The sequence below is a fragment of the Vreelandella nanhaiensis genome, assembly GCF_003990185.1.
GTDB classification, from domain to species: Bacteria; Pseudomonadota; Gammaproteobacteria; order Pseudomonadales; family Halomonadaceae; genus Vreelandella; species Vreelandella nanhaiensis.
In genome coordinates this window covers 124,917-235,451 of the sequence record NZ_RZHF01000008.1, presented here as the reverse complement: position 1 = coordinate 235,451, position 110,535 = coordinate 124,917, and the positions used below count along the sequence as shown (strand labels likewise).

General features: G+C 51.1%; 93 protein-coding genes, 2 tRNA genes and 7 pseudogenes. 56 read left to right on the top strand and 46 right to left on the bottom strand.

All coding sequences use genetic code 11. From position 1 onward, the window contains the following. Positions 1 to 29: 29 nt before the first annotated feature. From ELY38_RS07840 to ELY38_RS07800, 9 genes are all read right to left on the bottom strand, one after another. On the bottom strand, positions 30 to 632 hold the full coding sequence (locus tag ELY38_RS07840; protein ID WP_127061126.1) for an alpha/beta fold hydrolase: 603 nt from the start codon (positions 630 to 632) through the stop codon (positions 30 to 32). A 375-nt stretch (positions 633 to 1,007) separates the two neighbouring features. Next, positions 1,008 to 2,441, bottom strand: a complete 1,434-nt coding sequence (locus ELY38_RS07835) for an NAD-dependent succinate-semialdehyde dehydrogenase (protein ID WP_127061124.1) — start codon at positions 2,439 to 2,441, stop codon at positions 1,008 to 1,010. A 257-nt stretch (positions 2,442 to 2,698) separates the two neighbouring features. Then, the gene (locus ELY38_RS07830) at positions 2,699 to 3,016 is read right to left on the bottom strand and encodes an NIPSNAP family protein (protein ID WP_127061122.1); all 318 of its coding nucleotides are present in this window, start codon (positions 3,014 to 3,016) and stop codon (positions 2,699 to 2,701) included. Positions 3,017 to 3,052: 36 nt separating this feature from the next. After that, positions 3,053 to 4,753 carry a thiamine pyrophosphate-binding protein gene (locus ELY38_RS07825; RefSeq protein WP_127061120.1) on the bottom strand — a complete coding sequence of 567 codons (1,701 nt, stop codon included), beginning with the start codon at positions 4,751 to 4,753 and terminating at the stop codon, positions 3,053 to 3,055. 189 nt (positions 4,754 to 4,942) lie between these two features. Further along, on the bottom strand, positions 4,943 to 5,659 hold the full coding sequence (locus tag ELY38_RS07820) for a FadR/GntR family transcriptional regulator (protein ID WP_127061118.1): 717 nt from the start codon (positions 5,657 to 5,659) through the stop codon (positions 4,943 to 4,945). A gap of 16 nt (positions 5,660 to 5,675) precedes the next feature. Then, positions 5,676 to 7,208, bottom strand: coding sequence for a tripartite tricarboxylate transporter permease (locus ELY38_RS07815; protein ID WP_127061116.1), 1,533 nt, complete (start codon positions 7,206 to 7,208; stop codon positions 5,676 to 5,678). A gap of 3 nt (positions 7,209 to 7,211) precedes the next feature. Continuing rightward, on the bottom strand, positions 7,212 to 7,703 hold the full coding sequence (locus ELY38_RS07810) for a tripartite tricarboxylate transporter TctB family protein (protein ID WP_127061114.1): 492 nt from the start codon (positions 7,701 to 7,703) through the stop codon (positions 7,212 to 7,214). 62 nt (positions 7,704 to 7,765) lie between these two features. Beyond that, positions 7,766 to 8,644, bottom strand: a complete 879-nt coding sequence (locus tag ELY38_RS07805; protein ID WP_246009093.1) for a Bug family tripartite tricarboxylate transporter substrate binding protein — start codon at positions 8,642 to 8,644, stop codon at positions 7,766 to 7,768. A 131-nt stretch (positions 8,645 to 8,775) separates the two neighbouring features. Next, a complete protein-coding gene (locus ELY38_RS07800; RefSeq protein ID WP_127061110.1) occupies positions 8,776 to 9,690 on the bottom strand; it encodes a dihydrodipicolinate synthase family protein in 915 nt (304 codons plus the stop codon). Between the two features lie 382 nt (positions 9,691 to 10,072). Here ELY38_RS07800 and ELY38_RS07795 point away from each other — a divergent pair. The 6 genes and pseudogenes from ELY38_RS07795 to ELY38_RS07770 form a co-directional block, all read left to right on the top strand. Further along, positions 10,073 to 10,222, top strand: a pseudogene (locus ELY38_RS07795) (transposase); the annotation flags it as partial. A gap of 333 nt (positions 10,223 to 10,555) precedes the next feature. Beyond that, on the top strand, positions 10,556 to 12,655 hold the full coding sequence (locus ELY38_RS07790; RefSeq protein WP_127061108.1) for a hydantoinase/oxoprolinase family protein: 2,100 nt from the start codon (positions 10,556 to 10,558) through the stop codon (positions 12,653 to 12,655). After that, positions 12,655 to 14,301 (top strand): hydantoinase B/oxoprolinase family protein, encoded by a 1,647-nt coding sequence (locus ELY38_RS07785; RefSeq protein WP_127061106.1) that lies wholly within the window; start codon positions 12,655 to 12,657, stop codon positions 14,299 to 14,301. Before ELY38_RS07790 ends, ELY38_RS07785 begins: the two co-directional genes overlap by 1 nt. 37 nt (positions 14,302 to 14,338) lie before the next feature. After that, positions 14,339 to 15,337 (top strand): TRAP transporter substrate-binding protein, encoded by a 999-nt coding sequence (locus ELY38_RS07780; RefSeq protein WP_127061104.1) that lies wholly within the window; start codon positions 14,339 to 14,341, stop codon positions 15,335 to 15,337. 12 nt (positions 15,338 to 15,349) lie between these two features. Then, a complete protein-coding gene (locus ELY38_RS07775; RefSeq protein ID WP_127061102.1) occupies positions 15,350 to 15,847 on the top strand; it encodes a TRAP transporter small permease in 498 nt (165 codons plus the stop codon). Positions 15,848 to 15,872: 25 nt separating this feature from the next. Continuing rightward, complete coding sequence (locus tag ELY38_RS07770; protein ID WP_127061100.1) at positions 15,873 to 17,171, top strand: TRAP transporter large permease; 1,299 nt, start codon at positions 15,873 to 15,875, stop codon at positions 17,169 to 17,171. 5 nt (positions 17,172 to 17,176) lie between these two features. On the opposite strand, the gene ELY38_RS07765 is transcribed toward ELY38_RS07770, so the two are convergent. Continuing rightward, positions 17,177 to 18,070, bottom strand: a complete 894-nt coding sequence (locus tag ELY38_RS07765; RefSeq protein WP_185858934.1) for a LysR substrate-binding domain-containing protein — start codon at positions 18,068 to 18,070, stop codon at positions 17,177 to 17,179. A 190-nt stretch (positions 18,071 to 18,260) separates the two neighbouring features. Between ELY38_RS07765 and ELY38_RS19640 the strand changes: the two are divergent. After that, positions 18,261 to 18,716, top strand: a pseudogene (locus tag ELY38_RS19640) (transposase); the annotation flags it as partial. 1 nt (position 18,717) lies between these two features. Further along, positions 18,718 to 18,984: pseudogene (locus ELY38_RS07755) on the top strand (integrase core domain-containing protein); the annotation flags it as partial. On the opposite strand, the pseudogene ELY38_RS19635 reads toward ELY38_RS07755, so the two are convergent. The 3 genes and pseudogenes from ELY38_RS19635 to ELY38_RS07745 all read right to left on the bottom strand — a co-directional run. Next, positions 18,981 to 19,391 (bottom strand): annotated as a pseudogene (locus ELY38_RS19635) (transposase); the annotation flags it as partial. The pseudogenes ELY38_RS07755 and ELY38_RS19635 overlap by 4 nt on opposite strands. Before the next feature lie 138 nt (positions 19,392 to 19,529). Continuing rightward, positions 19,530 to 19,826, bottom strand: coding sequence for a transposase (locus ELY38_RS19630; protein ID WP_422822318.1), 297 nt, complete (start codon positions 19,824 to 19,826; stop codon positions 19,530 to 19,532). 73 nt (positions 19,827 to 19,899) lie between these two features. Beyond that, positions 19,900 to 21,315, bottom strand: a complete 1,416-nt coding sequence (locus ELY38_RS07745) for an amidase (protein ID WP_127061092.1) — start codon at positions 21,313 to 21,315, stop codon at positions 19,900 to 19,902. A 178-nt stretch (positions 21,316 to 21,493) separates the two neighbouring features. Between ELY38_RS07745 and ELY38_RS07740 the strand changes: the two genes are divergently transcribed. Genes ELY38_RS07740 through ELY38_RS07720 form a run of 5 tightly spaced genes read left to right on the top strand, consistent with a single transcriptional unit; the run spans position 21,494 to position 25,968 of the window. After that, positions 21,494 to 22,678, top strand: coding sequence for an ABC transporter substrate-binding protein (locus ELY38_RS07740; RefSeq protein ID WP_127061090.1), 1,185 nt, complete (start codon positions 21,494 to 21,496; stop codon positions 22,676 to 22,678). A gap of 33 nt (positions 22,679 to 22,711) precedes the next feature. Beyond that, positions 22,712 to 23,599: a branched-chain amino acid ABC transporter permease gene (locus tag ELY38_RS07735; RefSeq protein ID WP_246009089.1), complete on the top strand. Its 888-nt coding sequence runs from the start codon at positions 22,712 to 22,714 to the stop codon at positions 23,597 to 23,599. Further along, complete coding sequence (locus tag ELY38_RS07730; RefSeq protein WP_127061088.1) at positions 23,596 to 24,549, top strand: branched-chain amino acid ABC transporter permease; 954 nt, start codon at positions 23,596 to 23,598, stop codon at positions 24,547 to 24,549. Before ELY38_RS07735 ends, ELY38_RS07730 begins: the two co-directional genes overlap by 4 nt. Further along, on the top strand, positions 24,527 to 25,243 hold the full coding sequence (locus ELY38_RS07725) for an ABC transporter ATP-binding protein (RefSeq protein WP_127061086.1): 717 nt from the start codon (positions 24,527 to 24,529) through the stop codon (positions 25,241 to 25,243). Before ELY38_RS07730 ends, ELY38_RS07725 begins: the two co-directional genes overlap by 23 nt. Continuing rightward, positions 25,243 to 25,968 carry an ABC transporter ATP-binding protein gene (locus ELY38_RS07720; RefSeq protein ID WP_127061084.1) on the top strand — a complete coding sequence of 242 codons (726 nt, stop codon included), beginning with the start codon at positions 25,243 to 25,245 and terminating at the stop codon, positions 25,966 to 25,968. Before ELY38_RS07725 ends, ELY38_RS07720 begins: the two co-directional genes overlap by 1 nt. Positions 25,969 to 26,147: 179 nt before the next feature. Here the strand turns inward: ELY38_RS07720 and ELY38_RS07715 are convergent, their stop codons facing one another. Genes ELY38_RS07715 through ELY38_RS07705 form a run of 3 tightly spaced genes read right to left on the bottom strand, consistent with a single transcriptional unit; the run spans position 26,148 to position 28,877 of the window. Beyond that, positions 26,148 to 26,633 (bottom strand): MarR family winged helix-turn-helix transcriptional regulator, encoded by a 486-nt coding sequence (locus ELY38_RS07715; protein ID WP_127061082.1) that lies wholly within the window; start codon positions 26,631 to 26,633, stop codon positions 26,148 to 26,150. 51 nt (positions 26,634 to 26,684) lie between these two features. Continuing rightward, a complete protein-coding gene (locus ELY38_RS07710) occupies positions 26,685 to 27,872 on the bottom strand; it encodes a Gfo/Idh/MocA family oxidoreductase (protein ID WP_127061080.1) in 1,188 nt (395 codons plus the stop codon). 15 nt (positions 27,873 to 27,887) lie between these two features. Next, complete coding sequence (locus tag ELY38_RS07705) at positions 27,888 to 28,877, bottom strand: PDR/VanB family oxidoreductase (protein ID WP_127061078.1); 990 nt, start codon at positions 28,875 to 28,877, stop codon at positions 27,888 to 27,890. A 1,309-nt stretch (positions 28,878 to 30,186) separates the two neighbouring features. Between ELY38_RS07705 and ELY38_RS07700 the strand changes: the two genes are divergently transcribed. From ELY38_RS07700 to ELY38_RS07680, 5 genes are all read left to right on the top strand, one after another. After that, positions 30,187 to 31,485, top strand: a complete 1,299-nt coding sequence (locus tag ELY38_RS07700; protein WP_127061076.1) for a Rieske 2Fe-2S domain-containing protein — start codon at positions 30,187 to 30,189, stop codon at positions 31,483 to 31,485. Positions 31,486 to 31,520: 35 nt separating this feature from the next. Further along, positions 31,521 to 32,573: a substrate-binding domain-containing protein gene (locus ELY38_RS07695; RefSeq protein WP_222845117.1), complete on the top strand. Its 1,053-nt coding sequence runs from the start codon at positions 31,521 to 31,523 to the stop codon at positions 32,571 to 32,573. 100 nt (positions 32,574 to 32,673) lie between these two features. After that, positions 32,674 to 33,669, top strand: coding sequence for a TAXI family TRAP transporter solute-binding subunit (locus ELY38_RS07690; protein ID WP_127061074.1), 996 nt, complete (start codon positions 32,674 to 32,676; stop codon positions 33,667 to 33,669). 36 nt (positions 33,670 to 33,705) lie between these two features. Then, on the top strand, positions 33,706 to 35,619 hold the full coding sequence (locus ELY38_RS07685; protein WP_127061072.1) for a TRAP transporter permease: 1,914 nt from the start codon (positions 33,706 to 33,708) through the stop codon (positions 35,617 to 35,619). Positions 35,620 to 35,703: 84 nt separating this feature from the next. After that, positions 35,704 to 36,600 (top strand): DMT family transporter, encoded by an 897-nt coding sequence (locus ELY38_RS07680; RefSeq protein WP_127061070.1) that lies wholly within the window; start codon positions 35,704 to 35,706, stop codon positions 36,598 to 36,600. A gap of 546 nt (positions 36,601 to 37,146) precedes the next feature. Here the strand turns inward: ELY38_RS07680 and ELY38_RS07675 are convergent. From ELY38_RS07675 to ELY38_RS07665, 3 genes are all read right to left on the bottom strand, one after another. Further along, complete coding sequence (locus ELY38_RS07675) at positions 37,147 to 39,081, bottom strand: TRAP transporter permease (protein ID WP_127061068.1); 1,935 nt, start codon at positions 39,079 to 39,081, stop codon at positions 37,147 to 37,149. Positions 39,082 to 39,085: 4 nt separating this feature from the next. Further along, on the bottom strand, positions 39,086 to 40,042 hold the full coding sequence (locus ELY38_RS07670; protein ID WP_127061066.1) for a TAXI family TRAP transporter solute-binding subunit: 957 nt from the start codon (positions 40,040 to 40,042) through the stop codon (positions 39,086 to 39,088). A 77-nt stretch (positions 40,043 to 40,119) separates the two neighbouring features. Further along, a complete protein-coding gene (locus ELY38_RS07665; RefSeq protein WP_222845116.1) occupies positions 40,120 to 40,866 on the bottom strand; it encodes a class II aldolase/adducin family protein in 747 nt (248 codons plus the stop codon). Positions 40,867 to 40,984: 118 nt separating this feature from the next. Here ELY38_RS07665 and ELY38_RS07660 point away from each other — a divergent pair, with 118 nt between their 5' ends. After that, positions 40,985 to 41,899 (top strand): LysR family transcriptional regulator, encoded by a 915-nt coding sequence (locus ELY38_RS07660; protein WP_127061064.1) that lies wholly within the window; start codon positions 40,985 to 40,987, stop codon positions 41,897 to 41,899. Here ELY38_RS07660 and ELY38_RS07655 read toward each other — a convergent pair. After that, complete coding sequence (locus ELY38_RS07655; protein ID WP_127061062.1) at positions 41,896 to 43,638, bottom strand: thiamine pyrophosphate-binding protein; 1,743 nt, start codon at positions 43,636 to 43,638, stop codon at positions 41,896 to 41,898. The genes ELY38_RS07660 and ELY38_RS07655 overlap by 4 nt on opposite strands. Before the next feature lie 9 nt (positions 43,639 to 43,647). After that, the gene (locus ELY38_RS07650; RefSeq protein WP_127061060.1) at positions 43,648 to 45,105 is read right to left on the bottom strand and encodes an aldehyde dehydrogenase family protein; all 1,458 of its coding nucleotides are present in this window, start codon (positions 45,103 to 45,105) and stop codon (positions 43,648 to 43,650) included. Positions 45,106 to 45,446: 341 nt separating this feature from the next. Between ELY38_RS07650 and ELY38_RS07645 the strand changes: the two genes are divergently transcribed. From ELY38_RS07645 to ELY38_RS19625, 3 genes and pseudogenes are all read left to right on the top strand, one after another. Next, on the top strand, positions 45,447 to 47,396 hold the full coding sequence (locus tag ELY38_RS07645) for an FAD-binding monooxygenase (protein WP_127061058.1): 1,950 nt from the start codon (positions 45,447 to 45,449) through the stop codon (positions 47,394 to 47,396). Between the two features lie 159 nt (positions 47,397 to 47,555). Then, positions 47,556 to 48,047: a MarR family winged helix-turn-helix transcriptional regulator gene (locus tag ELY38_RS07640; protein ID WP_127061056.1), complete on the top strand. Its 492-nt coding sequence runs from the start codon at positions 47,556 to 47,558 to the stop codon at positions 48,045 to 48,047. Between the two features lie 78 nt (positions 48,048 to 48,125). After that, a pseudogene (locus ELY38_RS19625) lies at positions 48,126 to 48,329 on the top strand (universal stress protein); the annotation flags it as partial. A 1,702-nt stretch (positions 48,330 to 50,031) separates the two neighbouring features. Here ELY38_RS19625 and ELY38_RS07630 read toward each other — a convergent pair. Further along, complete coding sequence (locus ELY38_RS07630; RefSeq protein ID WP_222845115.1) at positions 50,032 to 51,627, bottom strand: GMC family oxidoreductase; 1,596 nt, start codon at positions 51,625 to 51,627, stop codon at positions 50,032 to 50,034. A 547-nt stretch (positions 51,628 to 52,174) separates the two neighbouring features. Between ELY38_RS07630 and ELY38_RS07625 the strand changes: the two genes are divergently transcribed. The 13 genes from ELY38_RS07625 (at position 52,175) to ELY38_RS07565 (ending at position 67,507) form a co-directional block, all read left to right on the top strand. Further along, positions 52,175 to 53,206, top strand: a complete 1,032-nt coding sequence (locus ELY38_RS07625) for a TRAP transporter substrate-binding protein (protein ID WP_127061052.1) — start codon at positions 52,175 to 52,177, stop codon at positions 53,204 to 53,206. A 13-nt stretch (positions 53,207 to 53,219) separates the two neighbouring features. After that, the gene (locus ELY38_RS07620; RefSeq protein ID WP_127061050.1) at positions 53,220 to 53,834 is read left to right on the top strand and encodes a TRAP transporter small permease subunit; all 615 of its coding nucleotides are present in this window, start codon (positions 53,220 to 53,222) and stop codon (positions 53,832 to 53,834) included. Continuing rightward, on the top strand, positions 53,831 to 55,171 hold the full coding sequence (locus ELY38_RS07615; RefSeq protein ID WP_246009088.1) for a TRAP transporter large permease: 1,341 nt from the start codon (positions 53,831 to 53,833) through the stop codon (positions 55,169 to 55,171). The genes ELY38_RS07620 and ELY38_RS07615 overlap by 4 nt, the downstream gene beginning before the upstream one ends. 39 nt (positions 55,172 to 55,210) lie before the next feature. Next, positions 55,211 to 55,975, top strand: coding sequence for an SDR family NAD(P)-dependent oxidoreductase (locus ELY38_RS07610; protein WP_127061048.1), 765 nt, complete (start codon positions 55,211 to 55,213; stop codon positions 55,973 to 55,975). Between the two features lie 52 nt (positions 55,976 to 56,027). Further along, on the top strand, positions 56,028 to 58,208 hold the full coding sequence (locus tag ELY38_RS07605; RefSeq protein ID WP_127061046.1) for an alpha-ketoacid dehydrogenase subunit alpha/beta: 2,181 nt from the start codon (positions 56,028 to 56,030) through the stop codon (positions 58,206 to 58,208). A gap of 9 nt (positions 58,209 to 58,217) precedes the next feature. After that, positions 58,218 to 58,946, top strand: coding sequence for an SDR family NAD(P)-dependent oxidoreductase (locus ELY38_RS07600; RefSeq protein ID WP_127061044.1), 729 nt, complete (start codon positions 58,218 to 58,220; stop codon positions 58,944 to 58,946). A 71-nt stretch (positions 58,947 to 59,017) separates the two neighbouring features. Then, positions 59,018 to 59,713 carry a GntR family transcriptional regulator gene (locus tag ELY38_RS07595; protein WP_127061042.1) on the top strand — a complete coding sequence of 232 codons (696 nt, stop codon included), beginning with the start codon at positions 59,018 to 59,020 and terminating at the stop codon, positions 59,711 to 59,713. A 124-nt stretch (positions 59,714 to 59,837) separates the two neighbouring features. Beyond that, positions 59,838 to 61,106, top strand: a complete 1,269-nt coding sequence (locus tag ELY38_RS07590) for a pyruvate dehydrogenase complex dihydrolipoamide acetyltransferase (RefSeq protein WP_127061040.1) — start codon at positions 59,838 to 59,840, stop codon at positions 61,104 to 61,106. 10 nt (positions 61,107 to 61,116) lie between these two features. Continuing rightward, positions 61,117 to 62,517: a dihydrolipoyl dehydrogenase gene (lpdA, locus tag ELY38_RS07585; RefSeq protein WP_127061038.1), complete on the top strand. Its 1,401-nt coding sequence runs from the start codon at positions 61,117 to 61,119 to the stop codon at positions 62,515 to 62,517. Between the two features lie 82 nt (positions 62,518 to 62,599). Then, complete coding sequence (locus ELY38_RS07580) at positions 62,600 to 64,051, top strand: NAD-dependent succinate-semialdehyde dehydrogenase (RefSeq protein WP_127061036.1); 1,452 nt, start codon at positions 62,600 to 62,602, stop codon at positions 64,049 to 64,051. An 81-nt stretch (positions 64,052 to 64,132) separates the two neighbouring features. Then, positions 64,133 to 65,749 carry an acyl-CoA synthetase gene (locus tag ELY38_RS07575; RefSeq protein ID WP_127061034.1) on the top strand — a complete coding sequence of 539 codons (1,617 nt, stop codon included), beginning with the start codon at positions 64,133 to 64,135 and terminating at the stop codon, positions 65,747 to 65,749. 131 nt (positions 65,750 to 65,880) lie between these two features. Next, complete coding sequence (locus tag ELY38_RS07570; RefSeq protein ID WP_127061032.1) at positions 65,881 to 66,546, top strand: glutathione S-transferase family protein; 666 nt, start codon at positions 65,881 to 65,883, stop codon at positions 66,544 to 66,546. A 571-nt stretch (positions 66,547 to 67,117) separates the two neighbouring features. Further along, entirely contained in the window at positions 67,118 to 67,507 is a 390-nt protein-coding gene (locus ELY38_RS07565; RefSeq protein ID WP_127061030.1) for a hypothetical protein, read from the top strand. 573 nt (positions 67,508 to 68,080) lie between these two features. Here ELY38_RS07565 and ELY38_RS07560 read toward each other — a convergent pair. From ELY38_RS07560 to ELY38_RS07535, 6 genes are all read right to left on the bottom strand, one after another. Then, positions 68,081 to 69,142 (bottom strand): tartrate dehydrogenase, encoded by a 1,062-nt coding sequence (locus ELY38_RS07560; RefSeq protein WP_127061028.1) that lies wholly within the window; start codon positions 69,140 to 69,142, stop codon positions 68,081 to 68,083. 77 nt (positions 69,143 to 69,219) lie between these two features. Next, a complete protein-coding gene (locus tag ELY38_RS07555) occupies positions 69,220 to 70,386 on the bottom strand; it encodes a mandelate racemase/muconate lactonizing enzyme family protein (protein WP_127061026.1) in 1,167 nt (388 codons plus the stop codon). A gap of 12 nt (positions 70,387 to 70,398) precedes the next feature. Beyond that, positions 70,399 to 70,854 (bottom strand): tripartite tricarboxylate transporter TctB family protein, encoded by a 456-nt coding sequence (locus ELY38_RS07550; RefSeq protein ID WP_127061024.1) that lies wholly within the window; start codon positions 70,852 to 70,854, stop codon positions 70,399 to 70,401. After that, entirely contained in the window at positions 70,851 to 72,392 is a 1,542-nt protein-coding gene (locus ELY38_RS07545; RefSeq protein ID WP_127061022.1) for a tripartite tricarboxylate transporter permease, read from the bottom strand. The genes ELY38_RS07550 and ELY38_RS07545 overlap by 4 nt, the downstream gene beginning before the upstream one ends. An 89-nt stretch (positions 72,393 to 72,481) precedes the next feature. Continuing rightward, positions 72,482 to 73,432: a Bug family tripartite tricarboxylate transporter substrate binding protein gene (locus ELY38_RS07540; RefSeq protein ID WP_127061021.1), complete on the bottom strand. Its 951-nt coding sequence runs from the start codon at positions 73,430 to 73,432 to the stop codon at positions 72,482 to 72,484. A gap of 186 nt (positions 73,433 to 73,618) precedes the next feature. Next, positions 73,619 to 74,356: a FadR/GntR family transcriptional regulator gene (locus tag ELY38_RS07535; protein ID WP_127061019.1), complete on the bottom strand. Its 738-nt coding sequence runs from the start codon at positions 74,354 to 74,356 to the stop codon at positions 73,619 to 73,621. Between the two features lie 710 nt (positions 74,357 to 75,066). On the opposite strand from ELY38_RS07535, the gene ELY38_RS07525 reads away from it, so the two are divergent. The 9 genes and pseudogenes from ELY38_RS07525 to ELY38_RS19620 all read left to right on the top strand — a co-directional run bounded on the left by ELY38_RS07525 (position 75,067) and on the right by ELY38_RS19620 (position 83,154). Further along, positions 75,067 to 75,960: a TRAP transporter substrate-binding protein gene (locus ELY38_RS07525; protein ID WP_246009087.1), complete on the top strand. Its 894-nt coding sequence runs from the start codon at positions 75,067 to 75,069 to the stop codon at positions 75,958 to 75,960. Between the two features lie 62 nt (positions 75,961 to 76,022). Continuing rightward, positions 76,023 to 76,535 (top strand): TRAP transporter small permease, encoded by a 513-nt coding sequence (locus ELY38_RS07520; protein WP_127061017.1) that lies wholly within the window; start codon positions 76,023 to 76,025, stop codon positions 76,533 to 76,535. Between the two features lie 2 nt (positions 76,536 to 76,537). Then, positions 76,538 to 77,809 carry a TRAP transporter large permease gene (locus ELY38_RS07515; protein ID WP_008957886.1) on the top strand — a complete coding sequence of 424 codons (1,272 nt, stop codon included), beginning with the start codon at positions 76,538 to 76,540 and terminating at the stop codon, positions 77,807 to 77,809. 23 nt (positions 77,810 to 77,832) lie between these two features. Continuing rightward, a complete protein-coding gene (locus ELY38_RS07510; protein ID WP_127061015.1) occupies positions 77,833 to 78,606 on the top strand; it encodes an SDR family oxidoreductase in 774 nt (257 codons plus the stop codon). Between the two features lie 19 nt (positions 78,607 to 78,625). Beyond that, a complete protein-coding gene (locus tag ELY38_RS07505) occupies positions 78,626 to 79,561 on the top strand; it encodes a 3-hydroxyacyl-CoA dehydrogenase (RefSeq protein ID WP_127061013.1) in 936 nt (311 codons plus the stop codon). A 30-nt stretch (positions 79,562 to 79,591) separates the two neighbouring features. Then, complete coding sequence (kce, locus tag ELY38_RS07500; protein WP_126982058.1) at positions 79,592 to 80,524, top strand: 3,5-dioxohexanoate:acetyl-CoA acetone transferase; 933 nt, start codon at positions 79,592 to 79,594, stop codon at positions 80,522 to 80,524. A gap of 12 nt (positions 80,525 to 80,536) precedes the next feature. Beyond that, complete coding sequence (locus ELY38_RS07495) at positions 80,537 to 81,046, top strand: gamma carbonic anhydrase family protein (RefSeq protein ID WP_127061011.1); 510 nt, start codon at positions 80,537 to 80,539, stop codon at positions 81,044 to 81,046. Between the two features lie 82 nt (positions 81,047 to 81,128). Further along, on the top strand, positions 81,129 to 82,193 hold the full coding sequence (locus tag ELY38_RS07490; RefSeq protein WP_127061009.1) for a LacI family DNA-binding transcriptional regulator: 1,065 nt from the start codon (positions 81,129 to 81,131) through the stop codon (positions 82,191 to 82,193). Next, positions 82,168 to 83,154, top strand: a pseudogene (locus ELY38_RS19620) (glycerate kinase). Before ELY38_RS07490 ends, ELY38_RS19620 begins: the two are co-directional and overlap by 26 nt. A 142-nt stretch (positions 83,155 to 83,296) precedes the next feature. Here the strand turns inward: ELY38_RS19620 and ELY38_RS19615 are convergent. The 3 genes and pseudogenes from ELY38_RS19615 to ELY38_RS07475 form a co-directional block, all read right to left on the bottom strand. Further along, positions 83,297 to 83,452: pseudogene (locus ELY38_RS19615) on the bottom strand (IS3 family transposase); the annotation flags it as partial. A gap of 56 nt (positions 83,453 to 83,508) precedes the next feature. Continuing rightward, positions 83,509 to 83,718, bottom strand: coding sequence for a type II toxin-antitoxin system VapB family antitoxin (locus ELY38_RS07480; RefSeq protein ID WP_126982055.1), 210 nt, complete (start codon positions 83,716 to 83,718; stop codon positions 83,509 to 83,511). Between the two features lie 1,168 nt (positions 83,719 to 84,886). Continuing rightward, positions 84,887 to 86,221: a site-specific integrase gene (locus ELY38_RS07475; RefSeq protein ID WP_127061007.1), complete on the bottom strand. Its 1,335-nt coding sequence runs from the start codon at positions 86,219 to 86,221 to the stop codon at positions 84,887 to 84,889. A 342-nt stretch (positions 86,222 to 86,563) separates the two neighbouring features. Between ELY38_RS07475 and ELY38_RS07470 the strand changes: the two genes are divergently transcribed. Then, complete coding sequence (locus tag ELY38_RS07470) at positions 86,564 to 86,746, top strand: hypothetical protein (RefSeq protein ID WP_127061005.1); 183 nt, start codon at positions 86,564 to 86,566, stop codon at positions 86,744 to 86,746. Between the two features lie 75 nt (positions 86,747 to 86,821). On the opposite strand, the gene ELY38_RS07465 is transcribed toward ELY38_RS07470, so the two are convergent. From ELY38_RS07465 to ppnN, 4 genes are all read right to left on the bottom strand, one after another. Further along, positions 86,822 to 87,034, bottom strand: coding sequence for a hypothetical protein (locus ELY38_RS07465; protein ID WP_127061003.1), 213 nt, complete (start codon positions 87,032 to 87,034; stop codon positions 86,822 to 86,824). Positions 87,035 to 87,244: 210 nt separating this feature from the next. Beyond that, complete coding sequence (locus tag ELY38_RS07460; protein ID WP_127061002.1) at positions 87,245 to 87,445, bottom strand: hypothetical protein; 201 nt, start codon at positions 87,443 to 87,445, stop codon at positions 87,245 to 87,247. 148 nt (positions 87,446 to 87,593) lie between these two features. Beyond that, positions 87,594 to 88,325, bottom strand: a complete 732-nt coding sequence (locus ELY38_RS07455) for a sulfite exporter TauE/SafE family protein (RefSeq protein WP_127061000.1) — start codon at positions 88,323 to 88,325, stop codon at positions 87,594 to 87,596. A 71-nt stretch (positions 88,326 to 88,396) separates the two neighbouring features. Continuing rightward, positions 88,397 to 89,779: a nucleotide 5'-monophosphate nucleosidase PpnN gene (gene ppnN / locus ELY38_RS07450; protein ID WP_127060998.1), complete on the bottom strand. Its 1,383-nt coding sequence runs from the start codon at positions 89,777 to 89,779 to the stop codon at positions 88,397 to 88,399. Between the two features lie 149 nt (positions 89,780 to 89,928). On the opposite strand from ppnN, the gene ELY38_RS07445 reads away from it, so the two are divergent. After that, positions 89,929 to 90,831, top strand: coding sequence for a LysR family transcriptional regulator (locus ELY38_RS07445; protein ID WP_127060996.1), 903 nt, complete (start codon positions 89,929 to 89,931; stop codon positions 90,829 to 90,831). Positions 90,832 to 90,872: 41 nt separating this feature from the next. Here the strand turns inward: ELY38_RS07445 and gcvP are convergent, their stop codons facing one another. Together gcvP and gcvH are read right to left on the bottom strand one after the other, a co-directional pair. Continuing rightward, a complete protein-coding gene (gcvP, locus tag ELY38_RS07440; RefSeq protein WP_127060994.1) occupies positions 90,873 to 93,767 on the bottom strand; it encodes an aminomethyl-transferring glycine dehydrogenase in 2,895 nt (964 codons plus the stop codon). 84 nt (positions 93,768 to 93,851) lie between these two features. Next, on the bottom strand, positions 93,852 to 94,241 hold the full coding sequence (gene gcvH / locus ELY38_RS07435) for a glycine cleavage system protein GcvH (protein WP_127060992.1): 390 nt from the start codon (positions 94,239 to 94,241) through the stop codon (positions 93,852 to 93,854). Between the two features lie 433 nt (positions 94,242 to 94,674). Here gcvH and ELY38_RS07430 point away from each other — a divergent pair, with 433 nt between their 5' ends. Continuing rightward, complete coding sequence (locus tag ELY38_RS07430; protein WP_127060990.1) at positions 94,675 to 96,081, top strand: alanine/glycine:cation symporter family protein; 1,407 nt, start codon at positions 94,675 to 94,677, stop codon at positions 96,079 to 96,081. Positions 96,082 to 96,172: 91 nt separating this feature from the next. Then, entirely contained in the window at positions 96,173 to 97,285 is a 1,113-nt protein-coding gene (gene gcvT / locus ELY38_RS07425; RefSeq protein ID WP_127060988.1) for a glycine cleavage system aminomethyltransferase GcvT, read from the top strand. Between the two features lie 74 nt (positions 97,286 to 97,359). Here gcvT and ELY38_RS07420 read toward each other — a convergent pair whose 3' ends face one another. After that, positions 97,360 to 98,343, bottom strand: a complete 984-nt coding sequence (locus tag ELY38_RS07420; protein ID WP_422822316.1) for a LysM peptidoglycan-binding domain-containing protein — start codon at positions 98,341 to 98,343, stop codon at positions 97,360 to 97,362. Continuing rightward, a complete protein-coding gene (locus tag ELY38_RS07415) occupies positions 98,280 to 99,161 on the bottom strand; it encodes an acyltransferase (RefSeq protein WP_127060986.1) in 882 nt (293 codons plus the stop codon). Before ELY38_RS07415 ends, ELY38_RS07420 begins: the two co-directional genes overlap by 64 nt. Positions 99,162 to 99,480: 319 nt before the next feature. On the opposite strand from ELY38_RS07415, the gene ELY38_RS07410 reads away from it, so the two are divergent. Then, the gene (locus ELY38_RS07410) at positions 99,481 to 100,179 is read left to right on the top strand and encodes a CoA transferase subunit A (protein WP_126950860.1); all 699 of its coding nucleotides are present in this window, start codon (positions 99,481 to 99,483) and stop codon (positions 100,177 to 100,179) included. A gap of 83 nt (positions 100,180 to 100,262) precedes the next feature. After that, positions 100,263 to 100,928 carry a CoA transferase subunit B gene (locus ELY38_RS07405; protein WP_127060984.1) on the top strand — a complete coding sequence of 222 codons (666 nt, stop codon included), beginning with the start codon at positions 100,263 to 100,265 and terminating at the stop codon, positions 100,926 to 100,928. Positions 100,929 to 100,962: 34 nt separating this feature from the next. On the opposite strand, the gene ELY38_RS07400 is transcribed toward ELY38_RS07405, so the two are convergent. Together ELY38_RS07400 and ELY38_RS07395 are read right to left on the bottom strand one after the other, a co-directional pair. Then, positions 100,963 to 101,730, bottom strand: a complete 768-nt coding sequence (locus tag ELY38_RS07400; RefSeq protein ID WP_127060982.1) for a VOC family protein — start codon at positions 101,728 to 101,730, stop codon at positions 100,963 to 100,965. 123 nt (positions 101,731 to 101,853) lie between these two features. Next, the gene (locus tag ELY38_RS07395) at positions 101,854 to 102,117 is read right to left on the bottom strand and encodes a GrxA family glutaredoxin (protein ID WP_127060980.1); all 264 of its coding nucleotides are present in this window, start codon (positions 102,115 to 102,117) and stop codon (positions 101,854 to 101,856) included. Between the two features lie 223 nt (positions 102,118 to 102,340). Between ELY38_RS07395 and ELY38_RS07390 the strand changes: the two genes are divergently transcribed. Next, positions 102,341 to 103,114 (top strand): 3-hydroxybutyrate dehydrogenase, encoded by a 774-nt coding sequence (locus ELY38_RS07390; protein WP_127060978.1) that lies wholly within the window; start codon positions 102,341 to 102,343, stop codon positions 103,112 to 103,114. Between the two features lie 39 nt (positions 103,115 to 103,153). Here ELY38_RS07390 and ELY38_RS07385 read toward each other — a convergent pair whose 3' ends face one another. Genes ELY38_RS07385 through ELY38_RS07375 form a run of 3 tightly spaced genes read right to left on the bottom strand, consistent with a single transcriptional unit; the run spans position 103,154 to position 105,431 of the window. Beyond that, positions 103,154 to 103,693 (bottom strand): response regulator transcription factor, encoded by a 540-nt coding sequence (locus tag ELY38_RS07385; RefSeq protein WP_127060976.1) that lies wholly within the window; start codon positions 103,691 to 103,693, stop codon positions 103,154 to 103,156. 42 nt (positions 103,694 to 103,735) lie between these two features. Next, positions 103,736 to 105,007, bottom strand: a complete 1,272-nt coding sequence (locus tag ELY38_RS07380; RefSeq protein ID WP_127060974.1) for an ATP-binding protein — start codon at positions 105,005 to 105,007, stop codon at positions 103,736 to 103,738. 7 nt (positions 105,008 to 105,014) lie between these two features. Next, a complete protein-coding gene (locus ELY38_RS07375; RefSeq protein ID WP_127060972.1) occupies positions 105,015 to 105,431 on the bottom strand; it encodes a hypothetical protein in 417 nt (138 codons plus the stop codon). Positions 105,432 to 105,574: 143 nt separating this feature from the next. On the opposite strand from ELY38_RS07375, the gene pyrC reads away from it, so the two are divergent. The 3 genes from pyrC (at position 105,575) to ELY38_RS07360 (ending at position 108,289) form a co-directional block, all read left to right on the top strand. Then, the gene (gene pyrC, locus ELY38_RS07370) at positions 105,575 to 106,612 is read left to right on the top strand and encodes a dihydroorotase (protein ID WP_127060970.1); all 1,038 of its coding nucleotides are present in this window, start codon (positions 105,575 to 105,577) and stop codon (positions 106,610 to 106,612) included. A 154-nt stretch (positions 106,613 to 106,766) separates the two neighbouring features. Further along, positions 106,767 to 107,900: an NADH:flavin oxidoreductase gene (locus ELY38_RS07365; RefSeq protein WP_127060968.1), complete on the top strand. Its 1,134-nt coding sequence runs from the start codon at positions 106,767 to 106,769 to the stop codon at positions 107,898 to 107,900. A gap of 77 nt (positions 107,901 to 107,977) precedes the next feature. Further along, positions 107,978 to 108,289: an ArsR/SmtB family transcription factor gene (locus ELY38_RS07360; RefSeq protein WP_246009086.1), complete on the top strand. Its 312-nt coding sequence runs from the start codon at positions 107,978 to 107,980 to the stop codon at positions 108,287 to 108,289. 88 nt (positions 108,290 to 108,377) lie between these two features. Here the strand turns inward: ELY38_RS07360 and mtnN are convergent, their stop codons facing one another. Both mtnN and folD read right to left on the bottom strand, forming a co-directional pair. Next, positions 108,378 to 109,085: a 5'-methylthioadenosine/S-adenosylhomocysteine nucleosidase gene (gene mtnN / locus ELY38_RS07355; protein WP_127060964.1), complete on the bottom strand. Its 708-nt coding sequence runs from the start codon at positions 109,083 to 109,085 to the stop codon at positions 108,378 to 108,380. A 45-nt stretch (positions 109,086 to 109,130) separates the two neighbouring features. After that, entirely contained in the window at positions 109,131 to 109,991 is an 861-nt protein-coding gene (folD, locus tag ELY38_RS07350) for a bifunctional methylenetetrahydrofolate dehydrogenase/methenyltetrahydrofolate cyclohydrolase FolD (RefSeq protein WP_127060962.1), read from the bottom strand. Positions 109,992 to 110,196: 205 nt separating this feature from the next. Between folD and ELY38_RS07345 the strand changes: the two genes are divergently transcribed. Beyond that, a tRNA-Pro gene (locus ELY38_RS07345) sits at positions 110,197 to 110,273 on the top strand. Positions 110,274 to 110,363: 90 nt separating this feature from the next. Continuing rightward, positions 110,364 to 110,440, top strand: a tRNA-Arg gene (locus ELY38_RS07340). Positions 110,441 to 110,535: the final 95 nt, after the last annotated feature.

The window sequence follows — 110,535 nt, the reverse complement described above, 5'->3', positions numbered from 1 at the left end:
CGCTAAGTGGAGGCCAAAAGAGGTAGCCTCTAACCCAAGAATGACCATAGCTCAGCCACTACCGCATCAGGCGCACTGTAGATGACATTATGACCCCAGTTAGGGATGGTCACTACCCGCTCCGCACCAGTCATTTGGCTCGCTTGGTCGAGCCAGCGTTGTGGCGCTATCTTATCCCGCTGGCCACGAACCAGTAACACGGGCTGCTCAATGCAAGAAAGCTTCTCTTCGATAGGATAATTGAGCATGGCGATCGCTTCGGGCCAGAGGCGCGTTCCCATGCGCCAATAATCAGCCATGACATGCAGGAAGAACCCGGGGCGCTCGAAGGTACAGGCGTAGAGCGCCCGAAGCAGCTGAGCGTGGATGTTGCGATGTGAAGGGTCGACTGTCGGCCCTATCAGGGCCAAGCGTCTTACCCGAGTGGGGAAACGAACAGCCACATCAGACGCTATCTGACAACCCATTGAATGCCCCACTAGGTCGGCTTGTGCAATGTCCATGGCATCCAGCCAATCGATCAGGGCATTAGCCAAGCCGAGCATGTTCAAGGGCGATTCGGGTGTGTCACTTTTGCCATGGCCGGGTAGATCGGGCACGTAAACGGCGGCACCCTTTGCGGCGAGTCGCATAGTCGAGCTTGAGAAGCTCGGCTCGAATTAAGGTTTTGTATATGGTGATACCTGTTGAGGTCTATGGCCTTTTAGGCATTATTTTTATTACCGCTGTGATGTCAGGCCTTTTCTTACTATGGGCTAGTCATAAAGATCGACATTCATGAAACTTTTGCGTAGGTAGAGCGCCCAACAAATATAGCTGATCCAAGTGCTAAATATAAATAGAACGAAATATCTCGATCTCTACAGCATCGGCTATTACGTTAGATAACAATTATCCACCCACACCTATACTCACTAGGTTTAAGAGAGGTCAGCAGGCTCGAAGTACCCTACAAGCAGATACGAAAATATCCGCACGTCCCAGTTGAGAACGCGCGGACAAATTGCTCATGCCCCGGCTTGTGAGATAAAGCGCGTATCAAGATATGCATCGATCGCCTCGCTGCCGCCTTCGGTACCGTACCCCGAGTCTTTCACTCCACCAAATGGCGTTTCAGGCAGACCGAAGCCTATGTGGTTGATCGTTAACATGCCGCTTTCGATATCACGTCCCAGTGCCATTGCAGTTGTGTTAGAGCGTGTATAGGCGTAAGCGGCAAGCCCATAGGGCAGTCGGTTAGCTTCTATAACTGCCTCTTCATAAGTCGAGAAAGGTACCATCAGTGCCAGCGGACCAAAAGGTTCTTCGCTCATTGCGCTGGCATCCATTGGGACCTCGGAAAGGACGGTGGGCTCGAAGAAAAAACCTTTACCTTCAAGGCGCTTGCCACCGAGACGAACCTTGGCGCCTTTCTCTATTGCGTCAGTCACGAAGCGTTCGAGCGACTCAAGCCCTCGTTGATGCGCCATCGGCCCCATAGTCGTATTTTCTTTGAGGCCATTGCCCACTTTGATGTTGCTAGCAGCGGCAACGAACTTATCAATAAATTTTTCGTAGACGCTTTTTTGGATGAGAAAGCGTGTCGGTGCGATGCATACCTGACCGGCGTTGCGAAACTTAGCGCCAGCAAGCTGCTTAGCGGCAGCATCGAGATCTGCATCTTCGAAGATGACTACCGGTGCGTGACCGCCAAGCTCCATCGTTGCCTTTTTCATATGCTGGCCCGCTAACGCCGCAAGATGCTTGCCGACTGCGGTTGAGCCAGTGAACGAGATTTTGCGAATGGAGGGATGCGAAATCAGATACTCCGAAATTTCGGCTGGTACGCCGTAGACAAGGTTGACCACGCCTGCTGGCACTCCAGCATCAGCATAGGCACGGATCAGCTCGGCGGGAGCCGCAGGCGTATCTTCCGGCGCCTTGACGATGATTGAGCAGCCCGCTGCCAATGCAGCGGAGAGCTTACGAACCACTTGGTTGATTGGAAAATTCCAAGGTGTAAAGGCAGCAACCGGACCAACTGGTATTTTTACTGCTAATTGCTGCACATTGGCTTGCCGTGAAGGAATTACTTGCCCATAGGTGCGCCGCGCTTCCTCGGCGAACCAGTCGATGGTATCGGCTGCCGCCAGCGTCTCAATACGCGCCTGTGCCAGCGGCTTGCCCTGCTCAGTGGTCATGATCGCGGCAATCTGATCAACACGCTCGCGTAACAGCTCTGCAGCTTTGCGCATCACTTTGCTACGCTCAAATGGTGGAGTTGCCTTCCAGGCGTTAAAGCCTTGCTCTGCGGCGTTGAGCGCCAAATCGAGATCATCCTTTTCAGCATGAGCGATATGGCCAATAGTCTCCTCTGTCGCCGGGTTAATCACTGGAATCGTCTTGCCGGCTATCGCACTACACCACTCGCCATTGATAAAAAGCTGAACATCTGGGTACATGATTACCTCTAACGTGATCGTAGTTAGTTGCCGATAGTGTTACAAAAAAGCATGCCTGAAAGGCACCTTACCTATATCAAGAATTTTCTGAGAGTGAACGGTCATTTTATCGTGGCGACCAGATGAAACTGGTAACGCTACCCAGAACTAAAGAAAAGATGTCTAGGCGCTTCGCAACCGATTCGCCTAGAGCTAACCTTCCTTATTCGAGAGTAGTGTCCGTAAGTCTTATATAGGCTATTTGGCTTGGTTAATGGTCACATCGGTGAAAAGCTTGCCGATCGCAGCAGCTTATTGGTTTGATGCTGTACATTACCGGCTTCTGCGCTTTTACGCCGATAAGCAATCCAGTCAGGATCACTCTCCATCGCTTGTCGGCGACGCTCCCGGTCTGCAGCGCTTTCATAGCCCCATATATGAACCACTTGGTTTAATGTTCCTGTCTCGGTAATAAAATAACCAAGCGGCTCCCCCAAGTGCTTTTTCTGTATCGGCAGGCCTTCACGCTCGTAAAGGTCTAGGAAGGTGTTAAGGCGACCAGGGAACATAGTGTAGGTGCGAAGGTCGACGAACATAGTTTTCTCCTTATTTTACGGACTGCAGACAGACGATTAATAAGACGTTTTGTTACGCCTATGCGCATCATTGCGCAGAGTATTAATGGTTGTGCGGGTTGAGATCAGCTCAGGATCGGTTTTAAGTTCGATCAGCGCGGGGCGATTAGCGGCGATGGCGCGCTCTAGTGCTGGCTTGAAATCTTCTGTCTGAGTGACGGTTTCAGCATGTAAGCCAAGTGATCTTGCCATACCGGTAAAGTCAGGGTTCACCAGATCTGTGCCTACTACTCGCTCGGGATGCTCGCGTTCTTGATGCATACGGATGGTGCCGTAACTACCGTTATTGAAGAGCAGGATAATTGGTTTACCGCCGTGTTGTACGGCGGTGGCAATTTCCTGACCGCTCATCATGAAACCACCATCGCCAACAAAAGAGAGCACTACCTTTTCCGGGAAAAGTAGCGAGGCAGCAACGGCCGCGGGTACGGAATAGCCCATCGCACCGCAGGTCGAGCCTACCTGTCTGCCAGGGCGCCCATAACGCAAGAACCGCTGTCCCCAACCGGTATGATTGCCAGCATCGAGGGTGACGATAAAGTCTGTTGGCAGAACTTCCTGAACGTCAATCAGCGCTTGAGCCATATCAAGCTCGCCTTCATACGCAGGCGCTTTAGTGTCGTCAAGGTAGTCCTTACGTGCTGAACTTAGCCATTCACGCCAGCGCTGTGGATCGACCCATTGGCAATCGGCTACTGCGCGAGCAAAATTCTCTGGAGCAATGGCAAGTCCGAGTTCAGGGCTGTAAACACGGCCTATTTCATCGGCATCGCTATGGATATGGATCAGGCGTTGTTGCGGTGCTGGCGAACCTACGGTCGTATACGTCTTAGTTGTCATTTCCCCGAGGCGAGCCCCCACGACCAAAAGCACGTCTGCTTCCTTAATACGACTGACCAGTTGTGGCGGGCCGGCCGTGCCGAAATCGCCGATATAGACCTCTGAGTTATTATCTACGATATCCTGTCGGCGAAAAGAGCAAGCCACTGGCACGCCGTTAGCTTCAGCGAAGCGGGTAATGTTCCTGCACGCTTCGTCGCTCCATCCGCTACCACCTACAAGCATTAAAGGACGTTGAGCTGTCGTTAAAAGAGACCGTATTTCTTCGATGGCAGCCGATGATGCATCTGGGAGGGTCGATGTATAGGGAGGGGCATCCATAACCTCTACAATATCGGTCAGCATGTCTTCAGGTAGGGCTAGCACCACGGGGCCAGGGCGGCCCGACGTGGCAACGCGGAAAGCACGGGCCAAATATTCTGGTATCCGCGTCGCATCATTGATTTGAGCGACCCATTTCGCTATGCCGCCGAACATTTGGCCGTAGTCGATCTCCTGGAAGGCTTCGCGATCCATCGACAGCCGGTCAACCTGGCCGATCAGCAGGATCATTGGTGTTGAATCCTGATAAGCGATGTGGACCCCGATGGATGCATGGCACGCTCCAGGCCCCCGTGTCACCATACAGATACCCGGTTTGCCGGTCAGCTTGCCATAAGCTTCCGCCATGTTGGCCGCACCAGCTTCATGCCGGGCGTTATAGAGAGTGAAGCGATCACGTACATTATGCAGCGCGTCCAGAACTTCAAGGTAGCTTTCACCTGGTACACAGTATGCGCAATCAGCGCCATGTATGAGTAGCTGGTCGACAAGAGCTTGACCACCGCTGCGAGGGTGGGGGTTGCTAGACTGAAACATGCGAGTTCTCCTGATGTTGTTTGTTTTTTGCGCTGCAGTAAATTCCTGACTCCCAGGAGCCAGGAGTTACCCAACTTAAGATCTCGTCCATGGTCTATGTACCAGCACCATAGCTAAAGGAAGTCCTGTTAGCAGCGGGGGAGCTCAATTGTGTAACTCGTCACTGGCGCTTTTGAACCCCGGTATAACTCATGCATCACTCAAGTTATCGGTGACACGCTGGCGGACACAGCTGATATGGTGGCGCATGGCTAATCTGGCCCCCTCTGGATCCTTTTGCTTGATAGCATCGTAGATAACGCGATGCTCGTTCAAAACCTTCTGTATCCTTTCCTGGCTAGCACTTCTGGTAATGCTTAAAGCCATAGTCATGGCCTTTTCGACGCTAAAGTGTATGGATTGAAGGATTTCAGGAAACATGTCGTTGCCGGTGGACTGGGCAATAACCATATGAAATTGGAAGTCGGAGATAGTAGCGATTTGCCCTTGAAGAATGTCTTCTTCCATCTTGGTTAAGGCTTGATGGAGCTGTACCAGCTGCTTATCACTACGCCTCATAGCGGCTAATGAACTAGACTCGCACTCCAAAGCGATACGAACCTCGTAGCTCTTGAGGAGTATAGAAATGTCTGCGGCATCTGCATACTGCGTAAGTCCTGCAGGAGGGATGTGCTGTATATAAGACCCCGACCCTTGGCGAGAAACGACGATACCATCGGCTTGGAGACGCATCAGCGCCTCCCTTACCACTGGGCGCGAAACAGAATACATTTCACAAATCTTTTTTTCAGAAGGCAATTTCCCGCCTTTCTTGTAATTGCCGTCGATAATACCTTGCGTTAGCATGCCGTAAAGTTGGTCAGCAAGCTTTTCCCGCTTCGGTGATGCTTCCAAAACAGCCATCATAAGCACTCAATCGTTATTAATTGGATTTAATGGAAGCCGCAGGATTCTCCATAGGTTTCCTGATGGCGAGAAAGTAAACGAAAAATAATGTCAGTAATATAAAGAACAGGCTATCAAGACTCGTGATAAAAGTAAGCGGATTGCCATTCGACAACGTTAACGAGCGCCTCAAGAAATCTTCTAGATTAGGCCCTAGAATGAAACCTAGAAGTAGCGTAATGACAGGGAAGCCATTCTTCCTAAGGAAGTAGGCTAAGATGCCTAACACCAGCGCCAAATACATCTGGAAGACTGAGTAAGTCGCTACGTAGCTGCCAACAACAGCGAGAAGGGCAATGGAGCCGTAAAGCACATCTTTACGTATAGAAACGATCCTAATGAAATATGGCCCCAGCAAGAACAGGGTTAGGGGGATGAGAATCACAGCGCTAAAGAGCAAGGAGGCAAGCATCGGAGCAACCAGCCCTGCTTGATCGGCCAGTAATTGGGGGCCTGGCTGGATACCATTGATAACTAGCACACCCAGTACGATAGCGGTGATAGGGTCGCCAGGAATGCCAAATGTCAGCATAGGGACAAATGCACCACCACAAACCGCATTATTGGCGCTTTCTGCAGCAGCGATGCCTTTAGGATTACCTTTTCCGAAACTCTCTGGGTTTTTTGAAGTTCTAACAGCTTCGACATAAGCGAGAAAGCTGCCCATTGATCCGCCGGCACCAGGTAGTGTACCCACAAGGTAGCCGATGGCTGAAGATTTGAGGTAGCACCATAGGCCAATCTCACGGACGGAAGATAGCGGTGGGATAAAGTCTCGCCGTTTAATGGGATTTGCTTTGAGTATTTCCTTTGACAACTTCCGGTGCTCGGCTATTGAGCCAGCCTGTATCAGTATTTCGCTAATTGCAAAAGTCCCAATGATGACTGGCATAAGGTCGATGCCAGCCGTCAGCGCAGGTACACCGAATGTTAAACGGGCAATGGGAACCATGGAATCTAAACCAATGGTAGCCAGCATAAGCCCAAGACAGGCGGCGATCGCTGCCTTGGTTATTTTTCCACGCTGCGCAGCCACGACGACTATCAACGCAAAGGCAATCAAGGAAAACTTGCCAGGGGTCTGTACTAATAACGATGCCTTCGCAATGAAGGGAGCAAGGATAATCAGCAATACGGCGCCCAGACCACCACCCACCATGGAGCCAAGCGCGGCATGACCTAGAGCCAAAGCTCCTTGCCCGCGTTGCTGCATTGGGTAGCCTTCAAGTGCTGTCATCATAGACGAGGGAGCACCCGGTATATTAATAGTTGTCGCGGTAATGCTCCCACCGCACATGCCCGCCATATATATACTGGCACATGCCATTAGAGCAGTAGTGACATCTAGACTATAAGTCAGTGGAAGCAGCAGCGCCAAGGCCAGTGTGGCTGTGAGGCCTGGAATAGCAGCAAATATAGTTCCTATCAAAAACCCTAAGACTACATAAGTAAGTGTGACCGGGTTTAATAGCAGCCCGAAGCTACTAATAACAAGTAATATGAAGTCCATTAATTATCCCCATAATGCCGGTAGCCGAACACGGAATACTTGCTCAAAGAGTAGGTATCCTAAAAATACTACAGCTATTGTTAGCAAGAACTTAGTGGCTAGTTTGTTCAGGTCAGAGAAGATTATGATAATAGAGAATACATAAGGTAATGACGATAAAAAGTAGCCAATAATAGGGAAGAGAATGGTATAGAAAACTGTAGCGGCAATAACCAACAGAGGAAGAAACTTATCTATACTTCTTGTTCCCGGTTCCTTCTGGGGCGAATCCCTGACTTCCTCATTTCTTTCTTGCCTTACCGTACGAATAAGAAGCATAAGCGTAAAGGCTGTGGAAATTCCCCCTAGAAGAAGAGGAAAAAATGAAGGTGTTAAGCGCCCATTGTTCAACGGCGCACCTAGTGATATGGAGGAAATTAAGTAAATAAGTGAAAACGCCAATAGAAAAAGAGGGAAAACAAGCCTCTTTGTTCTAGTTACAGGTATGAATGACATAGCCTTGTCCTCGACCGTAACCCCAGGGTTACCCCTGGGGAAGTGCGCTGTGTGACTCGAGCTTATAGTCCGAGCTCGTCCATCAACGAATAGGTTTCAGATTGCCGCTCCCTTAGCCAGCTCCCAACTTCAGAAGATCCCAGCCAACTAGGTGTCACACCAACCTGAGTCACCCACTGTTGGAACTCTTCGCTTTCAAAGGCTTGTTTATAGGCATTCTCAAGTATTTCTACAGAATCGTCAGGCGTGCCCTCTGGGGTGGCTAGAACGATAAAGCTGCCCGACTCTAACTCATGCCCAAGCTCGCTAATAGGAGGCACATCTGGGTAAGAGGGGTTCTGCTCGGAAGAGAGTTCGACTACGCCTAGGACATCCCCTGATTCGATCAGTCCTGCAAAATCCCCAAGACTTGCAATAGCGCCATCTATTTCACCCGATAGCATGGCTTCTGATTCTTCGGCAGCTGCACCGGGGTAGGTAATTATGTTGAAGTCCACGCCAGTCGCCATCTCAATACGCAGAGCAGCAAGGTAGGGACCCGATCCCTCAGGCATTACCCCGATGCGAATCTTGCCGGGGTTCTCCTTTGCGGCATTGATGAGTTCCTCGAAACTTTTGAAACCTGAGCGTGATGATACGACAAGCGCATCCGACTCTTGGGTAAGGCGAGCAATAAATGCCATCTTGTCGAGATCATATCCAGGAACTAGCTCACTACGGGGGACAGTAATTACGCTATCGTAGGTTAAAACTCCTACTGTATGGCCGTCTGGACGAGACTGTATCATTTGCATTAGCCCAGTTGCGCTAACTGCTCCAGAAATATTTTCTGCATAGATTGATACAGGGAGCTGTTCTTCGGCGAGGTTGCTAGTTTTTCGCGCTATCGCGTCGGTGCCTCCTCCCGCAGGCCACGGTACGATTAGTCTTATATCTCGCATTGGAAAGTTTGCCGCTGACACGCTTGATGCTAATGTCAGGGCGCCCAAAGCTGTAATCATACTTTTTGTTAATTTTGTAGTTGGCATGTTGACTCCATTTTTATTGTTGCTTAGCTAGGGATATATTGTGACTACTCCTGCTTCCACTTATCCAGAATCTGTTGCAGGCTCTGCAGGTTTTTATCATCTAACCGATCGACTCCAGGAGGCCTTACAGGTCCTACATCCATTCCGTTTAATCTCATTGCGTCTTTTACTACAGTCACGTTCGTACCGTTCTGCTCTAAAGTCCGCATCTCTTCGAAGCTAGCTATTTGCTCTACTAAATTCCGTGCTTCTTTCCAGTTAGCTTGTTCCAGGGCTTGATAAAAATGCATAGAAAGCTGTGCATTTATATTTACAAGCCCTGACGTGAATCCCCGCGCACCATAGGCATAAAAAGGCAATGCCCAACTCTCAGCGAGCCCACAGATCCATTGAAGGGAGGAACCTTTGGTAGCGCGGATGCATTCGGCCAGGCGTAATGGATCCGGCACGGCATATTTAACAGCCACTACATTGTCGATTTCGCTTAACTTTATGAAGTGCTCTGGCGTGAGACCTGGGTTGCGAGCATAGGCAATGACTGGCAGGTCGGTATTGCGCGAAATTTCTTCTATATAGTTGTAGAGCATGCGGGGTGACGCGAAGGGATCTGGTGGCTGATGAACCATCACGGCATCTACCCCTGCCTTTTCGGCAGCTTGAGTAAGTTGAACCGCTTCATGAACACTACGGCCTACACCAGCCGTCACGATGGCTCTGCCTGAGACGCTACTGACAGCAATATTGTAAATATTTTCGATTTCACTGAGCGTTAAAGAATAAAACTCGCCAGTATTGCCGCCAGTGACGATGTTTTGCACACCGGCGTTGGTGATGCCGTCAATGACCTCCGCTAGCAAACCGTTATTGATCCGGCCGTCAGAGTGATAAGGAGTAACATGCACCCCCGATACGCCCTGCAAAGCTTGTTTGACGCCCATGGACGCCTCTTGTTCTGCCATCGAGTACCCTCCTTTTCATGTCTCCGGTAGCTACCGGCTCTTGTCTTGTTATGGACCGATAGTACCGATCTTGTATTCGGAGATTAGGCGTCAACTTGTAAGGTTGTCAAACATTTATTTGTTTTTAGTTAGTAGTAGGTAATCTTTATTTTCAATTAATTTTTTCACAAAAACAGAAGCTTAGTTGAATATGGGGAGTGTTAGTATGTTTGGAAAGGGTACTAAAGCCGTATTACAAATATACATATCTGCAATTTTCTATCAGATCGGTAGGATGCTTCAGACGACAAAGTCTAGCCACCTTATAGATGTAGAACAGGCAATCATGCGCGGCTCATCTTGCCTCCAAAACGCTTGTTGACCAGCCGACTGGATGTTGAATCGTAACGTGGTGGAACGCCTGTTTGGCTGGCTAAAGGAAAAACGTCGGCTCAATACCCGTTACGATAAGCTGGCCAGTAGCTTTAAAGCCATGGTAACACTGGCCTGCATCGAGCGATGCATGAGAGCCGACTTTTCAGACAGAACCTAAGCACATACGCCTTTAACAGATGCTAGTCGTATTCATTAACCCTAATAATAAGGCAGCTTTTTCTAAGTAAGATTTTTATAAGTTGAAATTCAATCTTCATTAATTCAGGAAATACAGCAGTTGGGCTACCAGCAAAGGAGCAAGAAGATCTGACTGTCTGATCTTCAGGCGGCGTCATGCTCAGGGAATGAATCGCTTTTTAGACCTCAATTGTTTTTTCCTTAGACGAAATTTTTTTGAATAGTCTTCCTACCCAGTAACCGCTAGGTTCTAGTGAACTGATGGTTAACTAAACAATTCTCCAAAAGCTGTATTGGGAAAGGGGGCTGGGTAATGGGTGGAAGCAGTATACGTGTGGGCGTGGACATCGGAGGGACTTTTACTGATGTCGCCCTCGAGAAAGGGGAAGAGATGTTTTCTTCTAAAGTACTAACCAACTACACACAGCCTGAACAGGCCATTATCGATGGCATCACAAAAGCAGCTGAAACGGCCAATATTTCCCTTTCGCAAATCGATACAGTAATCCATGGCACTACCCTGGCTACTAATTCCCTAATCGAGCGGCGTGGTGCGCATACGGCGTTTATTACTACGGAAGGATTTCGCGACGTCATTGAAATGCGTACCGAAAGCCGATTCGAACAGTATGATCTAAATATTGTGCTACCAGCGCCACTCATCCCGCGTCATGACCGGTATGTAATAGGAGGCAGGATCGCTGCCAGTGGCGAGGAGATGATACCTGTCGACCACGATAAGCTTCAGGAAGTCATCGAAAAGATTCGGCAAGTAGGCTACGAAAGCGTTGCCGTCGGGCTGATGCATAGTTATCGAAACCCTATGCATGAGCAGCAGGTAAAAAAAGCTATTGAAGAAAGCTTGAGCGGGGTTTCGGTTTCGATATCAAGTGATGTATCGCCACAGATTCGTGAATATGAGCGTTTCAATACGGTATGTGCCAATGCCTATGTAAAACCTTTGATGTCTTCCTATCTGGAGCGACTCGAAGAGCGGCTTAAGACATCTGGTATGACATGCCCAGTGTATCTCATGCACTCGGGTGGGGGGCTGATTTCTCTTCGTACTGCTGCCAAGTTTCCTGTCAGGTTACTTGAATCTGGGCCTGCCGGCGGCACCATCTATGCTTCCTATATTGCTGAAAAGCATGACCTGAAACGTGTCGTTTCCTTTGATATGGGAGGCACGACAGCCAAGGTTTGCTTGATTAATGACATGAAACCCAAAACCTCACGCACCTTTGAAGTCGCGAGGTCGTATCGCTTCAAGAAAGGCAGCGGTATGCCCATCTCTATCCCAGTCATCGAAATGGTGGAGATTGGTGCTGGTGGCGGGTCGATTGCCTCCGTGGATGACCTGAAACAGATCCGTATCGGGCCTGAAAGCGCCGGTTCTGAACCGGGGCCAGCCTGCTACGGTCTTGGTGGGGAACATCCGACCGTCACCGATGCAGATCTCCTGCTGGGCAAGCTGGATCCTCAGGGGTTTGCCGGGGGCAGCATGAGGCTCGATACCGAGGCCGCCCGTATCGCCCTGGATCGGAAAATCAGCTCCCAGCTAGGTGGTGTCGCGGAAGATGCTGCCTACGCAATCAGTGAAGTGGTGAATGAAAACATGGCCAATGCTGCTCGCATGCATGCTGTGGAAAGCGGTTGTGAGTTGGAAACTTACACCATGGTCGCCTTTGGCGGCGCCGCTCCGGTACATGCCGCCCGTCTCTGTCAGAAGCTTGGTGTAGATAGCCTGTTGATTCCGCCCGGCGCGGGGGTCGGGTCGGCCATTGGCTTCCTCAAGGCGCCTTTCAGTTATGAGTCCCTGCGCAGCAGCGTCATGCGGCTCGAGAGCTTTGATCGTGAAAAAGCAAACTTGCTAATTGAGGATATGCGCCAGGAAGTGGAGTCGTTTGTCGGCGATGCCGGGGGGGACCAGGAGTATATATACGAACTTAAGGCTTACATGCGCTACGCGGGACAAGGCTGGGAAATCCCTATTGAGGTGAGTGAACTCAGCCTATCTGATGGCTGTGAGGCTCGGCTCAAGCAGGATTTCATCGCGGCCTATACCCAGTTATTCAGTCATGCCGTCGATGGTCTGGATGCCGAGGTGGTCAGTTGGTCACTTAATGTGAGCTCCCGACTACCAACGGCAACACAACCTTATTCGAACGATGCCGTAGACACTTTCCAGGATCCGATTCCCCATATGACTCGGCAGATCGTCGATGCATCACGAAACCGGCCGCTCTCCTACTTGGTATATGAGCGAGAAGACCTGCCGCCGGGTGCCAGGTGCGAAGGGCCCCTGGTGGTCGTTGAGACCGAGACCTCAACGATCGTGCCGCCGGGCTACAAAATGCAGGTACAGATGGATGGCTGTTTATTCATCGAGAAAAACAAGGTGGAGAATATCTGATGAGTGTCGAACTGGACGTTTCCAAACAAATCATGTGGAACCGCCTGATCTCGGTGGTGGAAGAGCAGGCTATCACCTTGATCAAGACCGCTTTCTGCACCAGCGTTCGCGAGGCTGGCGATCTTTCGGCAGGGGTCTATGACAAGCGCGGACGGTTGATCGCTCAAGCGGTGACAGGAACCCCAGGGCACGTCAACACCATGGCCGAGTCGGTATTTCACTTCATTGACCATTTCGGCTACCACGACATGAAGCCGGGCGATGTCTTCGTCACCAATGATCCCTGGAAAGCTACAGGACACCTTCATGACATCACGGTCATAACCCCGGTGTTCAATCGGGATGAACTAGTGGGATTTTTTGGCTCCACTGCCCATGTGGTGGATATTGGAGGGAGAGGTTTCGGCCCTGATGGTCGCTCCCTCTACGAAGAAGGCCTGCTGATCCCCCTGACCAAGCTTTTTTATGAAGGAGTAGTCAACAAGGACTTGATCGATATTCTTGCCAACAACGTACGTGAAAAAGACCAGGTGGTTGGGGACTTCTATTCATTGGCTGCCTGCAACGATACTGGTAGAAAGCGTCTGTTAGAAATGATGGCCGAGTTCGGATTGGATGATATCGAGGGTGTGGCCGAGTTCATTTTTCAACATAGCGAAGCGGCAACTATCGAGAAGATCAAACAGCTGCCCAAAGGCACTTATGACTACAGCATGGCAACGGATGGATATGACGAACCGCTCAAGCTGAACGTTGCGCTGACTATAGACGATGGCGAGATTTTGATGGACTTTGCCGGTTCCTCACCGCAGAGCTCGTTCGGCATCAACGTCCCGCTGGTCTACAGCAAGGCCTATGGCTGCTACGGACTGAAATGCGCCATCGCTCCACAAGTGCCTAACAACTGGGCATCGCTGAAGCCTTTCAAGGCAATGGCGCCCGACAACTGCATTCTTAATGCCAAGCGACCGGCGCCAGTGGCGGTACGACATGCCATTGGACATCTGGTGCCCGACCTGGTGCTAGGGGCGCTCAAGAAAGCCGTGCGGAATGTGGCACCGGCCGAGGGCGCTAGTGCTCTGTGGAACTTGCATGTCAGTCTGCATAAACAAGGGGTACACGAGGCTGAAACGTCAGAAGTCCTTTTGTTCAACAGTGGCGGTACCGGAGCGCGTCCCGGCTTGGATGGTCTTAACGCCACAGCATTTCCTAGCGGCGTCCATACCATGCCGGTGGAGGTTACCGAGAGCGTGGGCCCTATCATCATCTGGCGTAAGGAGCTGAGGCCGGATTCAGGGGGAGCAGGTGAACACCGGGGCGGCCTGGGACAGGTCATCGAGTTCGGTGCCCAGGAGGGCTATGTCTTCAGTTTCAACGCCATGTTCGAGCGGGTGCGGCATCCGGCCATGGGACATGCTGGCGGGCACGCCGGGGCGTGCGGGAATGTGTACTTGAAGTCTGGAAAGCCCCTGAAATCGAAAGGACTGCAATTTATAGAGCCGGGCGAGACTGTCGTCCTCGAATTACCCGGAGGGGGAGGTTACGGACTTGCCACCGATCGCAACAAGGAAGCGGTACGCGCAGATATCGAGGATGGGTATATCACTCAGCAGACTGCAGATGAGCTTTATCTGAAGCCTACTTGATAGCAAAACTAAGCAACCTAGAGTTGGAGAGTTGAAGATGAATTATAAGAATACCTACCTGGTACCAGTTATTGCGACTGTAGGAATGATCTACATTCCCTCGCTACAGGCAAACACCAACTGGATGATGGCGACCGGATATCCTGACGATAGTTTCTTCTCACAAAATCTGCGCGAATTCGTTGAAGAAGTGGAAAAGAACAGCGACGGACGTATCAAAATCGATATGCGCAGCAACGGTACCTTGGTGAGCCATGACGAAATCAAGCGCTCCGTGCAGCGCGGCGTAGTGCAACTCGGTGAGGTTCGTCTGGGGGCGTATAGTAATGAACACCCCGTGTTTCGTATTGATAGCCTGCCGGGCCTGGCAACTACCTATGAAGAAGGCTACCGACTCAATGAGCTACTGCAGCCTTACTACGAAGAGGTGATGGCCGAACAGGGTATCTTGCCGCTGGCCTATGTCTCATGGCCTGGCCAAGGTTTCTTTGCCGATAAACCGATCGAGTCGACGGACGATATCGATGGCATGTCCATTCGGATTTACTCCCAACCGACCCAGCAGATGGCTCAGGAACTGGGCTTCAATGCCACGATTCTGCCTTTTTCCGAGGTGCCTCAGGCATTCTCGACCAATATGATCGACTCACTGTTCACTAGCGCCCAGACCGGTATCGATGTCCAGGTATGGGACTACGTGGATCATTTCACTTATACCGGCACGATGCACAACATCAACGCCCTCATCATCAATCCCGCTGCACTCGACGCTTTGGATGACGAGTTACAACAAGTGGTAAGCGAAGCGGCGCGTAACGCCCATGAGCGTGGCTGGGAAATGAGCCAAGAGCGTTCTACCGATAACAATGACGTACTGGATGAGCATGGGGTTACGGTAAGCCAGGCATCTGATGAGTTGCAGGCTGCGATCAACGACGTAGGCGAGGAGATACTTGCCGAGTGGCGTCAGGATGCCAGCGATGAGGCCAATCAGATCATTGATACCTACGTTGAGTGGCGCGATAGCGCAGAATAAGGAAAAAGCATCATGAGAATTTTCCTTGATGGTCTATACCGACTATCAGGCGGCTTGGCGGCTTCTTTTCTCGCCGCCATCGGCCTTTCGATCGCCGCGCAGGTAGTCGGCAGACAGTTGGGGTATACGGTCGATGCGACCGGGTTCGCCGGCTTCTGCTTGGCGGCGTCAACCTTCCTGGGACTGGGCTACTCGATGCGGCATGGTGCACATGTCCGTGTCACGCTGGTGATCGATTCTCTGCCGCCGAGGCCGAAACGCTTTCTTGAAGCGTGGGTGTGTCTGTGCTCCTTCGTTATTCTTTCCTGGCTCACTTGGAAGGCCGCCATTTTCACCTGGCAGGGGTATGTCTTCGATGAGGTGAGTCCCGGATTGATGGCCATTCCCCTGTGGATACCCCAGACGGGCATGGTGATTGGGCTTGCTGTCCTGACAGTCGCCGTACTGGATGATCTAATCGGTGTGCTGATGAAACGTGAGGTTTCTTACCGTTCCGCTCATGCATCGTAATGCATGCCTTTAGATTGAGGTGACCATGGATTCTACACTGATAGCACTAGGTTTTGTCCTGGTGGCGCTGATCACCTTGCTGGGGTCGGGCGTATGGGTGGCCGTGAGCTTGGCGGGAATTGGCATCGGCGCGTTGGCCATCTTTACCCCCGTGCCTCTTGGAGATCTGGTAATCGGCAAGATATGGGAGGCGAGTGGAGCATGGCCGATGACAGCGTTGCCGCTGTTCATTTGGATGGGCGAGATACTGTTTCGCACCAAGCTCTCTCGACAAATGTTCAATGGCCTTGCCCCTTGGGTGGGCTGGCTCCCTGGCAGGCTCTTACATGTCAATGTATTGGGTTGTGGTATCATGGCGGCCGTTGCCGGCTCTTCGGCAGTTACCGCCGCCACCGTGGGTCGCATGAGCATGGCGGAGCTGAAAGAGCGCAAGTACAATGACCGCCTGATGATAGGCACCCTGGCCGGTTCGGCGACATTGGGGCTACTGATCCCACCTTCTATTGTACTGATAGTCTATGGAGTGATGGCCCAGCAGTCCGTGGCCAGACTGTTCATGGCGGGGATATTGCCTGGATTGATGCTGGTGTTACTGTTCATGGCTTATATAGCCCTCTGGGCTCTATTCAACTCCGATAAGATGCCGGCACGTGAGCCAAGGGTGAGCATGATGCAGCGGCTCAGCGCATCCCTGGGACTCTTGCCTATTTTGCTCCTGATCGTTGCTGTGATTGGCTCCATTTACGCGGGTATCGCTACACCGACGGAGTCGGCCACCTTTGGCGTAATTGGTGCGCTGACGATCGCCTACCTGACGGGATCATTGAGTTGGCAGACCTTTGTAGAAAGTCTTCTCGGGGCAACACGTATTGCCTGCATGATCGCATTCATCGTGGCCTCCGCGGCCGTGCTTTCTTCGGCGTTTTCCTTTATCGGGATTCCTCTGTATCTGGCACAGATGGTGAATGCCCTCGAGCTTTCTCCGTACATGCTGATATTCGTGTTGACAATTTTCTTCATCGTATTGGGGTGCTTTCTTGAAGGTATCTCGATACTGGTTATCAGCAGTGCCGTCGTCTTGCCGATGCTGCAATCAGCCGGCATTGATCTGTTATGGTTCGGAATCTATGCAGTGGTAATAATCGAGATGGCACAGATTACCCCCCCAGTGGGGTTCAATCTTTTCGTGTTGCAGTCGATTACGGGAAGAAATATCTGGCAAGTCACGCTTGCCGCGGTGCCGTTCTTTCTTATTCTTTGTCTTGCCGCACTCATTTTGGTCATGTTCCCAAGTATTGTGACTTGGTTGCCTAGTTTGATGTAGTCCGGCTACTTCTGTGATCTTGAGCTTTCTTTAGCCCACTGTGTGAAGTGCTTCACCAGCGGGCTCTCTTCTTTATTGTTCTGTCTTATGAGGTAGAACTTGGGAATCTTGTGGTCAGGAAGTTGGCTGAGCAAGTCAATACCCAAGGGTGCGACCAAGTCTCCTGCTGTAACTGCTTCTATCGCCTCGGGCCTGGATACCAGCCCCACTCCCATGCCAGAAAGCGTTGCCTTATAGATGGCCTCGTTGTCATGTAGATAGAGAAATTCCTCTTTCATCATTTCCTGCTGGGTATCCAGCATGTCGAAGATATCCTGCCAGAGAGTATTTCGGACCCAAGGGGAAATTAGACGGTGTGCCATCAAGTCTTTGATGCTTTCTATTGGCTGTTTCTTTAGTAGGTCCGGGGTTGCCGCAATGATTTTGAGATCGTTCATCAGTGGTTCGGCCTGGAAACCGCTCCATTGCCCATAGCCCCACTGTATTGCGATATCGATGTCCTTGGTGTCGAAATCGTTGTTCTCTGCGCCGATAGATATACGCAGGTCGATATTGGGGTGTTGTTCTGTAAATTCATGAAGCTGGGGAATCAATATGTTGTTGGCATAATAGGGTGATACATGCAGATAGAGCTTGTTACTGTCTTTATCCAAGGCATTCAACCCTTCCTCTAGGACGTCGAGGCTCTGTGTTATGTAGCCAAGCAGTTCCATGGCCTTGAGGGTGGGGTCCAGTCGATTGCCATTGCGTATGAAAAGTTCATAGCCGATCAACTCCTCCAACATTTTGATCTGGTACCTGACTGCTTGCGGGGTCAGCGATATTTCGTCAGCGGCATCCTTCACCGACTTTCTTTTCATTATGGTTTCGAATGCGCGTAGCGCATTGGTAGAGGGCATTCGCTTTCTCATCCCTATCCTCGCATTGGCGGTTATGCACTTGGCTTGAGCGTGACAGAGCAAGGCGTGAAGGTGTTGTTATTGAACATTTTCACATTACAGGTATTCATTTTTTATGCAAGATATCTCGCAACGTAGAGCGGTCTCAATAACCAAGTGCAACACCTGACTCACTTGGTAAGCTATCCCCATGACTCTTCAATACCACCTTCTTTCCGCCGAAGAACGGGCTGCCATCATGTTAATGCACGCGAATCACTCGTTGCGTGACATCGCTCGCCACCTTGACCGCTCTGTGAGTACTGTATCGCATGAGATAGCTCGTCACACGATCACTGCTGAAAAGGGGTACGACGCCAGTCTTGCAGGGTTTCGAGCCCACATAACCCGGCGACGAGCACGCCGCACACCAAAGCTGCATCCGGATAGCCAGCTGTTCGGGCTAGTGACCTACTTGCTGTGCAAGTACTGGTCACCACGCCAAATCGCCCTCACACTGAAGCGTATGTACCCCCATGACCCAAAACGCCACGTCTCGCATGAGACTATCTACAATGCGCTTTATGTGATGCCCCGTGGCTCGCTCAAGAAAGAACTCATCACTTGCCTACGCCAGGGACATGGTAAGCGACGCCCGCGCAGTCGCGACGAAACCGTTCCACCCTTGGACCAACGGTCAAGTGGAGCGAATGAACCGCACCATCAAAGAAGCGACGGTTCGAGCCTTCCATTACACCTCGTTAGGCCAGCTTCAATCCCACCTGAAAGATTATCTATGGGCCTATAATAGCGCCCGACCACTGAGAGCACTCAAGGGCAAAACACCGATTGAATTTATCCTTGAGCAATGGCAAAAAGAACCCGAAAGATTTTATGATGATCCAAACCATTACTTCACGGGATCAAACACCTAAGTTCTGTCTGAAAAGTCGGCTCTCATGCATCGTTTGATACAAGCTAGCGTCACCATCGTCCTGAAGCTACTGGCCAGCTTGTCATAACGGGTATTTAGCCGACGCTTTTCCTTCAGCCAGCCAAACAATCGCTCTACTACGTTGCGTTGACGATATGTCGATCGATCGAATTGATATGGCAGACCCGGACGCGGGCGCCTATGCAGGCGGCGTCGAGGAATGATCGGGCGCATGCCGTAACGAGTGCAGTAACGTCGCAATGCGTCACTGTCGTAACCTTTGTCAGCCACGATATAACGGCTACGTTTGCGAGGGCGCCCCGAACGGCTTGGCAATCGAACCTTCTCAAGTAGCTCAGTCAGATAAGCGGAGCCGGCCCGTTGGCCTGCGGACAAAGAGAAGGTAAGGGAAAACCCTGACTATCGCCTAGTAGATGTATTTTAGTGCTCAGCCCGCCACGGCTGCGGCCGAGCGCATGGTCAAGCGGTTCTACCGATCCCTCTTTTACCAGCACTGCTGGCAGATCGGGTCGCCTTGATGGTGGTTCAATCCACCATCCACGTATCGAGATCCATCAATCCATCTTCTCGAAGGTGAAGTCGTGTCAGAACCTGGTCAAAGGTACCATCAATACGCCATTGTCGAAAACACTGCAATACCGTCTTCCATGGGCCGTAACGCTCTGGTAGATCGCGCCATTGAGCACCGGAGCAGAGAATCCACAGGATTCCATTAAGCATCTGGTGATCATTCCGCCGAGGGCGCCCCATGGTCTGAGGAGGAGAAACGATATCTTTAATCATCTGCCAGCGCTGGTCGGAAAGTTCGTAACGGCCTGTCATGACACTCTCCCCTCCAATCAGTAGGGAGAGCATAGCAATCATGACTTTTCAGACAGAACCAGTATCAACTTACTCAACGAAGCTTATAGCCACGAAAGGGTTTGGGGCGTACTGCTGGATCAAGAAGAGCTTCTAGAGCGACGGCAATGGCTAATAGCCTAGAATCGTCACTTCCTGAGCCATTTAATTGCAAGCCAAATGGCAAACCATCTGAATTTGTCCCCATTGGCAGGGTAACGGAGCACCAATCAAAATAATTGGCGGGTTGGGTGTTGCGCGTCATACCCATTGCAGCCTGCATCGCTATGTTAGAATCCTCTAGTTCACTCAGCTTCTGCGGAGGCGCTTGTGTAGTAGGGCTAACAATCACATCGACGTGATCAAACAATGATTTAGCGGCATCAATATGACGGCGTCGTTCTTCCGCCAGCATTAAGTAGTGATGAGCCTTGAAGCCAATACCTTTTTCAATACGTGCACGAATAATGGGATCTATGAGTTCCTGATGTTCCAGAAAGAACTTTTCTCCCAACCATGAGAGTAAGTGTGCGGGCATGGCAACAGGGAAATAGCGTTCGCGTCCATCCACATCTGGTACATGCAGAGAAAGCTGCTTTACATCGCTCGCTTTAAACACTGAAAGGGCATGTTCAAACGCGCTTTTCATTTCCACATCGACGCCATCAAGGAAGTAATTGTCTGGCACGCCCAACGTTAGCTGACCAGGGGTTATCGAAGCATGATGGGTTTGTGATGACGGGTTGATTCTGGCATTCAACGCATTGAATGCAATGGCAGCATCCTGAGCGGTCCTAGTGAGTAAGCCTATGGAGTCGGTATGAGGCTCTAAGGGAAAGGCACCATCAGTAGGCCATAGCCCCTTCGTGGTCTTTAAGCCGAACAAGCCGCACATCGCTGCTGGTACTCTGACCGATCCTCCTGTATCGCTACCGATAGATAATCCGCATAACCCCGAGGCTAGTGCGACTCCTGCGCCTGAACTTGAACCCCCAGGAAGCCTATGCTGCTGGTCATCCCATGGATTCCAGGGAGTGCCACGAGATAAGGAGTATCCCGTAATCCCGAGTGCAAATTCTACCATCCGCGTGGTTCCAAGAATTATGCAACCCGACGACTTCAACGCACGAATAAAGGTTCCTTCTTGCGTGCCCAGTTTGTCCTGAATTGGCAGATTGGAGCCAGCATGCGGGGTCAGTCCATCAATAACAAAGAGATCCTTAACCGAGACCGGCAGCCCCATCAGCGGGCCCAAGTCGACTCCGTTGGCCAATAGCGTATCCATGGCGCGTGCTGTGGCTAGAGCGCGGCAGGCATCCACTGTTTCATAGGCACAGAGCAACGGATCCAATATTTCGATACGGGCTAAGTACGCACTCACCGCTTGCTCCGAAGTGATCTCACTTCGGCGCAATGCATCAGCGAACCCAGCGATGCCCAGTGACGCGACTGGGTCCGAAGGAAGAGTCATAGATGCTCCTTATTCATTATTTTAGGGGTGATAGGTGAATGGCATGAGTTACCGTTTAATGAAGTTGGCTTGCTAACGCTTGCAAGCTTGGTTTATACATAATTAGTCGTAAATAATCGAAAAGATACTAAAAAGTCGACTAAACGTCCTTATGTAGATCTTATTAAGAGGGAATATAATGAAAAAAATAATTGGTGTTGCTTCAATATCTCCCTGGCTTCTGGTAGCTCCCGCTGTGTTAGCTGATATCGAAGTGGGTGTCATTAACAGTTTGTCTGGTCCTTTCGCCGCCTTTGGTGAACGCTATCAGGCTGGAATGGAAGTAGCATTGGAAGAAATCAACGAAGGCGGCGGGGTGAAGGGCGAACCTCTGGCATTGTCCGTACAAGATGACCGCTCTGAGGCTACCAGTGCGTTGGCAGCGATCGAGTCACTTAATCGACAGGATGTTCCTTTGATTATGGGCTCCTATGCATCAAGTATTACTGGGCCGATGGCACAGCTAATGACCCGCCAAGAGATTCCGCTCATTGTGCTCGGCAGCGCAGACAACAGTATTACCAAACCTGGCTCGCCCTGGGTATTTCGTGCCAAGCACAACTCAACGATTGTGGCTGAAAGCTATTTCGACTATTTCGATTTCCTACGTGAACAAGACGATAACTTGGAAACCGTCGCTATGTTGTATGGCAATGGGGCTTGGCCGGCGTCTTTGGCCGAAGAGGGCGCACGTTTAGCCGAGGAGCGGGGCTATGAAATCGTGGGTGACCAATCTTACGATCAAGGCACCTCTGATTTTCGACCCATCCTCAACCGTTTCCGCTCCGAGGAGCCCGACCTGCTCTATGTGGTTGCCTACGCTGAAGATGGGGTCGCTATTGCGCGTCAGATGCGCGAGGTAAACCTCAATCCTAAGGCTGTGGCTATCGACACTGGCGCCGCCTTGCCTAGCTTCGTCGATCAGGTGGGTGATCTTGCCGAGTATGTGGCCACTGTGGTGAGTTGGAGTAAGGATGTTCAGTACGAGGGCGTGGAAGATCTCTATGAACGCCTTAAGGCCAAGACGGGCGAAGAGCCTACCTTCTACGAAGCAGAGGGTTATCTGGCACTTCGTGTAGCTGCCGATGCACTTGAGCGTGCCGACTCCCTTGAGCGTAGTGACGTCAGAGATGCGCTAGCCGAAACAGACCTAGATACACCGGTCACTCATGTTGTGTTTGAAAGCTTCGACGGCTTTCAAGGGCAGAACCCGATTCGCAGCCTTGTATTGCAGATCCAGGACGGTGAGCACGTCACCGTATTCCCAGCCGACCTGGCTGCTGAAGAAGTTCGGTACCCAACACCGGTATGGGACGAGCGCTAATCGGGACGCCTGCATGGCACAACTAGAGAGGTCATGATGTTTGACTATGTATCCTTCCTGCAGAATCTGTCTAATGGCGTGTTGATCGGTGGGGTCTATGCGCTGATTGGGGTAGGGCTAACGCTGGTGTTCGGGGTAATGAAAATAATCAACTTCGCCCACGGGGACTTCGTTATTCTGGGCATGTATTGCTCCGTATTGCTCAACTCCTTATTTGGCTGGGATCCTTACCTATCTCTACTTGTTGCCATGCCTCTTGGGTTTGTGACCGGGGCATTACTACAGCGATTAGTGCTTTCCCGCTTAATGGAAGCACCGCCAGAAAGTTCGCTCCTGGTCACCCTTGGGCTAGCCTTGGTTATTGGCAATATACTGTTATTGACCTTTGGCGCCGAGCCCAAGTCCGTCAATGTGTCGTATGCCTCCAGTACGGTTTCCCTTGGGGATGTTAGTTTCTCACTGATCCTGCTGCTTGCTGGTCTGGCAACGATGGTGGTGATTGCCGGACTTTATACGGTACTCAACCATACGGAACTGGGCCGTGCCATTCGTGCTACTGCCGACAATCGCTTGGGTGCTGAGCTCGTGGGTATCAATACCCGTTGGATCGAAGCCGTGGTTTTCGGTATTGGTATGGCCCTGGCCGTTACGGCAGGCGTTGTGCTGATTCCGCTGCTGTTTGCTACGCCGACATTTTCAGGTGCCATTTTCACGCTCAAGGCCTTTGTGGTCACCGTGTTAGGGGGACTGGGTAATATTGGGGCTGCTATCGCCGGTGGGCTATTGCTGGGAGTGGTAGAGGTGATGGGGGCTTCATATCTTACATCTGACTACCGAGATGCCTACGGGCTGCTGGTGTTCTTGTTGATACTGTTACTACGCCCCGAGGGCCTGTTCGGTAAGACGGTGAAGCGCGTATGAAAAAGCATTACATCATTTTTGCCGGACTGGTTCTGATGGGTATTTTCTATCCACAGATGTTCCCGGGCTATCTATCGGTGGCCATTACCTTACTGTTATACGCTGGCTGGGCTACCGCCTGGGACATTCTGGGAGGTTGGGCCGGCCAGGTGAGCTTAGGCCATGCTAGCTTCGTAGGCCTTGGTGCCTACTTCGTTGCAGTGGAGACATCCCATCATGAAATTGCTCCTTGGTGGGCGGTCCTGATGGCGCTGATTGCTGCTGCTATATTGGCCTACTTATGGGGACGCCTGACATTTAAGCTCAAGGGGCCTTACTTCACGCTATCCACCATCGCCATCGCTGAGGTATTTCGACTGATCGCCATTAATGAAGGCTGGTTGACCGGCGGCGCGACTGGGGTCTTTATTATGACACTGCCAGAGCCCTTCGGACTGGATCTCTTCTCTCGTCAGGTCAATTACTATCTGGCGCTGGCATTCGCGGCGATAACCGTCTTGGTAGTGATGCTTATATCGCGTAGCAAGTTTGGCTACCAGCTTCGCGCCGTGCGAGAAGATGAAGATTCCGCCATGGCATCGGGCATTAACCCCACCACTGTCAAACTGAAAGCGTTCATGCTCTCGGGTGCATTAACGGCTCTGGGAGGGGGTATCTATGCGATCTTTCTCTCCTTCATCGAACCTCACATCATTTTTTACCTGCTGCTATCGGTACAGATCGCCTTAACGGCCATCATCGGGGGGCGGGGAACCATCTGGGGGCCATGCATAGGGGCACTGTTGGTCGTGGGGTCGGGTGAGTTATTCCGGACGACGTTCGCAGAGGCCAATATGTTGATTTACGGCTTGTTAATCATGGTCGTGGTTATCTTCATGCCTCGTGGCATTGTTGGTGAGCCAGCGCGCTATTTGATCAGGAGGGTTTATGCCAAGCGCGCTCAGAGCTGATGGCATCACCGTAAAATTCGGTGGAGTCGTCGCGGTAAACGATGTTTCGCTGGATGTCGAGCAAGGCAAAATCCTTGGATTGATCGGGCCGAACGGAGCGGGCAAGACCACATTATTCAATGCCCTAACAGGCTTCGTTACCCCCCAGGCAGGCCGCATTTACTTACACGGGAATGAAATCACCCGACTTCCTCCGTATAGGCGCATACGTATTGGTATTGGGCGTACGTTTCAGACAGAAAGACCCTTCGAAGAACTGACATTGCTTGAGAATGTCCTGGTGGCGGCCTTCCTTAAGGAGCCCAAGCGCAAGAAAGCCGAACGATTGGCCATGGACGCCCTAGAAAAAGTGGGCCTAGCCGACCGATACGACCAACCCGCATTGGATCTTAACCTAGCGAGACGGCGACGCCTTGAGCTTGCCAAAGCATTGGCCGTACAGCCCAGTGTTTTGTTCCTTGATGAGATGATGGCCGGCCTCAATCCTCCCGCACTTAAAGATATGATCGGTTTTGTGCGTCAATTGACTGACCAGAATCTGACCATTGTGATGGTGGAGCACATCATGGAGGCCATCATTGCCTTATCGGATCATGTGATCGTTATGGCAAACGGCAGTGTAATTACCGAGGGTTTACCAGGCGATGTGATTGAGGATCCACGCGTCATTACCGCCTACCTGGGAGAGGATTGATGACAGATCAAGTGGCTACTGTACTGAGTGTCGAAAATGTTGATCTTGGGTACGGTTCATTAAAGGTCGTCTTCGATGCCTCTCTGACGGTCAGTGCGGGTGAACTGGTGGGATTGATCGGGGGTAATGGCAGCGGCAAGTCGACGATCCTTCGAGCACTTTCAGGGATGATCAAGCCTTGGAAAGGAGCTATTCATTTTGATGGGCAAGAAGTCTCTGGGCGTAAGCCATATGAAATGGCGAGATTGGGACTCGCGCATGTACCGATGGGGCGTCAACTGTTCGGCAATATGACGGTACACGATAACCTGTTGCTGGGCGCTTCATTGCCCTCTGCACGTGAGCGTCGCGACGAGAACCTAGAGAAAGTTCATAGACTGTTCCCGGATCTTAAAAAGTACGCGCGTGAAAAGGCTGCGCAACTTTCGGGGGGGCAGCAGCAGATGGTGGCGATTGCTCGGGCGTTGATGCTTGGCCCCAAGATGCTACTGCTGGATGAACCTAGCCTGGGATTATCGCCCTTATTGGTTAAAGATGTGATGGCGGCAATACGCCGAGTAGCCGATACCGGCATGCCTATTTTGTTGGTCGAACAGAATGTTAAACAGGTACTACAGGTTAGCGATCGCGCTTACATACTGGAAAATGGCTATCAAGTTCTGGATGGACCGTCTAGCGAACTGCAGGACAATGAAAAAATTAAGAAGGCATACCTAGGGCTATGACAAAGGGAGAACATTGGTGACAATGTGCTTATACAGGTATACAAGACAAAGTGGTGTCTAGAATACCCGGGGCGATTCATCCAGGTCGGCGTAGCCGACTGCAATTATCCGATGAAAGGTTATATGGAAGAATAGCGGTACTTGCGATGAGTGAGGATAAATTGGACTCAGCTCAAGATTTATTCACTTTCAATTACTAGGTTGCTAAGGATTTTAAGAAGAGTGTTGCGCGTAACTCTTAGATCTTCATACTCTACACCCTGCACAGCAATATCGTTAACTTCCTCAGCTAGCGGTATCAACGTTTTTTTAAGGTTTTTTCCTTTTTGAGTCAGATAGATATGAATGTTCTTACGATTTCCATTCAGTTGCCGACGTTCGATTAGTCCATTAGCTTCCATCGCTTTTAAAGCGGTAAAAGTTGTAGGCTCCATAAGCCCTGCTTGTTCGCTAAGCTCCCGTTGAGTCAAACCTTCGGTAACCCATAAAATACGTAAGAAAGACCAGTGACCAAAGCTTACCGAGTGCTCCGCCAAACGTGCCTGTAGACTTTTTTTCAACATGCGGCCAGTATCACGTATCAAGTGTGCCAGTCGATCATCTGGCACATCTTCTTGCCAATGAAGTAGAACCGATCGGGTTTCTTGGTTTTGAGTACGAGGCATCCTAGAATACTCCAAAGAATCAAAATCCTGCCAACTATTATAACATACCAGTTAAGGCATAATTGCCTGGTGAGAAAGCTTGATTTCATGTCCATTCTGGGCTGATTCTAAAATTGCCAAACAGACTTCCATCGTTGCCATTCCCCATTCCCCTGTGTGAATGGGTTGTTGATTATTGCGTATGGCACCAATCAATTCGTCCAAGACCTCACGCCGCGGGATTACAGGTGGTGGCAATGGTTCCAAATAGCGTCTTGTATGAGCATATACCTGCACCCCTTGTGGCATGGGGCGAATATCAGCGTTATCACATGAAACCAGAACAAAGCCGAAATGATTATGCGTGCTGTCCTGTGGTCGGCTATTAGACAAGAAAAAGCCTGAGCCATAGGTACGGGCATTTTTGAGGTCAGCCTCCTGTTCCGGACTGTCAACTTCCGCCAGCTTTGCCCTGGCAAAACCATACTGATCGGGGTCTCGAGGCTGCCCAAGCTCACCTGACCAACCGCAAAGTTCATCGCTGTCAAAGTGAGCGAAGCCGCTATAGGTTATGTTGGCAAAAACATCATTATTAAAGGTGAGCAGCGCACTGTAAGCACCTTCTGTGGGGCGTGCAGGATCCCAACTTCCAGTGACGGCTCGAACGCTCTTGACGCTGTCTCCGCCAAGAAGACGTACAATATCGACTTGATGGGCGGCCTGGCTGAATACCACACCACCGCCCTGCATCGTGTCTAGCTCTTCGGGACGGCGAGGTCGGTAGAGAAAATCGGTGTAATTAAAGGCGCTAATCATACGTACCTTTCCGAAAGCTTGACTGTCGATCATCTCGCGAGCCTTTAGATAGGGTGCGTCAAAGCTATGACTATGCCCAACAATTAACCATCGATTAGCTCGTCGCATGGCATTGATCATAGCTTGGCAATCCTCAAGGGAGAGTGCCATTGGCTTCTCGACAAGGGCATGCTTGCCATGTGCCGCCGCTAGTTCGACATGCTTACGATGAAACTGATGGGGAGTAGCAATATATACCACTTCAACTTCGGGGTCGGCGCAAAGATCGGCAACCTCAGCGTAAGTGGAGGCATCGAAATCTTCACGAAACTGTTGTCGAGCCTCTGAGCGGGGGTCGGCAGCAGCCACTAAGCTAATGCCTGGATGGGACGCGAGAGTGGGCAGCAGCAGCATGAAGCCGCGGCCCAATCCGGCGACGCCTAGTTTTAATCGAGGATTTGTCACTGAGCACACTCCATATTAGAGTAAAGAATCATTCGGAAGGTCGATTACCAATTCTTCCGAACGCGCACGTGAGACACAGACCATGATGTGATTCTGACGATCGGCTTCCGATAAGACTAAATCTCGGTGCTCCGCTTCCCCCTCTAATAGCTGTGTCCGACAGGAGCCGCAGGTTCCGCTTTCGCAAGAATATGGTACATGATGGCCATTAGCCCTTAATGCCTCAAGAATTGAGACACCTACCGGAACCGGGATAGCCTCTCCAGTCTTGTGAAGGCGTACCGTGAAAGAATTGTCATCTGCCGTGCTAACTGATTGACTCGTACCAAAGTCCTCAAACCTCACACTTGATGGAGACCAGTGACCAGTCATATCTTTAACTGTTTCCATTAGCCCTCGGGGGCCACAACAGTAGATATGAGCTCCCTTGGGTTGCTCGAGGATTGGCCATAAATCATAAGCGTTTTCGGGATCTCCATGATCATGATGGATCACTATCATGCCTCGATATTCTGGAGCACTGAGTTCTTTCAAAAAAGCGGTTTGAGACGGCTCACGTGTCAAATAATAGAGCTTAAAGGGCTTGCCACTCTTAGCTCTAAGATGGTGAATCATAGAGAGAATAGGAGTGATGCCGATACCGCCAGCTATGAAGATATAGCGGGCTGGGTTGCCTTCAAGCTCGAAGTCGTTTTGAGGCACTGATACCTTGAGTCGGTCACCAAGCTGAACCTCGTCCACCAAGCTCTTGGATCCGCCTTTGCCACTATCTTCACGTTTAACGGCAATGACATACCTATCGTGCTCATCAGGAGCATTGCATAACGAATAGAAACGCTCCTGCCCGCTAGGAGTCTCAAGGCTTATATGAGAACCGGGGGTAAATTCGGGAAGATCGCCACCATCAGGATCAACTAATACAAAGCGGTGGATGCCGTCAGCTATTTCATCCCGAGCGGAAACGATTAGCTCATTCATAGGAAGCTTGTCGGAGGGGGTAGACATAACATACTCGCTATTGTTGTCGTGTTTTCGAAAAATAATTATATATCTAAGTATTTTGGCAGAGTAAATACAAGTAGAAGGAATTCTACTTTAGTCGCATTTGGCGCTAATGAATTTTCGCTTGCCGTTAGGCCGTTCTGACTGACGCAAGTAATGCACTGTAGAAATAGAGATATTCCATACAGCCTCCCAACTTACTGAAGGGGGGATACAGTTTCTAAGTGAGTATGAACAGTGGCAAAGCCATCGTCCGGATAGCAAGGCCGATACTTACAGAAGCGGAGCAGCAACTCCGAAGAGGTATTTTTCTTGACACGGGCTTGGCTGAACGATGGGGTGAAAGTAGTTTTCCAGCAGTGAACGGACTGTCGTTGCCAGCATTCAACACCAGAGACTAATCGACGACTAACTCAGCCATCGCGGAACTCACCAGCACTGACTGCGAGTCATTGGACAAATCTGTCAGGAAGGATTGCCAGCCGATAATAGAAAGCCTGTATATATCGAGCATCATCACTAGGTAGTAGCACTCGACCGTATCTATCGGCTAGGGGCCATGGCCTAGCATTTCGCATCTCGCGATTTCTGATGCCCTAGATGAATTTCACCATGTCGGGTATGTGCTGCTAGGTCACGCAGTGAATCTTACTGGCCGATTCATCCTCGCGCTGTCAATGAATCAGCCCTTCCTTATACTCGCCAACGGGCAAGGCTTAGATGGCGCTTGAGATTCTCACGTGACAGATACAAGTATCTGCAACGCTGAATATTATCATACTTAGCTTGCTCACGATTTGATCTAGAGACAATCTAGAGACAAGTGTTCACTGCCCAACAGCAACTTTCATTTGGAGCGACAGACAGCGCTTTGAGCGCAGTGTTGCGTCTGCACACGCACATAGGCACAAGGTAGATTGTGTTGCGTCACTCTTCCCGTCTGAGGGTAGATGTAGAAAGTCACAGCATATGAGTAACCTAGCAGGGTCATTTACTTGCAGGGTGGTGTGTTCTTCGATACTGCATTCTCAATAGAGCATAAATCCGACAGCTTACTTAAGTTTTCAAGCATTTCGCTAAGCTAAGCGCCTATAGCCAAAGAAATTTTCGTTAAGTATACAAATATCAGCTGTCAGTGAAGACATATCTTTATCGTACTCACGCATAAAAAAAGCATGCTACTTTAGTCTGTTTGACATAGTAATGGAAGGCGCTATGGTTAGATATATAAGTTAGATATCTAATTATATTCACAGAGCCATAAGTTCAGCTTGAAACTTATAAATCCAAACAGAAATGGAGACCGCGTCTTATGCTGACACAAGAAGAGAATGATTTACTGTGCCGTGTTGAAGGCGATGCGCCTATGGGTGAGATCATGCGCCGACACTGGCTGCCGGCCTGCCTATCCGAAGAAGTCGAAGAGCCGGACGGTGATCCGGTGCGGGTACGTTTGCTTGGTGAAGATCTAGTAGCGTTCCGCGACACAGAAGGAAGAGTAGGGATACTGGACGAGATGTGCCCACATAGGCGTGCTTCGCTGGTGCTGGGTCGTAACGAAGAATGTGGATTACGGTGCCTTTATCATGGCTGGAAAATGGATGTTGATGGCAATGTTTTGGAAATGTCGTCTGAGCCACCAGAATCGAAGATGACAGAAAAGGTAAAACATAAAGCTTACCCAACCCATGAAGCAGCGGGTTTTGTCTGGGTCTACATGGGGCCATCTGAGGAACAACCGGAGTTCATTCCACCAGTTTTTCAGCCTAGCCCCGAAACCAAAGTGTCCATCTCCAAGGTGATCATTGACTGTAATTGGGCTCAGATTCTTGAGGGCGCAATAGATTCGGCGCACTCTTCAAGCCTACATTCCACGGACATGGTTCCTGCCCGTAAGGATGGTGCAGAAGCGACTGATAAACTCTGGCTACGCCCCTCCACTGATAAAGCACCACGCTTGGAAGTGCAACAAACACCATTCGGCTTCAGATACGTAGCGCTTCGCCGGCCGATTAAAGATGCCAAGACGCATAATTATGTACGTACTACGCTCTTTATTGCCCCTTTTACCGTACAGATCCCTCCTAATAATCTCTACGATATCGCGATATTGCATGTGCCAATTGATGATACCCATACAGCATTCCACTTTATTGCCTGGGGTGATGCGAACACGACTCCAGATACAGAGTCTTGGCGTAAATTTCTCCACACGCAGGTTGGGCTCGACGTGGATAAGCACTTCCGTAAGTTTCGCACACGAGAAAACAACTACTGGCAGGATCGCCGAATAATGCAACTCGGCACCAGCTTTACTGGGATTGCGGGCATCCCTAACCAAGATATCGCGATGTGGGAAACCATGGGTCCTATCGCCGACCGTAGTCATGATCGTCTCGGAGCAAGCGACTTGGCTATTGTCGAGTTCCGTCGACAGATGGTTCAAGCCGCTAAAACCATGCAACAAGATGGAAAGGCTATCGGCGCTGAAGAGCCAAGAATTCCACACTACAAGCTCAAGTCGTTTCAAGGCATTGTCCCGAAAGAAGAAGACTGGCGTCAATTGGGTACTGCACCTGAAGAAGAGGTGTTATATGAGAGCTTACAATAACCATCAACCTCTTAAACGATGATACCCATGAGTGCATGAGCGCATCTTTTCATGGTGATGAGCATTCCATTTTAGATAATCACGCAGGAACCCTGATGAACAAGTTGGAACTTTCGGTTGCGATTGGCAATTATGATCGTGTGAGGCCATTGATCGATGGGGAGGTTCAGATCGATGGTGTGGACTCTATATATATGTTGCATGACCCCGAAGAAATTTTCTTTCGTGCTTTCCGTCATGCCGACTTTGATATCACGGAGCTTTCGCTAAGTAGTTACACTGTGAAAACAGCAGCAGGTGATTGCCCTTATATTGGAGTTCCCGTCTTTCCCTCACGTGCCTTTAGGCATACATCCATTTATATACGGACCGATCGAGGAATCCAAACACCTACGGATCTTCGGGGCAAGCGTATTGGGGTACCCGAATATCAGTTGACTGCCAATGTTTGGGCGCGCTTATTCCTCAAAGAGGATCATGGTATTCGTCCCCAAGACATGACATGGCTGCGTGGTGGTTATGAGGAGCCAGGTCGGGTCGAGAAAATCAACCTCAATCTTCCCGAGGGTGTTCATGTAGAAAATATTCCCGAAGGAGAAACACTCTCGGGAATGCTGGCTTCCGGAGAGCTTGATGCCGTAATGGGCCCTCGTGCTCCTTCTTGTTTTATGCAGGGACACCCACATGTCAGTTACCTCTATAGTGATCCTCAACAAGCAGCCTCGGATTGGTACCAGCGAACTGGCATTTTTCCAATTATGCATTTACTAGGTATTCGGAAAACACTGGTGGATAGCCATCCATGGTTACCTTTCTCGGTTTACAAGGCTTTTGAGCAGTCAAAGGCTAAAGCACTTGCAAAACTTAGTGATACTTCGGCGACCAAGGTAACTCTCCCATTTGTTGAAGACCAACTGCTGGCGGCACGCCGCTTAATGGGTGAAGATTTTTGGTCCTACGGCTTTGCACCTAACCGAAACACATTGGAGCGCTTTTTAGTGCAACACCATGCGGAAGGATTATCTCAACGTCTCCTGAAACCCGAGGAGCTTTTCCACCCCGCAACACTGGAAAGTTTCAAAATATAATAGTGTTCGGTAGCAATAAGAGCACTCAACATCAAAGATACTTATAAAAATAAACTAATCGTATTTTAACCAATAACAAAACTAGTAAAAAGGCTAAAAAATGAAAATTTCAATTAAAAAAACCGTGATTGCTATAGCTATTGTTTTTCCTAGCGTGATGAATGTCGCATCGGCTCAGGAATACAAACTCACTGTTGCTGGCGCCTCGCCAGGAGGATTATGGTCCCTGCTAGGTGCTGGTCTAGATAGCGCTTTAAAAGAGGAATATCCGGGCTCAACAGTGACTTACCAAACATCAGGAGGTGGTATAGCGAATGTGGCAGTATTGCAGCGTGGTGACGCTAACCTAGGACTTGTCGAGGATGCGGTTCTGCAGTTGGCTCGGGATGGAGAAGCTCCCTTCCGAGAGGCTGTTAATGATGACATTAGGGTGCTCTCTTATCTTTATACTTGGGCGCCGATGCAACCCGTCATACGGAAGGAGTTTGCGGAGGAGCATGGCATAACTAGTTTCTCGGATATCGCTGATATTAAGCCGCCAATCACCATCGCCATCAATAAGCGAGGCAATATCGCGTCACGTGTTGCCGAAGCTATGTTGGACTCTATAGGAGCAAGCTCAGAAGAGGTCAAAAGCTGGGGTGGTAACATTATCTATGCCGCTTCTAGTGAGCAGTCAGGCTTAATCCAAGATCGACGCGTCGACATGATATTAAATAGCTTATTTGTGGGACAGAGTTCGATCATGCAAGCGGCCTCTAGTGTTGATTTGGATTTATTACCCCTTTCTGAGCAAACCATCCAAGAGGTTTCTGAAAATACAGGGACCAATCCTTTTACAATTCCTGCAGGTGCCTACGAATGGGAGCAAGAAGAAACACCCACCGTATCCATCAGCGCTACCTTGGCCGTGAATAGTTCCATGGATGATGAAATGGCTTATAACTTGACCAAAGCCTTCTATGAAAACTACGAAAAGATTGCCGGTGTTCACCCAGCTATGGAAAGTCTGACGCCAGAAGTCATGGCGGGTGTCGAAGTGGTTCCATACCATGATGGTGCTGAACGTTACCTCAAGGAAGTTGGCCTTCGCTAAGTGTTAAGGACAATATCAATGCTGAGAGGTTTCAAGATGAATCACTTACTTCCGATTATAACAGGGACCGGCGCCAAGAGGTCGTTGACAGGCAAGCTAGGGATGGCTGTCCATGGAAGTGCAGCAATTGTGGCGCTGGGAGTTATTTACACCACGACGGTCGTGTATGTAGATCTTTATGCCATGATGGTTGTATTTCTATCTGCCATGCTGGCTTTGCTATTCCTTACTGTGAGCGCAGGACCAAATGGGCGAGTAGAACGTCCCAGCTTTGTAGACTGGTGCTTGGTAATAGCCAGTCTTGTTGTCGGTATTTATTTTCTGGCGGAAAATCAACGAATTGTTGAGCGCATTACATTGTTGTATCCATTGGAAATGCCTGATTTGGTGGCAGCCAGCGTGCTTTTGGTACTAACGATTGAGGCGACGCGTCGTACGGTCGGTTTTGGGCTGACTAGCGTTGTTCTGGCCTTTGTCTTTTACAATCTATGGGGGCACGGTCTACCCGGAACACTCGGTTTCAGGGAAGTTAGTTATAACCACTTCCTTGATATCATGATGTTTACGTCGGATGGATTGTTTGGAGTGCCCCTTCGAGTGGCTGCCACTTATGCCTTTCTTTTTGTAATGTTTGGTACCTTCCTTTCTAAAGCCGGAGGTGCTGAGTTTTTCTATAACCTAGCCTCCGCAGTGGCTGGCCGTAGAACGGGCGGCCCTGCTAAGATTGCCGTTATTTCCTCAGCACTCTACGGTACCATGTCGGGAAGCCCAACCTCAGATGTGGTCACCACGGGTTCCGTCACTATCCCTATCATGCAACGCCTTGGCTACAGTAAAGCGCTTTCAGGTAGCGTAGAAGTAGCTGCTTCAACGGGCGGGAGCCTATTGCCTCCAGTAATGGGGTCTGCAGCCTTCATCATGGCGGAGTATACGGGAATCGAATACCGTGATATCGCCATTGCAGGCATCATTCCTGCTTTACTCTATTTTTTGTGTGTTTACGCACAGGTGCATTTGCGCTCCCAGAAGCTTGGTCTGAGAGGATTAACGAAAGAAGAGACACCGCCGTTAAAAGGTACTCTTAAGAACGGTGGCCTGTTCATCCTTCCCTTGATTGCATTGTCATCTGCTTTGCTGATGGGCTATTCGCCCACTTATGTTGCAGCGGTATCAACTGTCGTAGTTCTGATGGTGTCTATGGTGCGTCGTTCAACACGAATGGGACCCATGGCAATATGGAATGCCCTGGCCGTAACTACGCTACGAATGGTATCCGTCGTTGCCGCTTGTGCAGCTGCTGGCTTGGTCATAGGGGGAATATCAATGACGGGGTTGGGCGGAAAATTTGCCGATCTTGTTTACTTGATGGCTGGCGATACCGCCTTCCTGGCCCTAATTATCTCCGCCGTGTTGGCCATTATCCTAGGAATGGGTATGCCAACACCGTCAGCTTTCATTCTAGCTGCTGTGCTGGTCGGGCCCACCTTGCTAGGACTGAATTTTAGTGTCCTTCAGACCAACATGTTCATCCTTTACTTCGCTGTGCTATCAGCTATGACACCACCGGTCGCAGTAGCCGCATTTGCCGCTTCGGCAATTGCGGATGCTAAGCCGTTGGAAATTGCCACCGGCGCGGTCAGATTAGCCATTACGGCTTTCATCGTTCCGTTTGCATTTGTATATGGCGAGGGACTTTTGATGGTAGGCGATCCTATCGAGATTATAGTTACCTGTGCTACCGCAGTGATCGGTGTTTTGCTATTGAGCATCGCCGTGGAAGGGTACTGGCGAGGTCGAGTCAACGTGTTCCCAAGACTTGGTTTTGGAGTGGCAGGACTACTCTTTATTACACCAAACGGTTGGGCAGTTGCACTGGCTGTGATTATTGTCGCCATGGCAATTATCGGTACACCACATCTACGGTTACATAGCCAAAAATTGCCTGCATAAGGTAGCTCAATTTTTCTTCGCATCTATGGAGGCAGAGTTATGGTAAAGACTCAGCCTCTATTCTTATTATAGCGGGAGATCATAGTGACAAGCTTGCAAGCACTACCGATCTTGCTATCGCTTGCCTCTGCATTAATGTTTGCTGTCACATTTGTTCTCGTCAAAATAACTGGGCAAAACGTATCATCTCTTGCTGCTCTTTGTGTAACTCTCACTACTAATGTGGTAACTCTTTGGGGCTGGAGTTTGCTGAGTGCGCAGGAAAGTATTTCGATTTCGATTGAATGGGGCTACTTTGCAATAGCTGGTATTTTCGCACCTTTGATGGGGCGTTTTTTTCAGTTCCAAGGCATGGCTAAATTGGGCGCAAATATTACTACACCACTAACCTTGACTCACCCAGTTGTTACTGTACTTTTCGCGGTTATATTTCTAGGTGAAATCCTTAGAATAGAGATAATTGTCGGTGTATTAATGGTTTTGTTTGGAAGCTTACTTCTTGGTTCACAGAGCGGAAGTCATCCCAAGAATGTTTCTGAAGTCTCGAAAAAGTATTTACTATTTCCGTTAGCTGCTTCGTTTACTTATGGCGTTTCAGTGATTTTCAGGAAAGCAGGTATTGATATCGGCACCAATGCAGTAACTGCCGCTGCAGTCACTACTACATCCTCCTGGCTCGTTTTGAGTATATACCTTGTGGCATTCAGACCCGCGCATGCGTTGATTCTTTGCCATACTGAATTTATAACACTTGTGATTGCCGGTATTTTCTCGAGTATTGGCCCCGTATTGCTTTATATGGCACTGCAAAAGGGTCATATTGCGATTGTTGCACCATTAGCAGCGACCACACCATTCTTTGTTCTACTAATTACTTTTTTGTTTATGCGTGATAATGAAACTTTCAGCGTGTGGATTATAATCGGAACTTTGCTTACAGTTTTCGGTTCAAGTTTTATGGTATATGTTGGAATGTCTTGAAATAATATTAAAATTAATAAAGATTAGTTGCTTATGCATGAGTTGGACGCTGAAAATCTCAATTCGAAATTAAAATATAGTTTTTAATTAACATTGAATGAAGATGTTAGAGCTGGTGATATAACTGAGCTTCCCCCCTGGGTTAGTGTCACTCTCTCAATAAGTCTTCACATTATGACGTTCGTTGAGTATGCGCAACGAACGCCAGGTAATTGAATGATCTGTGGGGGCGAACGTGATTGTAATGGTCTCGCTGCAAATGCCCAACTTGAGGCAGGCAGAGGATGTCAATCTTGGCGCTTTCCTCATATTCCAGGATAGCGCCAATGATCTGCTCTTCGGTATAGCGTGTCCTTTTTATGTTGAGATTTCCGTTAAACAAGATTAGCGTAAAATTTCCTTATGTTCATGGCGATAGTTTTGGGAGAAAGGCCACCCCTAAAATGATTATTCCAGGTATGAAAAAATCATTTGAGTTCCGAGCATCTTAAACTAACACCCAATTTAAATCCTCAGATTTATTGTTAATTATAGTTATATGAAAAACTAGACTAGGGGAAGGGCAGACCTATTTCTACAGAAATATTTATAAGCTATGCAAAAGCCTAAAACAGCCAAGCCTATAATGTCGGTGTAGAAGCCATCAGAGAAAAGATCCGCTGGAATAAGTAGGAAAAGCCCTCCAAATAGTAATAAGCAGCGAAACCATGTGCTCACTATACCGTGCATATATCCAACGATTCCCGCCGTAACCATGTATATGCCTAATATTGCCGATCCTAACGCCAAAACTACCTCTATAAGGCTGCCCTCTAATATAAGAGATGGGGCAAACAAAAATAGGAACGGTACGACATAGGCTGGCCAGGCCAGACGCATTGCAGCAATGCTCGTGCCCCAAGCTCCAGCACCAGCAATGTTAGCAGCCGCGAATGAAGCGAGGGCCACTGGCGGAGTCACCATCGAAAGAAGACCGAAGTAAAAGACGAAAAGGTGTGCTGAGATCACGGGTATACCGACCTCAACAAGTGCTGGCGCCACTAGCGTTGCGAGTAAGATATATACCCCTACAGTGGGCATTCCCATACCTAGCACTATACTAATTAGCGCGGTAATGAGAGCTAGCAGGAAAACATTCTCTCCACTTGCGTTGATAATATGAAGCGTGAGGTTAAAGGCGAGGCCTGAAATGTTGAGTACGCCAATGATTAACCCAGCTGCAGCACAAACAATGACGAGCCCACTCGCGGCTCCCCCTGCTGAAGACACAACCGGCCAAATATCACCAAGCGCAATGCGGCGTCCACGATACCCAAAAATTAAGCTTACAACTAATAGGGTAAGTACCGCCAATACGGCTGCTCGTTCGGGGCGCATATTTAAAGCAAACAGTGCATAAAAGAGGATTAAAAAAGGAATTAGAAAATGCCAGCCTTGTTTTAACGAATACCAGCCTGAGGGGATTTGGGAGACTTCGACCGAGCGGATATTGCGCTTGGCGGCATAAAGATCAACGTTGATAAAGATGGCAAGGTAGTACAGCAGTGCAGAAGGTAACGCCGCCATCATTACCGTTGAATAGTCGACACCGATGAAGTCTGCCATGATAAATGCAGCCGCCCCCATTACCGGAGGTACTAGCTGGCCACCTGTAGAAGCTACTGCCTCTACCGAGGCTGCATAAGCAGGGGTGAAGCCTGCCCTTTTCATCATTGGGATCGTAACCACGCCTGTGCCTACCACATTACCCACGGCACTGCCCGATATCGAGCCGAAGAGACCAGAGGCGGTAACGGCAACTTTGGCTGGTCCCCCTCGAAATCGCCCCATGCCCGCTAAAGCGATGTCATTGAAAAAGTCAGCTGCACCGCAACGCGCCAGGAGCTGGCCGAAAAGCAAAAATGGAATGACGATTATCACTGCGACTTTTAGTGCAGTCCCAAGCATCCCATTTGCATCGATCGCGAGATAGACCACCAGTTCCGATAACGTTGTCTCCCTGCTCTGAAGCTCCCCTGGGACGAGATGTCCAAATAGCCCGTAGGCTAGAAAGAGCAGGACAACCGATAGGATGCCAATACCGGCAGAGCTTGGCAGGTTAAATATAAGTGCACTGAATAGAACAACGCTAGTCGCGATAAGCCAGCCCGGAAGATAGGGTGCCTCCATTGATATCATTGGATAGTAAAAAGAGACATACAGCCCAACACAAAATGTTAAAGCTGCACAGGCAAAGTCGGCTGCTTTAAGAAGTCTCTTTTGAGTGTGCTCCGCCATGATCAAAAAACCAGCAGAGAGAGCAAGTGTTAGAACTAAGGCCAATAGCTGAACATCGTAAACCGAAATGTTCAGCAGTTGATGTATGTTGCCGGCATAAGCGACCGGCAACAGTACCATTAGTCCTCCTGCGAGCCTCTTCAACTGCTTGATCACACCGGTAGCCTTGTCAGGAACCAAGGTGTCATCTTTGGACTCTTGCATGACGTTACTCCATCATCCCGACTTCGTTATAAAAGCTAACCGCACCTGGGTGATAGCTTAACCCATTGAATTCAGGCGCCATGCTTTCAGGATCAAATTCCGCGAAGGTTTTGAGAATTCCACGTACTTTTTCAGGATTATCGTGTAATAATTTCACAATTTCATAAATAGTCTCTTCAGGAACATGTGTTCCCGCCGTTAGCACGTAGTCATAACCCATCATTGGTGTAGGCTCATCCACGCCTACACTGCCAATGCCCGGTTCGACCGTCTTAATATAAGAGGTGGATACGAATTCCTGCATCGCTTCTTCGGCTTCGGGTGTATCGTTGACCGCAAGCCAACGGATGCCTACGGAAGCATCTGCCTCGCGTGTTTTACCCCCCTGCAATGCGAAGAAAGCAACATCTACGTTGCCCGCGATGAGATCATCGACGCCATTTGGCACAGAAGGAACCATGTGCGCTTCCATATCATCAATAGACAGCCCCCCAGCAGCGAGAATTCCATCGACCTGAAATTTCAAGGTCGGCTGAGCTGAGTAACCATAGGTGATACTCGTGCCTTCAATGTCGGAGACTTTGTAATAATCTGAATCTTCTCGCACCATGAAGCCATAAGCTGAGGAGCTCAGCGAGGCAACGACTCGAAGGTTTTCCAGTGGCCTATCCTCGAATGGTTCCTGCCCCTGAACAGCTGCCGAAATATCAGGACTTGGGATCAATTGCAGGTCTAAACGCCCCGCATCAATCATTGGCATCGACTGTCCCGTTCCGCCATAAGCCTGCACCCGCACATTTATACCCGCTTCATCAGACAGAAACTTTGCCATACCGGCATTGACGGCATAGTTTTGCGAGCCTTGAGTTCCTGCGCCGATACCAAGCGACTGTGCGTTAGCACCGTTAGCCATAAAGAGTGTGGTGCCGAGGAAAATTGCACCTAACGTTGTTGTTTTCATGGTGAAACTCCGTTTTTTACTTTATTTGTTATCGATGATGGATAGCTTGTTTTTGTTGGGGCCAATCGTTTCCTTGCTTATATTCCACTATATCCAGCACGTGCCACCCAATAATCCCATGCACGTGCTAGTGGCATAGGACTTAGCAGCATGGCGCTGGTCTTTTCTATCTCTCCGTCGGTCAGGTAGCTCAGTTTTCCAATCTGTAAAGTGTCATGAATGAGCTTGGCATTATCCTTCAATGCTATAGACACCATGCAAACCGCTTTGAGATTGTCAGCAGCACAGACACACCCATGCCCACGCAGTAGAGCAACACGACTTTCACCAAGCACCTTAGAAAGCGAGTGTCCCATCTCCATTGAATCTACAAGCATATTGGTATCGCCGAATTCGTCTTGGCTGTCCCAAGTCTCTATTTTTGAGCCGATTACGGCAGACATATGAAAGATCGGACGCAATGAAATGGCATTCATGGTAAATGGCAGGATTGAGCGCGCATGATGATGCGTGACCGCGTTTACGTCGGGGCGGTCCTTGTAAATTGCTCCATGAATATGTCGCTCTGCATAGGGTCGACGGTGGTCATTGCCGATCAACTCGCCATCCAACGTAAACTCCATGATATCGCCACGGGTTACTACCTCGGGACTGCGTGAGCGCGATAAGAAATAGCGATCAGGGTTCAGTGGGTTTCGTACACTCACATGCCCAAAGTCATCTATTACGTCTTCACGAGCCAGAATGCGATTGGCAATGACTAGGTTGGTAATTGTCGTCTCAAGGATATCGTTCTCGAAACGTACGCTCATATTTTCAGACATCTGTTGGCTACTCCGCCGGAAGGGATTAGGAATGACTTCCTTCAGACTAGTTGTGTATTGTCACGTGAACTAATATATATTTATATGCTTCTTTATACTCTTAAAGGTATAGGTTGCTATGCGGTCCTTTGTCTCCCAGCTCTCCATTCATAAGCTCGAGGTCTTTTGCATGGTCGCCGAGCTGAAAAGCATTTCTCGTGCTGCAGAGCGCCTTAACATTGCTCAGCCTGTCGTCTCAGCACATCTTAAATCGCTTGCGGACAAATTAGGGGTATCACTCACTGAACGAAGTGGACGTCGAATAGCATTAACCGAAGAAGGGGAACGTGTTTATCAATGGGCTCACGATGTTGTCATCCGCACTAATGAGCTTGAACGTGAAATAGCTGATACTCAGCGTGGACTGGCAGGGAAGGCTAAGGTTGGTGCTTCGATGACTCTGGGGTCTTACGTTCTGCCTAGTATTATCGCATCGATAAGGCAGCGTTATCCCCAAGGGGAAATATCAGTACAAGTAACTACCCCGATATTAGCGACGGATGCGGTGTTGCAAGGTGAATGCGACTTTGCTTTTACTATTCTAGACCCACGTCATGAAATCGCAGGTTTGGAGGTGCAGCGTGTGCGGGATGAGCAGTTAATCCTCGTTGCTTCTAACAATTCCGGGCCCAAGAAAAAAAGCGTGTCGCTTGAGGAGCTTGCCGAACTGCCTTTCGTCACCGCTCAGTTACGCACTCCTCGTCGCGAGATCGAGGAGCACTTGTTGATGGAATTTGGCGTGTCGCGCAACCAAATTGTAATGGAATTTGGACATGCCGAAGCAATTAAACAGGCAGTACGCGCCGGTGCAGGGGTTGCCTTCTTGTTCCAATCTTCGGTCAACGACGAACTTGCCTCGGGATTACTAAGAAGGCTCGATACATCAGGTATGGAATTACGCGTTCCGGTTTATCTGGTGCGTAGGAAAAACAAGAAATTGGCCAAATTCCAGTCCATGATGCTGGATGAAATAACCCAAGCGCTAAGCAATTAGCCTGGCGACCTCATCGCATTTTCCATCGAAGGTGCGTACCCCTTAGCGGCCTCAATCTCAACTACCGCTACACCGCCGCTATCAAACACATCCAGAGCATCGATCATAGCTTTTTTCACTTCATCAGGTGAGCTTAACAGACCATAACTTACCGCCCCGAAGCCTTGAGCTATCGAACTGACATCAATATCTGGCCCGTTCATAACGATGCCAACATGCTTGTTTTCGACTGGGCGATTCCGCTCTCTAGCAACCGACTCCTGGTGTACTTCATCGTTGTAGAATGAATGGTTATTCACGACGACAATCAGCAAGGGGATGCTCTGGTTTACCGCAGTCCAAATTGCTGAAGCATTCATCAGAAAGTCTCCATCGCCCAGTACTGCCAGCGCGAGGAGCTTAGATTTCTCGTCACGTAGCGCTAAGGCTGCACCCACCGCCATACCGGGGCCTGATCCTATGCCGCCTCCTCCATCATAGCCCAGCGAGCCATAAGGATTGTCCACGGGCCAATCCTCACCGGTCCAACTGAGCGGGGCGCGGATTAGGCATGCAGAGCGTTTGCCAAGAGCGCTGCGCACTATTGCCGCTATATCTTGCGGAGTCATCGGTCCGTTCTCGATTTCTGCTGGTATGGGGAGCACAGGAACTGGATCTGGAACTCTTGCCTCTAGTGCTTCTGCTAACGCGGCTACTACTTGGTCAGGCTCATTAAGGAAGGCTACATCGGCCGGAGCGGGAGCCCCTCCATCCTTCACCCAGCCGCGATGGTTATGAACATCCAGCGTCGCTGAGATGATTTTCGCTGGAACCGGTCGATCTCCAAAAACTGAACGTAGTGTGCCTCCGAAGTCCAGCCAGTCGAAATTGACTATAACGTCAGCTTCGGCGATGGCGGTTTTAGCTTGAGTGTCTGGAAAGTAACCTGCGCGTCCTACATTCGCGACATGAGCGCTGGGAAATGTCGCGCCGGTCTTAAAGTCAGTCACTACCTGCGCTCCCAGGCGCTCTATTAACGCAATTCGCAGCTTCCAATCCGTTGCAGAGCGCGACATGCGGCCCATAAGAACGACAACTTTTTCTGCATCTGACAACAGCTTAGCTGCTACCTTTACTAAGTCGGGCGCGGGCGCGCCAGCCCTCGGGGCTCCTCGGCGGGCTATATCTATGTCAGGTAGCGGAGCATCTAGAGCCTTCTCTTGAAGTGCTGAATCGATATTTATATATACTGGGCCGCGTGGCGCGGTTCCCGCACGAGAAACCCCTTCGACCAACGCGTGAAGAGTGGCCGTGACACCGCCAGGTTGATCGTCCCACTTTACAAAGTCTCGAATCAGTGAGCCTTGGTCTTGTGAGGTATGGATCCAGTCTATCCAGGAGCGTCTATGTGTGGCATCAACCGGTCCTGTAGCTCCAAGAATCAACATTGGCACCCGGTCGCACCATACGTTATAAATACCCATAGAACCATGCATCAAACCTACATTAGAATGTAGTGCAACGCCCATGGCGCGCCCAGTTACTTTGGCATAGCCATGCGCAATGGCAACCGCCGCCTCTTCATGTACGCAAAGCAACAGTTGAGGGTCATTATGGGTAAAGTTCACTAAACTATCGTGAAGCCCTCGATAACTCGCTCCGGGATTGAGAGCGATATAACGAAGATCCAGTTCATTTAATGTTTTGGCGATCGCATCCGAGCCCCAGCAGGGGGCATTGTTTTGGGTCTTATGGCTCATGATTTCCTCTCAAGACAGCATGATGTTAATGGTTTTTGATTCGGTGTAGCTAAGCAGCTCTTCACGACCTTCCTCGCGGCCTACACCGCTTGACTTCATCCCGCCAAAAGGTACTCCCAGGAAGTGCATGCTCGAGCCGTTGATCCATATATGCCCCGACCGGATCTGCTTCGCCATCTTCAGTGCTGCGTTAATATCATGCGTCCAAACGGCAGCGGTTAAGCCATATTCTGTGCTATTAGCCATAGCTACTGCTTCATCAAAGTCTTTCCAGCGTCCAATCGCCATAACAGGCCCAAATACTTCCTGTTGCCATAAGCGCATGTCGGGTGTCACATCAGCGTAGACTGTTGGCGCTACCCAGAACCCCTTAAGAAACTGTTTCCCTTCGGGACGCGCGCCCCCTAGCATTCGACGCGCGCCATCAGCATCGGCATTGTCGCAATGAGCCAGGATACGCTGCATGTGCAGTTCAGAATTGACCGGTCCCACATCGGTTGCGTCACTCAAGGGGTCACCAATGCGCAACGCGGCGACACGCTCAACCACCGCGTTAAGTACGTGATCGTAGATATCTTTATGCACTAGCAAACGACTGAGCGAACCACAGGATTGACCCTGCCATGAAAAGTTCATCCCAAACACGGCGGCGTCAGCGATCTTTTCAGGGTCGCAATCGGGGAACACGATCATCGGATTCTTGCCGCCCAGTTCCAGTGTTATATGCTTGACCCCGACTTCGGCCGCCGATCTTTGGATAGCCCGTCCGGTTTCGGGCGAACCGATGAAAGCGATCCGCTTGATCCCTGGATGTCGAACGATTGCGTTCCCAACAACGGCACCTTCACCGGTTATGATATTAAACACACCCGGAGGTAAGGTATCGCGAGCGATCTCGGCGAGTACCATCGACGATAGTGGAGATGTTTCAGGGGGTTTTACGATCACGGCATTACCTGCCGCCAGCGCCGCGGCGGTTCGTGCGACGGCGAACATGATCGGGTGGTTAAAAGGTGCAATTCGCGCCACTACCCCATAGGGTTCATGCAGCGTCAGGTGTAGATTCTGAGATGTCGCCGGAATGGTGTCGCCCCGCAGATCTGGGCCAAGTCCGGCGTAGTAGCGCAAACTCTCCACGGCGGTTGGCACGTCGATCATTCGCATTGGCCGAATCGTGTTTCCAGTATCGCTGACCTCGATTCGCAGTATTTCATCCGCACGGACAGCAATAGCGTCAGCGAATTGGTTCATAGCTGCGGCCCGTTCCATCGGTGTTAACGCCGCCCAGGCGGGCCAAGCTTTTTCTGCAGCTTGTACCGCTCGATCCACATCTTCTGACGAACCTGCTGGTACACGGCCGATAGGCTCTTCCGTTGCGGGGTTTATAGATGTTAACCATTCGCCAGTAACGCTTTCAACCAGTTCACCGCCGATCAGCATTCGCTCTGCTTCGCAGACACGTTCCATTTTGTTCTCCTTATTCGAACCTCAAGAAGTAAACAGTAATGCAGGCATCGGCAGCCATCGGTCAAATATATAAACGATGCGACATCTATAGCTGATTAGGTATATGTGGGTTCTTTTTAACCATTTGGGCTATAAAAATTTCTTGGGTATCGTGAGGGCACAAAGATGATCATAAGAGATTAAAAGTACTCAGACGGACATACCGACAATCATTTTCTTATTTTGTACTTAGCCTGACGGCCAATTATCAAAAAGTATAATTGCAATCCCATCACACAGTTACAACACTGATGATCACAATGCTGATCAATATTATAAAATATTCATGATGAGGAATCGCCATGCAGTTTCATCTCAACGGTTTTCAGACAGGCGACCCAAAGCGCTATGCCTCCAACAAGTCAATTGCAAACTCAGACCAATTACCCCAAGAGGTCGATGTACTTATCGTCGGCTGCGGCCCAGCAGGTTTAACGCTTGCTGCTCAGCTTTCACGCTTTCCTGAGATCCGTACACGTATCGTTGAGCAGAAAGACGGGCCCATCAAACTTGGTCAGGCCGACGGCATCGCCTGCCGAAGCATGGAAATGTTTAACGCCTTTGGTTTCGTCGACAAAGTGATGAACGAGGCGTGTTGGATCAACGAGACCGTATTTTGGAAGCCGGATGAGACAGCTCCTAAAAATATAGTGCGTCATGGGCGCGTACAGGATACCGAGGACGGCCTTTCCGAATTCCCGCACACAGTACTCAACCAAGCTCGTGTACATGACTTTTTTCTTGAAGTGATGCGTAACTCACCGACCCAGCTGCAGCCACACTACTCCCGCCGGGTGGCCGATGTGAAGATTGATACCACGCAGGCCGATGCGGTCACATTGGGCACTGAAGCGTACCCGGTAACGGTTAAGCTAGAGCGCATAGATGATGCACACCAAGGCGAGACAGAAACAGTGCGTGCCCGCTACGTGGTCGGCTGCGATGGGGCGCGTAGTGCAGTGCGCCAGTCACTTGGTCGCGCACTAGTCGGTGATTCTGCGAACCAAGCCTGGGGTGTGATGGACGTGCTAGCGGTTACGGATTTCCCCGATATTCGCATGAAGGCGACTATTCACTCTGCTAACGAAGGCAATATTTTAGTAATTCCGCGAGAAGGCGGTTACTTAACGCGCTTTTACATAGAGTTGGATAAACTCAGCGAGAATGAGCGTGTTTCGAGCCGGAATATCACGTCTGATCAACTCGTGGCGGCAGCGCAACGTATTCTCCACCCCTACAAGTTGGATGTGAAAGAAATTGCTTGGTGGTCCGTGTACGATATTGGCCAGCGCCTGTGCGATAAGTTTGACGATGTGCCCGTCGAAGCAGTTGGCAGCCGTATCCCCCACGTCTTCATAGCAGGTGATGCCTGCCATACGCATAGCCCAAAAGCGGGGCAGGGCATGAATGTTTCCATGCGAGATACCTTCAATTTAGGCTGGAAGCTGGCCGCGGTGTTACAGGGCAAAAGCTCTCCAGCAATTTTGGATACCTATACCACCGAGCGCCAGACAGTGGCAAAAGAACTGATTGATTTTGATCGCAGGTTTTCTAAGATGTTCAGTGCCCCACCCAAAGGTTCACCTGAAGATAAAGGCGACGGCGTGGATCCTAAAGATTTTCAAGATTACTTCATTAAGCAAGGACGCTTTACTGCAGGCACGGCAATTCAATACTACCCTTCACTGATCTCCGCTGAACCGATCCATCAGCACTTAGCTAAAGGGTTTGAAGTGGGCATGCGCTTTCACTCCGCGCCGGTAGTGCGCCTGTCAGATGCTAAGCCTATGCACCTGGGCCACACTATTGAAGCCGATGGCCGTTGGCGATTGTTTGCGTTTGCTGGTGCGGGCGACCCCACAGCGGCAGACTCAGATCTTGGCCGTCTATGCCGTTTTCTCGACGAGTCGCCGGACTCTCCAGTACGTAAGCATACGCCGAAAGATGAAGATATTGATGCTGTGTTTGATCTTCGCGCTGTTTGCCAGCAGGGCTTCCGCGAGCTTTCACTGGATGCTTTCCCAAAATTTCTGTGGCCGCACAAGGGGAAGTATGGTCTGCATGACTATGAGAAAGTATTCTGCTCAGACCTAAAAAATGCGAAAGATATTTATGATTTGCGTAGTGTTAACCGAGAGCAGGGGTGCCTAGTAATTGTCCGCCCTGATCAGCATGTCGCCAACGTTATGCCGCTTAATGCGCACGATGAACTCACTGCATACTTTGACCGCTTCATGCTGGTTGCCACCTGACTTACACTGTGCAGGCGAGCTCACTGAAGCTGATAATGCTGTTTTATCGTGCATATACCTCATCGGATAAAATGTACATCTGAAAATCCCATTGCATAGCAGCCGTGCCCCATTGATGGTCATGGCTTTTTTCATTCACTTATGAGTAAAAGCGAGAACATGACCGGAACCCCGCTCTCCGATGCAAATGTGCTGCCAGGTAACCTGCTCCGACGCTGCCACCAGATCAGCGCTGCTATATTCCTGCGCAAGTGCGAGGCAAACAACCTCACTCAATTGCAGTACATAATCCTCTGTGCGCTTGAGGAAATGGGCCCGGTCGACCAGATCACACTGGGCGGTTACACCGCCTTAGATCGCAATACTATAGCTGTGGTGGTGCGAAAGCTGGAAGAGCGCGGCCTTGTTAATCGACGTCGAAACCCAGAAGATCGGCGATCAATGTTTGTCACTCTTACCGATCTGGGCGAACAACTTCGCAATGACGCTAAGTCAGCAGTTGACGAGGTGCAGAAAGAGATTCTCTCCCCTTTGAATGAGAACGAACAAGAAGTGCTTTGCTCGCTGCTGAAGCGTATTGCTGACAACAACAACCATCATAGCCGTGTACCTATCCGTCTAGCAGGCCGACGTCACCCCCTGATTGAGTAGCGCTATACTTTAGAGTCCGACCCTCGCTGAAAGAGAGAAAGCGGGCGTGCAGTTGCTGAAAGAAGCGATCAATTCAGCGCAGGAGGAGAGCGCTCAGTATATAGAAAAATATTGACGAATGGTGATCCCGTTCGGGTTATTTTAGATAATGCTAATGTAATAGGTATCGATACTATTGTGATGGGAAGCCGAGGGTTGAGCGACTTTGCCGGTGTCGTTATAGGTAGTTTCTCGCACAAGATTAGCCACTCATCCAAGTGCCGAGTGATTACGGTGAGTTAGCAGATTTATTAACGTGTCAGCCATCGATAAGGTAAAGGGCAATGCGTATAGTTTGCCGCTTAAGAAGCTGTAATCGTTACTGTCTTCAGTAGACGCTCAAGTAATATTTATATCACCGAGGCAGAGAATCCAGCCTATTCTCTGCAAAGCCCATGTTCACTCTCCTTAGAAGGCAATACGTTTAAAGTCATTAAACAACAACCCTTCCTCTCATTTATAAATGACCTCTTATGATGTTTTTATTCGCGCTTGCCTAAAAGGGCGTTAGTTAGAAAGTGTTGACGTTTCACAACGGTAGTCAGAGGAACCCACACGCCATGGCCACTATGCTCTCGTAATTTCTCTTGAGCTTGTGCCACTGCGCGAGAGCTTTATTTTTCTATACTTTGAAATTTTACCATTTGCCAATGGTCATTTCTGTCTGAAATAGAGACGTATGAAAATCACGAAATGTGTCCATTGATGTCGCTAGAAAAGGTTTGTCTCGTTGTTAATCGGTGCTAAGTTGCTAGAATTATTTACTGTTTTTAATGTATGATCATGATTTAAAACAATTATTTTAATATTTGGATTTAGTGACAAGAAAACTGAAACTAGCAAGACATGGCCTCCGAAGCCGAGGGTCGCAGGCTCAATCCTGCCTGTTAAAGGTCACGGAAGTCTTGGTTATGCGAGGCATTAACCAGGTTCTACATAAACTCAACCCACTTCGTGAATGGGGGGCACGCTTGCCATAAATGACTTTGGGACAGGCTATTTAAGCCTAAACTACCTGAGCTCCTAAGCAGGTACTGTTCACCATGCCAGATCGCTCGCAGACTAAAGTGTATGTAGCCAAACGAACCAGCATGGCATGTCTCGTATGAGACTTACAAGGTTCTATATATGATGCTGTAAGGGACGCTGAAGCAAAATTTAATCGCCTTTTTATGCCAGGGAAATGGAAAACACCGCCCTGGCATCCCAAGTTCGGATAGGCGTCAACAAGTCCCAGATCCCATCGGCTCTATATACGGTCACCTGAAGTAGAAAACCGAATAATTCCTAGCCACCAGAGTGCTGGGCCAATAGGAAGGTGGCATTATTATAGGCGCCAATAATCGTTCTGCCATCGACCGAACGACGCGTTTTAAAGTGGTAATTAAGCAGGAGGGTACGACGGTCATTGCGGCGGTGGTAGGATTTAGCGAAAGGCTAAACGATATCCCGAGGGCGCAGCGGCTATACATGACTTCTGAGCATGAACGAGATAGTTAAACACGCCGAGATTACTCAGCGAATTGGTACTGCTATTTACCTTGCTGACCCGCATAGACCATGGCAGCGAGGTTCCAAGCGGATGGCCGCCCCCCTTAACACCAACGCGCTGTTGAGACAGTGCCTACCGAAGGACAAGCATCTGACGATCTACAGCCAGGAAGGGCTCGGCGAGATAGCCGACTCACTGAATGCACGATTACGCAAGACACTGGCTGGCGAAAGTCGTTGGAAGTTTACGCCGAGGTCCTCAAGAAATCCGTCGCTGATCCGAGCGTCCTTCACTAACGTTGTGCTTGGAACTTGAAACCGCCAATGCTTAAGTTTGCTTGGCAGACGGTGGTCTTTTTCCATTATCTTTTGAGGGCTTTGGTTATGAATGTTCAGTAAGCCTTAGGTGCTCTAAGTAGCCTTGGCGAGTCTTTAGCATTAGCCTTAGCGGAAGCTAAGAAGGGTGGGAAGACCCAAGTATCAAATCGGCAGCTTTCTCTGCGATCATCATCGTGGCGGCGCAGATATTCGCTGAAGGTATCTCGGGCATTACCGAAGAGTCGGCAATTCGCAGCCCCTGGAGGCCATGGACCCTGAGTTCGGGGTCGACAACGGCCATGGCGTCATCAGCGGGACCCATTTTGGCTGTTCCGTTGAGATGGTAGGAAGAGACGCCGAACCGACTGGCGAATGCGAGCAATTCCTCATCGCTCTGTGTGGAACCGCCCGGCAGCACTTCACCATCCATGTAATGAGAAAGCCTTTCAGATTCCAGCAATCGTCTTGCGAGCCGAATGCCTTTGATCAGGATTTCACGGTCATGGGGGTCCTGCAGATAGTTCGGCTGGACCATAGGTGCAGCAAAAGGATCCTTGGATGTGATCCGAACAAATCCGGAACTCCTGGGGCGGTGCTGCCATACCCCGCAAGTCATGCCGGGATAATCATCCAGAACGCCGACATAACCCTCTTTATAGCTTGCCGGGGTGAATACCCCTTGCAAGTCAGAGGTAGGCAGAGCTTCGTCCGTTTTCCAGAAGTAATAAACCAGTGATGGGCTCAACGCGAGAATACTGGGACGGCGTAGTATCCAGTTAAGGATCTGTCCGCTGAGCTGAAAACCTCTAGCAAGTTCATTGATGGTTCGACTGTTCTTTACTCTTGCGACGACCCGCACCGAATAGTGGTCTTTCAAGTGCTGGCCGACCCCTGGAAGCGCGTGTGAAACCGGCAGGCCGAGGCCTTGCAAATGCTCAGATTCACCGATACCCGAGAGCTGCAACAGTTTCGGAGTATTGATGGCGCCTGCACAGAGTATTACCTCTCGCCGTGCTGCGATTTGAGAGTTGGACTGGCCACGCGCTTCCCGATATTCCACACCAACGGCACGCTCATTCTCGATCAGGATTCGCGTGACTTGAGCGCTCGTCTTGATTCGCAGGCTCTTGTGGTGCTTTGCCGCCTTGAGATAAGTTTGCGCTGTGCTCATGCGGCGGCCTTTGTGAATGGTCCGCTGGAAGTAGCCAGCACCCTCCTGAGTGTGGCCGTTATAATCTTCGTTACCAGGTATGCCGAGTTCTTCAGCACCGGCAATGAAGGCGTCCGCTATTGGATGTTTCCAGTCGGTGTCGCTGACTGGCATCGGCCCATCGTGGCCACGATACTTGGTGACGCGGGCAAGGCTATGCTCGGTACGCTTGAAATAGGGCAATATACTTTCGTAATCCCACCCCGTATTGCCGAGTCGTGACCAATGATCAAAGTCTTCGCGCTGTCCGCGGTTGTATATCAGCCCATTGATCGAAGTTGAGCCACCGAGAACGCGTCCTTGAGGGATCGGTATGCGACGGCCGAGGGTTAGCTCGCTGGGCTCGGTAGTGAACTGCCACGTATATGCCGGGTTGAAAATCATCTTGATGAAACCGGCGGGAATGTGAATAAAGGGATGACGATCCGAAGGGCCGGCTTCCAGCAGGCAGACACTATAGTGGCCGCTGGCACTCAGCCTGTTCGCCAGAATGGCTCCAGCAGCACCACTTCCAATAATCAAGTAGTCGTAGGTCTCGGTAACGTTATTGTAATCCATCGACTTATCGCACTCTTGTGTCGCGTCCTTCGCCACCCACAAGTTCAAGACGTGATTACCATGATGCTTAATTCACACCTTGTTATTTTCCTGATTGTGAGGCGGCGTGGATTCGCCGGTATGAGAGGGTTTTGCCTAGTGCCTTACACTAGACGAGATGGTAATGAGGCTGAATGCGTCATTAAAATAGTGTGGCTTCGTAAAAAACGAACTCATGTATCTCAGGCACTTCCAGCTCCAAGCCGCTTGATGGTGACGTCCATTTCATGGAATGTCTGTATATATCGGAAATAAATTAAGTAAAAACAATGGGTTGAGTTTGTAAAGATTTGTGTCGACTTTCTTCGATAATCAGTGCCCGGAAGATGGCCCCTTGCCTAAACTATTTTGTGATCACATATATGTGATCTTGACAGGTACGGCAGGCTGTCCTAGCGTCAAAGAAGCAATATGGGTAAAACCCAAGCAATGACAACGACAACGACAATAAACTCCGAAGAGGAGACAAGTCATGAAGCATGTTTTCGTAACCGCTGCATTAACCACTGCCGTCGCAATGGCGGCAGCTTCGACTGCCTCAGCTCGCGATCTCGACGTTGCAAGTACGTTTCCAGAGGACATGTTATATCTCGGCGACGCCCTGACATATTTCGGTGAGTCTCTAGAACGCGTTACCGGAGGTGAATTAGGTGTCAACATCCATGGTGCCGGCGAACTCGTACCTGCTTTGGAAGTTTTTTCGGCGGTAAGCCAGGGTGCCATTGAGGCAGGCTACGACTGGATGGCTTACTGGGGTGGAGAGATTCCTGTCGCCAACCTAGCTGGTTCGTTACCGTTCGGGCCAGAACCGCTCACCTTCGCCGATTGGATGTGGGAAGGTGAGGGAATGGAGATCATTCAAGGCGCTTACGATCAGCACAACGTCAAGGTCCTCCCTTGCGTTGTTGTTCCTGCTGAACCTGCTGGTTGGTTCAACAAGGAGATCAACACTCCAGGGGACTTTGAAGGGCTTAGGATGCGGATAGGTGGTCTTGGAGGACGCGCGTTGGCAAAGCTCGGTGCCAGTCCCCAGACCATTGCTGGTGGTGAGGTCTATGTATCGCTCGACCGTGGACGTATCGATGCCGCTGAATTTTCCTTGCCTGCCATCGACGAGACTCTCCAGCTAAATGATGCTGCCGATTACTACTACTTCCCTGGTTGGCATCAGCCGGCGAGCTTCAACTCTGTCCTGATCAATATGGATGTCTGGAACGACTTTGACGAAACGCAGCAAGACCAGGTGACGGCTGCCTGCCGCTCGACCCTGCTCTGGTCCATGACAAACGCCATTCAGCATCAGGCAGAAGCCATTACGCGGCTGGAAGAGGCTGGAGTGGAAGTGCGCCGGTTCCCCGAGCCTGTGCTCGATGCACTACGTGAAGCGACGGATGAGGTGATCGCAGAAGAGATGGAACGAGACGAAACCTTCCGCGAGGCATATGAGTCCTTGAGTGCTCACGTAGAACGAGCAGACCGCTGGTACGACCTGCAAGATATGTAAGCGGAGATAGAGCATGGCTAGGACTTCGAATGCTAATCGGCTGATAGCCGTCGGGGAAGCGCTAATGAAGCTCTTCGCTATCCCTGGGCACTGGGCGGCATGGTTGGTGATCATCATCATTGCGGTGGTTATCTTCACTGTCATTGGCTCAGCGTTGGGGCTAAGTCATTTGGCCGACTGGGGGGTGCGGCTACCATTGTTCGGCGACCAATTGAACATGGTGAGCATTGCCGAGCTGCAGTGGCACTTGTTCTCTCTGTTCATCATGATTTCGGGGTCCTATGTCCTGCAGCAAGACCGGCACGTACGAGTGGACATCATTTTCGCTCGTATGCCGCCCAAGAGGCGTGTGCTGGTGGATCTGTTAGGAGACTTGATATTACTCATTCCCTTCTTCGCCTTCTTGTTGTGGTTTTCTTTTGGGTTCGCTGAAAGAGCATTTCTGTTCGAAGAACAATCAAATAGTGGTGGTCTGATGGATCGCTACCTAGTGAAAGCAACCCTTCCGCTAGGCTGTTTCTTGCTGCTGGGGGCGGGCTGCGGGCGCATATTAAGAAACCTGGGTATGCTCATGGAAAAGAAAAACAATGACCATAACGACAATAATGTAATAAAGGAGGCAGAGTGACTTATTTTCTTCCTTCACTCATGCTCTTCTGCCTGATGCTCGGAATCTTTCTTGGCTATCCGGTGGCGCTTCTCCTGGGAGGATTATCGCTAATCTTTACTCTGGTTGGTGATATTCCTCTCGCTACTTTTGGTTTGGTCGTTAACCGCGTCTATGGAGGTGTGCTATCTAACTGGATCCTGGCGGCAATACCGCTATTCGTATTCATGGGGATCATGCTGGATAAATCCGAAGTTGCACGAAACTTGCTGCGTGAGCTGGAAGGGCTTTTCGCGGGAAAAGCGGGCGGGCTGGCACTGTCGGTCATTATCGTTGGCATTGTCATGGCAGCCAGTACAGGGATTATCGGTGCTTCTGTAGTGCTGATGGGTACACTGGCACTGCCTGTCATGCTAGGGCAGGGCTATGATAAATCGCTAGCCATGGGAACCATCCTGGGGTCTGGAACGCTAGGGATCTTGATACCCCCCAGCATCATGCTGGTTGTGTTCGGCGACATCATGCAGGTATCGATAGGCAGCCTCTTTGCTGCTGCGCTGCTTCCGGGAGCCATGCTGGGTTTCTTCTATGTCTGTTATGTCGTCTTTATTGCCATGCGTAATCCTGAAAAAGCGCCGCCCCTGCAACGAGACGAGTCTGAGCTAGTAGGCTCGTTGATAAGTCGGCTGGCAATAAACCTTATCGTTCCTGCGGCACTTATCAGTAGTGTACTGGTTTCCATTGTGCTCGGCATAGCAACACCAACCGAGGGCGCCGCAATCGGGGCTGCTGGTGCATTATTGATAGCGATTGCCAACCGCAAGCTTACCTTTGAGATGTTTGGTTCAGCATTGCGAGAAACCACACTGACGACTGGAATGATTCTTTTCCTGGCGATCGGCGCTACTGCTTTTGGCGTCATATTCAGTCGTTTGGGTGGCCATGATCTCATCGAGCATGTAATTGGTCTCCTGGGAGGCGAACCTTATATAGTATTGCTGGGAATCATGCTGTTGATTTTTATCTTGGGATTTTTTCTGGAGTGGATAGAAATCAGTTTTCTGGCACTGCCTTTGCTGGCTCCCATCGTAGGTAATCTGGACTTCGCACCAACTGTAGTTAGTCAGCATGATGTCTTGATCTGGTTTGCAGTGCTGGTAGCCGTGAACCTGCAAACGTCTTTTCTTACCCCTCCTTTTGGCTATGCCCTGTTCTATCTGAAAGCGATAACGCCGAGCGGTATCACCACAGGCGATATTTATCGGAGTGTCGTTCCATTTGTCGCAATCCAATTGTTTGGGCTGTTGTTGATCATGATATTCCCAAGTATTGCACTCTGGCTGCCGCGAGTACTTTAAATCACATACGAGTACTATAAATAACAAGAGGATAATGGTGTGAACCTATTCGAACTTAACGGTCGAGTTGCACTGGTGACGGGTGCCGCAGGCGGTATAGGTGCCGCTATTGCTGAAGGCCTCGTCGATGCCGGTGCCAAATGCGTACTTGCTGACCTCTCCAAAGAAAACTGTGAAGCTACCCTTTCGCGTTTACGGGGGAAAAATGGGGACGTACGGGCAGTCTCTTTGGATGTGCGCGACAGGTCTTCCTGTGAAGCAGCTGTCATGGAAGCGGTCTCAGCTTTTGGCGGTCTGGATATTCTGGTCAACTGTGCCGGGACCAACACACGGATGAGGCCCGAAGAATATCCCGAGTCACTGTGGGAAGAGATCATTGATACCAACCTCAAAGGTACCTTCTTGATGTGCCAAGCCGCCTTTGCGCCATTACGATCATCGGGGAAGGGCAAAATAATCAATGTAGGCTCAATTCTCTCGCTAGCCGCTAACGAAGTTACTGGTCCCTATGCCGCCAGCAAGGGCGGTGTGGTTCAGCTCTCCAAATCGCTTGCCTGCTCCTGGGCTGAACAGAATATAACGGTCAATACAATTCTTCCTGGCTGGATAGACACTCCATTGTCGCGACAGGCACGCATAGATATTCCTGGCCATGCCGAGCGGGTAGTCGACACAACACCGTTACGACGCTGGGGCGAGCCGGCCGACTTGATCGGCAGCGCCGTTTTTCTGTCCAGTCACGCTTCTGACTTCATTACCGGCATCAGTCTTGTCGTGGATGGTGGCGTTACCGCCCATGTGTAAGAGGTGAATGCTCGTTACGGCCTCGAGTTGGTGCCAGCTAATGGAGATAACAATGAAGTTCGAAAATATAAACAACGAAGTAACAATGCAGACGCTAAAGCTCGAGGAAGGCGACTGGGCGAGCCTGGATGCAGCGGATGCGAAGCGTATGGTAACTCTGTTTCTTTCCGCACGCAGGTTCGAAGAAAGTATTCTCCAGCTCGATAAGCTCAAACTGGTACACGGCCCTGCTCACTCAAGTATCGGTCAAGAAGGGGGAGCCGCTGGATGTCTGGCTGGACTGCCGCGGGACACGATGATTAATGGCACTCACCGCGCCCATCACCAGTGCGTGGCGAAGATGATAAACGCCTTGTATGACGATGGGTTCGATCCATCCACGAGTTCCAGATTACCCGAGGCCATGCGTACTGAGCTAGGGCATTTGATGGCAGAGATACTGGGACTAAGGGACGGCTGGAGTGGTGGACGTGGTGGTTCCATGCATTTGCGGCGGGAAGAGCTCGGTATCATGGGCACCAATGCTATCGTGGCAGGAGGTTTGCCGATTGCCTGTGGCCATGCTTTTGCCGAGAAAGCTAAGGGCGGCGATGCCGTAATGGTGAGCTTTTTTGGTGATGGGGCGTTGCATCAGGGCGCAACTCATGAAGCCATGAATCTAGCGGCTCTCTACGAGCTTCCGTTGATTTTCTTTCTCGAAAACAATCGATATGCCGTATCGATGAGCGTCGCCCAGTCGACTCGTGAGCAGGAATTGCTGACTCGGCCGCAGGCGCACGGCATTCCCTCCATCCGAGTGGATGGCATGAATCCATTGTCGGTATGGCATGCCGCCAACTGGGCACTTCAGCAGGTACGGGAACAGGGCGGGCCGGTGTTCATCCAGGCCGATGTCTACCGCTATTATCATCAGAGCTCCGCCATCCCCGGGAGTGCGTTCGGCTACCGCACGAAGCAGGAGGAGGAAAGCTGGCGCGTACGTGATCCGTATGACCTTTTGCGTAACAAGCTGAACGAGCATGGGAGCCTCGCTACGGAGCAATTCGATGCCATCGACAATGCCATTAGCGAAGCGGTGGCAGCAGCCTACGAAAGCTGTATAGAAGGAAAGGGCTCGTCCAGCCGTATCCGGCCGGAATTGTGGCCCGACCCGGAAACCGTCGACAATGGTCTCACCGGTGATCTTTCCGAATTCGAAGGTGTGCAATTCACCGAAGTCGAGGATTACGCGAAGGAAGATCTCGAGGAAATGACGCTTATCGAGGCCATGTCTCGTGTCATGGGTGCTCGTATGCGCGAGGACGAGTCGATCTATGTGTTCGGCGAAGATGTTGCCAATATGGGGGGAGGCACCGTTGGGGCAACCAAAGGGCTCCCTGCTGAATTTCCCGGTCGTATCGTCAACACGCCTATTACCGAAAACGGTTTCTGTGGGTTGGCGGCAGGCGCCGCAGCTTCCGGGCTGAAACCGATTGTCGAATTGATGTACAGCGATTTCTTCCTGGTTGCTGGCGACCAACTTCTCAACCAAGCCGGCAAGATGCGGCATCTATTCGGTGGCACGTTATCCGTACCGTTAGTCTTGCGTAGTCGCATTCCCGGTCATGAGGGATATGGCTCACAGCACTCGATGGATCCGGCCGGTGTCTTTGCCCTATTCCCCGGATGGCGCATCCTGGCACCATCCACTGCTTTTGATTATGTGGGGCTGATGAACTCGGCCTTACGCTGTCAGGACCCGGTATTGATCCTTGAGCCGCAGGAATTGCACCGGAGCAAGGCGCTCGTGCCAAAGAACCTGGATCATTTCATACCAATCGGTCAGGCGCACAAGGTGGCTGAGGGGGACCGGCTAACGTTATTGACCACGCTCACGATGGTCGAAACTTGCCGACAAGTGGCGGCCAAATTAGGCGGCGGTGTCGATATTGTGGATCTACGCACTCTATCGTTACGGGACATCGATTACGAGACCATTGGCGAGTCGATCCGCAAGACGGGCAAGGTCGCGATTGTCGAGCAGACGACCCGAGGTGCCAGCATCGGTTCGCATATTGCTGACGAGATCCAGCGACGCTTTTTTGATTACCTTGACCAGCCTGTGAAACGGGTAACCGGAGGCTGGGCACCGCCGACAGTTTCCAAAGTGCTTGAAGATGCAGCGTTGGCGAACGAACACGATGTTGAAGCGGTAATCCGCGAGATGCTCGCCGACAGCGGTTTGGCGGCGTGAGAGGAATATATGAAAAACGAATTTTCGCTAAAGGATAAGAGCGTTCTGATCACCGGTGCGGCAGGTGGAATCGGTGAGGCCACGGCGCGTGTTTGCGCGGAACTTGGCGCATCACTGGTTCTAGCCGATCTTGTCGAACCCCTGGAGCTTGCGTCAGAGCTGAAGGCAAGCGGGACGATAGTGGAGACCTACGGATTCGATGTGACGGATCGGATGGCAACTGAGCGCATCATTGAGGGCCTCGATAGACTTGATGCCGTGGTGGTCAATGCAGGCTTCTGCCCTTGGGACGACTGGTCCGATGATGGTTGGGACGATGTTTTCAACCGTGTGATAGACGTCAATCTTCAGGGTGTGCTCCATCTGACGCGTGCCTGTCTGCCCCGCATGTGTGAAAGCGGAAGCGGGAATATCGTCCTGGTTAGCTCGGTTGCCGGTCGTATGGGAGGGCTCAAGGCGAGCCCCCATTACGTGGCTGCCAAGGGCGGTGTCAACGCGCTGGTGAAGTGGATGGCGCGAAAGGCGGCACCCTATGGTGTGGTGGTGAATGCCGTTGCTCCAGGTGCTACTGCAACTGGTATGACGACCGGCCAGTCCTTTAATGCCGACGCCATTCCATTGCAGCGACTGGCTGAACCACGCGAGATTGCATTACCGATAAGCTTTCTATGTTCAAGCGCTGCCAGCTACATCTGTGGAACGACCCTCGATGTGAATGGTGGAGTATTCATGAATTGATAAAGATTCAATAGATGATGGAAAAATGTTGTTAAACAGTCTCGATGTAGTGCCCAAACAGGAAGACCGACGTGGCTAATAAAATAGAAGGGCGCCTGGGGCGCTATCAGCGCAAGAGCTTGGCAGATCAGGTCTATCTGGATCTCAAGAAATTGCTGCTATCGGGAGCCATCGCGCCTGGTGAGAAAGTAACCCTGAGAGGCCTTGCCGAATCAATTGGTACCAGTCCGATGCCGGTTCGCGATGCGGTTCGTCGCCTGGTGTCCGAGCGAGCCCTTGAGATGCTGCCCAATCGGACACTGTGTGTGCCCACACCGAGCCTGGCGCAATTTCGTGAGATCGTTGCAATTCGCTGCAGCCTTGAAGGTTTGGCAACAGAGGCCGCAGCGGTGAAGCTGCCATCAGCAGCCTTGGCCGAGATCTATGGCGCCAAGGACAGATACGAAGCTATAGCGCGGGCTGAAGTAGTCAGTACTGAGGATATGGTGGAGGCGAATCGGGAATTGCATTTTACGCTGTACAGCGAGTCAGGCATGCCCGTACTCGTTTCCATAATCGAAGGATTATGGGTTCAAGTGGCGCCTGTGTTCTCGCTGAGCATGAGTACAAAGGTGCGGGAAGTAGAAAACATGGAGTCGTTTCATCATCACTTACGTCTGGTTGCGGCACTGGAATGCCGTGACGCAGCGGCTGCTCGTGACGCAGTAGTCGCGGACATTCAGGACGCAGCACATTTTATCGAGCATGCGGGGGTATTAAGAGGTTGAGCTGTCCCTCGGTAAGAATACGAGGAATCAGTAAGAGGTTGTGTGACGGCACAGCAGGCTTTTCGAGCCCACTAATCAGTCAGTGTACAAAAAAGTGTGCGAATGTTGGTTAAGGAGAGAATAGATGACGGTTGACATCAAGATGCCGGCACCAACGCCAGGCATGACGGAAGGCACACTGGTGCGCTGGCTCAAGCAGGAAGGTGACTGGATCGACATTGGAGAAGCAATAGCCGAGGTGGAAACCGACAAGGCGATGCTGGAGATCGAGTCCTTCGATGCTGGCACCCTTGGCAAGATACTAGTGCCTGCCGGGACGAGCAATGTTGCAGTAGATACGATCATCGCGATGCTTATCGAAGAGGGCGCAGCGACGTTGCCTTCAGAAGACGAGGCACCAACAGTCGACGAGGCACCAGCCCATGAACACTCTATGCTGGCCGCCAAGACTATGTCAGTCGCCAATCCTACGTCGGTCGCCAGTACTATGCCGGGGCCCCAGCTCGAGACGCCTCCACGTGAGCAGGGCCGAGTATTCGCCAGTCCATTAGCTCGCCGCCTTGGGCGGGAACATGGTATTGATGTGGCTGATATCCAGGGAAGTGGGCCGCACGGCCGGGTCGTACGGATTGACGTTGAGCGGGCGATAAGCGAGCCGGCGCCAGCGGACCAGAGGGACTCCAAGGCGCATATGGATTCACGTATCCAGACAATACCCCACACCGCTATGCGCCGAACTATCGCCAGTCGACTTTCTGAATCCAAGCGCGAGGTGCCTCACTTCTACCTGACGGTCGATTGTGACGTCGGCGAGCTGCTGACGTTGCGTAGTCGCCTCAACGCCAAGGGGGCAGAAGCTAGCCCGGCATTCAAGCTTTCGGCCAACGATATTCTGATCTATGCCGTTGCCCGATCGTTACGTCGGGTTCCAGAGGTGAATGCATCGTGGACGAATGAGGCGACGATACGGTATCAGGAGGTAGATGTCGCGGTAGCCGTCGCTACCGAAGGCGGCCTGGTAACACCGGTACTTCGCCAGGCGGATCGAATGGGGCTAGCCGAGATTACCACCACGCTACGTGAACTTGCCGAGAGTGCCCGTGCTGGCCGGCTGGCTCCATCCGAGTATCAGGGAGGCGGGTTTACCATCAGTAATCTTGGCATGTACGGAATTCGTGATTTTGCCGCCATCATCAACCCTCCGCAAGCCGCCATACTTGCCGTCGGTGCGATTGAGAAACGGCCGATCGTTCGCGACAACGAGCTTGCTGTCGGCGAGATGATGACCCTGACCTTGTCTGCCGACCACCGCGTCATAGATGGCGCGGTCGGTGCGTGTTTCCTCGCCGTGCTGCGTGAACTTATCGAAGACCCTCTCAACCTGCTCGTATAAGGAGGCACTGATGAAAGTCAGCGAGTACCAGCTTGTCGTGGTAGGAGCCGGTCCCGGTGGCTATGTGGCCGCGATTCGGGCCGCTCAACTGGGGTTTCGTGTCGCTATCGTGGAAAAGGCTGAGTTCGGAGGAGTATGCCTCAATTGGGGCTGTATCCCCACCAAGACGCTATTACGCTCGGCTGAGGTTCTGCGAACCGCCCAACAGGGCGCTGCATATGGTGTATTGCTGGACTCGCCGCCACGGTTCGACTTGGAAACTGCCGTCAAGCGCTCACGTACGGTAGCCTCGCAGCTCAATCAGGGAGTCCGTGGGCTTTTGAAGAAGAATAACGTGACGAGTCTTTGCGGCCATGCCCGCCTGCTCGGTTCCGGCAAGCTCGAAGTCGAGTGCGGAGAAGAGCGTACGTTGATCACTGCCGAACATATCATTCTGGCGACCGGGGCGAGACCGCGCATGCTGCCAAGCCTCGATCTCGACGATGAACGAGTCTGGACGGCACGTGAGGCCATGACTCCCAAGTCGATACCCAAGACATTGGCTGTCATTGGTGCCGGTGCCATCGGCGTCGAATTCGCCAGTTTCTTCGCTACCCTGGGAAGCGAGGTGACGCTGCTAGAAAGCGCGGATCGTATTCTGCCTCATGAAGACGATGAAATTTCCGCCAAGGTCAAGGACCTACTGTGCAGCCAAGGCCTTGATGTTCGTAGCGGTATCAATCTGCAGCAGGCAGTGCCCAACACTTCTGGTATCGAGATTCACTTCGACCAGGCGGGCAAGACGTGCCAGGTAAATGCGGAGCGTGTCATCGTCGCAGTCGGCATCGTCGGCAATGTGGAAGATCTGGGGCTTGAAAACACGCGGGCACAAGTCGAAAAAGGTCATCTTCTGGTGGATCAGTGGTCTCGTACGGACGAACCGGGGCTCTATGCCATCGGTGACGTTGCGGGGCCACCATGGCTGGCACATAAGGCTTCTCATGAAGGTGTCGCTTGTGTCGAGCGGATTGCCGGACTACCGGACGCTCGTGCATTGGATCCCGGTGCGGTGCCGAGCTGTATCTATAGTCACCCTCAGGTAGCAAGCGTGGGGCTCACAGAGGCGCAAGCGCGAGCGCAAGGCTTTATGGTGACCGTGGGTCGTTTTCTCTTTTCCGGGAACGGCAAGGCACTGTCGCTGGGGGATACGGACGGAATGATAAAGACGGTATTCGACGAATCTAGTGGCGAGCTGCTTGGGGCTCATATGGTTGGGCCGGATGTGACTGAATTGATTGCGACTTACGCGACAGCACGCAGCCTGGAAACAACGGAAAGTGAGCTCATGCATACCATCTTTCCGCACCCGACCTTGAGCGAAGGCTTGCATGAATCGGTGCTAGTCGCCTTCGACCGCACGTTGCATATCTGAATTGAGAAAATGCCCATTTTGCCGCACAAGTAAAGCTTATGGATGTTCCCTGGGCAGCGAGATAAAAAATTGAGGACGAGTAATGAAACTCAACGACCCTGAACTTTTCCGCCAGCAGAGCTACATTGATGGTCAGTGGTGTGATGCCGACGACGGTAGTGTTTTGGCAGTGACCAACCCATTTGACGAAAGCGCGGTCGGTACATGTCCAAGTCTTGGAGCTGTCGAAGTACGGCGTGCGGTCGCGGCGGCTGAACGAAGCGGTGAGGCCTGGCGCCGCAAGACAGGTAAAGCGCGTGGTGAAATTCTTCGACGCTGGTACGAGCTGGTCAAAGAGAACATTAACGATTTGGCGCTGATATTGACCACAGAGCAGGGTAAGCCGTTTGCCGAGGCGCATGGTGAAATACTCTATGCCGCGTCTTACATCGAGTGGTTTTTGGAAGAGGCCAAACGTAGCTATGGAGATGTGATTCCACAAACCCAATCAGACAAGCGGCTGTTCGTCATCAGACAACCGATCGGCGTCTGTGCTGCCATCACTTCTTGGAATTTCCCCAGTGCATTGATTACACGCAAGGTTGCGCCAGCGCTGGCGGCTGGATGTACGATCGTGGTTCGCCCCCCTAATGAAACACCTCATTCAGCGTTAGCATTGGCCGAGCTTGCGGAACGGGCTGGCGTTCCCGCCGGTGTGTTCAATGTGCTGACGGGGGATCCTGTTATTATCGGTAAGGAGCTCACCGCATCCCCAGTCGTACGAAAGCTTACTTTTACCGGCTCGACCGCCGTGGGGCGTCTTTTGATGGAACAGTCGGCGCCAACCGTGAAAAAGCTGTCGCTGGAGCTGGGAGGGAATGCACCATTCATTGTATTTGACGATGCTGAGCTCGATGCCGCAGTGGAAGGTTTAATCCAATCCAAGTTTCGCAATTCCGGGCAAACCTGTGTCTGTGCCAATAGGGTGTTCGTGCACGAGGCCATTTTTGATGACTATGTCAACAAGCTGACGGCGAAAGTGAGCCGCCTTAAGGTAGGCAGTGGCTTGGAAAAAGAGGTCAATCAGGGCCCACTGATCAATAGTCGAGCAGTCGACAAGGTGGATCGCTTGGTGCAGGATGCCGTGGCTCACGGTGCCAAGGTGATAGTTGGCGGTAAGCGACATGCACACGGAGGCAATTTCTACGAGCCGACATTGCTTACCGGTGTCACCGAATCGATGCAATTGGCAAACGAGGAAATCTTCGGCCCGGTGTTGGCGATTGCCAAATTCAGCAGTGAAGACGAGGTGCTGCGCCTGGCCAATGAGTGTGAGGCAGGATTGTCAGCTTATTTCTATACAGAAAGCGCTTCGCGCATCTGGCGTGTGACGGAAGCGCTAGAATATGGAATCGTTGGTGCCAATGCCGGTGTCGTTTCCTCTGAGGTGGCACCGTTTGGTGGCATCAAGCAGTCGGGAATTGGCCGGGAGGGCTCCAAATACGGGCTTGATGAGTTCATGGAATTAAAATATATGTGTCAAGGTGGTTTTTAGGGCATCCAATTGATAGACCTTAACAGCTGGCGATGTATATCGCATGCCACTAAAACCAAGCTAATATTCAAGGAAAAGCAAATGATTGGCAGTGCTACTACTTACAATGAAATAGCCAATAGCTTTCTCTGGCCTTGTGACGAGCGCTTGAATATTGCCGAGGTTTGCTGTGATCGATGGGCGAGCGATCCGGGCCGAATTGCTCTTATAGAAGTCGATGAGCAAGGAGAAAATCAGGAGATTAGTTTCGCGGTCTTACAGTCCATGGCGAATCGCTTGGCTAATAGTCTTGTGAACCAGGGGGTTTCGGTAGGCGATCGGGTGGGCATATATCTGCCACAATGCGCAGAAACAGCTTATTCCCATATTGCTTGTTACAAGCTTGGCGCTATTGCGGTTCCCTTGTTCAGCCTTTTCGGGCCCGATGCTCTCTTGCATAGAATGCAAGATTGTCAAATGAGTACAGTGATAACCGATGCAAGGGGGCTTGAGCGCCTTGCCGGTATTCATGCTTCGCTGGATCACCTGACGGTTATTTATTCCATTGATGACGGGGCAGGTAGCCTAGGGGCTTTAGACCTGCATAGTGAATTGGAAGGTTGTAGCGACCAGTTCGAAACCCGGAACAGCTTGGCTATTGATCCTGCCGTCATAGTTTATACATCAGGAACGACAGGAAGTTCAAAAGGCGCAGTTCACGGGCATAATGTGCTGATTGGACATATACCGGGGGTCCAGGTTTCTCATGACTTGTTTCCCCAGCAAGACGATATTATGTGGTCTCCTGCAGACTGGGCCTGGATAGGGGGGTTGTTTGATGTGCTTCTACCTTCCTTGTATTTCGGTATTCCGGTTGTGGCGAGACGAATGTTGAAATTCAATGCTGAAGAGGCATTCACGCTAATTGAGCGTTACGGAATTCGGAATATGTTTCTCCCTCCTACTGCACTCAAGATGATGCGGCAAGTGGAATCTCCTGAAAAAAGATGGGACTTGAAAGTTAGGAGTATTGCCAGTGGAGGGGAGGCACTGGGTGAAGAACTATTGGACTGGGGGAAACGTGTTTTTGGGCTTACCATCAATGAGTTTTACGGTCAGACCGAGTGCAATGTCGTAGTGTCCTCCTGCGGCTGTCTTGGCGTCCATCGGCCAGGGTCGATCGGCAAGGCAGTGCCAGGTCATGGGGTAGCTATTGTTGATAACGATGGCAGGGTCCTAGGGCCTAATGAGATAGGAAATATTGCGGTACGCTCACCTGATCCCGTCATGTTCCTGGAGTATTGGGGTAGCCCTGATGCCACCAGGGCAAAATTTGTGGGTGAATGGCTCTTGACGGGGGATATGGGGAGACAGGATGAAGACGGCTATTTTGAATTTTTTGGTAGAGATGACGATGTCATTACTAGCGCTGGTTATAGAATCGGGCCTGCACCTATTGAGAATTGTCTGTTACGGCATCCTGCCGTACGGATGGTTGCAGTCGTAGGGAAACCAGATGCTTTAAGGACTGAGATCGTCAAGGCATTTGTGGTTTTATCAAAAAGTTATATGGTTACAGAAGAGCTTTCCAATGAGCTAAAGAACCACGTAAAGAGAAACTTGGCAGCTCATGAGTATCCTAGAGAAATTGTTTTTATTGATGAGCTTCCTCAGACTGCAACAGGAAAAATAGTCAGAAGCAAGCTTAGAAACCTTTGAAAAAGTAGAGTCAAAAGGCGAACAGTCCGAAAGATAGGGCGGCCCATGAGTCACAGGACGATGCAGGATACAACCTGTCTCTTCTTGTTAAAATTTACATTATCGATAATCATGACATAAGAGAAATAATAATGATTATATTGCATCACTGCATGAGCGCTAGGTCATTTCGCCCTCTCTGGATGCTGGAGGAGCTGGGCTTGCCTTATAAACTGAAGATGCATGACTTTCCTCCCCGATTACGTGAGAAAGATTACCTGCAAGTTAATAATTTAGGTACTATTCCAGCGCTAACTGATGGAGAAGTGTTTATGACAGAATCTGTAGCGATGTGTCAATATTTGGCTGCGGTTTACTCGGAAAAAAACTTGGATGTTTTATCAAGTGACCTCGGTTTTTCCGATTATATTAATTATCTCCACTTTGGTGAAGCTACATTAACTTTTCCCCAGACCCTGATTCTTAGATACAAGTATTTTGAAGTGGAAGAGCGGCGAAATATACAAGTTGCAGAGGATTATGCTAAGTGGTTTTTGTCAAGATTAAAATCACTCGAAGGAAAATTAAGCGGAAAGGAATTCATTAGTGCAGATCGCTTTACTGCTGCGGATATATCGATTGGCTATGCGCTCATGCTTGCAAGTCATCTCGGATTGAGTGAAAAATTCAAACCGGAAGTTTCACGGTATTGGAAAAGTTTGGCGTTGAGAGAGGCTTATCAACGAGCTTTACTAGTTCAGGAGAAAGCAGCTAAAGAGCAAGGAATATCAGCAGTTCCCTCACCGAATATTAGGTAAGAGACATGAAATCCTCAATTTAAGGTTATAAGAGAGTTTTTTATCTTACTTTGAGGTAGCGTCTAAATTTATTTAAAAATTAATTATGTATTATGAGTTACTTTTTTCGTTAACTTTTCGAGCCATTGTATTGCTGTTTGATTAAAAGTATTTAAATAGTTCATTGTCACTAAATTAAAAGGCTAGAGGTTGATATCGCATGCCTGTAGTGGAATTCGTATTTGGCTCAGCGGAAATACTTAACCGGTTATTTTGCGAGCTAATAAGTAGGTGAAGAACTAATGACAGCTATACTGCTACCTGGTGCACAATATTGAGAAGTTGTCGTATTACTGCCTAGTGTATCTGTAGCTAAGGGACAGGTTTCCGACTAGCCTTCGTGAGCCCGTTAATAAAGAGTAGTTATTAATGGCGGCACGCATAAATACATGTCGAAGTAATTGTATTAGAAAAATCGTCCAAAGTGCTAGCCGGAAAAATAAATATGCAACTAGATGGTAAGTATAGCTCGAAATCGAGTTTATTTGCAAACTTGTTAATTTTTTAGGTGAGATATGACCCGCTGATTGATATGCTAAACCGAAAGCTTAATGTACTTAACTTTTCAATGGGCTTAGCAATATTTCTAGGAGTTATTGGTGAAATCATGATTTTTCTAGGCATAAAAGATGAGGGTTCTATTGATTTCTCGGCTCCTTTCGCTACTGGTCAAGCTAAAACAGGTTTTGTTGGTATATCGCTAATATTTTGTTCAATGATAATTTCGATTGGAACCCTTCGTTATAAAGCTTTAGAAACAACTAAGAGACGATCGGACACTGAGCAGTCTATAAAGGTCAAAAATGGAGATATCGAAATTGAGTGGAAGGGTAATCTTGTGCACTGGAACGACTCTCACCATGTCAGAAAGCTGTTAGATGAAATAATGAGCAGCGTAGTCAAAAATAATAATAAACATTGACTGAGAATCTTATTTTCGTGGTGCTTGATGGTCGTCCTGTGAGGCTATACCGCCTGGCATTAGAATACTGGGAAACATTGCATAACAATGCCATGCAAGCGACAAGTGTGTGGTGGCTGGAGATACACGTCTACGGGTAATGCATGAGTCTTGATGAATCGCCTCGGGATTTGTAGACAACATCTGATCTTATATTTGGCGCCTGAGGAGATTGCCTAAGCAGTCAATTTATGGACTGGGGCAGTTTTTCATCTAATAATGCACTGTTACATTAAGCTAATTTACTGCTTTTGGCCGATTTTTGCCACCGATAGGGATGTTACTGACTGATGCAGCCATTCCCTTCGAAGCAGAATAAAAATCTTTTTTGCGTAAAGGGAACCTTCTCTCTACCTCACCTTGATCGGTGAAGCAGAGAGAAGATCGCTGTTGATCCTTTTAGCTCATCATGGGCTCTAATGTGCTGTATTCATTGGGTGAATTCGAGGGATATGAGGGTCCGTTAAGCAGTGCTTATAGAAGTTTTCTTTAAGCTGCTTCAAGAGAGCCATTCTTGAAGCAGTTGCAATTTACTTATTGTTGTTCAATGTCGGAACAGATGGCTCGGGTCGCATCCTGCGTGGTCGCCGTACCTCCAAGATCCTTTGTTTGTAGACCTGAGGCGGTCAATCGCTCTATGGCCGCCATAAGTCGTTCAGCTGCCGTCGATTCCCCTAAGTGTTCCAGCATCATGGCAGCCGTCCAGAAGGCACCCACGGGGTTGGCAATGCCTTGTCCAGCAATATCAAATGCTGACCCATGAATCGGCTCAAACATGGAGGGATAAGCCCTCTCTGGATTAAGGTTGGCAGTGGGCGCAATGCCTAAACTGCCTGATAGAGCGGCGGCCAAGTCCGACAAAATATCGGCATGCAGATTAGTCGCGACAATGACATCCATTGTCTCCGGCTTAAGCACCATGCGAGTAGTCGCGGCATCGACAAGCTCTCGATCAATCGTCACGTCAGGAAAGTCTTTTGCCACCTCGAAGAACACTTCATCCCATAGCACCATGCCGTATCGCTGAGCGTTGGATTTGGTGACCAATGTTAGCTTTTTACGGGGGCGGTCTTGGGCGAGTTTAAAAGCGAAACGGTGAATTCGCTCTATCCCTTTTCGGGTAAATATCGCCACCTCCGTGCCGACCTCCTCGGGATGCCCACGATGAGCACGGCCACCGTTGCCCGCATATTCACCTTCACTATTTTCTCTAACGATCACCCAATCAATTTTCTCGGCGCCTTTTAAGCGGCTATTAACTCCAGGGAGCACACGGGCAGGGCGTACATTGGCGTATTGATCAAAGCCCTGACAGATAGCGAGCCGAAGCTCCCAAAGCGACACATGATCGGGAACCTCTTGGCTGCCCACCGCACCGAAGTAGATAGCATCAAATGTTGAAAGTTTTTCTAGTCCACCCTCGGGGATGTATTCACCTGTCTCAAGGTAGCGCTGAGAACTCCAATCAAAATCTTCGAATTCAAACTGAAAATCGTCACTTTTTTGTGACAACGTTTCCAGTACCTGCTTACCCGCCTCAATGACTTCGAGGCCTATTCCATCACCTGGGATAACGGCGACACGATGATTGCGCATATCTTAAGCTCCTGCTTTTATAGACAACTTTGTTGTAAATTGTTGCGGCTGAGCGGAGAGGGAGTTAACCGCACCGCTCAGCGAAGATGCTTATCGAAGACTTTCATAAGCTCACGTTTGTCCTCAAAACCAATACCGGGCATTGTCGGGATGGCAACATATCCTCTCTCGATGGGGGTCGAGTCGGCGAAGCCGCCGAATGGCGCGAAGACCCTCGGGTAGGACTCGTTTCCTCCCAGCTTGAGGCCGGAAGCGATGTTGAGAGCGAACTGATGGCCGCCATGCGGGACACATTGTCTCGGTGACCAGCCATGTTGCTTCAACACATTGAGCATGCGCAGGTATTCCACTAGGCCGTAGCTAAGCACTGGATCCATTTGCAGAATGTCGCGATCGGCGCGCATGCCGCCATAACGCAGCAGGTTGCGAGCATCTTGATGAGAAAATAAGTTCTCGCCGGTGGCCATGGGGGGCGCATAGTGTTCACCCAACTGCTGTTGCAAGGCGTAATCGAGAGGATCACCAGCCTCCTCATACCAACGCACCCCATAGGGGGCTAGGCCCTCGGCGAAGGCCAGCGCGGTCTTGAGTTCAAAGCGACCATTGGCATCGACGGCTAGGCGCGAAGCGTCACCGACAACCTCGATCGCCGCCTCCACCCGTTCGAGGTCCTCGGCTAAGGGCGCCCCGCCGATCTTCATCTTGGTGCAGGTGCAGCCAAGGTCGAGATAATCACGCATCTCGTCCTTGAGAGCACTGACTTGCTTACCTGGATAGTAGTAACCGCCTGCCGCATAAACTGATACTTTCGCATCGGCCGTCCCATCGCCATGACGCTCGGCCAGTAGTTGCACCAGGGACTTGTTCTCCGCCTTGGCGACAATGTCCCACACCGCCGTGTCGATGATGCCCACCGCCACCGAACGCTCACCGTGTCCACCGGGCTTTTCGTTGGCCATCAACACATCCCAGGCCCGGAAAGGGTCAAGATTAGTGCCATTATCATCGAGCAAAGCTTGTGGGTCGGCTCCACGAAGGCGGGGCAGAAAGCGCTCGCGCAGTAGGCCGCTTTGCGCATAGCGACCATTGGAATTGAAGCCGTAGCCCACCACCTGACGGCCATCGACCCAGACATTGGTATAGATCGCCAGTACCGATACATCCATCTTGGCGAAGGAGATGTAGGCGTTGGCAATGTCCGAGGCGATCGACACCCGTGCTTCACGGATATCAGTGATTTTCATGCATCACTCCTACTAAAAGAACATTCCCGACGGCAGGCGCACATTGAGCACCTCCGTGAAGGTCAGGTAAAAGACGCCAACCAGCACTAGGATCACCGGGGTCCACTTCAACATGCGCTGCCAGGTAACCGCTGTCTCCACCCTGGCCAGATACCAGGTGAGTGAAAAGAAGGCGATCAGCGTCGTCAGCAGGAAACCCAGGATCTCGACCACGCCCCACCAAACAAAAAATCCGATCATCACGGTGGCCAGCCGCCGCGGACTGCCGGTGATCTCGATCTGGCGGCCACTCGGCTTGATAAACCCTTTGACGATCAAAGCGATTGAGATCAGTGCCAGTATCAACAGGATGGCGCGCGGAAAGATGATGCTCAGCCGCCCGATATCACCCCTCGGAAACCACAACACGGCGCCAAACACCAGGCCGAGTACACCTGAGGCGATATCGGTATTAAGGCGCAGAATCATGACGAGCCTCCACTGTCATTATCATCAACCTTATCCAATAGCCCCTTGCGTGCCAGCCACATAGGTACCAGCGCCGTCGCCGCGCCTAGCACCACTAGACCCGCGAGTACCATTGAGAGTGGATTTCTTACCAACCTTAGCCAGGGAATCGGATCGACCACCGCTGCCATCAGCGTTTGCACATAGCCCTGTTCGGCTATCCCTCCGAGTATCAAGCCAAGTACGATGGGAGCGGCCTGGATGCCGATCAGCCTTAGAAAATAGCCGGCCGTGCCCAGGAGCAGCATAATCCCCACATCGAGCATACTATTACGCAATGCAAAGGTACCGAGAATGGTTACCATCGCGATGCTGGGCACTAGAAAATAATAAGGCGTGCGAATTACCACGCGGTGAATCACGCGTCCACCCAATAACCCGACAGGCAGAAGCATTAATGCCGCCAGTCCCATGGAAAGAATGAAGCCATTGGTCAGCACACCTGACTGGGTGAAGAGATCGAGCCCTGGACGTAGGCCATGCATTAGCAACACCCCAAGGATGATGGCATCAGGCGGCGCGCCGGGTATACCCAGCGTCAGCAGTGGCACCATACTGCCCGCGACCATCACGTTGTTGCTTGATTCCGACGCCACCACGCCATCGACGTTACCCTTGCCAAAACTCTTGGGCTCCTTAGAGAAACGCCTCGCCTCGTTATAGGCCACCAGGCTGGTAACATTGCCCCCAGCGCCGGGGATGATGGCGATGACCTGACCAATCAAACACGAGCGGATAAGATTGGCCGGTTTGCTGAAGATACGCCGTGCTATCTTGGCGATGGAGACCTCTTTCTTGCGCAGTTCGCCTCCGTCGGGCAAGGCCCCGCGTCCCTCTGCCGACATGGTCAGCAACTCGGGAATTACGAAAAGCCCGATCAGTGCCACGATCAGCTCGATACCGCCTTGTAAGGGCGGGTAGCCAAAGGTGAAGCGGCTCTCGCCACCGACTGGCGACACTCCGATCGTGCTCAGCAAGATGCCGATACAACCGCCCAGCAGGCCTTTAAGCAGGGAGTCGCTTGACAGGCTGGCGACCAATGTTAGCCCCAACATCGCCACCCAGAACATCTCCGATGGTCCGAAGGCGACCGCCAGCCGCGCAAGCGGCGGCGCGAGGATCAACAGGAAAATGACCCCGACAATACCGCCCACCACCGACGCGATGGTTGCCGCCGCTAGGGCCTCATAGGCCCGGCCCTGACGTGCCATGGGGTAGCCATCAAAAGTAGTGGCAATGGAAGAGGGGGTCCCGGGGGTATTGATCAGAATGGCGGTGAACGCCCCGCCATAGATAGAGCCCATGTAGACTGCACCTAAAGCGATCAACCCCTGTAAGGCCTCCATCGAGAAAGTGAAGGGCAGCAACATGGCAAGTGCCATCGTAGCCGTGAGCCCGGGCATGGCTCCGATGAAAAGCCCCGCCGACACACCGATCAGGACGGTTAACATGCTCTCGAACGTCAGAAGGGAGGTCAGCGCCTCCAGTAACATATCCATGGGTCACCCTCCTTGTGGCCACGCGTACGTGACCAGCATGGTGAAAAGATGATAGGGGCCCAATCGAGGGCCCTGCGGAGGGAGGAGTGTTACTCGGCTTCTTCGAGAATCGGGCCGTAGGCCTCGCGTAGCATGGCCATTACTTCATCAACTTCGTCACCGGTAATGTACTCCATCACGAAGCCCAACGGCTCCTGCCTCTCGGTGATCTGACGATTGGCTTCGGCGAAGGCTTCCTCTAGGGTAGCCACCACGTCATCGGGTGTGTCCTTGGGCACCGCGACACCGCGGTACGCACCACCGACGATATCGTAGCCTTGTTCCTTGAAGGTGGGCGCATCAGGCAGTGCCTTTACGCGTTCCTCGGCGGCAACGGCCAACACCTTAACGCTGTCGGCCATTTCAGTGCCGAGCATGGTGTAATTAAAGATGCCGGCAATATGGCCGCCTTCCAGCGCGCCTTTAAGAGGACCAGTGCCCGAGAAGGGGATGTAGGTCAGATCTATATCGGCTTCTTGTTCGAAGCGCAGCATGTCCAGATGGTTGGCGCTGTAAGTACCACTACCCCCAAGCGTGATAGCTTCAGGGTTTTCCTTGGCGTCCTCAATCAAGTCTTCCAGCGTATCGTAGGGGCTATCGTCAGAGACGATCAACGCATTGGGCGTTGAGTGGAAAAAAGTCACGATTCGCCAGTCGTCAGTCGTGTAACCAGCATCATTACGCTGTATTGGCTGGCCGATGATGTGTGGGATATTCACGCCGATGATCTCGTAGCCATCGGGCTCGGCGCTATTCTGGAACTCGCTCCACGCCACGGCCCCACCGCCGCCGGGACGGTGGGTAACGTTGACCGAAACGCCAAGCACCTCTTCCAGGACCGGCTCCTGGAAGCGCGCCGTCACATCGGATTCGCCACCTGGATCGAAGGGGATGATGTAAGTGATAGTGTCTTCCGGGTACTCGGCCAAGGCTAGACCTGCAACTCCTATGGCGGTGATAGCCGTAACGGACAACGCGAGCGTCTTGTAGTTAAATGTCATGGCATGCTCCGACTTAGTTGTATTATTTTATGTAAGTTTCTTCGTCGTTAACGGTAGTTGCGCCAATGAGAGCCGTGGTTATTGTTTTACTCGGTCTGCGTCCTACCAGATCGTTACACACCACTATTTTCCAGCGTGAACAACCTTACTGTTCAAACTAGCCGAGTTGTAAAAGTTGTCAACTTCCTATCCCTCGAAGACGCGTCGACGAGAACTACTCAAGTGATGCTGCATACAAAAAGCGGCACGCTCGGCGTCTTCAGAGAGGATGGCATCGTGGATATCACGATGTTCGACTTGTACTTCGGGGACATGGCGCTCAGGGCGTCGCAAGCCAAGACCGCGCGCCAGGTTCTGGCCATACGTGATGGCTGACTTAAGCGACAACAGGGTATCGGAGAAAAACCGGTTATGCGTGGCGTGAGCGATGGATAGATGGAAGTTGAAATCGGCATCTACCCCGAGGGCATTGTCACGAATACGCTGTTCAAGCAATGCCAGTGCTTGGGTCAGTGCCACGCGCTCTTCTTCTGTTGCCTTGATAGCCGCGAGTCGAGCGGCCTCAGTTTCCACGGCGATGCGGAACTCAAAGCAGCGTTGGATATCAGCTAGGCTTTCCAGCGGAGCGAACTCCAACATGGCACGATCAGGGCGCCGTTGTACGAAACTCCCCGCGCCACGTTGCGAGCGAACCAGTGCATCATCACGCAATCTAGCCAATGCTTCGCGCACGATCGGACGAGACACGCCGTAATGAGATGCCAGTTGCTCCTCTGATGGCAGTCGCTCACCTTCACCGAATTCACGCTGAATAATTCGGTCGACAATATCACCGTAAACCCGGTCGCTAAGTTTCTGACCCCTGCCATCCGGTCTCTCGTTGGAGGGAGCCAGCTGCGAGACTTTTTCCATGGATGAAGGCATGTACTTTCCCCAAGACTGTTAGTTGTAACTGTTAATGCAATAACAGCATACGCCAGCAGAGTAGTGTGCCTCCATGCCTAGCGCGATTCAGTCGTTGCTTGGTGTAGAAGAGTTTGTGGCCCAGATATCTCTCAATTGAGGAGGTGACTTTTGCCCAACCAACTTGCCTTTATTCCAAGGTGTAAAGGAGATGTCAGCCAAAACCCTCAGCTCATGACCCTCCCTCGGATTGAGGTCAAAGGATGGCTCAACTCAAGCTAATCATTTGCTAAATAGATAGAGCCGACATGTTTTGTCTTGGTTAGTGATGAGTATTGTATTGAGGTCAGAGAGCAAGTCTTTTCCTCAAAATAAAATCTGGTTTGCTTTTTAAACATAATATATGAATACGTATTCATAATTACTACTAAAGGATATTTACTTTTTAATCAATTAGATAGGGTTTGTCATTCACGATGCTATTCATGCATCGTTGCATACGTACTCATTCTCTCCTATAACTTCAATCGGGCTTGAACAGCATTACAGAATCTCGGCTGAGGCCCGTATGAAGCAAGTGACAGACTACAACGACAATACACACAGCATTATTGCTGGATTACAACTAGGAGTGCTGTATGAAGCTTTTCCTTCCTCTCACATCTTTGGCCGCTGCCATCGCTTTGGCCACTTCAACCCATGCTCTTGCACAAACAGAACGTGTTATCAATGTGAGTCTACCACTCGGCCCTGACTCACAGCAGGGTATTGGGGTTCTTAAGTTTGGTGAGGAGCTTGAGCGCCTCTCAGAAGGCCGGCTAACCATTGAGCCCCACTACGACAACGCATTGGGTGCAGAACGCGAAGTCGTCGAAGGCATGGGCTTTGGCATCATTGATGCCGGTATTTCCTCCACCGGTCCGATGGGGGGCTTCGTCGATGAATTCATGCTCTTTGACTTACCCTACGTCTTCGAGAACCATGAGCATGCCTATGCCTTTCTAGACAGCGAACATGGCGAGGAGCTCGCCCGGCTGGCCGAGGAAGGCATGAACGTGAAGTTCCTGGCGTGGATGGAGAACGGCTTCCGTCACAACACCAACTCGGTACGTCCGATCGAGAAACCCAGCGATCTGGAAGGCATTAACCACCGCACACAGGAAAGTCGCGTCCAGGTCGATACTTGGGAAGCACTGGGTGCTAACGCGACCCCCATGGCATGGACCGAGGTTTACACCGCCCTCCAGCAAGGTGTTATGGACAGCCAGGAAAACCCCCTGGCCACCATCTATGACGTTAATTTCTACGAAGTTCAGGACTACCTGAACATGACCCAACACGTCTATTCGCCAGCGCCACTGATGATGGGCCTGGATCTGTTCAATTCCTTCAGCGAAGAAGACCAGACTATCATCATGGAGGCGGCCCAGATTGCTTTGCCGGTACAGCGTGAGGCCAGCCAAGAGCTGGAACAACGTTACCTCGGGCAACTCGAAGAATTGGGCATGACCGTGACCCATCCCGACCTTGCTCCGTTCCGCGAAGCGGTCAAACCTGTCCTTGAAGAGTGGGCCCCCACCATCGGTGAGGAACTGGTCGACGCTGCCGTCAATTACGAATATTGAGCCCACAACGTCCGCAGGTAGCACGACTTGCTGCGGGCGCTTTTCCGACGCATGAGGCAGCCATGAAGTCTTATCTACTACTGGCCCACAGAGCCATTGATGAGTTTAACCGTCTGATCGGCTGGATATTGGCCGGGTTGTTGTTAGTGATGACGGTACTCATCTTCTGGCAGGTATTTGCCCGTTTTGTCGTAGGCAGCCCGCTGTTCTTCTCCGATGAAATAGCCCGCTTCTCCATGCTCTGGTTGACCTTCCTCGGAGCTGGATATGCCTATCGTAAGGGCACACTAATCTCCGTGGACATCTTACTGGAACACGCCGGAAGAACACTGGCGCGCCTGCTGCGAATTGCCATCATCCTGTGTTCCGCTCTCTTCGCCTTTATCTTGATTAAACACGGTTACGATCTTATGGATAAGGTCGCCAGCCAGACTGCACCCAGCACTCGAATTTCCATGATGTGGCCTTACATGGCCATTCCTGCAGGAGGCGTGGTTATCATGATCAACAGCCTGGGGCTGTTGCTTGATGAGGCACTCAATATTCACAATCAGCCCAAGCAGGAGGTGAACTGACCATGGCACTGCTCTTGTTCCTACTGCTGATTTCGCTGTTCATCATCGGCGTACCTATTGCTCTCTCACTCGGACTAGCCTCTGCGATAACTATTTGGCATGGGGATTTATCACCCATGTTGATCGTTCCCCAACAGCTCATTGCTTCGGTGAATTCCTTCCCATTGATGGCGATACCCTTCTTCATCCTTGCGGGTTCCTTGATGCAGAGCGGTGGGATATCCAGGCGCCTAGTCGACTTTTCCAACACTCTGGTCGGCAGTATGACGGGCGGCTTGGCGATGGTGGCCATTGTCACTTCACTTTTCTTCGCGGCCATCTCAGGATCTGGCGCAGCTACAACCGCCGCCATCGGCTCCATCTTGATACCGGCCATGCTGGCCAAGGGCTACCCTGGAGGCTATACCGCCGCCAACCAAGCTGCCTCCGGCGCCCTCGGCGTTATTATCCCGCCCAGTATCCCGCTGATTCTGTACGGGATTGCTGCCAATGTGTCCGTGGGGGACATGTTCATCGCAGGCATTTTGCCAGGCATCTTAGTAACGCTGACTCTGCTGATCTTTGCCTACTTCTTCGCCAAGGCGAATGGTTTGGCTGGGAGTATCGAAAAGAGTTCTTGGATGGATGTCCTGCGAGCGGGGCGCAAGGCGATCCTAGCAATCCTCATGCCAGTCATCATTTTGGGCGGTATCTACAGTGGCATATTCACGCCGACTGAAGCCGCAGTCATCGCGGTGGCTTACTCTTTCCTGATCGGGTTTGTCATCTATAAAGAAATCAAACTGAGCAGCCTGGTTGATATCCTCAAACAATCGGCTGTTACCAGCGCTATTGTGCTAAGCATCATCGGCGCTGCAGGACTTTATGGGCGTATGCTTCAGCGGCTAAGGGTGCCAGACATGGTGTCCCAATTCGCAATATCGGCCATCGACAGCCCACTACTGTTTATTATTCTGGCCAATCTCCTGCTGTTGTTTGCAGGAATGTTTATTGAGGCAGCAGCGGCGATCCTGATTTTCGTGCCTATCCTGTTGCCCATTGCGATTAGCTTCGGATTCGACCCTGTCCACTTCGGGATCATAATGGTGGTCAATCTGGCCATGGGAATGTTCACCCCACCGGTCGGCCTCAACCTCTTCGTAGCATCACAGATAGCTAATATTAGTATCGCTCGACTCACCTGGTCCGTACTGCCCTTCGTAGGAATCGTACTCATCAATCTTCTGATTATCAGCCTGCTGCCTTTCCTGTCTACTTGGCTGCCTTCGCTGTAAACCCCTCCAAGGAGAGAAACTTTATGACCGTTGTAGAAAGTTTAACGCCACGCCATGGCCTTCGAGTACTGATTACCGCTGGTGCCAATGGTATCGGTTTAGCAATCGCTAAGGCCTTCCAGGAGGCGGGCGCACAAGTGCACGTCTGTGATATCGACACCCATGCCTTGGCCTCGCTGCCGGAGGGCATCTCACACACTGTGGCTGATGTCAGCAAAGAAGAAGACGTCGACCGGTTGTTTCAAGATGTCGCCTCTCTGGGTGGGCTTGACGTCGTCGTTAATAATGCTGGCATCGCCGGGCCCACTGCGGGGATCGATGAGATCGATAATGACGCCTGGACCCGTACTATCGACATTAATCTTAATGGTCAGTACCGGGTTGCTCACCGCGCGACGCCGTTACTGAAGGAAAGCCAGGGGCTGTTGATCAACCTGGCATCAGTCGCAGGTCGCCTGGGCTTTGCATATCGCACTCCTTATGCCGCCAGCAAATGGGCTGTCGTCGGGCTGACTAAGAGCTTGGCAATTGAGCTCGGCTCAGAAGGGGTGAGAGTCAACGCAATTCTACCTGGCATTGTGCGTGGACCGCGTATCGAAAAGGTCATTGAAGACCGTGCGGCCAAGCGTGGGCTTAGCTATGCCGAAATGGAGCAGGAAAATCTTTCTAAGATATCTATGCAACGCATGGTCGAACCCTCTGACATTGCGGCTATGGCCCTGTTCCTGTCGGCACCTGGTGGTACCAATATTTCAGGCCAGGCGCTGAGTGTCTGCGCCAACGTTGAGTCTTTGTGACTGATATAGGAGCAGCCTCATGACAGCACGTATAGGAATTATCGGCGCAGGCTTGATTGGCCGGGCTTGGGCCATTGTCTTTGCACGAAGCGGGATGTCTGTATGTCTCTATGATGTTGATGCTAGCGCTCTCGGCCAAGTCCGAGACGGCATTCGACAATCTCTTCAAGACTTACTTCAGGCTGACCTAATTGAAGATATTGAGGCTCCGCTATCTCTCATCCAGACAGAAAACGATCTGGCGCATGCTATGAGGGGTGTTGAGTACGTTCAGGAATGTGGGCCAGAAGACATTGATGCCAAACGACGTATCTATTCAGAACTTGAGTCGGTGGTGGCCATAGATACCGTGTTGGCTAGCTCTACCTCCGGCATCGCCGCGTCTCGGTTCACAAACCACCTGAAACACCCTGAGCGCTGCTTAGTAGCACATCCTGTCAATCCGCCTTACTTGATTCCGCTAGTCGAAGTAGCCCCATCACCTGACACTTCGGAAGCAGCGGTGAACCGCACCATGCAACTGATGGAACAGGCTCAGCAAACCCCGATACTGGTTCGGAAGGAAGTCCAAGGCTTCATTCTCAATCGTTTGCAAGGCGCATTGTTGAACGAAGCGCTACGCCTGTTTCGCGATGGCTATGTTTCCGCTGAGGATCTGGATAAGACAGTCAAACACGGGCTTGGCCTGCGTTGGTCGTTTATGGGGCCTTTCGAAACCATCGACCTCAATGCGCCTAATGGAGTCGTCGATTACGGCCAGCGCTATGGGCCACTTTACCGCGATGTCGACCGTCAGCGCAGCGATGATGACCCTTGGGATACCGCAACCCTGGCTGCCTTGGGCCAAGAACGCCGGTCACAGCTACCTTCCGAAGGTCTAGCTGAGCGACAAGCCTGGCGCGACCGACGCCTAATGGCGCTGATGGCTCATCAGCGCCATATCGATACCAAATAACTTTTTCACTTTAACTAGGAGAAACTTCTGATGGCTAATAAACGTAAAGTCATAATCACCTGTGCCGTAACCGGTGCCATCCATACGCCCTCCATGTCGCCACACCTACCGGTAACACCTGAAGAGATTGCCGAGGCTGGTATCGCTGCCGCTGAGGCAGGCGCTTCCATACTTCACCTTCATGCCCGCGATCCCGATAACGGTAAGCCCACACAAGATCCAGCTGTCTTCGAGCGGTTTCTACCGCGTATCAAGAAAGCTACCGACGCGGTCATCAACCTTACCACTGGTGGCAGCCCGCACATGACCGTTGAGGAACGTATGCGGCCAGCTATGGAATTTAAGCCTGAGCTTGCCTCTATGAACATGGGATCGATGAACTTTGGGCTTTTTCCCATGCTTAACCGATATGAGAATCTCAAGCACGATTGGGAGCGTGCCCATCTTGAGAATAGTCGCGACCTAGTGTTCAAGAACACTTTTGCTGATATCGAAAAGGCCATGATACTTGGTGCAGAGAACGGCACTCGCTTTGAATGTGAATGCTACGATATTGGCCATCTTTATAATTTACGCAATTTGATGGATCGCGGCATTATTAGTGGAAAAGTCTTCGTGCAGAGTGTGTTCGGCATCCTGGGCGGTATCGGCCCCCACCCCGAGGATGTTATGCATATGCGCCGAACCGCCAACCGCTTATTCGGAGATGACTACGAGTGGTCAGTGCTGGGTGCCGGAGGCAACCAGATGCGGATTGCTGCTCAGGCGGCAGCCATTGGAGGCCATGTTCGCGTCGGCCTTGAAGACTCGCTATGGCTTTCTCCGGGCAAGTTAGCCGAAAGCAACGCAGCACAAGTAGCCAAAGTACGCGAAATTCTCGAAGGTCTTTCCTTTGAAATAGCAACGCCCGACGAAGCACGCGAGATACTTCAACTTAAAGGTGGCGACCAAGTCGGCTTCTAGGGAGATTACTTAATGCCAGTATATCGACTCGAAGGTAACGTTCCCGAGATAGCGCCAGACGCCATGGTGATGGAAGAAGCTACGCTGATCGGGCGTATTCATCTTGCCCACGAAGTCTCTGTCTGGCCTGGCGCAGTGCTACGAGGGGATAATGAACCTATCACCGTCGGGGAAGGCAGCAATCTGCAAGATGGCTGTATGGTACATACCGACCCTGATTACCCGGTCGACAGCGGCTGTCAGGTGACCGTAGGGCACCTACATGGTTGTAAAATCGGCGATGGCGTACTAGTGGGCATGAACGCAACGCTACTCAATGGCGCGGAAATTGGTGATCATTGCATCATAGGTGCCGGCGCTTTGGTCACCTCGGGCAAACGATTCCCTCCACGCTCGTTACTTGTGAGTGTGCCCGCTAAGGTGGTCAGAGAGCTAACCGATGATGAAGTGCAAGGAGCATTAGATAACAGCAAAGTTTGCGCGAAAAAGATCGACCAGTATCGGTCTCTTGAAAAGCTTTGAGAGTGAGTACGGTAAGTCACCGCCTTTGGTTCTGATGAATCGGGCTGTATATGATCTAAACGGCCCTCTGGGAGCGTGATGCATGAAAAGGAAATCCGTAACCTCCCGCGATGTGGCGAAGTTAGCTGGCGTGTCTCAGTCAGCAGTGAGTCGCAGCTTTTCAGCTGATGCCAAGGTGGCGGAGAAAACGCGCAAAAAGGTGTTGGAGGCAGCCCGGCAGCTAGGATATCGCCCCAACTCCATTGCGCGCTCGCTGATCACCAGATCGAGTCGTACCATTGCTGTAGTGGCTTACAGTCTCGAAAATCCTTTCTACAGTGTCATGCTGGAAAAGGCGTCACGCTATTTTCAGCAACAGGGCTACCATCTTCAGCTTTTCTTTGCTCCGTCAGATAACGGTTTCGCTACGGTAATCGACGACATAATTAGAAGCCAAGTCGAGGGGGTGCTGATGCTGGCTATAACCATGGACAGCGCCCAGGCAGAGGAGGTAGCGGATTTTGGTATTCCTTTCGTTGTCATCAATCGAACTGTCAATTTTGATGGTATAAGCCAGGTCGGCAGTGATAACTACAGCGGGGGTTATTGGGCAGGTCACTACCTTTCCTCCCTTGGTCATCGCCGTATTGCCTATCTGGCAGGGTTGCCAGACTCTTCCACCGACCTCCAGCGGCAAGCAGGCTTTCTGAAGGGACTTGCCGACGTGGGTGTGGATTGCTATGCGATGGAGGTAGGTAACTACTGTTACGCAGATGCCTGCCATGCGACGAGGCGCCTGTTTGCTAATTCAACACCACCGGATGCGCTGTTTTGTGCTAACGATCTGATGGCAATCGCTGCTATTGATACCTTGCGGCATGAATTCGGTCTTGCAGTGCCTGATGACGTCTCGGTCATTGGTTTCGACGATATACCGATGGCGGATTGGCCGAGTCATTCACTGACAACCCTGAAACAGCCGGTGGAATTAATGGTCTTGAAGGCTACTGAGCTACTAATGGCGCAAATCAATCAGATCGACATTAATACGGAGCACATCATGCTCCCGGTAACGCCAATGCTGCGAAACAGCACCCGGCGCTCGGCACGCCATCCTAAGGAGAACCTAGAGGAGGTAAGCGATACGCATCATTCTAGCGTCAGATAGCTATAAAGATGCTCTCTCGGCTAGCGAGGCCGTTAGCGCGATCACTGACGGTATTCGTAGAGCTTTACCATCTGCACAGTATGATGCTTGCCCGATGGGCGATGGTGGGAAGGTACTTTGGATGCTTTGATTGACGCTACAGGAGCGGAGCGGCATTACCAGACGGTGCAGGGACCTTTGGGAGAACTTCGTCAGGCAGCGTGGGGCTGGCATCCCATTAATTTCACAGCTTATATCGAACTGGCTGAAGCGTGTGGTCTGCAGCACCTGACTCTTCTGGAGCGCACGGCACTGCATAGCTCCACCCGTGGGGTAGGTGAGCTGATTATCGCCGCTCTTGACGCGGGTGCCAAGCGCATAATACTCATGCGGGGGGAGTGCGACCAACGCTGCGGATGCAGGCATGCTGCAAGCTTTAGGAGTAAGATTGCTTGATGACCAAGGACGACCTCTGTCGCCCGGTGGGGCGGCTCTGATCAATCTTGCTCAAGTGGAGCTTGATGGACTTGATTCGCGCCTGTCTGAGGTGATTGTTGAGACCGCCGTGGATGCAGATAATCCGCTGGTCGGTGAGCGCGGTGCCAGTGTTGTATTCGGCCCTCAAAAAGGCGCTAGCGAAAAAGATGTCGTCATATTGGATGCTGCACTAGCACATTTCGCCAGCAAGGTGACTGAGACTCTGGGAGAAGACTTCCGTGAATTACCCGGTTCAGGGGCAGCTGGAGGGATGGGTTTCGCGGCATGCACCTTTCTCGGGGCAGAGCTGCGTCCAGGTATTGAATTGGTGATGACCCAGGTGGGGTTTCGACAACGACTTGAGCTTGCCGATTTGGTCATTACCGGCGAGGGAAGGCTAGACGGTCAAAGTATGGCAGGGAAAACCCCAATTGGCATTGCCCGCTGCGCACGGGAAATGGGTGTTCCAGTAGTTGTGTTAGCGGGTAGCCTCGGTGAGGGATGACAGTTGGCTTATGATGAAGGCGTAACCGCTGTATTAGCTTTGGCGGATGGGCCGCTAGCACTGGACGAAGCACTATTACGCTGTGCTGAACTGCTATCGGATCGTGCAGAGAGCGTCGTGCGTTTATTTCACTCAGTATCGACTGGATAAATATAAGTTGAACAACTCGAATCTCCGCTAATGCTGATAGCATACCTCTGATATATTCTGGCACGTTATCACAGCGAACGGATCGTGGCTTACCACGCCATTCAATTATCTGGTCTAGCGTTCAGGTAACCCGATCAGTAGGCAACGAGATGCCTGACCTTTTTTTGAAATTGTCCAATAAAACTGGAGTGCCGGTTAAGGCACTTATTTTTTTGAGGCATCCCCTCGATGGCGAGGTATATCTAGCATCTCAGGAGCAGTGCCGCCCAAGGCAGCAAGACGCCGAGCTGTCTGTACTTGCACAAAAGTCTTTACAGCCTCGTTTAAGAGTTCTGACGGTGTATTAATACTTTGTCCTGCATGCTCTCGCGCCTGTTCATATAGAGCATCATCTATGGTGACAGTGATTCGCATAATTATGCTTTTGCCTCATTAACGTTATCATTTTTGTCGCGGTCTTAATCTTATCGTGACTTTATCACTACTGGTTTCCGTACCCCAACGCAAGTCCGTCACCGGGATCAACAAAGCTTTAGAATATCGCATAGTTTGAGCCCTCGAACCTCCATCTTGCTAGAATGAAGTAGAAGCTATCATTATTATTCGTCTTCATCGGCACCAATGTCCTGATGGTAAGAAACCAGATCACCCGCATCTAAAAAGGTGCCGCGTTCAAACTTGCCAGTATTTGTTTTAAGCAACGCATAATAATCAATTAGGACGCGCTTAGTAGAGCTGTGGCGAAGCGCCTAGTCCAAGTTTTCAGCCCATCGACATAATGTATTTCAGCCTTAGGGGGCGAGCCGGATAGCTAGCAGATAATGCTGTCACTGTTACTTGGCGCATATCCATATCCATATTCATGGTTATGATGTGGAAATGGCCGGTTCTAGTGGCTTGGGCTTGCCATGAGTCGTTACTGGGTCTTTGTGGGCAATATTCTCTACCTGCTCTTTGGTAAGATGATTTGTGCCTATGTTAATGCGTTCAGCGTCGCTCGTCGCTCTGACGACTTTCTCATAACCCTCATCCACTTGGTCACCAAACATATAAGCGCTGAGACGGAAGATCGCATTCACCTCGATGAACGGAGCTGTCCATCGCAACTATAACTCTCAAAAACCGTATCCTGTTTGGAGATGGTGAAATTGCTGATGCCGTTGATATGGTGGCGTTGAGGCAGTGACATGGTTTCCACGCGATCAATCAGCTTAGTTGCGGGTTGGATTATCTGCTGGAAGAAGCCCAGGTACTTTGCTCAAGGTGATTTATCAGGACGTTGTTCTGTCGTTGTTGGTTGGCCAGAGTCAGTGAGTATTGTGCAGTATCAGCCTCAAAAAAGTTGGGCTTTGCACCTGGTACTACCTGGCACCGATTGGCACCAGCGTATTCTTGGTACTAGGTAGCAACTGTCACCGATTGACTCTGACGGGGTTAGAGCTAGGTAGTATCTGTCACCGATTGACTCTGGCGGGGTTGGAGCTAGGTAGTAATTGTCACCGTTTTCTCCAGCGGGGCTAGAAGCCAACTCCATTCGTATTTCTGAATAATTTTGATTAGTGTTAATAGGGATTTTTTTTGATCAAGGTATTTGTCCAGGTGGCAATTGATCCGACATATCCACTTGCTTCGCGAACAATTCAACAATATCCCGCGCATGATCGGGACGCAAATGGGCATAATATTTGATAGTTGTCTGGATATCGCTGTGTGCCATTAACTTCGAAACGGTCAGCAAGTCAGCGCCAGCCATAACCAACTGGGACGCGAAGTTGTGGCGAAGTGTATATAGAACTAGGTCATTTGGCAGCTCGGCAAGTGATCGTATCCTTGCCCACGGTTTTTGCATGGCGGTTTTGTCCATTCGCTTCCCATTGCGATGCGAGGGGAATACCAAGCCTGTTTTTGGTTGGCCTACCTGCTTGTGCCAGATAGCCAATGTGTTAAGGGCGGCTGAAGATAAAGGGAAAGTCATTGGCTCGGGGTGATGATGCGCTGTTTTTTCTATCACCTTTCGGATCGTGCCAAAGGTCAGATTGATGTGCTCCCAGCGAAGGCCGGTAATATCGCCGGGCCTAAAGCCGGTGTAATACATGGTCAAAACCCACGGTTTAACATGATCAACATAAACCAAGCTATCCAGGTCGGGCAGGTATGATTTCCCATGAGCGCGACTGCGGCGACGCTGCTCACGCTTCATTTCTTGATAAGCTTCCAAGCCAGTAAATAGTGCTTCAACTTCATTATTTTCAAGATAACGTCGTTGTGACGCTTGCTCAGCCATATCGTCGTCATTCATCGCTGGCTTTTGCAGCTTAATACCCATCAATGGGTTGGCTGGTATTACCTTGCGCTCGGTGGCGTGAATCAACATGGCGTGCATGGCGTCGAAAGAACGCTTGAGACTGCTAAAGGCCAGTGGTTTTTCTTTAGTTTCTTGACGAGCTTGCCAACGTTCAACCTCTGCACGGGTGAGGCTACTCATGGGTTTATCTAGCCAGTCAGAAAAATCCTTTTGGATTCGGCGCAAAGTTCCTTTGCCGTCCTTCTTGCGATTCTGGTAAGCAGAGTAGGGGCCATCTAGGTATGCTCGCAGCGTTTGTTCTTGCTGGCGCTGTTCCTCAGCTTTTGCTTCCTCAAGCACCGCACGCGGGTCGCCACCTTGAGCCACGGTAGCTAGAGCTTCAGTAGCATTTTTGCGCGCCTGGGTTGCTGTTAATGTGCCATAACGGCCAATCGTAAGAATGCGTTGTTTACCTGTCTTTGTGCGATAAAACAAGCGGAAGGTTAAACCACGTTTGCCCGGCCTCACATGATAACCAGCCAATTCAGTATCGAAGACGTTATCGCTCGACGGCTCCTTGGTTAGCTGCTCAAGCGCTGTGCCGGTTAGCTTCATCTTTCCCGTGGTTGTCATGATTGGTCTCTTACTTTCTAGGTAGCAAATAGGTAGCAAAAGCAGAATATAACGGGGTACAGTGGGAAACAACGGCAAAACTATGATTCATAATTAATTTATTAATTTTCAATATGTTAATATTGTTTCTTGTTCCTTTTAGTTTCTGCTTAAATATGGGTTAAATGGAATGGGGTTGCAAAGGTCGCAGGTTCGAATCCTGTCACTCCGACCAGTTAAAATTAAAACGCCGCTTACGGGTCATGCCGAGCGGCGTTTTTGTCGTCTATTAATAAACACTCTACAAATAAATGGTTTAAAAATTGATGCTATGCTGAGGTTATTGGTTTTTAGGAGAGCAGCATGGATCGTATATTTGCTTGGGATGATCATCAAAATAGGGTGGTATATCGTATTCCTGGTCATACCCATAAGGATGGGCGTGAAGATAGCGATTTATCGCCAGTATGGCTACCCGCCGATGAGTCTGAGCTGCCTGAAGGGGTAAGTGTTGATGACTTGCGCAAAGTAACCGTTAAGCAATAGGTTTTTAAAAAAAGCACTGGCTGTTTGATCCAAATAGTAACCAGTGCTTTTGCTAATTACAGCATGCAAAGAAAATCATGGCTGTTCGGACGTCATTATATCCAGTATTTTTATTTCGTAATGATCATCATTAACGGATACTACTTTGAATATAACATCTCTGGGTATTGGATGATGCTCATCACGATTATCCACCAAACCGTAATATTCCCTTTTGTCGTCCACTGACAGATCTTCATCAATATCAGTTTTAGGAATTACCAGTACGTCATCAATCATTATGGACATGGCCTTTCTCCTTGGTTTCCTTCAATACCTACTAACGATAGGACTCCCCGAATAGTTGTTGGTTTCCTAAAAAAAGCGGGGTAACCAACATAACCAATTACTTTGATAGTTGTTAATAGTAAGCATCAGATAATTGTTAGCAGGCAATTGATGTGTAACCGCTATTAGCAATAAACGGGCGGCTATACATAATAAGCCTGCTAAAAAAAGCTATTCTTTTGCTTCATGATCTGCCAAAGCAGCAGCAACGGCTTCTTCCCACTGGCCTTCAGAAATTTCCCAGTGTTCAATTTGTGCATGATCGGCTGGACCTTCTGCAGCGGCTCGAAGATCTTCAGCAGAATGGCTTTCATAGCAGTGCTTAGCAAACGCTTTAGTCTTCCCATCACGTAGCTGGTCAATCATTGACATGGTTCTTCCTCTCCTTGATCGTTGAATACATATCGGCAGGTAGCATCTGATGTTGCGAGTGTCATGAGCGTACCCGCAACTGCCCCAAACACTTGTCAGTGTAGCGCGTTTGCGATTTTTTGCTTGTATCGCTTGAGTTTATAAATGCCTAGGCGAGTAGTGTATCGGCAATGATCTTGAGCGATATACCGGCAAGCAGTAGCATAATCAAATTATCGAACCAGTGATGAGGCAAGCGCTTACCTAAGCGAGAACCGAGAGGCATCGTAAGCAAAATGACCAAGAGTGCCACAATGCTGAATAACGAACGCTGCATAGTGAGGATGCCTGTGCTCAGTAGGGCCGGAATCTGTACACAGGTAATCGCGACAAAAAAAACGGAAATGGAGGCGATGAACACAGGCCTTTCCAGGCGCATTGCATTCAAGAATGTGATGGAGGCGGGAGCCGACATGCCCGCCGCACCTTGAAGAATCCCCCCCAGCAAGCCGACAGGAATAACAATACGCGAGGCGGTAGCATAGGAAAGTGCAAGTTGACGATTGGTAATTTTGATAAATAGATAAATGATAATCGCGCCCGCAACGCCTAACGAGAGTAGTTCAGGAGATAAAACGACTAATCCCCATGTGCCGACAAGAATGCCTATCGCACCTGCTAGTGAAAAGGCAATCAGAAACCGGGCGGGTAAAAGGTGGTGGCGATACTGCCATATTTGAACGATGTTGCTAAACAAATTAGGCGCCACCAGGACGGCAATAGCCAGTTTAACGTCATAAAGCATGGTGAGTACTGGGACCACCAGCACTGGGACGCCAGAGCCAATGGCACCTTTAACGATGCCAGCGGCTAAAAGAGTAAATAGGGCGATCAGTAGCATCGTGTTTCCAGCAGTGAATGTAGGGCAGCCGCTTTTACGGCTGCCCATCATCAACGTTTAACTATACAAACTTACTTTAGCACGTAGCAGGGCGTGTAAGGCTGACCATCCAGCTTCATGCGGCCTTGCGCGACAAAAGAGCTAAGTAATTCATCCAGCCGCTGCATAAGTAGAGGTTCAGCAGTCAGTACAAAGGGGCCGTGAGCTTCAATTGCCCGAATCCCTTGTTCCTTAACGTTACCTGCAACGATCCCCGAGAACGCGCGGCGAAGGTTGGCGGCCAGTTCGTGCTTGGGTTGCTGGCGATGAAGGGCGAGCCCACGCATGGCCTCATGAGTAGGTTCAAAAGGCGCCTGAAATTCACGCGCAATCGTTAAACGCCAATTGTAGTAGAAGGCATCCTGCTGATGGCGGCGGAACTCCCTGATTGTATTGACTCCTTCGCGCATCTTGCGGGCCACTGCCACTGGGTCACCGGTAATGATGGTGTAGTATTGGCGTATCTCTTCACCCAGGGTATACACCAGAAATTCATCTATCTTTTGAAAATAAGCCGCTGAATCCGCCGGGCCGGTAAAAATCAGCGGGAAAGGAATCTCGCGATTGCCTGGATGAAGAAGTATGCCCAGCAGGTAGAGGATTTCCTCGGCTGTACCTACTCCGCCTGGGAACACGATAATACCATGGCCCAGACGGACAAACGCTTCCAGGCGTTTTTCAATATCAGGCATTACCACCAGTTCATTGACGATTGGATTGGGTGCCTCTGCCGCAATAATTCCGGGTTCAGAAATTCCTAGATAGCGGCTATCTTTTCGGCGCTGTTTGGCATGGGCTACATTGGCCCCCTTCATGGGGCCTTTCATCGCGCCAGGACCACAGCCAGTGCAGATGTCCAGATCGCGTAGCCCAAGGTGATAGCCAACGTCCTTGGAGTACTCGTACTCTTCGCGCGAAATAGAGTGGCCGCCCCAGCACACAACTAGGCTTGGGTCCCGGCCTGGTTTTAAGGTGCCGGCTTTACGCAAGATATGAAAAACCGCGTTAGTCGTGCCTTCACCCGTATTTAAATCAAACCTGTTATGTTGCTGGATTTCGTTATAGACGTAGACAATATCACGAATGATCGAAGAGAGATGCTCGCGAATACCGCGGATCATTTGCCCATCAACAAATGCCTCTGCCGGAGCGTTAGTGAGCTTTAAACGAATACCTCTATCCTGTTGCAAGACTTCGATATCAAAATCTTTATAGGCTTCTAAAATGGCGACACTATCATCGGTTGGTCTGCCACAGTTTAAGACGGCAAGAGCACAGCGGCGTAGTAAATCGTGCAGACCATTTTGTGAAGTGCTTTGCAGGCGATTAACTTCATGTTGGGATAATACTTCCAGGCTCCCTTCGGGAGAAATTATGCTGGAAATAGTCGCGTAAGGCTGAATGGTTGGAGTCATTAGTACGTCGTTTCCTGTTCGTCTTTGCATCTATTGGCATACTATCACGCCCGGGCAGGTGGTACAGTGCGCGCCAGTGCTAACTCCATCTGTGCTACCCTATAGCTAAATTGAGCATACACGGTGGCAAGTAAAGATGGCGTTTTATTATGTTTAATGCGCTCTATTTTAGAACCTTTATTACGTTAGTAGAGACCGGTAGTTTTACGCGAACGGCACAGCGCTTGGAGATGACTCAGCCCGGGGTTAGTCAACACGTACGTAAATTGGAAAACTATCTAGATAAAACGCTGCTTGAACGTAAAGGGCGGAGTTTTACCCTGACCGAATCTGGACGTCGTGCTTATGATTATGCCCTAAAGTTATTTGCCGAGCATGAACAGTTTCGTCATGGGTTGGATGATGACTCACTGGATAGCGGCGAGTGCCGAATTGCTTCCCCAGGCAGTGTAGGGCTCATGTTTTATCCGTTTATTTTAGGGCAGCAACAGATGCACCCTAATTTAACCGTCAATTACAGCTTTGCGTTTAATCATGAGATTGTAAATGACCTGCTGGAAGGGCGCTACGATATTGGTATTGTCACTGAAGCGGTTAACCATCCTGACCTTACCTGTACGCTATGGCATAAAGAGCCGCTTTGTCTGGTAGTGCCCGCCGATTTTGCCGGAAATACGCTTTCCGATTTAATGGGGATTGGCTTTCTCAACTATTACGATGGCATCAACCATGCCAATACCTTGTTGAGGACCAATTATCCTGGCGAGTTTCGCTCCATGACCCATTTTCGCTATCAGGGGTTTACCAACGAAGTCAGCATGGTGCTGGATGCAGTTGCCCGTGGGCTAGGGTTTACGGTGGTATCGCTGCTGGTATTGGAAACGTCACCCTGGCAGCGGCAGGTAAAGGCATTAACCCTTCCTCATGCGGTGAATGAAGAGCTATACCTGTTACGCCGCCGCGATTCAGTGTTGCCCAAGCGCTATGAAAAGCTGCTGGAGGGGTTCTGTAAACAGCGTATTCAGGAACGAACGCCCCTGATACCCGAATAATCGGGTATCAGGAATTAGGCTATTCGAAACGGGCCAGATAATTAGCGACGATACTCGTCAATGCTTGGGCACGAGCAGATCAGCTGACGATCACCAAATACGTTATCGACCCGATTAACCGCTGGCCAGTACTTGGAAGCCGCCACGGCTTCACTTGGGAACGCACCCAGCTGCCTGTCGTAGGGGCGATCCCAGTGACTATCCATGATATCAGCCTGAGTATGCGGAGCATTTACTAGCGGGTTATTCTCAAGCGTCCACTCCCCCTGTTCAATACGCGTGATTTCGCCACGGATGGCAATCATCGCATCACAGAAACGATCGATCTCATAAAGCGACTCGGATTCGGTTGGCTCAATCATCAACGTGCCCGGTACCGGGAACGACATGGTCGGCGCATGGAATCCGTAATCCATCAGACGCTTGGCAATGTCTTCTTCACTAATGCCTGAGGTAGCCTTGAGGGGGCGAATATCAATGATGCACTCATGGGCCACATGCCCGTTGGCGCCGCGGTACAAGATGGGATAGGCATTTTCCAAGCGCTTGGCAATATAGTTGGCATTCAAAATAGCCAACTGGGTAGCCTCACGCAGCCCACGTGCGCCCATCATTTTGATGTAGGCCCACGAGATGGGCAGAATGGAAGCGCTGCCAAAAGCAGCGGCAGAGACGGCTCCGCTTTCAGGATTGACGCCATTGATCGGCGTCACAACATGGTTGGATACATAGGGCGCCAAGTGCGCTTTTACGCCAATCGGGCCCATGCCCGGGCCGCCGCCACCATGCGGAATGCAGAAGGTCTTGTGCAAGTTAAGATGTGATACATCACCACCAAAATCGCCAGGACGGGTCAGGCCTACCTTGGCATTCATATTGGCGCCGTCTACATATACCTGCGCACCGTGCTGATGAACGATCTCGCATACCTTGCGTACCTGTGATTCAAATACGCCATGGGTAGACGGATAGGTAATCATGATCGCTGAGAGCTTGTCGCTGTGCTCGGCAGCTTTCGCCGTAAGATCGTCAACATCAATATTGCCTTGCTGGTCACACTCCACAACGATGACTTCCATGCCTACCATGGCAGCCGTAGCCGGGTTGGTGCCATGCGCCGAGCTAGGGATCAGGCACACGTTACGATGCGCTTCACCCTGGGCTGCCTGATAGCGGCGAATTGCCAGCAAACCGGCGTATTCACCTTGTGCTCCCGAGTTTGGCTGCATGGAAATATGGTCATAGCCGGTAATCTCCACCAGAAACGCGGCGAGTTCATCAATCATCTGATGATAGCCCGCTACCTGATCGCGAGGAGCAAACGGATGCAGGTGGGCGAATGCAGGCCAGGAAACTGGAATCATCTCACTGGTAGCGTTCAGCTTCATGGTGCATGAGCCTAGCGGAATCATCGCATGAGCAAGCGATAAATCCTTGTTCTCCAGGCGCTTGAGGTAGCGCAGCATTTCAGTTTCACTGCGGTAACGACTGAACGTCGGGTGATCAAGGAAGTCGCTATCTCGCTGACAGGCGTCGGGAATACCGGTTGTACCGTTAGCGATAATCTGCTCATCCAGCGCCGCCACCGAAAGGCCGTGCTCGTCAGCCAGGAGTACATCAAAGAGCGTGGCGACATCGTGTGCGGTGGTGGTCTCATCAAGACTGATACCTACATCGCCATTGGCGAAGTAGTGCAGGTTGATATCATGCGTCATGGCACGACCATGAATCTTGCCTGCGTCAATCTCGGTGAGACGCAGCGTATCAAACCAGCTGTCATGTACCAGCTTAACGCCTGCCTGGTGCAAGCCTTCCGCCAGCACAGTGGTCAGCCTATGCACGCGGCCAGCAATTTTACGCAGCCCCTCAGCACCATGATAGGTTGCGTAGAAACCTGCGATATTCGCGAGCAACGCCTGAGCCGTGCAGATGTTAGAAGTGGCCTTTTCCCGGCGAATATGCTGCTCACGGGTTTGCATGGCCATGCGCAGCGCCGTATTGCCCCGGCTATCTTTTGAAACGCCGATAATTCGGCCAGGGATAGAGCGCTTGAGCTTGTCAGAGGTCGCGAAGAAGGCGGCATGGGGGCCTCCGAACCCCATGGGGACACCAAAGCGCTGGGAGTTGCCTATAACAATATCGGCACCCAAAGCACCCGGTTCTTTAAGCAGTACCAGGCTAAGCAGATCAGATGCCACACAGGTCATGATATTACGTTCGGCCGCAGCACTTAAAAGCGGCGCCAAATTGCGGACTTCACCGCTGGCGGATGGGTATTGTAAAAGGGCGCCAAACACATCGTGATCAGCCAATGTATCTGCTGGGCCGCTAATCAGTTCGAATCCGAAAAACGCAGCGCGGGTTTTTACCACATCCAGGGTTTGCGGGAAGATATCATCAGCAACAAAAAAGGCGTTGGACCGACTCTTCTTGTTACCCCGTTTGCATAAGGCCATGGCTTCAGCTGCGGCCGTGGCCTCGTCCAGCAGGGAGGCATTGGCAAGCTCCATGCCGGTTAAATCCATGATGACCTGCTGAAAGTTCAGCAGGCCTTCCAAACGGCCCTGGGAAATTTCCGGCTGATAGGGGGTATACGCGGTGTACCAGCCCGGGTTCTCAAGCACGTTACGCTGAATGACGGCAGGCATATACGTACCGTAGTACCCCTGGCCAATATAGCTCTTGGCTACGCGGTTCTGACGGGCCAGTTGGCTCAAGTACTCTAATGCTTCGGCCTCGCTACGGGGCTCATCCAGATTAAGTTCGCGTTCCAGGCGTATATCGCTAGGTACGGTTTGCTCAATCAGGTCTTCCATGCGCTTCATGTTGAGCACTTTTAACATGGTCTCCACATCAGTGGCATCAGGACCATTGTGACGTTTGATAAAAGCATCGTGGTCGGCCAGTTCGGCCAAACGGCGTGTTTCAAAAGGCATGGGAGCATTCCGAGCGTGAAAAAGAAACTTGGCAGGAGCGTAAAATACACAGCCTGCCAATGAAGGCAGGCTGTGTCGAAATTCTTAGTCGTCAGCGTTTATCGTGGCCTGATAGGCATTGGCATCAAGTAAGCCGTCCAGGTTATTGTCGGTAAGACGCACTTTCATGATCCAACCGCCTTCATAAGGCGCATCGTTAACTGTTTCGGGCGAGTCTTCCAGCGCTTCGTTGACTTCAATGACTTCACCGTTAACCGGCGAGTATAGATCCGAGGCCGCTTTAACCGACTCAATTACCCCGAATTCCTTACCCTGGGTAAGGGTTTGGCCCACCTCAGGCAGCTCAACGAAAACAACGTCGCCAAGGGCTTCTTGCGCGTGGTCGGTAATACCCACACTCACCGTACCATCTTGATGATCAAGTACCCATTCGTGGCTTTTAGCGTAGCGAAGATTAGCAGGAAGGTTGCTCATGGTGATTCCCTATATGAAACAAGTGTCTGGACATGTGGATACTAGCGCGTGTCGCTCGCCTTGGCGACCACTAGCGTGCCAGTTAACAGGCATGTTTGGGTGCATGTTAACGTGTTTCACATTGGAAACAAATTTCTCTATGGCGAAATCATGGCACTGTTGAGGAATTTTGCCGAAAGCTGTGCTGCCTGACTGCTATACCGGCTAGGTATTTACCATTTAGAAATACTATTAGCATAGAAGAGCACCAACCAAATGGTGTAAAACATAAAGTGTTTCGCCTTGGCATTTAAAAGTTGCCCTTGAAGGCGACGCAGAGAGCGGGATATACCCGTTACTGTGTGCACTTGATAGACAGGAAAATGATGAATATCGGCACGTTGAGTGTCAAACACCTACAAAAAAGTGAACTAACAGGGTTAAGGAGAAAAGTGTGGAAACGTTAAATAGCCTCTTTGGGGCAATCAACGGGATAGTATGGGGCCCGTTGATGCTTATACTGCTGCTAGGCGTGGGGGTCTATCTGCAAATTGGCCTGAAACTGATGCCGATCAGAAAGCTCGGCATGGGTTTCAAGCTAATGTGGCAAGGGCGTGATGCCAAACCGAGCCAGAAGCCTGTCGCTGACAAGGCGGCAGAAGAGGGTGAAATATCTCCTTTCAACGCGCTGATGACAGCGCTCTCCGCTACCATTGGGACCGGCAATATTGCTGGTGTGGCGACCGCGATTGCTTTAGGTGGCCCGGGTGCAGTGTTCTGGATGTGGATTACTGCGCTGGTGGGTATGGCGACCAAGTTTTCAGAAGCCGTGCTCGCCGTACGTTACCGGGAAACCGACAATACGGGCTATCACGTGGGCGGCCCCATGTTCTACATCAAGAACGGGCTGGGCAGAAAATGGCTCTGGCTTGCCGGGCTGTTCTCGTTTTTTGGTGCTGTGGCCGCGTTTGGGATAGGTAATACCGTGCAATCCAACTCGGTTGCCGATGCGATGGATGCCACCTTTGGTGTACCTCACTGGTTAACCGGCGTAGTTATCATGGTGCTGGCGGGTGCGGTCATTCTTGGCGGCATCAAACGTATAGCCAAAGTAGCTGGCAAACTGGTGCCCATCATGGGGATAGCCTACGTCGTTGCAGGCCTTTTGGTACTGATTGTTAACGCAGGCCAGATAGGCGAGGCTTTTGGGCTGATTTTCTACTACGCCTTCAACCCGATGGCCGCCGCCGGTGGCTTTGCAGGCGCAGCTGTCATGGCCGCTATTCGCTTTGGTGTGGCGCGAGGTATTTTCTCAAATGAAGCGGGGCTGGGCAGCGCGCCGATTGCTCATGCGGCAGCTCGAACCAAGAACCCTGTGCGCCAAGGGCTGATTGCCATGTTGGGTACCTTCATTGATACCATCATTGTTTGTACCATTACTGCGTTGGTTATTTTGACCTCAACGGTATGGCAAACGGGCGAAGAGGGCGCCTCGTTGACTGCGCTCTCTTTTGATCAGGCGTTACCCGGCTTTGGCAACCCGATCGTGGCCATTGCTCTGGCGGTCTTTGCGTTCACCACTATCCTTGGCTGGTCATTTTACGGCGAGAAGTGCTTTCAGTTCCTGTTTGGAACGCGCTCCATCATGCTGTATCGCGTGCTGTTCGTATTGGCCATCCCGCTGGGAGCTATTGCCCAGCTCGGCTTTATCTGGCTAATGGCGGATACCTTTAATGCCATGATGGCCATACCCAACCTGATTGCGCTGGCACTGCTCTCACCTGTGGTGTTCAAACTGACCAAGGACTATTTTGCCGGTAAGGAAGTTTTACCGGGAGAAGAGTTGAATCATGACAAGTAAGCTGCGCCTGGTGCTTGGCAGACTGACGTTTACGCACTAACTGAATCGGGAAGCCTGGCTTCCCGATTCGCGTTTCAATCAAGGAATTATCATGAATGATTTAAAGCATACACCGCTGCATGCATTGCACCTTAAACTGGGCGCTAAAATGGTGCCGTTTGCCGGGTACGACATGCCCGTGCAGTACCCTCTAGGGGTAAAAAAGGAGCATGAGCATACGCGCCAGCAGTGTGGGCTATTTGACGTATCGCACATGGGCCAGATCCTGGTATCAGGCCCGGATACAGCCAGCGCGCTGGAAACCCTGATACCCGCTGATTTAGTGGGTTTGCAAGAGGGTGAGCAGCGCTACGGGCTGTTTACCAGTAGGGAAGGCGGTATCATTGATGATTTGATGGTCGTCAATGCTGGCGATCACTTTTATCTGGTCGTAAACGCCGCCTGCAAGGATCAAGATTTAGCTCACTTGCGTGCCAACCTGGGCTCGACCCATAAGATTGAGCCAGTAGAGCGAGGCCTGCTGGCATTGCAGGGTCCTCAGGCGCATGTCGTCATGCAGCGCCTTTGCCCTGAAGCGTGCACGCTTGTATTCATGCAGCATAAGCGCTTTAGCGTTGCCGGTTTTGACGTATGGGTTAGCCGTAGCGGCTATAGCGGAGAGGACGGGTTTGAGATATCCGTGACGGCAGAGGACTGTGAAGCGTTTGCGCAGCGGCTGCTTGCTGAACCTGAAGTAGAGGCTATTGGGTTAGGCGCCCGCGACTCGCTGCGCCTGGAAGCTGGGCTATGTCTGTACGGCCACGATATGGATACTGCCACAACACCGGTTGAGGCCGGATTGATTTGGGCAATTGGCAAACCTCGCCGCCATGGCGGTGAGAGGCCGGCGGGCTTTCCAGGCGCAGACCTGATCCTTCACCAGGTTGATGCCAAGGACCATTCGCGCAAACGCGTTGGATTGCAAGCAGAAGGCCGGGCACCCATTCGTGAGGGGGCTATTTTGCTGGATGAAGTCGGTAATCAAATAGGTGAAGTGACATCCGGCACCTTTGGGCCTAGCGTGGGCAAACCGGTTGCCATGGGCTATGTAAGCCGCGACTGGGAAACCCCAGGAACTACCGTTTTTGCCGAGGTGCGGGGTAAGCACCTACCCATGACCGTAACGGCAATGCCTTTTATCCAGCCGGGCTACTACCGTGGTTAAAGCGGCGTATTGACTATTTTAAATAAAAAAAGCCCCCGTAAAGGGGCTTTTTTATAGTGAGAGCCCGAAAGGAACTAGCGAAGCGCCTGCCGTGGGTCAATGGGTTTGCCACCTTGGCGTAGATCAAACAAAAGGTCGTAACGCTGGCTGGCGTTGCTTTGGCCTACTTCACACAATTCATCGCCGGTTTTTACCTGTTGGCCAACCGAAACAAGCGTGCGCTCACACAAGGCGTATACCGTCTGCAGGTTATCGGCGTGATGTACGATCACGACTTCCCCTAGCTGACGCATTCCGTTTGCAAAGCGCACTTCACCAGGAGCTACTGCCTGGGCGCGAGCCCCCGCTTGAGTAGCAAGCAGCATGGGTTGTAAGGTGCCTCGGCTATCAGCCCCAAAACGCCGCACAATACGGTAGTCTTCTAGCGGCCAAGGCCAGCGGCGTGCTGACGCTGGCAAAGAGGTCGGGGCAGGCGCTGGCGGCGCCGGACGATTGTTGCTGGCCGTGCTGCTTGAAGGTGACGAGCTGCCTCCCGAAGAGGCGCTACGCGGCGCGCTTCCCGAAAGCGGAACACTAACTATCTGGCCAATCCTTAATGCTGTTGGCGATGTGCCGGGGTTAGCACTTTGAATACGCCCACTGGTAGTGCCGAAATGGCGTGCCACGCTTGAGTAGGTATCGCCTGCACGTATCTGGTACCGATATGGCCCGCCCGAAGGCGCACGCTCCTGCTGGGTGGGGATCAATAGGCGCTGGCCAACGGCTAAGCGTCTGGCATTTACGCCAGGATTGAAACGCTCCAAGCGCTCAAGAGGAACATTTGCACGGTTAGCTAATTTGTTTAGCGTATCGCCACGGCGCACCTCTACCCAGTTACCATTAAGCTGGCTGGCGCTATGGGTAGGAATCGCATTGGCGCGCTGGCTTGATGAAGGTGAAGGCCCCGCACATCCTGCTAACAGACTGATTAATAAACAGGTACCAAGCCAACCGGCTAATCGTGATCGGTTTGGTTGTCCAACAGGGCATCTTTTTCCTGCCAGAGTGAATTGATCCATGCGTGGAAGCGTTCCTTATGCTGCTTTTCTTCGTGGTAGTTGGATTCGTGCATCCACTGGGGAATGGCCAGCTTCCTGGCATGAAGCGTAATGGGCGCTTCCTGTCCACATAAAAATCCCCAAAAGGTCGGCGACGGATTAGCGTAGCTGATTGTTACGTCTAGAATACCATTCAATTGATCGCCTAGCAGGCTAAGAACTTGCGCAATGCCTCCTGCCTTGGGCCGTAGCAGATGCTGGTAAGGACTTTGCTGCGCGTCGCGTTTGGCAAGCGTAAATCGGGTACCTTCAACAAAGTTGAAAATAGCAATGGGTGCATGGCGTGCCTGACGACACATTAATTCGGTGGAGTGGCGATCAATCGTTGCAAGCTTGGGATTAGTGGCAATTTGTTCGCGGCTAAAACGCCGCATAAAAGGAAATTCAAGCGCCCAAAAGGCCAGCCCAACAATCGGAATCCAGATCAGTTGCCGTTTGAGAAAAAAGCGCGGCATGGGAACCCGGCGATGTACAGCCATCAACAGAATGAATATATCGGTCCAGCTACGATGGTTGGAAATCACTAGCCACCATTGATCAGGATTTAGGGATTCCGGCACCGAATACTGTACCTGCGGTTTTAACCAACGCTTCATCCACCATAGATTGACGCCTATCCAATTTAGCGCCACGGCACATAGAGCGTTCAGAATCCAAAACCTGTAACGCTGAACGGGAGTTATGACCTTCAATAGGGTCAGCGCAATGAGCGGAACACCCCAAAAAAGCGTATTAAGTGTAAGCAGCAAGATGCTGACCATACCCTTAAAAATAGCCATGCCTCTTCCTTACAAAATCAATAATAATGAATGCTAAAGGATCGGCCCCATTCTGCCCAGCAGCTGTGCTGAAAAAAGCTCTACTTGACGACTCTGGTAGCGAGAGGGTTAGGCTAGACGCCATGCCCACAGCTATTGGCAATACGCAGCAGGCAGACCGTTACCCTCAGGAATATGTGTAATTGCTTTATGGCCATAAAGAGTCTTCTATAAGCTACTAAAATGAAAAACCAACGTAGCAAATAAATCGTTAACAAGATCCTTGGGACGCGTAATAAGCACCTTTCATGTACTACCGACAACTAGATGAGGCATAACAATGGCAGGATTTGATAAGCGTGTTGCTTCCTATGCAGAAGCGATGGAAGGCATTGAAGACGGAATGACCGTACTTGCGGGTGGTTTCGGGCTGTGTGGGATTCCTGAGAACCTGATAGCGGAAATAAAGCGTCGGGGGGTTAAAAACCTGACGGTCGCTTCCAATAACTGTGGTGTCGATGGATTTGGTCTTGGCGTGCTGCTTGAAGACCGGCAGATCAGCAGAATTTTTGCCTCTTATGTTGGTGAAAATGCGCTTTTTGAACAACAGATGCTCAATGACGAAATAGAGGTCATTCTTACCCCCCAGGGCACGCTTGCCGAAAAAATGCGTGCTGGCGGTGCCGGTATTCCGGCCTTCTATACGGCAACGGGTTACGGCACCCCGATTGGCGAAGGCAAGGAGGTACGCGAGTTCAATGGCCGACACTACATTCTGGAAGAAGCGCTGGTGGGCGATTTTGCCATTGTGAAAGGTTGGAAAGCGGACCGTTATGGTAACGTGGTGTATCGCCATACGGCACAGAACTTCAACCCGCTAGCCGCCACGGCCGGAAAAATTACCGTTGTTGAAGTTGAGGAAATCGTTGAGCCAGGCGAGCTTGAGCCCAGCCAGATCCATACGCCGGGTATTTATGTTGATCGCATCATTCAGGGCACGTTTGAGAAGCGCATCGAAAAACGCACGGTGCATGGTTAACCCTTCTGTCGATCAATGATTTGCTCAGTTTTAAGCTCAACTATTAACGCTCACTTTTAATGTTCAACAACGAGGTTGTCACCATGGCTTTAACACGTGAACAGATGGCACGGCGCGTGGCGCGTGAACTTGAAGACGGCTTTTATGTAAACCTGGGGATCGGGATTCCTACATTAGTGGCCAACTACGTTCCCGAAGGTATTGATGTGATGCTCCAATCCGAGAACGGGCTGCTGGGCATGGGACGCTTCCCGACAGAAGAAGAGTTGGATGCTGATATGATCAACGCTGGCAAGCAGACGGTAACGGCCCGTCCGGGAGCCGCCATATTTTCGTCCGCTGAATCTTTTGCCATGATTCGTGGTGGGCATGTTGATTTGACCGTGCTGGGGGCCTTTGAGGTTGACCAGGAGGGGAATATTGCCTCATGGATGGTGCCCGGTAAGCTGATCAAGGGAATGGGGGGGGCCATGGATCTGGTGGCAGGCGCAGAAAATATTATTTGCACCATGACACATGCTTCCAAACACGGCGAGTCCAAGCTGCTTGAAAAATGTACGCTGCCGCTGACAGGTGCTGGGTGCATCAATCGTGTGCTGACCGATCTTGCCTACCTTGAGATCAAAGACGGTGCCTTTGTTCTCAAAGAGCGCGCACCTGGAGTCAGCGTGGAAGAAATTATCGAGAAAACGGCAGGTAAACTTGTGGTGCCAGACCACGTACCTGAAATGACATTTGTCGAAGAATAAGCCTGTTTAGTTGTAGGCGGCGCTGGTGGGCCGCCTACACAATCTCGCAGCGTGTATGCGCGGGCAGCAGTATCTCTGCGATTCGCTCTTTGCCTGCTTCCACCTGCTTTTGAGTAAGCGCCAGCCCTCCAAGGCACAGGCGATGTTCATCACCTTCACTGAAAACTACCCTTTGCGGCGTGGCAGGGTAAAAACAGTGCTCAATAAGCGGTGACAGTGAAAAAACACCGTTTTGGGCCTCTTTTAATCCAGGCATACCCGTCTTGTGCAACTGACTATCAAGTGTCGCCAAACAGTTGCCCAGCGCTGCACAGTCGTAACCAGCATGATGCAGGCGGGGCCCCATAACCGCTATCCAGGCGGCAAGCGGATGTGCCTGCTGGAGCTGCTGATACAGCATCCACGATGGCATTGGCCAAGGACGGCCTCTGCACAGCAGGTTATGCCCTTTACAGTCCTGCGGGTGAGACTGCATCACCAGCTGAGTAAGCGCTTCTCGAAGCAGTTTTGAGAGCGTGCCAAGCTGCAGTTCGGCCAGTATTAGCCAGCTGCCGCCATCGCTAGGCGCGAGAAGATAAATGAGCAACCCTTTATCCGCCATGGCGTAGTGCGCGATATGGCGATACCCCATATGCGCTAGCCGGCTATTCAGGTTTAGTGCAGAAAACGCGCCGTAATTAAGCGTCACTAGCGTTAAATATTCGGCGTTTGAGGATAAAGGCCAAAGCCGTAAGGCACCTATATCGGGATGGGCATGAACGTAATCCAGCCACAGCTGTTGTACGAATTCATCACGTTGCATGATGGGAACCTCGCCGCCTATACAAGCATGTCAAAGGTAAATGATCATTTATTGCTTAGTATAGGCAGGAGAGAGTGGCCCGGCTCAACGGCTATAAACGGCAGATTTAACGCTCACGATGACTTAACGGGTGAGTAACTTCTTGTCACGCACAAATTGATCAAACTCGGTAAACCCGCCGACGTGAACCTGATCAACAAACACTTGAGGAACGGTATGTATGGGTTTGCCGGCCGTTTTAGCAATATCTTCTTTGGTTACTCCCTCAGAGGGCATATCTACATAGCGGTAGCCTTCAATTTTTCCTGCTGCCTCCAGATGCTCAGCAAGGTGCTTTGCGCGTACACAAAAGGGACACGTCATCCTTCCAAAAATAACCACAAACATATGAAAGCTCCCGATTTAGAAAATAAAAACAATTACCATTCTCTAACAACAAAAATGAGTACGTTGGCATTATTGTGGCGTAGCTAAACCGCTTTCGCCAATAGGAGTAGGTAATTGCACCCATTGAGCCTTATTGCCAGAAGTACGCAGCATGTTCTCCGTGCCCCTATACTAGGGGGGGATTCTTGCCGAGCGGTTTTTACTAACTTAAAAGGAGAGCTGAATGACGTCTCAAGCAGGTTCAACCCCCCGTGTTGCTCTGGTAACAGGTACCAGCAGTGGTATTGGTGCCGCTGTGGTCGAGTATTTTTGCGAGCAGGGATATCAGGTGCTGGCCGTTGACTTTAACGCAGCGGGAAAAGTGGCCGCCGATGCGGCAGGTGCTGCATTTTTTCAAGCCGACTTGACCGACCCGCAAGCGTGTCGAGATGCTGTGAATGATGCCGTGAGACGCTTTGGAAGCGTGGATATTCTAGTTAACAATGCCGGTATCCAGCATGTCGAGACTATTGAAGCTTTTCCCGAGGAGAAGTGGCGCAATATTATTGATTTGATGCTGACAGCGCCTTTCCTGCTGAGTCAGGCTGCTTGGCCCTATATGCGTAAGGCTGGGTGGGGGCGCATTATCAACATTGCCTCCATTCATGCCCAGGTCGCCTCGCCGGGTAAAGCGGCCTATGTGAGTGCCAAGCATGGCTTGATTGGTCTTACCAAAACGGCAGCACTTGAAGGGGGCGAGCAGGGCATTACCGCGAACACCATCTGCCCAGCCTATGTAAAAACGCCGTTGGTCGATAATCAGATTGCTGACCAGGCAAAGCTTAACGGTATGGATGAGCAGGAAGTGATTGAAAAAATCATGCTCAAGAACGCAGCCATCAAGCGCTTGATCGACCCCTCTGAAGTCGCCCAGATGGTAGCTTACCTAGCCTCAGATGCGGCGGGCGCCGTGACGGGGTCAAGCTGGAATATCGATTTAGGCTGGACCGCTCACTAAATTACTCCGGTGAACTGCCATGCATGGATGGCACTGAGGTTAACGCCGTACGGGACGTTTTTGCAGTTTGCGCTGTAGCGTACGGCGATGCATGCCGAGTGCACGGGCCGTTGCAGAAATATTGCCATCATGCTCTTGAAGCACCTTCTGTATATGCTCCCAGGTAATGCGATTGATCGACGGCGGGTTGTCGGCAAGCTCAACATTGGGGTCGCCTTCCTGCTGTTCAAACGAAGCAATGATATCGTCGGCATCGGCTGGTTTGCACAGGTAGTTGGCCGCTCCAAGCTTCATGGCTTCAACGGCAGTGGCAATGCTTGAGTAACCTGTCAGAACCACGATACGGCAGGTAGGCACGATGGCCAGCATTTCGGGCAGCAGTTTTAATCCTGAGCTGTGCTCAAGCTTAAGGTCAAGGGTTGCCATGGTGGGCTGAAACTGTGCCGCGACAGCCAGCGCCTGGTCTGCATCATGAGCCGTCATGACCTCAAAACCGCGGCGGGTAAAGGCACGGCTCAGCACATGGCAGAACATCTCATCATCATCAATTATTAGCAGGCGCTGATCGGTCGTTTGCATGATGTCCTCAATGTGATTGCATAAAACGCTGTAACGCGCGTTTTAGTTGGGAGCCGAGCTACGGGGAAGCGTCACTTCTGTCAGGGTGCCGCCTTCTGGATGATTATACAGGCTGACGCCACCACCAAAGCGGTTGATTGTGGCATGAGTTAAAAATAACCCGATTCCCATTCCTTTGCTCTTGGTTGAAATAAACGTATCACCCAGCTGATCCGCTATGGACATGGCAATGCCAGGGCCGTGATCACGAATATCAATGACCACGCTCTCTTCCTGCCAGTCAAGGCGAATAGAAATACGCTCAGGGTTGGCATCGGCAGCATTGTTCAGCAGATTCATCAACGCCTGATCAAGCGTGGTATCCACCGCCAGCCAGGGCTTGCCGCGTTTTTCGGCGATATCCAATTGATGGCTGACATCCGGACGCAATACCAGCCAGCGCTGGACAACGCCGGTTAGCCACTCCTGGGCATCCAGTATTTCCGGCTCGGCCATGCGTCGCCGGTCTGAGCTGGTCACCAGATGTTGAAGGCGTGACTTGCAGATATCCACCTGCTGGCGTAGCAGGCGAATATCCTGCTGTAGCGGACTTTCGTCAGAGACTTCTGCCTGCATTTCCTTCAAAAGCACCGCCATGGTAGAAAGCGGAGTACCCAATTCATGAGCGGTGCCAGCTGCCTGGGTGGCAACGGCAAGCACCTGTTCATTACGTAGCGCGGCTTCTCGGGTGCGTGAGAGTGCTTTATCGCGGCTGCGCAGTGCATAGGCCATCTTGTAGATAAAGAACGTGACCAAACCCGCAGAGAGCCCGAAGTTAAGCCACATGCCCATGACGTGTAGATTGAGCATTTCATCGCTATTGATGTGTGCCAGCTGGGGGACAGGATGGTAATAGAACATGAGAAAGCTGTAGCCCGCCATGGCGCAGACGGCACATGCCCAGGCGTGGCGCCACGGCAACGTCGCCGCTGCAATCGTCACCGGCACTAAATAGTAGGTAATAAACGGATTGGTTGAACCGCCAGAGAAATAAAACACAAGGGTCAGACCCGCAATATCAGCTAATAAGTGCAGTAGGTACTCAATATGCTCCACCGCACGCGGGCGGCCTAAACGCCACCACGTGGCAATATTCAATAAGCCCATTGCGATAACGACACTGACGACTGCTGTAACAGGCAAGTCAAAGGCCAGTAGCTCAACGCCTACGACAATAGCGATCAGAAACCCGGTCCAGGTAATGCCGCGCACAATGGTAAGGCGAACAAGGTTGCGATTAGGGGTTGAAAGTGGAAGCGGCAGGGCAGGCTGCATGGTCTACCTATTTGTGGGATGTTTTGATGCTATGAATGATAGATTTGATAAACAGGGTCATGACGTAGGTCATCCATCCTGCGGAGGCCATGAGATTGAACAGCAGCATCTTGGGTGGCAGCCAAGCACTGCCAAACGTGGCTTCCACCATGATATGAAAGAACATGGCCAAGAGCAGGGGCAGCGCCAGGATATGAATCCACATGTCGGTTCGCCGCTTGCGAATATGGTAGCGGCGCAGCAGGTAGCGCATGGGTCTGTGCGCCCAGCTGAATAGCACCAGGGCGCCCACAATAAACAGCATTGCCAAGGTGGGTTCGGTGCTTCCGGTGTGCACCGAAATTGAGATCGACCACGCCAGCCCTAGCCATACCAAGCCTTCTATGCTGGCAATAATATCCGCATAGCGTCGCACGTTTTGCATAAACAATTGGACCTTGAACCTTTAAAGTGCCGCCATAATACGATACTTGGCTTATGGAGCGACACCGATGCGTGGATTTCTCCGCTAGCTGTATCGCGTATACTGTGCCGGTGTTTTTCTTTCCAACCAGCTTAGGATTTGCCGTGGACGTTATTACCCTGACCCGCCCCGATGATTGGCACCTTCATTTACGCGATGGCGAGGCTTTGAAAGCCGTGGTAGGCCATACCGCCGCCCAGATGGGGCGTGCGATCATCATGCCTAATCTAACGCCCCCGGTAACGACCACGGCTCAAGCGCTTGAGTATCGCGAGCGTATTCTGGCTGCTCTGCCTGAGGGCAGTACATTTGAGCCGTTGATGACGCTATATCTGACCGATACCACACCACCCGAAGAGATCGAACGGGCGGCGCAAAGCGGTTATATCAAGGCGGTCAAGCTGTATCCTGCTGGTGCCACGACCAACTCGGCCTCCGGCGTGACGGATCTTGCCCACTGTGATGACACCATCGCCATGCTGGCCAAGGTGGGGATGCCGTTATTGGTGCATGGTGAAGTGACCACGACGGATATTGATATCTTTGATCGTGAAGCCGTATTTATCGAGAAAGTAATGAAGCCGCTGCTGGCACGCCACCCGACGCTTAAGATAGTGTTTGAGCATATTACTACCCAGCAGGCGGCGGAGTTTGTCGCAAAGGCGCCGGAGAACATCGCCGCAACGATCACCGCCCATCATTTGCTGTTTAATCGCAACAAGATGCTGGTCGGTGGCATTCGCCCGCACTACTACTGCCTGCCCATTCTCAAGCGCGAGCAGCATCGTCAGGCGCTATTAAAAGCGGCCACCAGCGGTAGCGCCAAGTTTTTTCTCGGCACAGATAGTGCCCCCCACGCCCAAGGTGACAAAGAGTCTAGCTGTGGATGTGCCGGTGCGTATACCGCGCCTGCGGCGATTGAGCATTATGCCCGTGCATTTGATGAAGTGGGCGCGTTAGACAAGCTAGAGGCGTTTGCAAGCTTGAATGGGCCGCGTTTTTACGGTTTGGCACCTAACACCGATACCATCACCCTTGTGCGCCAGGCTTGGAAGATGCCTGACAGCTACCCCTATGCAAACGATAAAAAGATCATTCCGCTGCTGGCGGGTGAATCGCTTGAGTGGTCAATCAAAGCCTGATTGATGCACCCAAGAAACGGAGCCTGATGGCTCCGTTTTGCTATTGGCATACGATAAAAAAGCCCGGCAGAGTTATCATTCAACGCTACGATTGTCTTGGAGTTCTATTTATGTTTATATATTGAGATATCTCTATATCCAAATAGGTATTTATATGACTGTTTCTACTCAAGAGTTGGCTGCGCCCCTTTTTGAAACTTTTACTGTAGGGCCGCTAACGCTAGCTAATCGTATCGTCATGGCGCCTATGACACGTAATCGGTCGCCCGGCGGCGTACCGAGTGAAGAAGTAGCTGCCTACTATAAAAGCCGAGCCTCAGGTGGGGTTGGACTAATTATTACTGAAGGCACCTATATTGATCACCCTGGTGCCAACGGTTACCCGAATGTGCCGGCTTTTTATGGTGAAGAGGCGCTGGCGGGTTGGCAACGAGTGGTGGAAAGCGTGCACGATGCCGGTGGCAAAATTGTGCCTCAGCTATGGCACGTGGGACGTGAACGCCGCCAAGGTGTCGAGCCGCAGGCAAGCGTGCCGGGCTTCGGACCGATGTCGATCGTTGAGGGAGACCTTGAGGTTGTCGAGGCGATGACTGAGGAGGATATCCAGGAGGTTGCTGCCTCGTTTGCCCGCGCGGCGCTTGATGCACAGCGTATCGGCTTTGACGGTATCGAGTTGCATGGCGCTCATGGTTACTTGATCGACCAGTTCCTGTGGGAAGAAAGCAATCAGCGTACCGATGCCTATGGCGGCAGCCTTGAAAACCGGCTGCGCTTTCCACGTATGATTGTGAGAGCGGTGCGTGAAGCGGTTGGTCCAGATTTTCCGATTATCTTCCGCTTCTCCCAGTGGAAGCTTTCCGACTACACCGCCATCATTGCGGAAACGCCCGAGGCACTAGGTAGCATTCTCAAGCCACTGGCCGAGGACGGTGTAGATATTTTTCATGCTAGCACTCGTCGCGTATGGGAGCCGGGCTTTGAAGGCAGCACCAAAACGCTTGCTACCTGGACTCGTGAGCTGACCGGTAAGCCGGTGATTGCAGTGGGTAGTGTGGGGCTTGACCGCACTTTCCGTACCGGCCACTTCACCCGCACAGAGGATCCGACCTCCAAAAGCCGTGTCAACGTGGAAGAGTTGGCCATGTGGCGGGCGAGAGAGGATTTTGACCTGATTGCTATTGGACGTGCGCTGCTTTCAGACCCTGAGTGGGCCAACAAGGTGAACGAGGGACGCCTTGATGAGCTATCAGATTTTGACAGCAAGGCGCTTGATACACTGGTGATTTAAGTGCTGTTGCCAGACTGTCTCGGCAGTCTGGCTGTAAATGCGTATAATGATGCGGCTTCCAACCACCGGCCGTGACCATGGATATTAATATTGTTTTAAGTGCATTGGCGAACCCGGTGCGTCTCGACATTCTGACCTGGCTGAAAGAGCCGGAGCGGCATTTTCCGCTCCAGAAAGACATGGCGCCGCCGGGCGGAATTTGTGTCAGCCATATTCGTGAAAAGACCGGTCTCTCGCAGCCGACTATCTCGCTGTACCTTTCCACGCTTTCCCGCGCAGGTTTGGTCTCTTCTCAGCGCGTAGGGCAGTGGACCTACTACAGCTATGAGCGCGAAACAGCCGATGCGTTTCTGGATGTCCTGACTGAGCGTTTAAAATGTGCACCTTGAGTGCATAACGCTCTTTTCGCCATTGAATGTTATCACTACAAACGGAGCCAGCTGGCTCCGTTTGTGTATCTAACGATAGGAAACTCGACTAGCGCTGGCCAAGGGCTAGCAGCATCTCATCGACCATTCGTGATGAGTGGGCGGCGGCCATGTCCAGGAATTGCTCAAAGGAGAGATGATTGTCTTCAGCGCCTGGAATGTCAGAAAGTGCACGGATCACTACGAAGGGGCATTGATAAAGATGGCAAGTCTGGGCAACGGCGGCTGCTTCCATCTCTACGGCGAGCATGGTCGGAAACTGGGCGCGGGTAGCGGCTACGCGAGCGGGGTCGGAGATGAAGGAGTCACCCGTGGCAATCAGTCCTTCACGAACACTAACTTCGCCCAGAGTATCAATTGCCTCTCGGGCAATATCACGCAGCTGCGAGTCGGCCACATAAGCGGCTGGCATGCCGGGTACCTGGCCTATTTCATAGCCAAATACAACGGCATCCACATCGTGGTGACGAACCTCGTCAGATATGATCACATCGCCGATCTTAAGGTCGCTTGCAAAACCGCCGGCCGAGCCTGTATTGATGACGGCATCTGGGTGGTGGCGCTCTAGCAAGATGGCGGTACCCACCGCTGCATTAACCTTGCCAATGCCGGATTGCAGGATAACGACTTCAAGCCCGTGGCGCGTGCCGGTATAAAATACAAAGCCTGCATGTTCATAGCGCTCGGCGTTGTCGAGTTGCCCAGCCAGAATGCTGACTTCCTGGGCCATCGCGCCAATAATACCAATACGTTTCATAGGGTCGGCTCCTTCATCAAACCAAAAAAATTAACGCCATGGAGCCTAAGCTTCGGCGTCGTGACGTTCAGCTGCTTCAAGCGTGTTTTCAAGCAGGGTGGCAACTGTCATGGGGCCGACTCCACCAGGTACGGGGGTAATAAAGCTGGCGCGTTTGGCGGCTGCGTCAAAATCAACATCACCAATGAGTGATCCATCGTCCTGGCGATTGATACCTACGTCGATCACGATAGCGCCGTCCTTGATCCATTCCCCTTTTACGATGCCAGGCTTGCCAACGGCAACCACCACCAGATCCGCGCGGTTAACGTGAGCCTCCAGGTCGCGAGTAAAGCGATGGCAAACGGTTATCGTACAGCCAGCAAGCATCAATTCCAGCGCCATGGGGCGACCGACAATGTTGGAAGCTCCCACAATAGTGGCATTGAGCCCGCGCACCGCTAGGCCGCTTTGCGCCAGCATGGTCATGATGCCTTTGGGTGTGCAGGGGCGTAGTGCTGGAAGCCGCTGGGCAAGGCGCCCAAGGTTATAGGGATGAAAACCATCGACATCCTTACCGGGATGGATACGCTCAAGAATAGGGCCGGCGTCCAAGTGGCCGGGCAGGGGGAGCTGAACAAGAATGCCATCTACGTTTTCATCATCATTAAGCTGGTCAACCAATGCTTCAAGAGCCTGCTGCGTGGTATCGGCAGGAAGCTCGTGCTTGAATGAGCGGATCCCTGCCTGCTCGCAGGCGCGGTGCTTGTTGCTAACATAAACATGAGACGCCGGGTCTTCTCCAACCACAACAACGGCTAGTCCTGGTGCGCGGGCGCCAGCGTGCTGGCGTGCCGCTATCTTCTCGGCAACGCGTTGACGGACATGAGCAGCGATGGCTTTTCCATCGATAAGTTGGGCGGTCATTTAAAAGATCCCTGTGAAGGTTGAAACGCTGGCGCAAAAGCCTACGGGCTTGAGTGCTTTCTATGGCGGGCAATTTTCGCATGCTAGGGCGGTCAGGCAAAGCGCCGACACGATCAATCACTTTAAGTGTTGACTTTAAATTTAAAAATAGTAATATATGCCTCGCTTGAGACGGGCAGCGCGGTAAGCGTCAAGAGTGATAAATCGGGATGTAGCGCAGTCTGGTAGCGCGCCTGCTTTGGGAGCAGGATGTCGGGGGTTCGAATCCCTCCATCCCGACCACACTTAACGTGAAAGGTGGTACATTGCTTTTCCGAGCGTGGTTGTGGTCAAGTGCTCATCGGTATTCAGCTTGTTTAGAATGCTTTACGTGCGCCCATAGCTCAACCGGATAGAGCAACGGCCTTCTAAGCCGTAGGTTGCGGGTTCAAGTCCTGCTGGGCGTGCCATTAATAAAGCGTTTAAATGGTCAAAGCCGGTTAGGTGCTCCAAGATTTGTAGTGCTATCAATGGTGGATGTAGCTCAGTGGTAGAGCCCCGGATT

Excerpts from the sequence above, each read along its gene's own strand:
- ELY38_RS07765 (WP_185858934.1), bottom strand. The coding sequence starts at position 18,070 with ATGCCCTCTACCAATGCGCTACGCGCATTCGAAACCATAATGAAAAGA.
- ELY38_RS07690 (WP_127061074.1), top strand. The coding sequence starts at position 32,674 with ATGAAAATTTCAATTAAAAAAACCGTGATTGCTATAGCTATTGTTTTT.
- ELY38_RS07720 (WP_127061084.1), top strand. The coding sequence starts at position 25,243 with ATGACAGATCAAGTGGCTACTGTACTGAGTGTCGAAAATGTTGATCTT.
- ELY38_RS07835 (WP_127061124.1), bottom strand. The coding sequence starts at position 2,441 with ATGTACCCAGATGTTCAGCTTTTTATCAATGGCGAGTGGTGTAGTGCG.
- ELY38_RS07810 (WP_127061114.1), bottom strand. The coding sequence starts at position 7,703 with ATGTCATTCATACCTGTAACTAGAACAAAGAGGCTTGTTTTCCCTCTT.
- ELY38_RS07800 (WP_127061110.1), bottom strand. The coding sequence starts at position 9,690 with ATGGCAGAACAAGAGGCGTCCATGGGCGTCAAACAAGCTTTGCAGGGC.
- ELY38_RS07445 (WP_127060996.1), top strand. The coding sequence starts at position 89,929 with ATGTTTAATGCGCTCTATTTTAGAACCTTTATTACGTTAGTAGAGACC.
- gcvP (WP_127060994.1), bottom strand. The coding sequence starts at position 93,767 with ATGCCTTTTGAAACACGCCGTTTGGCCGAACTGGCCGACCACGATGCT.
- ppnN (WP_127060998.1), bottom strand. The coding sequence starts at position 89,779 with ATGACTCCAACCATTCAGCCTTACGCGACTATTTCCAGCATAATTTCT.
- ELY38_RS07570 (WP_127061032.1), top strand. The coding sequence starts at position 65,881 with ATGATTATATTGCATCACTGCATGAGCGCTAGGTCATTTCGCCCTCTC.
- ELY38_RS07365 (WP_127060968.1), top strand. The coding sequence starts at position 106,767 with ATGACTGTTTCTACTCAAGAGTTGGCTGCGCCCCTTTTTGAAACTTTT.
- ELY38_RS07385 (WP_127060976.1), bottom strand. The coding sequence starts at position 103,693 with ATGCAAACGACCGATCAGCGCCTGCTAATAATTGATGATGATGAGATG.
- ELY38_RS07670 (WP_127061066.1), bottom strand. The coding sequence starts at position 40,042 with ATGAAAACAACAACGTTAGGTGCAATTTTCCTCGGCACCACACTCTTT.
- ELY38_RS07640 (WP_127061056.1), top strand. The coding sequence starts at position 47,556 with ATGACCGGAACCCCGCTCTCCGATGCAAATGTGCTGCCAGGTAACCTG.
- ELY38_RS07535 (WP_127061019.1), bottom strand. The coding sequence starts at position 74,356 with ATGCCTTCATCCATGGAAAAAGTCTCGCAGCTGGCTCCCTCCAACGAG.
- ELY38_RS07380 (WP_127060974.1), bottom strand. The coding sequence starts at position 105,007 with ATGCAGCCTGCCCTGCCGCTTCCACTTTCAACCCCTAATCGCAACCTT.
- ELY38_RS07715 (WP_127061082.1), bottom strand. The coding sequence starts at position 26,633 with ATGCCTCGTACTCAAAACCAAGAAACCCGATCGGTTCTACTTCATTGG.
- ELY38_RS07475 (WP_127061007.1), bottom strand. The coding sequence starts at position 86,221 with ATGACAACCACGGGAAAGATGAAGCTAACCGGCACAGCGCTTGAGCAG.
- ELY38_RS07825 (WP_127061120.1), bottom strand. The coding sequence starts at position 4,753 with ATGTTTCAGTCTAGCAACCCCCACCCTCGCAGCGGTGGTCAAGCTCTT.
- ELY38_RS07465 (WP_127061003.1), bottom strand. The coding sequence starts at position 87,034 with ATGTCCATAATGATTGATGACGTACTGGTAATTCCTAAAACTGATATT.
- folD (WP_127060962.1), bottom strand. The coding sequence starts at position 109,991 with ATGACCGCCCAACTTATCGATGGAAAAGCCATCGCTGCTCATGTCCGT.
- ELY38_RS07360 (WP_246009086.1), top strand. The coding sequence starts at position 107,978 with ATGGATATTAATATTGTTTTAAGTGCATTGGCGAACCCGGTGCGTCTC.
- ELY38_RS07735 (WP_246009089.1), top strand. The coding sequence starts at position 22,712 with ATGATGTTTGACTATGTATCCTTCCTGCAGAATCTGTCTAATGGCGTG.
- ELY38_RS07660 (WP_127061064.1), top strand. The coding sequence starts at position 40,985 with ATGCGGTCCTTTGTCTCCCAGCTCTCCATTCATAAGCTCGAGGTCTTT.
- ELY38_RS07650 (WP_127061060.1), bottom strand. The coding sequence starts at position 45,105 with ATGGAACGTGTCTGCGAAGCAGAGCGAATGCTGATCGGCGGTGAACTG.
- ELY38_RS07700 (WP_127061076.1), top strand. The coding sequence starts at position 30,187 with ATGCTGACACAAGAAGAGAATGATTTACTGTGCCGTGTTGAAGGCGAT.
- ELY38_RS07830 (WP_127061122.1), bottom strand. The coding sequence starts at position 3,016 with ATGTTCGTCGACCTTCGCACCTACACTATGTTCCCTGGTCGCCTTAAC.
- kce (WP_126982058.1), top strand. The coding sequence starts at position 79,592 with ATGGCTAATAAACGTAAAGTCATAATCACCTGTGCCGTAACCGGTGCC.
- ELY38_RS07685 (WP_127061072.1), top strand. The coding sequence starts at position 33,706 with ATGAATCACTTACTTCCGATTATAACAGGGACCGGCGCCAAGAGGTCG.
- gcvH (WP_127060992.1), bottom strand. The coding sequence starts at position 94,241 with ATGAGCAACCTTCCTGCTAATCTTCGCTACGCTAAAAGCCACGAATGG.
- ELY38_RS07540 (WP_127061021.1), bottom strand. The coding sequence starts at position 73,432 with ATGACATTTAACTACAAGACGCTCGCGTTGTCCGTTACGGCTATCACC.
- ELY38_RS07790 (WP_127061108.1), top strand. The coding sequence starts at position 10,556 with ATGGGTGGAAGCAGTATACGTGTGGGCGTGGACATCGGAGGGACTTTT.
- ELY38_RS07600 (WP_127061044.1), top strand. The coding sequence starts at position 58,218 with ATGAAAAACGAATTTTCGCTAAAGGATAAGAGCGTTCTGATCACCGGT.
- ELY38_RS07520 (WP_127061017.1), top strand. The coding sequence starts at position 76,023 with ATGAAGTCTTATCTACTACTGGCCCACAGAGCCATTGATGAGTTTAAC.
- mtnN (WP_127060964.1), bottom strand. The coding sequence starts at position 109,085 with ATGAAACGTATTGGTATTATTGGCGCGATGGCCCAGGAAGTCAGCATT.
- ELY38_RS07665 (WP_222845116.1), bottom strand. The coding sequence starts at position 40,866 with ATGTCTGAAAATATGAGCGTACGTTTCGAGAACGATATCCTTGAGACG.
- ELY38_RS07410 (WP_126950860.1), top strand. The coding sequence starts at position 99,481 with ATGGCAGGATTTGATAAGCGTGTTGCTTCCTATGCAGAAGCGATGGAA.
- ELY38_RS07490 (WP_127061009.1), top strand. The coding sequence starts at position 81,129 with ATGAAAAGGAAATCCGTAACCTCCCGCGATGTGGCGAAGTTAGCTGGC.
- ELY38_RS07705 (WP_127061078.1), bottom strand. The coding sequence starts at position 28,877 with ATGTCTACCCCCTCCGACAAGCTTCCTATGAATGAGCTAATCGTTTCC.
- ELY38_RS07620 (WP_127061050.1), top strand. The coding sequence starts at position 53,220 with ATGGCTAGGACTTCGAATGCTAATCGGCTGATAGCCGTCGGGGAAGCG.
- ELY38_RS07695 (WP_222845117.1), top strand. The coding sequence starts at position 31,521 with ATGAGCGCATCTTTTCATGGTGATGAGCATTCCATTTTAGATAATCAC.
- ELY38_RS07725 (WP_127061086.1), top strand. The coding sequence starts at position 24,527 with ATGCCAAGCGCGCTCAGAGCTGATGGCATCACCGTAAAATTCGGTGGA.
- ELY38_RS07395 (WP_127060980.1), bottom strand. The coding sequence starts at position 102,117 with ATGTTTGTGGTTATTTTTGGAAGGATGACGTGTCCCTTTTGTGTACGC.
- ELY38_RS07675 (WP_127061068.1), bottom strand. The coding sequence starts at position 39,081 with ATGCAAGAGTCCAAAGATGACACCTTGGTTCCTGACAAGGCTACCGGT.
- ELY38_RS07555 (WP_127061026.1), bottom strand. The coding sequence starts at position 70,386 with ATGAAAATCACTGATATCCGTGAAGCACGGGTGTCGATCGCCTCGGAC.
- ELY38_RS07460 (WP_127061002.1), bottom strand. The coding sequence starts at position 87,445 with ATGTCAATGATTGACCAGCTACGTGATGGGAAGACTAAAGCGTTTGCT.
- ELY38_RS07575 (WP_127061034.1), top strand. The coding sequence starts at position 64,133 with ATGATTGGCAGTGCTACTACTTACAATGAAATAGCCAATAGCTTTCTC.
- ELY38_RS07655 (WP_127061062.1), bottom strand. The coding sequence starts at position 43,638 with ATGAGCCATAAGACCCAAAACAATGCCCCCTGCTGGGGCTCGGATGCG.
- ELY38_RS07740 (WP_127061090.1), top strand. The coding sequence starts at position 21,494 with ATGAAAAAAATAATTGGTGTTGCTTCAATATCTCCCTGGCTTCTGGTA.
- ELY38_RS07815 (WP_127061116.1), bottom strand. The coding sequence starts at position 7,208 with ATGGACTTCATATTACTTGTTATTAGTAGCTTCGGGCTGCTATTAAAC.
- ELY38_RS07390 (WP_127060978.1), top strand. The coding sequence starts at position 102,341 with ATGACGTCTCAAGCAGGTTCAACCCCCCGTGTTGCTCTGGTAACAGGT.
- ELY38_RS07805 (WP_246009093.1), bottom strand. The coding sequence starts at position 8,644 with ATGCGAGATATAAGACTAATCGTACCGTGGCCTGCGGGAGGAGGCACC.
- ELY38_RS07745 (WP_127061092.1), bottom strand. The coding sequence starts at position 21,315 with ATGACTCTTCCTTCGGACCCAGTCGCGTCACTGGGCATCGCTGGGTTC.
- ELY38_RS07645 (WP_127061058.1), top strand. The coding sequence starts at position 45,447 with ATGCAGTTTCATCTCAACGGTTTTCAGACAGGCGACCCAAAGCGCTAT.
- ELY38_RS07470 (WP_127061005.1), top strand. The coding sequence starts at position 86,564 with ATGGATCGTATATTTGCTTGGGATGATCATCAAAATAGGGTGGTATAT.
- ELY38_RS07545 (WP_127061022.1), bottom strand. The coding sequence starts at position 72,392 with ATGGATATGTTACTGGAGGCGCTGACCTCCCTTCTGACGTTCGAGAGC.
- ELY38_RS07780 (WP_127061104.1), top strand. The coding sequence starts at position 14,339 with ATGAATTATAAGAATACCTACCTGGTACCAGTTATTGCGACTGTAGGA.
- ELY38_RS07420 (WP_422822316.1), bottom strand. The coding sequence starts at position 98,343 with ATGGATCAATTCACTCTGGCAGGAAAAAGATGCCCTGTTGGACAACCA.
- ELY38_RS07415 (WP_127060986.1), bottom strand. The coding sequence starts at position 99,161 with ATGGCTATTTTTAAGGGTATGGTCAGCATCTTGCTGCTTACACTTAAT.
- ELY38_RS07820 (WP_127061118.1), bottom strand. The coding sequence starts at position 5,659 with ATGATGGCTGTTTTGGAAGCATCACCGAAGCGGGAAAAGCTTGCTGAC.
- ELY38_RS07375 (WP_127060972.1), bottom strand. The coding sequence starts at position 105,431 with ATGCAAAACGTGCGACGCTATGCGGATATTATTGCCAGCATAGAAGGC.
- lpdA (WP_127061038.1), top strand. The coding sequence starts at position 61,117 with ATGAAAGTCAGCGAGTACCAGCTTGTCGTGGTAGGAGCCGGTCCCGGT.
- ELY38_RS07730 (WP_127061088.1), top strand. The coding sequence starts at position 23,596 with ATGAAAAAGCATTACATCATTTTTGCCGGACTGGTTCTGATGGGTATT.
- ELY38_RS07480 (WP_126982055.1), bottom strand. The coding sequence starts at position 83,718 with ATGCGAATCACTGTCACCATAGATGATGCTCTATATGAACAGGCGCGA.
- ELY38_RS07560 (WP_127061028.1), bottom strand. The coding sequence starts at position 69,142 with ATGCGCAATCATCGTGTCGCCGTTATCCCAGGTGATGGAATAGGCCTC.
- ELY38_RS07775 (WP_127061102.1), top strand. The coding sequence starts at position 15,350 with ATGAGAATTTTCCTTGATGGTCTATACCGACTATCAGGCGGCTTGGCG.
- ELY38_RS07580 (WP_127061036.1), top strand. The coding sequence starts at position 62,600 with ATGAAACTCAACGACCCTGAACTTTTCCGCCAGCAGAGCTACATTGAT.
- ELY38_RS19630 (WP_422822318.1), bottom strand. The coding sequence starts at position 19,826 with ATGACAGGCCGTTACGAACTTTCCGACCAGCGCTGGCAGATGATTAAA.
- ELY38_RS07405 (WP_127060984.1), top strand. The coding sequence starts at position 100,263 with ATGGCTTTAACACGTGAACAGATGGCACGGCGCGTGGCGCGTGAACTT.
- ELY38_RS07455 (WP_127061000.1), bottom strand. The coding sequence starts at position 88,325 with ATGCTACTGATCGCCCTATTTACTCTTTTAGCCGCTGGCATCGTTAAA.
- ELY38_RS07400 (WP_127060982.1), bottom strand. The coding sequence starts at position 101,730 with ATGCAACGTGATGAATTCGTACAACAGCTGTGGCTGGATTACGTTCAT.
- ELY38_RS07625 (WP_127061052.1), top strand. The coding sequence starts at position 52,175 with ATGAAGCATGTTTTCGTAACCGCTGCATTAACCACTGCCGTCGCAATG.
- ELY38_RS07605 (WP_127061046.1), top strand. The coding sequence starts at position 56,028 with ATGAAGTTCGAAAATATAAACAACGAAGTAACAATGCAGACGCTAAAG.
- ELY38_RS07840 (WP_127061126.1), bottom strand. The coding sequence starts at position 632 with ATGCGACTCGCCGCAAAGGGTGCCGCCGTTTACGTGCCCGATCTACCC.
- ELY38_RS07510 (WP_127061015.1), top strand. The coding sequence starts at position 77,833 with ATGACCGTTGTAGAAAGTTTAACGCCACGCCATGGCCTTCGAGTACTG.
- ELY38_RS07495 (WP_127061011.1), top strand. The coding sequence starts at position 80,537 with ATGCCAGTATATCGACTCGAAGGTAACGTTCCCGAGATAGCGCCAGAC.
- ELY38_RS07785 (WP_127061106.1), top strand. The coding sequence starts at position 12,655 with ATGAGTGTCGAACTGGACGTTTCCAAACAAATCATGTGGAACCGCCTG.
- ELY38_RS07770 (WP_127061100.1), top strand. The coding sequence starts at position 15,873 with ATGGATTCTACACTGATAGCACTAGGTTTTGTCCTGGTGGCGCTGATC.
- ELY38_RS07590 (WP_127061040.1), top strand. The coding sequence starts at position 59,838 with ATGACGGTTGACATCAAGATGCCGGCACCAACGCCAGGCATGACGGAA.
- ELY38_RS07505 (WP_127061013.1), top strand. The coding sequence starts at position 78,626 with ATGACAGCACGTATAGGAATTATCGGCGCAGGCTTGATTGGCCGGGCT.
- gcvT (WP_127060988.1), top strand. The coding sequence starts at position 96,173 with ATGAATGATTTAAAGCATACACCGCTGCATGCATTGCACCTTAAACTG.
- ELY38_RS07515 (WP_008957886.1), top strand. The coding sequence starts at position 76,538 with ATGGCACTGCTCTTGTTCCTACTGCTGATTTCGCTGTTCATCATCGGC.
- ELY38_RS07565 (WP_127061030.1), top strand. The coding sequence starts at position 67,118 with ATGCTAAACCGAAAGCTTAATGTACTTAACTTTTCAATGGGCTTAGCA.
- ELY38_RS07550 (WP_127061024.1), bottom strand. The coding sequence starts at position 70,854 with ATGATTCTGCGCCTTAATACCGATATCGCCTCAGGTGTACTCGGCCTG.